The 115,013-nt window shown below is 72.8% G+C and carries 96 protein-coding genes and 1 pseudogene (1 of these 97 running past the window's edge); 66 read left to right on the forward strand and 31 right to left on the reverse strand.

Annotated features, from left to right (window positions below; all coding sequences use genetic code 11):
- Positions 1-247 precede the first annotated feature (247 nt).
- Positions 248-1,237, forward strand: coding sequence for an IS481 family transposase (locus HTZ77_RS00005; protein WP_175587329.1), 990 nt, complete (start codon positions 248-250; stop codon positions 1,235-1,237).
- 371 nt (positions 1,238-1,608) lie between these two features.
- Positions 1,609-1,812: pseudogene (locus HTZ77_RS45080) on the forward strand (tyrosine-type recombinase/integrase); the annotation flags it as partial.
- Positions 1,813-1,866: 54 nt separating this feature from the next.
- Here the strand turns inward: HTZ77_RS45080 and HTZ77_RS00015 are convergent.
- Both HTZ77_RS00015 and HTZ77_RS00020 read right to left on the reverse strand, forming a co-directional pair.
- Positions 1,867-2,148, reverse strand: coding sequence for a DUF6881 domain-containing protein (locus tag HTZ77_RS00015; protein WP_175587330.1), 282 nt, complete (start codon positions 2,146-2,148; stop codon positions 1,867-1,869).
- A gap of 3 nt (positions 2,149-2,151) precedes the next feature.
- The gene (locus tag HTZ77_RS00020) at positions 2,152-10,248 is read right to left on the reverse strand and encodes an HYD1 signature containing ADP-ribosyltransferase family protein (protein ID WP_175587331.1); all 8,097 of its coding nucleotides are present in this window, start codon (positions 10,246-10,248) and stop codon (positions 2,152-2,154) included.
- A 386-nt stretch (positions 10,249-10,634) separates the two neighbouring features.
- Between HTZ77_RS00020 and HTZ77_RS00025 the strand changes: the two genes are divergently transcribed.
- The 3 genes from HTZ77_RS00025 to HTZ77_RS00035 all read left to right on the forward strand — a co-directional run bounded on the left by HTZ77_RS00025 (position 10,635) and on the right by HTZ77_RS00035 (position 12,368).
- Positions 10,635-10,838: a hypothetical protein gene (locus tag HTZ77_RS00025; RefSeq protein ID WP_175587332.1), complete on the forward strand. Its 204-nt coding sequence runs from the start codon at positions 10,635-10,637 to the stop codon at positions 10,836-10,838.
- A 249-nt stretch (positions 10,839-11,087) separates the two neighbouring features.
- Positions 11,088-11,942 (forward strand): helix-turn-helix domain-containing protein, encoded by an 855-nt coding sequence (locus HTZ77_RS00030; RefSeq protein WP_175587333.1) that lies wholly within the window; start codon positions 11,088-11,090, stop codon positions 11,940-11,942.
- A gap of 84 nt (positions 11,943-12,026) precedes the next feature.
- On the forward strand, positions 12,027-12,368 hold the full coding sequence (locus tag HTZ77_RS00035) for a hypothetical protein (protein ID WP_175587334.1): 342 nt from the start codon (positions 12,027-12,029) through the stop codon (positions 12,366-12,368).
- A 268-nt stretch (positions 12,369-12,636) separates the two neighbouring features.
- On the opposite strand, the gene HTZ77_RS00040 is transcribed toward HTZ77_RS00035, so the two are convergent.
- From HTZ77_RS00040 to trpB, 3 genes are read right to left on the reverse strand one after another with little or no spacing between them, the layout of a single operon-like run.
- Positions 12,637-12,828 (reverse strand): 2-oxo acid dehydrogenase subunit E2, encoded by a 192-nt coding sequence (locus HTZ77_RS00040; RefSeq protein ID WP_175587909.1) that lies wholly within the window; start codon positions 12,826-12,828, stop codon positions 12,637-12,639.
- Positions 12,829-12,852: 24 nt separating this feature from the next.
- Positions 12,853-13,686 (reverse strand): tryptophan synthase subunit alpha, encoded by an 834-nt coding sequence (gene trpA, locus HTZ77_RS00045; protein ID WP_175587335.1) that lies wholly within the window; start codon positions 13,684-13,686, stop codon positions 12,853-12,855.
- On the reverse strand, positions 13,683-14,840 hold the full coding sequence (gene trpB / locus HTZ77_RS00050) for a tryptophan synthase subunit beta (protein WP_175587910.1): 1,158 nt from the start codon (positions 14,838-14,840) through the stop codon (positions 13,683-13,685). Before trpB ends, trpA begins: the two co-directional genes overlap by 4 nt.
- Positions 14,841-15,050: 210 nt before the next feature.
- On the opposite strand from trpB, the gene HTZ77_RS00055 reads away from it, so the two are divergent.
- Positions 15,051-15,821, forward strand: a complete 771-nt coding sequence (locus tag HTZ77_RS00055) for a GntR family transcriptional regulator (protein ID WP_175587336.1) — start codon at positions 15,051-15,053, stop codon at positions 15,819-15,821.
- A 21-nt stretch (positions 15,822-15,842) separates the two neighbouring features.
- Here the strand turns inward: HTZ77_RS00055 and HTZ77_RS00060 are convergent, their stop codons facing one another.
- Genes HTZ77_RS00060 through HTZ77_RS00070 form a run of 3 tightly spaced genes read right to left on the reverse strand, consistent with a single transcriptional unit; the run spans position 15,843 to position 18,776 of the window.
- Positions 15,843-16,901 carry a 2-oxo acid dehydrogenase subunit E2 gene (locus HTZ77_RS00060; RefSeq protein ID WP_175587337.1) on the reverse strand — a complete coding sequence of 353 codons (1,059 nt, stop codon included), beginning with the start codon at positions 16,899-16,901 and terminating at the stop codon, positions 15,843-15,845.
- Positions 16,894-17,898 (reverse strand): alpha-ketoacid dehydrogenase subunit beta, encoded by a 1,005-nt coding sequence (locus tag HTZ77_RS00065; protein ID WP_175587338.1) that lies wholly within the window; start codon positions 17,896-17,898, stop codon positions 16,894-16,896. Before HTZ77_RS00065 ends, HTZ77_RS00060 begins: the two co-directional genes overlap by 8 nt.
- On the reverse strand, positions 17,895-18,776 hold the full coding sequence (locus HTZ77_RS00070) for a thiamine pyrophosphate-dependent dehydrogenase E1 component subunit alpha (RefSeq protein ID WP_175587339.1): 882 nt from the start codon (positions 18,774-18,776) through the stop codon (positions 17,895-17,897). The genes HTZ77_RS00065 and HTZ77_RS00070 overlap by 4 nt, the downstream gene beginning before the upstream one ends.
- Positions 18,777-18,943: 167 nt before the next feature.
- Between HTZ77_RS00070 and HTZ77_RS00075 the strand changes: the two genes are divergently transcribed.
- The gene (locus HTZ77_RS00075; RefSeq protein WP_175587340.1) at positions 18,944-19,402 is read left to right on the forward strand and encodes a hypothetical protein; all 459 of its coding nucleotides are present in this window, start codon (positions 18,944-18,946) and stop codon (positions 19,400-19,402) included.
- Positions 19,403-19,497: 95 nt separating this feature from the next.
- On the forward strand, positions 19,498-19,947 hold the full coding sequence (locus HTZ77_RS00080) for an SRPBCC family protein (protein ID WP_175587341.1): 450 nt from the start codon (positions 19,498-19,500) through the stop codon (positions 19,945-19,947).
- Between the two features lie 112 nt (positions 19,948-20,059).
- Here HTZ77_RS00080 and HTZ77_RS00085 read toward each other — a convergent pair whose 3' ends face one another.
- From HTZ77_RS00085 to HTZ77_RS47965, 3 genes are all read right to left on the reverse strand, one after another.
- Positions 20,060-23,245, reverse strand: a complete 3,186-nt coding sequence (locus tag HTZ77_RS00085; protein WP_175587342.1) for a BTAD domain-containing putative transcriptional regulator — start codon at positions 23,243-23,245, stop codon at positions 20,060-20,062.
- Between the two features lie 118 nt (positions 23,246-23,363).
- Positions 23,364-23,732 carry a nucleotide pyrophosphohydrolase gene (locus tag HTZ77_RS00090; protein ID WP_175587343.1) on the reverse strand — a complete coding sequence of 123 codons (369 nt, stop codon included), beginning with the start codon at positions 23,730-23,732 and terminating at the stop codon, positions 23,364-23,366.
- 40 nt (positions 23,733-23,772) lie between these two features.
- A complete protein-coding gene (locus HTZ77_RS47965; protein WP_175587344.1) occupies positions 23,773-26,571 on the reverse strand; it encodes a CHAT domain-containing protein in 2,799 nt (932 codons plus the stop codon).
- A gap of 168 nt (positions 26,572-26,739) precedes the next feature.
- Here HTZ77_RS47965 and HTZ77_RS00100 point away from each other — a divergent pair, with 168 nt between their 5' ends.
- The 3 genes from HTZ77_RS00100 (at position 26,740) to HTZ77_RS00110 (ending at position 29,207) form a co-directional block, all read left to right on the forward strand.
- Entirely contained in the window at positions 26,740-27,330 is a 591-nt protein-coding gene (locus tag HTZ77_RS00100; RefSeq protein WP_175587345.1) for an RNA polymerase sigma factor, read from the forward strand.
- The gene (locus tag HTZ77_RS00105) at positions 27,323-27,841 is read left to right on the forward strand and encodes a hypothetical protein (protein WP_175587346.1); all 519 of its coding nucleotides are present in this window, start codon (positions 27,323-27,325) and stop codon (positions 27,839-27,841) included. Before HTZ77_RS00100 ends, HTZ77_RS00105 begins: the two co-directional genes overlap by 8 nt.
- A gap of 67 nt (positions 27,842-27,908) precedes the next feature.
- Entirely contained in the window at positions 27,909-29,207 is a 1,299-nt protein-coding gene (locus HTZ77_RS00110) for a S8 family peptidase (protein WP_175587347.1), read from the forward strand.
- A 47-nt stretch (positions 29,208-29,254) separates the two neighbouring features.
- Here the strand turns inward: HTZ77_RS00110 and HTZ77_RS00115 are convergent, their stop codons facing one another.
- Entirely contained in the window at positions 29,255-29,692 is a 438-nt protein-coding gene (locus tag HTZ77_RS00115) for a DUF6789 family protein (protein ID WP_328808339.1), read from the reverse strand.
- A gap of 76 nt (positions 29,693-29,768) precedes the next feature.
- On the opposite strand from HTZ77_RS00115, the gene HTZ77_RS00120 reads away from it, so the two are divergent.
- A complete protein-coding gene (locus HTZ77_RS00120) occupies positions 29,769-31,385 on the forward strand; it encodes a serine/threonine-protein kinase (protein WP_205301936.1) in 1,617 nt (538 codons plus the stop codon).
- 8 nt (positions 31,386-31,393) lie between these two features.
- Here the strand turns inward: HTZ77_RS00120 and HTZ77_RS00125 are convergent, their stop codons facing one another.
- Positions 31,394-32,407 (reverse strand): LacI family DNA-binding transcriptional regulator, encoded by a 1,014-nt coding sequence (locus HTZ77_RS00125; protein WP_175587350.1) that lies wholly within the window; start codon positions 32,405-32,407, stop codon positions 31,394-31,396.
- A gap of 149 nt (positions 32,408-32,556) precedes the next feature.
- Here HTZ77_RS00125 and HTZ77_RS00130 point away from each other — a divergent pair, with 149 nt between their 5' ends.
- From HTZ77_RS00130 to HTZ77_RS00145, 4 genes are read left to right on the forward strand one after another with little or no spacing between them, the layout of a single operon-like run.
- Complete coding sequence (locus HTZ77_RS00130) at positions 32,557-33,840, forward strand: extracellular solute-binding protein (protein ID WP_175587351.1); 1,284 nt, start codon at positions 32,557-32,559, stop codon at positions 33,838-33,840.
- The gene (locus HTZ77_RS00135) at positions 33,837-34,799 is read left to right on the forward strand and encodes a carbohydrate ABC transporter permease (RefSeq protein WP_175587352.1); all 963 of its coding nucleotides are present in this window, start codon (positions 33,837-33,839) and stop codon (positions 34,797-34,799) included. Before HTZ77_RS00130 ends, HTZ77_RS00135 begins: the two co-directional genes overlap by 4 nt.
- Complete coding sequence (locus tag HTZ77_RS00140) at positions 34,796-35,614, forward strand: carbohydrate ABC transporter permease (RefSeq protein WP_175587353.1); 819 nt, start codon at positions 34,796-34,798, stop codon at positions 35,612-35,614. Before HTZ77_RS00135 ends, HTZ77_RS00140 begins: the two co-directional genes overlap by 4 nt.
- A 2-nt stretch (positions 35,615-35,616) precedes the next feature.
- Positions 35,617-36,996, forward strand: a complete 1,380-nt coding sequence (locus HTZ77_RS00145) for a glycoside hydrolase family 5 protein (RefSeq protein ID WP_175587911.1) — start codon at positions 35,617-35,619, stop codon at positions 36,994-36,996.
- Positions 36,997-37,023: 27 nt separating this feature from the next.
- On the opposite strand, the gene HTZ77_RS00150 is transcribed toward HTZ77_RS00145, so the two are convergent.
- Both HTZ77_RS00150 and HTZ77_RS00155 read right to left on the reverse strand, forming a co-directional pair.
- Entirely contained in the window at positions 37,024-38,466 is a 1,443-nt protein-coding gene (locus HTZ77_RS00150) for a tetratricopeptide repeat protein (RefSeq protein ID WP_175587354.1), read from the reverse strand.
- 20 nt (positions 38,467-38,486) lie between these two features.
- Positions 38,487-39,134, reverse strand: a complete 648-nt coding sequence (locus HTZ77_RS00155) for a TetR/AcrR family transcriptional regulator (RefSeq protein ID WP_175587355.1) — start codon at positions 39,132-39,134, stop codon at positions 38,487-38,489.
- Positions 39,135-39,197: 63 nt separating this feature from the next.
- Between HTZ77_RS00155 and HTZ77_RS00160 the strand changes: the two genes are divergently transcribed.
- The gene (locus HTZ77_RS00160) at positions 39,198-40,637 is read left to right on the forward strand and encodes an MFS transporter (RefSeq protein ID WP_175587356.1); all 1,440 of its coding nucleotides are present in this window, start codon (positions 39,198-39,200) and stop codon (positions 40,635-40,637) included.
- Positions 40,638-40,677: 40 nt separating this feature from the next.
- A complete protein-coding gene (locus HTZ77_RS00165) occupies positions 40,678-41,280 on the forward strand; it encodes a rhomboid family intramembrane serine protease (protein WP_175587357.1) in 603 nt (200 codons plus the stop codon).
- 38 nt (positions 41,281-41,318) lie between these two features.
- Here HTZ77_RS00165 and HTZ77_RS00170 read toward each other — a convergent pair whose 3' ends face one another.
- Positions 41,319-43,691, reverse strand: a complete 2,373-nt coding sequence (locus HTZ77_RS00170; protein WP_175587358.1) for a lantibiotic dehydratase — start codon at positions 43,689-43,691, stop codon at positions 41,319-41,321.
- Positions 43,692-43,943: 252 nt separating this feature from the next.
- On the opposite strand from HTZ77_RS00170, the gene efeU reads away from it, so the two are divergent.
- The 4 genes from efeU (at position 43,944) to cyaB (ending at position 48,220) form a co-directional block, all read left to right on the forward strand.
- Entirely contained in the window at positions 43,944-44,795 is an 852-nt protein-coding gene (gene efeU / locus HTZ77_RS00175; RefSeq protein ID WP_175587359.1) for an iron uptake transporter permease EfeU, read from the forward strand.
- 115 nt (positions 44,796-44,910) lie between these two features.
- On the forward strand, positions 44,911-46,068 hold the full coding sequence (gene efeO / locus HTZ77_RS00180; protein ID WP_175587360.1) for an iron uptake system protein EfeO: 1,158 nt from the start codon (positions 44,911-44,913) through the stop codon (positions 46,066-46,068).
- Positions 46,069-46,091: 23 nt separating this feature from the next.
- On the forward strand, positions 46,092-47,414 hold the full coding sequence (gene efeB / locus HTZ77_RS00185; protein ID WP_205301973.1) for an iron uptake transporter deferrochelatase/peroxidase subunit: 1,323 nt from the start codon (positions 46,092-46,094) through the stop codon (positions 47,412-47,414).
- Positions 47,415-47,665: 251 nt separating this feature from the next.
- The gene (gene cyaB / locus HTZ77_RS00190) at positions 47,666-48,220 is read left to right on the forward strand and encodes a class IV adenylate cyclase (protein ID WP_328808340.1); all 555 of its coding nucleotides are present in this window, start codon (positions 47,666-47,668) and stop codon (positions 48,218-48,220) included.
- 219 nt (positions 48,221-48,439) lie between these two features.
- On the opposite strand, the gene HTZ77_RS00195 is transcribed toward cyaB, so the two are convergent.
- Positions 48,440-48,964, reverse strand: coding sequence for a hypothetical protein (locus tag HTZ77_RS00195; protein ID WP_175587361.1), 525 nt, complete (start codon positions 48,962-48,964; stop codon positions 48,440-48,442).
- Here HTZ77_RS00195 and HTZ77_RS00200 point away from each other — a divergent pair.
- Both HTZ77_RS00200 and HTZ77_RS00205 read left to right on the forward strand, forming a co-directional pair.
- A complete protein-coding gene (locus tag HTZ77_RS00200) occupies positions 48,957-49,529 on the forward strand; it encodes a hypothetical protein (RefSeq protein ID WP_175587362.1) in 573 nt (190 codons plus the stop codon). The two genes, HTZ77_RS00195 and HTZ77_RS00200, sit on opposite strands and share 8 nt — an antisense overlap.
- The gene (locus HTZ77_RS00205) at positions 49,526-50,029 is read left to right on the forward strand and encodes an NUDIX domain-containing protein (protein ID WP_175587363.1); all 504 of its coding nucleotides are present in this window, start codon (positions 49,526-49,528) and stop codon (positions 50,027-50,029) included. Before HTZ77_RS00200 ends, HTZ77_RS00205 begins: the two co-directional genes overlap by 4 nt.
- Before the next feature lie 83 nt (positions 50,030-50,112).
- Here the strand turns inward: HTZ77_RS00205 and HTZ77_RS00210 are convergent, their stop codons facing one another.
- Positions 50,113-50,277, reverse strand: coding sequence for a hypothetical protein (locus tag HTZ77_RS00210; protein WP_175587364.1), 165 nt, complete (start codon positions 50,275-50,277; stop codon positions 50,113-50,115).
- A 153-nt stretch (positions 50,278-50,430) separates the two neighbouring features.
- Between HTZ77_RS00210 and HTZ77_RS00215 the strand changes: the two genes are divergently transcribed.
- Together HTZ77_RS00215 and HTZ77_RS00220 are read left to right on the forward strand one after the other, a co-directional pair.
- Positions 50,431-50,928 carry a hypothetical protein gene (locus tag HTZ77_RS00215; RefSeq protein WP_175587365.1) on the forward strand — a complete coding sequence of 166 codons (498 nt, stop codon included), beginning with the start codon at positions 50,431-50,433 and terminating at the stop codon, positions 50,926-50,928.
- A gap of 178 nt (positions 50,929-51,106) precedes the next feature.
- Positions 51,107-52,423, forward strand: a complete 1,317-nt coding sequence (locus HTZ77_RS00220) for an MFS transporter (RefSeq protein ID WP_175587366.1) — start codon at positions 51,107-51,109, stop codon at positions 52,421-52,423.
- A 55-nt stretch (positions 52,424-52,478) separates the two neighbouring features.
- Here HTZ77_RS00220 and HTZ77_RS47205 read toward each other — a convergent pair whose 3' ends face one another.
- Complete coding sequence (locus HTZ77_RS47205; RefSeq protein WP_175587367.1) at positions 52,479-53,105, reverse strand: CGNR zinc finger domain-containing protein; 627 nt, start codon at positions 53,103-53,105, stop codon at positions 52,479-52,481.
- 36 nt (positions 53,106-53,141) lie between these two features.
- Between HTZ77_RS47205 and HTZ77_RS00230 the strand changes: the two genes are divergently transcribed.
- A complete protein-coding gene (locus HTZ77_RS00230) occupies positions 53,142-54,035 on the forward strand; it encodes an arginase family protein (RefSeq protein WP_175587368.1) in 894 nt (297 codons plus the stop codon).
- A 134-nt stretch (positions 54,036-54,169) separates the two neighbouring features.
- Here the strand turns inward: HTZ77_RS00230 and HTZ77_RS00235 are convergent, their stop codons facing one another.
- Entirely contained in the window at positions 54,170-55,369 is a 1,200-nt protein-coding gene (locus tag HTZ77_RS00235; protein ID WP_328808341.1) for an ROK family transcriptional regulator, read from the reverse strand.
- 79 nt (positions 55,370-55,448) lie between these two features.
- On the opposite strand from HTZ77_RS00235, the gene xylA reads away from it, so the two are divergent.
- The 5 genes from xylA (at position 55,449) to HTZ77_RS00260 (ending at position 59,686) form a co-directional block, all read left to right on the forward strand.
- Positions 55,449-56,612, forward strand: a complete 1,164-nt coding sequence (gene xylA, locus HTZ77_RS00240; RefSeq protein ID WP_175587369.1) for a xylose isomerase — start codon at positions 55,449-55,451, stop codon at positions 56,610-56,612.
- The gene (locus HTZ77_RS00245; protein WP_175587370.1) at positions 56,609-57,352 is read left to right on the forward strand and encodes a sugar phosphate isomerase/epimerase family protein; all 744 of its coding nucleotides are present in this window, start codon (positions 56,609-56,611) and stop codon (positions 57,350-57,352) included. Before xylA ends, HTZ77_RS00245 begins: the two co-directional genes overlap by 4 nt.
- Positions 57,349-58,452, forward strand: a complete 1,104-nt coding sequence (locus HTZ77_RS00250; protein ID WP_175587371.1) for a Gfo/Idh/MocA family protein — start codon at positions 57,349-57,351, stop codon at positions 58,450-58,452. The genes HTZ77_RS00245 and HTZ77_RS00250 overlap by 4 nt, the downstream gene beginning before the upstream one ends.
- Positions 58,453-58,584: 132 nt before the next feature.
- Positions 58,585-58,887 carry a putative quinol monooxygenase gene (locus tag HTZ77_RS00255; RefSeq protein WP_175587372.1) on the forward strand — a complete coding sequence of 101 codons (303 nt, stop codon included), beginning with the start codon at positions 58,585-58,587 and terminating at the stop codon, positions 58,885-58,887.
- 46 nt (positions 58,888-58,933) lie between these two features.
- Positions 58,934-59,686, forward strand: a complete 753-nt coding sequence (locus HTZ77_RS00260) for a helix-turn-helix domain-containing protein (protein ID WP_175587373.1) — start codon at positions 58,934-58,936, stop codon at positions 59,684-59,686.
- 8 nt (positions 59,687-59,694) lie between these two features.
- On the opposite strand, the gene HTZ77_RS00265 is transcribed toward HTZ77_RS00260, so the two are convergent.
- Complete coding sequence (locus HTZ77_RS00265) at positions 59,695-61,635, reverse strand: DUF4434 domain-containing protein (RefSeq protein WP_175587374.1); 1,941 nt, start codon at positions 61,633-61,635, stop codon at positions 59,695-59,697.
- 150 nt (positions 61,636-61,785) lie between these two features.
- Between HTZ77_RS00265 and HTZ77_RS00270 the strand changes: the two genes are divergently transcribed.
- The 4 genes from HTZ77_RS00270 to HTZ77_RS00285 all read left to right on the forward strand — a co-directional run bounded on the left by HTZ77_RS00270 (position 61,786) and on the right by HTZ77_RS00285 (position 65,886).
- Positions 61,786-62,541: a hypothetical protein gene (locus HTZ77_RS00270; protein ID WP_175587375.1), complete on the forward strand. Its 756-nt coding sequence runs from the start codon at positions 61,786-61,788 to the stop codon at positions 62,539-62,541.
- Between the two features lie 39 nt (positions 62,542-62,580).
- Positions 62,581-64,593 carry a DUF7824 domain-containing protein gene (locus HTZ77_RS00275; protein WP_175587376.1) on the forward strand — a complete coding sequence of 671 codons (2,013 nt, stop codon included), beginning with the start codon at positions 62,581-62,583 and terminating at the stop codon, positions 64,591-64,593.
- Positions 64,594-64,612: 19 nt separating this feature from the next.
- Positions 64,613-65,173, forward strand: coding sequence for an NAD-dependent epimerase/dehydratase family protein (locus HTZ77_RS00280; protein ID WP_328808342.1), 561 nt, complete (start codon positions 64,613-64,615; stop codon positions 65,171-65,173).
- A gap of 158 nt (positions 65,174-65,331) precedes the next feature.
- Complete coding sequence (locus HTZ77_RS00285) at positions 65,332-65,886, forward strand: calcium-binding protein (protein WP_175587377.1); 555 nt, start codon at positions 65,332-65,334, stop codon at positions 65,884-65,886.
- 53 nt (positions 65,887-65,939) lie between these two features.
- Here HTZ77_RS00285 and HTZ77_RS00290 read toward each other — a convergent pair whose 3' ends face one another.
- Positions 65,940-67,994, reverse strand: a complete 2,055-nt coding sequence (locus HTZ77_RS00290) for a family 10 glycosylhydrolase (RefSeq protein ID WP_328808343.1) — start codon at positions 67,992-67,994, stop codon at positions 65,940-65,942.
- A gap of 229 nt (positions 67,995-68,223) precedes the next feature.
- Between HTZ77_RS00290 and HTZ77_RS00295 the strand changes: the two genes are divergently transcribed.
- The 12 genes from HTZ77_RS00295 (at position 68,224) to HTZ77_RS00350 (ending at position 84,496) form a co-directional block, all read left to right on the forward strand.
- Entirely contained in the window at positions 68,224-69,747 is a 1,524-nt protein-coding gene (locus HTZ77_RS00295) for a golvesin C-terminal-like domain-containing protein (protein WP_175587378.1), read from the forward strand.
- Between the two features lie 172 nt (positions 69,748-69,919).
- On the forward strand, positions 69,920-71,011 hold the full coding sequence (locus tag HTZ77_RS00300) for an ABC transporter ATP-binding protein (protein WP_175587379.1): 1,092 nt from the start codon (positions 69,920-69,922) through the stop codon (positions 71,009-71,011).
- On the forward strand, positions 71,004-72,095 hold the full coding sequence (locus HTZ77_RS00305) for an ABC transporter ATP-binding protein (RefSeq protein ID WP_175587380.1): 1,092 nt from the start codon (positions 71,004-71,006) through the stop codon (positions 72,093-72,095). Before HTZ77_RS00300 ends, HTZ77_RS00305 begins: the two co-directional genes overlap by 8 nt.
- Entirely contained in the window at positions 72,092-73,021 is a 930-nt protein-coding gene (locus tag HTZ77_RS00310) for a carbohydrate ABC transporter permease (protein WP_175587381.1), read from the forward strand. Before HTZ77_RS00305 ends, HTZ77_RS00310 begins: the two co-directional genes overlap by 4 nt.
- Positions 73,022-73,026: 5 nt before the next feature.
- The gene (locus HTZ77_RS00315) at positions 73,027-73,884 is read left to right on the forward strand and encodes a carbohydrate ABC transporter permease (RefSeq protein ID WP_175587382.1); all 858 of its coding nucleotides are present in this window, start codon (positions 73,027-73,029) and stop codon (positions 73,882-73,884) included.
- Positions 73,884-74,186, forward strand: coding sequence for a DUF2160 domain-containing protein (locus HTZ77_RS00320; RefSeq protein ID WP_205301938.1), 303 nt, complete (start codon positions 73,884-73,886; stop codon positions 74,184-74,186). Before HTZ77_RS00315 ends, HTZ77_RS00320 begins: the two co-directional genes overlap by 1 nt.
- 15 nt (positions 74,187-74,201) lie before the next feature.
- Positions 74,202-75,977, forward strand: coding sequence for an ABC transporter substrate-binding protein (locus HTZ77_RS00325; protein ID WP_175587383.1), 1,776 nt, complete (start codon positions 74,202-74,204; stop codon positions 75,975-75,977).
- A 68-nt stretch (positions 75,978-76,045) separates the two neighbouring features.
- A complete protein-coding gene (gene recD2, locus HTZ77_RS00330; protein WP_328808344.1) occupies positions 76,046-78,229 on the forward strand; it encodes an SF1B family DNA helicase RecD2 in 2,184 nt (727 codons plus the stop codon).
- Between the two features lie 84 nt (positions 78,230-78,313).
- Positions 78,314-80,407 (forward strand): heparinase II/III domain-containing protein, encoded by a 2,094-nt coding sequence (locus tag HTZ77_RS00335; RefSeq protein ID WP_175587384.1) that lies wholly within the window; start codon positions 78,314-78,316, stop codon positions 80,405-80,407.
- Complete coding sequence (locus HTZ77_RS00340; protein ID WP_175587385.1) at positions 80,404-81,996, forward strand: substrate-binding domain-containing protein; 1,593 nt, start codon at positions 80,404-80,406, stop codon at positions 81,994-81,996. Before HTZ77_RS00335 ends, HTZ77_RS00340 begins: the two co-directional genes overlap by 4 nt.
- 147 nt (positions 81,997-82,143) lie before the next feature.
- Complete coding sequence (locus HTZ77_RS00345) at positions 82,144-83,151, forward strand: hydroxyacid dehydrogenase (protein ID WP_235994107.1); 1,008 nt, start codon at positions 82,144-82,146, stop codon at positions 83,149-83,151.
- Positions 83,152-83,191: 40 nt separating this feature from the next.
- The gene (locus HTZ77_RS00350) at positions 83,192-84,496 is read left to right on the forward strand and encodes an ABC transporter substrate-binding protein (RefSeq protein ID WP_205301939.1); all 1,305 of its coding nucleotides are present in this window, start codon (positions 83,192-83,194) and stop codon (positions 84,494-84,496) included.
- Between the two features lie 157 nt (positions 84,497-84,653).
- Here HTZ77_RS00350 and HTZ77_RS00355 read toward each other — a convergent pair whose 3' ends face one another.
- Complete coding sequence (locus HTZ77_RS00355) at positions 84,654-85,823, reverse strand: RNA-guided endonuclease InsQ/TnpB family protein (protein ID WP_328808345.1); 1,170 nt, start codon at positions 85,821-85,823, stop codon at positions 84,654-84,656.
- A 196-nt stretch (positions 85,824-86,019) separates the two neighbouring features.
- Between HTZ77_RS00355 and HTZ77_RS00360 the strand changes: the two genes are divergently transcribed.
- The 8 genes from HTZ77_RS00360 to HTZ77_RS00395 all read left to right on the forward strand — a co-directional run bounded on the left by HTZ77_RS00360 (position 86,020) and on the right by HTZ77_RS00395 (position 93,062).
- The gene (locus HTZ77_RS00360; protein ID WP_205301940.1) at positions 86,020-86,940 is read left to right on the forward strand and encodes a carbohydrate ABC transporter permease; all 921 of its coding nucleotides are present in this window, start codon (positions 86,020-86,022) and stop codon (positions 86,938-86,940) included.
- A complete protein-coding gene (locus HTZ77_RS00365) occupies positions 86,937-87,758 on the forward strand; it encodes a carbohydrate ABC transporter permease (RefSeq protein WP_175587388.1) in 822 nt (273 codons plus the stop codon). The genes HTZ77_RS00360 and HTZ77_RS00365 overlap by 4 nt, the downstream gene beginning before the upstream one ends.
- Positions 87,755-88,495 carry a hypothetical protein gene (locus HTZ77_RS00370; protein ID WP_175587389.1) on the forward strand — a complete coding sequence of 247 codons (741 nt, stop codon included), beginning with the start codon at positions 87,755-87,757 and terminating at the stop codon, positions 88,493-88,495. Before HTZ77_RS00365 ends, HTZ77_RS00370 begins: the two co-directional genes overlap by 4 nt.
- 339 nt (positions 88,496-88,834) lie before the next feature.
- Positions 88,835-90,358: an MFS transporter gene (locus tag HTZ77_RS00375; protein WP_328808346.1), complete on the forward strand. Its 1,524-nt coding sequence runs from the start codon at positions 88,835-88,837 to the stop codon at positions 90,356-90,358.
- 83 nt (positions 90,359-90,441) lie between these two features.
- Positions 90,442-91,005, forward strand: a complete 564-nt coding sequence (locus HTZ77_RS00380) for a DUF4396 domain-containing protein (protein WP_175587390.1) — start codon at positions 90,442-90,444, stop codon at positions 91,003-91,005.
- Between the two features lie 128 nt (positions 91,006-91,133).
- Positions 91,134-91,502 carry an STAS domain-containing protein gene (locus tag HTZ77_RS00385; protein ID WP_175587391.1) on the forward strand — a complete coding sequence of 123 codons (369 nt, stop codon included), beginning with the start codon at positions 91,134-91,136 and terminating at the stop codon, positions 91,500-91,502.
- Between the two features lie 51 nt (positions 91,503-91,553).
- Positions 91,554-91,964: an ArsR/SmtB family transcription factor gene (locus HTZ77_RS00390; RefSeq protein WP_175587392.1), complete on the forward strand. Its 411-nt coding sequence runs from the start codon at positions 91,554-91,556 to the stop codon at positions 91,962-91,964.
- A 93-nt stretch (positions 91,965-92,057) separates the two neighbouring features.
- Positions 92,058-93,062, forward strand: a complete 1,005-nt coding sequence (locus tag HTZ77_RS00395) for a cation diffusion facilitator family transporter (RefSeq protein ID WP_175587393.1) — start codon at positions 92,058-92,060, stop codon at positions 93,060-93,062.
- Between the two features lie 28 nt (positions 93,063-93,090).
- Here HTZ77_RS00395 and HTZ77_RS00400 read toward each other — a convergent pair whose 3' ends face one another.
- Positions 93,091-94,005 carry an SDR family oxidoreductase gene (locus tag HTZ77_RS00400; protein ID WP_175587394.1) on the reverse strand — a complete coding sequence of 305 codons (915 nt, stop codon included), beginning with the start codon at positions 94,003-94,005 and terminating at the stop codon, positions 93,091-93,093.
- A gap of 109 nt (positions 94,006-94,114) precedes the next feature.
- On the opposite strand from HTZ77_RS00400, the gene HTZ77_RS00405 reads away from it, so the two are divergent.
- Entirely contained in the window at positions 94,115-95,020 is a 906-nt protein-coding gene (locus tag HTZ77_RS00405) for a hypothetical protein (RefSeq protein ID WP_175587395.1), read from the forward strand.
- 19 nt (positions 95,021-95,039) lie between these two features.
- Here the strand turns inward: HTZ77_RS00405 and HTZ77_RS00410 are convergent, their stop codons facing one another.
- Complete coding sequence (locus tag HTZ77_RS00410; RefSeq protein ID WP_175587396.1) at positions 95,040-95,666, reverse strand: histidine phosphatase family protein; 627 nt, start codon at positions 95,664-95,666, stop codon at positions 95,040-95,042.
- 144 nt (positions 95,667-95,810) lie between these two features.
- Between HTZ77_RS00410 and HTZ77_RS00415 the strand changes: the two genes are divergently transcribed.
- Both HTZ77_RS00415 and HTZ77_RS00420 read left to right on the forward strand, forming a co-directional pair.
- Positions 95,811-96,620, forward strand: a complete 810-nt coding sequence (locus HTZ77_RS00415) for a phosphoribosyltransferase (RefSeq protein WP_175587397.1) — start codon at positions 95,811-95,813, stop codon at positions 96,618-96,620.
- A 47-nt stretch (positions 96,621-96,667) separates the two neighbouring features.
- On the forward strand, positions 96,668-97,000 hold the full coding sequence (locus tag HTZ77_RS00420) for a putative quinol monooxygenase (RefSeq protein WP_175587398.1): 333 nt from the start codon (positions 96,668-96,670) through the stop codon (positions 96,998-97,000).
- Between the two features lie 35 nt (positions 97,001-97,035).
- Here the strand turns inward: HTZ77_RS00420 and HTZ77_RS00425 are convergent, their stop codons facing one another.
- Positions 97,036-97,338 carry a 4a-hydroxytetrahydrobiopterin dehydratase gene (locus HTZ77_RS00425; RefSeq protein WP_175587399.1) on the reverse strand — a complete coding sequence of 101 codons (303 nt, stop codon included), beginning with the start codon at positions 97,336-97,338 and terminating at the stop codon, positions 97,036-97,038.
- 155 nt (positions 97,339-97,493) lie between these two features.
- On the opposite strand from HTZ77_RS00425, the gene HTZ77_RS00430 reads away from it, so the two are divergent.
- Positions 97,494-98,297 (forward strand): alpha/beta fold hydrolase, encoded by an 804-nt coding sequence (locus tag HTZ77_RS00430; RefSeq protein WP_175587400.1) that lies wholly within the window; start codon positions 97,494-97,496, stop codon positions 98,295-98,297.
- 30 nt (positions 98,298-98,327) lie between these two features.
- On the opposite strand, the gene HTZ77_RS00435 is transcribed toward HTZ77_RS00430, so the two are convergent.
- Entirely contained in the window at positions 98,328-99,203 is an 876-nt protein-coding gene (locus tag HTZ77_RS00435) for an endolytic transglycosylase MltG (RefSeq protein ID WP_175587401.1), read from the reverse strand.
- Positions 99,204-99,352: 149 nt separating this feature from the next.
- Positions 99,353-99,865, reverse strand: a complete 513-nt coding sequence (locus HTZ77_RS00440; RefSeq protein ID WP_175587402.1) for a SigE family RNA polymerase sigma factor — start codon at positions 99,863-99,865, stop codon at positions 99,353-99,355.
- 134 nt (positions 99,866-99,999) lie between these two features.
- Between HTZ77_RS00440 and HTZ77_RS00445 the strand changes: the two genes are divergently transcribed.
- Positions 100,000-100,422 (forward strand): cupin domain-containing protein, encoded by a 423-nt coding sequence (locus HTZ77_RS00445; protein ID WP_175587403.1) that lies wholly within the window; start codon positions 100,000-100,002, stop codon positions 100,420-100,422.
- Positions 100,423-100,455: 33 nt separating this feature from the next.
- On the opposite strand, the gene pdxR is transcribed toward HTZ77_RS00445, so the two are convergent.
- Positions 100,456-101,823: a MocR-like pyridoxine biosynthesis transcription factor PdxR gene (pdxR, locus tag HTZ77_RS00450; protein WP_328808347.1), complete on the reverse strand. Its 1,368-nt coding sequence runs from the start codon at positions 101,821-101,823 to the stop codon at positions 100,456-100,458.
- Between the two features lie 275 nt (positions 101,824-102,098).
- Positions 102,099-103,607, reverse strand: coding sequence for a PucR family transcriptional regulator (locus tag HTZ77_RS00455; RefSeq protein WP_175587405.1), 1,509 nt, complete (start codon positions 103,605-103,607; stop codon positions 102,099-102,101).
- Between the two features lie 145 nt (positions 103,608-103,752).
- Here HTZ77_RS00455 and HTZ77_RS00460 point away from each other — a divergent pair, with 145 nt between their 5' ends.
- The 4 genes from HTZ77_RS00460 (at position 103,753) to HTZ77_RS00475 (ending at position 109,664) form a co-directional block, all read left to right on the forward strand.
- Complete coding sequence (locus HTZ77_RS00460; RefSeq protein WP_175587406.1) at positions 103,753-105,066, forward strand: MFS transporter; 1,314 nt, start codon at positions 103,753-103,755, stop codon at positions 105,064-105,066.
- Positions 105,067-105,176: 110 nt separating this feature from the next.
- A complete protein-coding gene (locus tag HTZ77_RS00465) occupies positions 105,177-106,748 on the forward strand; it encodes an amidohydrolase (protein WP_175587921.1) in 1,572 nt (523 codons plus the stop codon).
- 148 nt (positions 106,749-106,896) lie between these two features.
- Positions 106,897-108,018, forward strand: a complete 1,122-nt coding sequence (locus HTZ77_RS00470) for a diaminopropionate ammonia-lyase (protein WP_175587407.1) — start codon at positions 106,897-106,899, stop codon at positions 108,016-108,018.
- A 182-nt stretch (positions 108,019-108,200) separates the two neighbouring features.
- The gene (locus tag HTZ77_RS00475) at positions 108,201-109,664 is read left to right on the forward strand and encodes a vanadium-dependent haloperoxidase (protein ID WP_175587408.1); all 1,464 of its coding nucleotides are present in this window, start codon (positions 108,201-108,203) and stop codon (positions 109,662-109,664) included.
- Positions 109,665-109,714: 50 nt separating this feature from the next.
- Here HTZ77_RS00475 and HTZ77_RS00480 read toward each other — a convergent pair whose 3' ends face one another.
- Positions 109,715-113,209, reverse strand: a complete 3,495-nt coding sequence (locus HTZ77_RS00480; protein WP_175587409.1) for a WD40 repeat domain-containing serine/threonine protein kinase — start codon at positions 113,207-113,209, stop codon at positions 109,715-109,717.
- Positions 113,210-113,365: 156 nt separating this feature from the next.
- On the opposite strand from HTZ77_RS00480, the gene HTZ77_RS00485 reads away from it, so the two are divergent.
- Positions 113,366-115,013, forward strand: the 5' portion of a protein-coding gene (locus HTZ77_RS00485) for a M28 family peptidase (RefSeq protein WP_175587410.1). It continues 638 nt past the right edge of the window; 1,648 of the gene's 2,286 nt are visible here — the first part of the coding sequence; the start codon lies at positions 113,366-113,368; the stop codon falls past the right edge of the window.

Consider the following 115,013-nt stretch of genomic DNA (forward strand, 5'->3'; position numbering starts at 1 on the left):
TAAGTGGGGCTCGATCAAGGACCATTCCTCGTCGGTGAGGTCTCCACGCGCCATGCCCGATGGCCTACCAGGACCGTCGGCCATACCGCAGGCAATCCCTCTGATCTCAACTCCGTACAGGCCCTAGGTGTACTGACCACAGAGGTTGAGTACACGGTGACACGATCTTCGGGGTTGTTGAAATGAGGGAGGGCCTACGGGTTCGGTGTGGATTGCGACATCAACGCCGAGCTTCCCGGAGGCCCTCGTGTCCCACCGTAACGCCCCCTTGAGCGAAACGGGCCGGCTCCGGCTGGCCCGCTGTGTCGTCGAGGACGGCTGGCCCCTGCGCCGCGCCGCCGAACGCTTCCAGGTGGCGGTAACCACGGCCAAACGGTGGGCCGACCGCTACCGCCAGCATGGCGCAGCAGGCATGGCCGATCGCTCATCGCGGCCGCACCACAGCCCACACCGCACCCCAGCCCGAACCGAACGACGCATCATCAAGGTGCGAGTGACACGCCGGTGGGGACCGGCCCGTATCGCCTACCTGCTGGGCCTGCACCCCTCAACCGTGCACCGGGTCCTGGCCCGCTACCAGCTGGCCCGACTGACCCACCAAGATCGGGCCACCGCCATACCCATCCGCCGCTACGAGCACGATCGGCCCGGCGAGCTGGTGCATGTGGACGTTAAGAAACTCGGCAACATCCCCGACGGCGGCGGCCACCGCATCACCGATCGGCAGACCGGTCACCACAACCGCAAGGCCACCACGACCGCGCGTTACAAGCACGGCAAACCCAAGATCGGCTACTGCTACCTGCACACCGCCTTGGACGACTACTCGCGCCTGGCCTATACCGAAATCCTGCCCGATGAGACCAAAGAGAGCGCTGCCGCGTTCTGGCACCGCGCCCATGCCCACTTCACCGGCCTGGGCATCACGATCCGACGCGTTCTGACCGACAACGGCAGCTGCTACAAGTCGTTCCTATGGCGCGACACCCTCACCAGTCTGGGCATCACCCATGAACGCACCCGCCCCTACCGGCCGCAGACCAACGGCAAAGTCGAACGCTTCCACCACACCCTGGCCGATGAGTGGGCCTACAGCCAGCCCTACACCTCAGAGACCGAACGCCGCCACGCCTTCGGCCCCTGGCTCCACGCCTACAATCACCATCGAGCACACACCGCACTCAGCGGCCGTCCACCCGCCAGCCGTGTACCTAACCTCTCAGGTCAGTACAGCTAGGGCTTTCGCGTGCACGCCTTGTTCGACCTCGCGCTACGCACCCGGCATGCGGCGCGGCGAACTACTCGGCCTGTGCTGATCCGACCTGGACCTGTCCGGCGGCACCCTGGCCATCCGCCAGACCCTGCAATACGTCCCCGGCGCCGGCCTGGTCACCACCGCCACCGAGCCCCAAGCTCCGAACGCCGCATCGCCCTGCCCCGCGAATGCATCATCTCCCTGACCCGCCACCGCACCCAGCAAGACGCCGACCGCGCCACCGCGGGACCAGACTGGACCGGCACCGGCCTGGTCTTCACCACCAAGACCGGCCCCCGCTCCAGCAGCAACGTCAACTGCGACTTCCATAGCTCCCCCGTGGAGCCGGACTTCGCAAAATCCGCTTCCACGACCTGCGTCATTCCTGCGCCTCACTCTTACTGGATCAAGGCGTGGACCTTATCGTCATCAAGGAGCTGCTCGGCCACACCCACATCGCCATCACCGCCGACGAATACGCCCACGTCCGACTCCGCCTCCAACGCGACGCCATCGAACGTATGACAGGCGCTCTCGGCGACCAGCCTGACACGTAGCCGTCAGAAAACGATCACGATCTCCGTAGCCGTCAACGAAATGCTTGAATAGCATCAGCTTTCAAGCACGGCTAGATCCCAAACTCTCTCGAACTCATCGGCATTTATCCAGGCTGGTGTGAACTCTTCCTGTTCGGCGATTTCCTCGATGCTTGGAACCGGTATCTCTCCGAGTCCAGTTTGGCCTGTCGACTTCGCGAAGTCCGCGTAATCGCGGCGGCCGGACCTGTAGATCTCTACCTTGCGAACTTCATACCCTTCGTTGTCAAGTTCACTATAGAGCTCTACGGGGTAGTCGTCGAAGTCATGGCGCCAAATGACCTTGAGATAGCGCATAGCTCAGTTCCTTCCCCAGCCCCTGATCCTATCGCGGATGTCCAGGGGGCCATCATTGGGGACTACGAACACGTTATCCCGACCTTTGACGACATCGAGCCCAGTAACATCAATTTCTACGTAGTGGGTGAACCTGCGCCCAGCATACGGCACCCGCAAGAAGCAGTAGGAGAGCTGGCCGCAAGTCTTAGTACCGGGCGCGATGTCAGACAGATATTGCCCGTCCCCATAACGAGCGTCCTTAGGATTATTCGCCTTGAGAGACGGCCTGAGTTCCCCGCTATCAAGGATTCCCTTCATGCCATCCTCATTCGTGTAGTGATAGAACGTCTCGCAATCTGGATTGGTGTTATGGACCAGGACTGCTTGGTCGCCTGCGACGACATGGTAGGTGTGCGCGCGGTCAATCGTCAGGTTGTAGACCCGCTGAGTAGCGGTCCAGCTAGCGATCGCTGCGATCTGGACGTACGTGCCGGCTGCGGTCTGCAACCACATGCCGGGTTCTAGCTGGCCGGCCGGGATCCACACTTTGAGTGCCGGGACCCAGAAGGGATGGTTGTCTGTGGCGACGACCGCGCCATTCAGCTCAGCCTTCTTCCCGTCTGCATCTATGGTGATCTTGACCAGCCGCTTCATCCCTTGGCCGGCGATCAGGGCAATGACCGATTGGGGCTCAGTGCGGCCCGTCGACGGATCGGCCGCGAGCACCTTGTCGCCGATCTTGACGTTCTCGATCGGCTTGGCGCCCCCGTCCGCCATGAGCACCTTGGTGCCTTCGACGAAACTGTTGCCAGTGTCGCAGTTGAAGATCGGGGGCGGCGGAGGGTCGCCCGATTCGATCTCCGTGTTCTCGGGGTCGACAGCGGCTACCCCGTCTTCACACGTTCCTGTCCCATATCGAGAGGCATCACAGTTGATGATGGGGTTTTCATAGGCATTGGGATCGACTCCGTAGAGTTCCGCTACCGCGTCACCATTGATGAAGATCTGGTCCGGGTGCGCACACGGTTGGCCAGGGGCGCAGTTCTTAGGGGTCCCGCATCTCGACTCAGGACAGGGAGGAGGTGTGCACGGGCTCTTGCAAGGCCCGTGGATCGTGCTTTGCTTGGTGGGCTTTCGCCCCTTCTTGTCGTCGAGGTTCTGGGTTGGGATCTTCCTGCATGCAGGGGACGAACATTTCGGCTGGCCACAGCTGCCGGCTGCTGAACATCCGCGAGGCTGCTGGTGAGGAGTCGAAGTGGTGGTTGTCGGGCGCTGATCCTGCGGCTTTCCACGTACCTTCGTCTTCGGCTTGACCGGCTGCCTTGGTTCCCGCCTGTCGTCACCGTAAGAGCTTGAGGTGGTACTGGTCTTGCCTCCGGGCTTGACTGCCCCCTTGCCTTGACTGGACGCCTTGGAGGCTGCTGCTGCTGCCACCGCCGCAGCGCGAGCCGCTCTCCCCGCCTCTCGTGCAAGGCGGCCCGATATAACGGCAGCCTTTATGGCAATTTGGGCAGCACGAGCAGCCGCCACAACGGCTGCCACTGCGCGACTCATCGCAGCACGAGCCCCCGCCGCTGCCGCCGCTCCACCCAATGCGGGGGCAGCGTTTCCGACCCCTCCTGTTGTGCTTCCACGACCACCAATAGAGGCCGACATGGTCTGACCGCCCCCAGAATCGGGATGGTGACCAGTCGGATCAATATTGCTTAGAGGACCTCCATTGACATACGCGTACCGATTCGCCTGAATAGATGGCTCCGCCGACAATGTCCACGTGTCGCGGGAGCCGAACGAGCCGGTGCCCGGCTGGTACCACCGGGCATGCATGTTGACCTTGCCGCTGTCCGGGTCCGTGTACTCACCCTGGTAACCCAGCGCCGACTTCGTCCCTGTCTGTGCCAGAACCTCGCCATACGGGTTGTACGCAGTCGACCCCGACAACGCCGTACCGGAGAACGTCCCAACCAGGTCGTCGTGGATGTCGGTGAACGCCCCGAGCGCCGCGTTCGCCCCCTCCTTGACACTGACCAACCCCCCGAAGGGGTCGCGGCCGTACTTGGACTGCACCGCGCCCGCCTGGTCGGTGATGGCCACGACGTCGTTGGACAGACCCGCGTATGCGAAGCGCTGCTGCGTCGTCCGCGTCTGCCGGGTGGCCATGCGGTCGAAGGCGTCGTAGGTATACGTGGCGTCGCCGTCGTTGATGAGGCGGTCGAAGGCGTCGAACGTCAGATGCTTCGTGGTGCCGTTCTTCGTCTCCGTCGCCAGCGTGCCGCGCGGCGTGTACGTGTAGTCCGTGCCGTCACCGGACGTCAGACGGTTGCGCTCGTCGTAGGTGTAGGTCTTGTTTCCGGCCTGGATGCGGTTGCCGGAGGCGTCCCACTTGTAGGTCGTGGTCGTGCCGTCCGGGCCCTTCCAGGACGTCAGGCGTCCGGCGTGGTCGTAGCCGTAGGTGTTGTTCCCGGCTCCCGCCGTCCCCTCCGTGATCTTGGAGGTGAGGTTGTCGTCCTTGTCCCAGCCATAGGTGATCTTGGCTAACTGGCCGCCGGTGCTGTTCTTCAGTGTGTGGGTGGCCACGCGGTCCACGGCGTCGTACGTGTAGACCTGGGTGTTGACCGGGTTGGTGGACGAGACGGTGCTGAGCCGGTCGGCCTTGTCGTAGTCGTAGGTGTTGGTGCGGCCGCTGACCGGATCGGTGACCGTCCTGAGGCGGTTGTCGTCGTCCCAGGTGTAGGTCGTGGTGCCGCTCGCGTCGATCTGCTGGGCCGGGTTGCCCATCGAGTCGTAGGCGAACGCACTCGTCTGACCGGTCGGTCCGGAGACCTTGGTCAGCAGGCTGCGGTCGTTGTACTCGAGGACCTGGTCGTTCATCTTGGTGACGCGGTCGGCCAGGTCGTAACCGTACGTCTTGTCGTCGGTGTACAGCCCCTCGCCCGAGCCACTGACCTTCGTCACCCGGTCGAGCTGGTCGAACTCCCTGTCCAGGCGCACTCCGCCGGGCTGGATCAGCGCCGTCTCGTTGCCCGCGACGTCGTAGACGTGGGTCCACGTACGGTCCGCCAGGTTGGGGTGGGCGGTGGTGGAGGGCTCGGTGAGGGTCTCGATGAGCCCGAGCGTGTTGTACGCGGTCCAGGTGGCGTTGCCGCGCCCGTCGGTGAGGCGGGTCCGCGCCCCCGAGGCGTCGTAGCCGAAGCTGGTCGTGATGGACTCGGTGTCCGAGACGGGCTCGACGAGTTCGGTCAGCTGGTTGGTCGCGTCGAACGTCCGCTTGGTGACGTGCCCCTCGCCGGATGTGACCTTGGTGAGGTTGCTGGCGAGGTCGTAGCCGTAGCCGCGCGTCTTGACGGTCGCGCCCTGCTTGTCCACGTTCTTCAGGCCGGTCAGGCGGCCAGCGAGGTCGTAGTCGGCGATGAGGGCGTTGCCGAGCGCGTTCGTGACCTTCGCGGGACGGCCGACGACGTCGTAGTCGAAGGTCGACGTGTTGGTGACCGGGTCCGTCTCCGTGCGCACCTCGGACGCGGCGTTGACCGTGTAGGTGGTGGACTTGTTGCTGGGCGGGGTCACCTTGGTGAGGGCGCTCGCGTCGTTGTACTCGTACTTGGTGACGTACGCGGCATTGGTCGGCTTGCGCTCCACGAGTGTGCTGGTGATCCGCCTGCCGAGGTCGTCGTACGTGGCCTCGGTACGCGCGCCGGTCGGGTCGATGGCCGCGAGTTCCTCGCCCAGCAGGTCGTAGTCCGAGATCCACTGGCCGGCGGGCTGCCCCTGCGCCGCCGGTGGGTCCGTGGCGCGGACCGGGTTGTCAAGCGCGTCGTACTCGATCGTCGTGACCTGGCCGCGAGGGTTCGTCGTCTTCGTCAGGCGGCCGGCCTTGTCGTATTCGTAGAGGACCTTGGGCGTGACGGCCGTGCCGCCGGGCGGCGTGTACGGCATGCCCGTCACCGACCTGAGCTGACCAGCGCGGTCGAAGCCCGATGTGGTGATGCGGCCCTCCGGATCGACGGCGTGCGTCTGCCGGCCGACGGCGTCGTAGCCGAACTTCGTGGTGACGCGGTCGTCGCGGGCGGCTCCGGCCTTCTCGACCTTCACCGGCGGTGACTTGACCTCGATCAGCTGGTCGTTCAGGTCGTAGCGGAGCGTCGTGGTGAACGCGGCCGCGTCGGCGCCCGACGCGTTGCCCCGGGGATCGACCGCCTCCACGACCAGGCCCCGGTCGTCCACCTTCCAGGTGGTCGTCACGTCTGCCCCGTCGTTCTTGACGGTCTGGCGGACGAGACGGTCCTCCTTGTCGTAGGCGTACTCGGTCGTCTCGACGCGGGTGGTGTCGGCCGCGGACTGCTTGGAGGCGAGGATGTTGCCGTTGGCGTCGTACGTGTAGCCCGTCTTGCGGCCGAGCTCGTCCGGGTCGAGCGTCTCGGACGTGAGCCTTCCTGCGGCGTCGTAGACGTAGTCGACGCGGACCTTGTTCCCACCGGCGACCTGCCGGGTGACGTTGCCTGCGGCGTCGTAGGTGTTCCTCTCGAGGACCACGTTCGTGGTGGTGGTCAAGCCGTTCAGCTTGGCGTCGGTGGCCGTGGTCTCCGAGAGCAGGTCGTCCCTGTAGTAGGTGTAGGAGGTCGTGCGGCCCATGGCGTCCTTGCGCGTGGCCAGTCGCCCGCCGTCGTCGTACGAGAACGACTCGAGCGTGATCTCCTTGGGGGCGGTCGGAGCGACGGGGCTGCCGGTCCAGTTCTTCAGAGTGCGGGAGGCCAGCTCGCCGCGCTTGGTGTAGGTGTAGCCGAAGATCGAGCCGAGCTCGTCGGTCACCGTGACCTTGCCGCCGATCTCGTCCCAGGCGGTGCGGATGACGCCGCCCTCGGGATCTGTGGCGGTCTCCTCGCGGCCGTGGGTGTCGTAGGTGTAGCCGAAGACCTGCTCCTGGTCGCCGCCGGTCAGGTCCTTGACGGTCTCCGAGAGGGTGTTGCTGTCGGGGTCGTACGCGTACGTGGTCTGCGCGGTGTGGGTGACGCCGGTGACCTCGTTCTTGACCCCTGGGCTGGTCTGGGTGGCGACGCGTCCCAGCAGGTCGTAGGTGTAGGTCGTCTTCGCGCCGTCCGGCTGGGCCTTCGAGATCTCGGTCTCGCTCGTCACGCGTCCCAGGACGTCGAACTCGGACGCGATGACCAGACCCTCGGGCATGGTCTGCTCGGCGAGATCGCCCGCGGACGTGTAGCGGTAGCTCGTCGTGTTGTTCCGGGCGTCGGTGCGCGACTTCACCAGGCCGGCCGGGGTCGTGCCACCGCGTACGGCGGGCTCGGTGCCGTCGGTGTAGGCGATCGTGGCCGAGCGGCCGTTGGGGAAGTCGGGCGTGGCCGGAGTGATCTGCTTGGTCTGCTCGCCGTACTGGTTGTACTCGAAGGTCGTGGCGTACGTGTTGTCGGTGGAGCTGGCCGAGCGGGCGTCACGTACCTTCAGGACGCGGTCGTTGCGCAGGTCGAACTTGTCGTCCTTGTTGAGGTAGTACTCCATGTACGCGGTCTGGCAGCTGTCGACGGTGCGGCAGGTCTCCGTGGAGAGGGTGTTGCCGCGCTCGTCGTTCTGCCACGTGGTCCAGTTGTTGTTGGGGTCGATCCGTTCGTACAGGAAACCGCCGGAGTCGTAGTAGTACTTGGTCTCCTTGCCCAGCTGGTCGGTCTTGGACATCAGCCGGTAGCCGCGCCAGGCGTCATGGACGGCGGTGATCTTCTCGTTCTTCGGGTCGGTGACCACGACTGTGGAGGTGCCGGCGGCGCGGTCGACGGTGCGCTCGCCCAGTTGCCAGGTGCCGCCGTGCTGGTCGGTGTGGGTCTTGATGCGCTCGGTGGCGGGGTCGTAGGTGTTGACGGCCCAGACCCGGCCCGACGGGAGCGTGATCTTGGTGAGGAGGTAGGGCGCCTGAAGGCGGGCGGCGTAGTGGCGGGCCACCTCGGCCGCCGACAGGGGGCGATCATAGATGGCTATCTCATCGATGGAAGCTGTCAGTCCTCCGCCACCGACGTCGAGGTAGTCCAGTGCACTGGTGCCGGTGATGGGGGCGTTGAGAGTGCCGGCGGCTTGGCCGTCTAGGTACAACGTCTGTACGTCACCACCTGCGGCAAGTACGACGTGGTGCCACGCACCGTCCGTGACTGTGGCGTTGCTGACGATCGGGGTGGTCGTCTGGTGCAGCGACGCGGACAGTTTGCCGGCCGACGTGATCTGCAGCAGCGGGCTCGACGTCGTGTCGTAGTACGCGTGAGCCCGCATGATCGTGCCGGTTCCGGTGGTCTTGAACCACGTCTCCACCGAAGCCCACTTGCCCACCCGGGGGATGATGCCGTTTGGCAGCCTGATGTTCTCGCTGGTCGAGGCACTGATGTCCACGGCCGTGTCAGCGGTTCCGGCCAGCGCACCTGACCTACCCAGAGTGACCTGACTGTAGAAGATGTCTTCAGCACCCCAGCCCAGGTCCTTACCCTGGTACCCCTCCTGCTCGCCGAGCCGCCAGTAACCGAGCGGATCAGAGTCCAGGATGGTGCTGCGATACAGCGAGCCGGGGCTGTGCTCATAGAGCGTGCAGCCGTCTGCCGGGTCGCAGACCTTCTCTAGCACGTCGCCGTTGTAGGTGTAGGACCAGGTGAGCGGCTTGCCGTCCACTGCGTCGGTCGACACCGCGGTGACGTGCGCGCCAGTCCAGGAGAAGGTGAGCGAGCGACCACCGGGTGCTGTCACCTTGGACAGCTTGCCGTCGGTCCCGTATGTGAGCTCCTGGACGCGTCCCCGGTTGTCGGTAACCTTGAGGAGTCGGCCACCGCTGTCGAACAGGTAGGAGGTGGAGGACTTGTCCATCAGGCGCCAGCTACCATCGCTGCCCTTGGAGAGCGTGGCGTACATGCCGGGTGGCGGCTGGTAGGCTCCGTCGCTCTTCTTGGCGAAACGGACCTGACGGCCGTCGGGGTAGTTGACTAGCGCGGCCTCGCGACCCGCCACATTCTCAGCGGTGATCCGCATGTCCCATCGAGTGGCCCAGCCGGCGCCGAAAGCGCCGTCCCGCCGTGGGTCCATGCTGTTGAACGACCGCACCACCGACAACGGCGGCCCGGCGGCCGCCACCACGGCGTCGGTGGAGGTCGTGGTGTAGTTGCCGGACTGCTGGTTGAATTCCTGCCCGTTGATGCCCCGTATCGACAACTGCGAGGTGATAGTCGGCTGCCGCACGCCCACCACCAGCGTGTACTCCTGGGAATAGCGGCTCTGCCCGCCGATCGTCGAGGCGTCAGTGACCTTGACCCGCCACCAGTATTGGCGGCCCCACGCCAGCGTGCCTTCCGGGATGGTCCAACTGCTGGACTCGTTGCAGCAGTACGGATTGTGGTTTGAGCAGCGGGACATCCACGGGGTTTCGCAGATCTCGAACTCATAGCTGATCTTGCCGGTGTACCAGGTCGTGGCGGTGACGGCCAGGGTCGGCGTTGTCGACATGATCTGAATGCCGTTGTCAGGGGACATCGAGGTCACGGTGGGCGGCTGCGGCTTGGGGCAGTCGCCGATCTGCATCCAGCCGGTCGGCTGCTCATGCGGCGGGTATATGTTCAGGTTCGCCGGGATGTTTTGGATAGCTTTCCAAATGCGCTGCCCCGCCGCGACATAGGTGCCGTACGCCACGTACACGCCCTTCTGCCACGGCGAGTACGAGCCACAGGGGGGATCGCACGGAGCCCATGGCCCGCAAGCCTGGGTGGAGGCCACGCCCGCCTTCGTCGCTGTCGGGCTGGGGGTGGGAGATGTCTGGCGGGAGGACGCGGTGCTTCGCACCCTGACCAGTCCGGAACGTTCCTCCTGCGGCAACGCCTTCTTCAGCGGCTTGGCCTTGCCCTTCGGCGTCCCTGGATCCGCAGTCGTGCGGGTGGCATTCGCCGGCGCCAGCGACGGTAAGCCCGCGGCGGTTCCCCAAGACTGCTTCGGCGTCTCGGCCGAGCCTCCCGCGGCCTGCGGCACTTCCACGGAGGCGGCCGCCACCACCGGTTGGGGATCGAGCCCCAGCAGCCCGGGAAGCATCACGGCCAACAGCGTGATCACCAGGATGCGGGCACGGCGATCCCAAGGCAGCAAGCGGCGCATACGCCGTCACACTCCGAACCACGTGGGGCGTCCCGGGGAACGCCGGACGAAGCTCCACCCCCGTCTCAGCCAGATGACAAGGTCTCTGACTCGCGCGGCTCGGAGCGCGTTGCTCAAACGGACGAAGCGTAACTTCCGCCTGAAACGGCCACAAGATCGAATCAAGTCATACAAAGATCACGGATGGTGACTTACCGCTCTTGATCCCCGCCCCTTGAGCCACTTGTCAGACGATCTTTGCCACCACCTCCCGGCGCCCGGTCATCCTCTTGGCAGTGAGAGTCAAGGGCCGCCGACTGGTCAGGCTGGTATCGGCATGAGACTCCTCGCACAGAGGTACTCCAAGCCGCACACACGAGCGGGCGCGAAGCTGGGAAGAAAGAACGATGACGAACTTTCCCAAGTGGAGCAACGTCCGTGCCGACGTCGTGGCCGCTTCCGGCGGAGAAGAGGCCGTGACGGAAGCCCGGCGGCACAACCAGGCCTATATCGACGGATATCTGCCGGCCGAGGCTACTCGGGCTGAGGTGGTGGACCGAGTGAGCGCGTCCAGGTGCCAAGTCTCGCAGGCGGAGCACGGCGAGGTCTGAGCACCACGGTTGGTCTCGAGCGATGCCGGCCAGAACACCCAGTCGGAGGCGTGGGCGCGATCGCCTGAGCTCGCCTGGCCTTGAGTGTCGATATGTCTCAACCGAGCGACGCGTTGCGGCACCACGGGACCGCACGTCCTGACCGACCAACAGACACACAGGCATTCCCTCCAGGCAAGGAACAAGGCGCAACATCCGAGCTATGGTGGCCTCAGTCCCTGGCCCACGGCATATACGGAGGTCAAACGTATGTCGAGTCCGCAGCACCGCCTGGAGGAAGCGCGAGGAATCCTCGCGGCCCGCCTCCGCGAGATCCGGAGCGCGGCCGGTATAACCGGCCGCGACCTGGCACAACAGGCAGGATGGCACTTCAGCAAGGTCTCCAAGCTCGAGAACAACAAGCAACTCCCGAGCGAGACCGACGTCCGGGACTGGTGCCGGATCTGCGAGGCAGAGTCTCAGACGACGGATCTGGTCGCCAGCGTCCGGAACGTGAACGCCTTCTACACCGAGTGGCGGCGGCTCGAGGAGACCGGTATCGGTCAGGTGCAACGATCCTTCCTTCCGCTGTACGAGCGGACCAGCCAGTTCCGGGTCTTCCAGCACAGCGCGATCCCTGGACTCATCCAGACCCCCGCGTACGCGCGCGGGCACCTAAAGAAGATCGTCGGCTTCCGGGGGATCCCGGACGACGTGGACACCGCCGTCGAAGCACGCATGAGGCAGCAGGACGTCATGACGACCGGCGCGCGCCGGTTCGCGTTCCTGATCGGCGAGCAGGCGCTTCACACGCCGTACTGTGCGTCGGCCGAGATGGCGGCGCAGATGGACCAGCTCATCGACCTGACGCGACGCGTGAACGTCAGTATCGGAGTGGTCATCTGGCGACCCGAGACCGGCATCTGGCCGCCGGAGAACTTCTGGATCTACGACACCGAGCAGGTACGCGTGGACACGATTCCGGGGCAGGTTCGCGTCAAGGCACCAGGCGATGTCGCCCTGTACGAGAAAGCATTCCAAGCGCTGTCCGAATCGGCGGTCTACGGCGACGAAGCGCGGGCTCTATTCGCTGCGGCGCAGCGAAAGTGGAGCGGACAGAGCTGACCAAAACGGGATGTTGCGAGGGTCTGCGAGAAACCTCAAGCAACATCGTGGACCCTCGACAAACACCATTCGTACCTTGCTGGTATGGAGTCCTTGACCAGCCGTCAGGCACACCCGTCCGACAAAGTTCCGGTCGAGATCAACAGGATGTCGATCTTCGTTCCGAGAAACACGACAAGCGTCTACCTCGCACAGGCTTACATCAACGCGATGAAGCCCGAAGAGGTATCCGGAGCGATCCTTACGACCGACCTCATGTTCGCCTGGACGTGGTTGATCGAAGGACTGGATGACGACGGCTGGGGTGAAGTCGTCGTTTTCGATGTGGCGATCAAAACGTTTCCCCGCTGGCATCGAAATCTAGGCCGAATCGACGGCCCGACGAAATACCCCAACCCCCTCCAGTACACCCGCGTCGACCCATGACGGCGCCGCGCAAGTCCAGCCTTGAGTGGTTCCCCTATATCGCTCGGGGCACGCGGTCGAGGACCAAAGAGGTCGTCGCCCACGGCAATGTCGAATACGAACAATGCGTAGAGGGCGGCCTCTTTCTCATACGACGCATAGAACGGGCCCGGTCCGGGTCGCCCACGGTCTTGGAGATCGGCCGTGGCATGACACGCACCCGCGTACTGGGTCTTTGGCAGCAGATTCTCCGCAATACCACTGAGCTCAGGCTTCCGCAGTGAACTTCTCACAGCTGCTCGGGCGACTCCAGCGCCTCCTTCAAAGCCTGCAGGAAGAGGACCGCGTCGCGGCCGTTGTTGAGGCGGTGGTCGTAGGCGAGGCCGATCGTCGCCACCGTACGGTCGCCCTCCGGCTGCGGCGAGGCCAGGGCGAGGGCGCAGGCGTGGCCCGGGGCGATGATCGGGATGGCCAGGGCGATGTCCGGGCCGCGTGTCCGCGAAGATCACCGTCCTTCGTTGCCGAGCGCCTGCCGCAAGGCATCGGCAGACGCAGTGACCTGCGTGTCCAGAGCCCGGCGGATGGCGGCGACGTCCGAACCCACCTCAGCCGGAGTGGCGCCATCGAGGACCCGTCGCATGAGCGCTGACGCCACGACCACGCCGTCCGCGTGCCTGCACGCCTCCACGGCATGTTCGGGCGTGGAGATGCCGAACCCCAGCAGAACGGGGCGGGTGGTCAGTTCGCGCAGCCGTGCCGCCACCGACCGGGCGGAGTCCGGCATCGAAGCGCGCTCGCCCGTGGTGCCCATGACCGTGACACCGTAGATGAAGCCGCGGCTCTCCTCGGCGATGCTGCGCAGCCTCGCCGGCGGCGTGGACGGTGCGGCGAGCAACACGAGATCGATTCCGGCAGCGGTGGCGGCCACCGAGAGCGAGCCTGCTTCGTCATGCGGCACGTCGGGCACGACCAGCCCGCTGACACCCGCCTCGGCCAGCCGGGCGCAGAACGCCTTAGCGCCCGCCCGGAACACGATGTTGCTGTACGTCATGACCACGAGCGGCACCTCGACGGCCGCCGAGGCGATCTCGTCGAGCAGCCGGTCGGGCGTGACGCCCCGCCGGAGCGCCCGGTCCGACGCCTCCTGGATCGTGCCCCCGTCGAGCATCGGGTCGGAGAACGGCAGGCCGATCTCGACCGCGTCCGCACCGGCGTCCGCGTAGGCGCGCACGTACGCAAGCCAGTCGTCGGTCAGGCCACCGGTCACGTACGGCACCAGCAACGCCCGGCCCGCGTCGCGCCGCGCCCTCAGGTACGTCTCCAAGGACTCCTCGGTCATGGCAACCTCGCAAGCTGGTCGGCGTCCTTGTCGCCGCGACCGGACAGAGTGACGAGCACCGTCGAGCCTGGCGGCAGTTCGGGCGTGCCGGCCGCCCGGAGCACCCAGGCCAGGGCGTGGGCCGATTCGAGCGCCGGGAGGATTCCCTCGGCCCGGGCGAGCCGCGCCACCGCCGCGATCGCCTCGTCGTCGGTCACCGAGAGGTAGGAGGCGCGACCCAGGTCGGCGAGATGAGCGTGTTCCGGCCCGATTCCCGGATAGTCGAGTCCGGCCGAGACGGAGTGAGCCTCTCGGATCTGACCGTTCTCGTCCTGGAGGACGTGGGAGTAGAAGCCGTGCAGCACGCCCGGCTCTCCCGCGGTCATCGCCGCCCCGCCCGCCGGCTCGACCCCGACGAGCCGGGCCGGCGTGTCGACGAAGCCCGCGAACGTGCCCGCCGCGTTGGAACCGCCGCCCACGCACGCCACCACCACGTCGGGGGTGCCGCACGGCAACAGGCTCGCGCACTGCCCGCGCGCCTCTTCGCCGATCACGCGCTGGAACTCGCGGACCAGCCAGGGGTACGGGTGGGGGCCCATCACCGAGCCGATGCAGTAGTGCGCGTCGTCCGCGGACGCCACCCAGTGCCGGAGCGCCTCGTTGCAGGCGTCCTTGAGGGTGCGGCTGCCGCTGGAGACGCCGATGACCTCGGCGCCCAGCAGGCGCATGCGGAACACGTTGAGCGCCTGGCGCTCCATGTCGCGCTCCCCCATGAAGACGGTGACGTCCAGACCGAGCAGTGCTCCGGCGGTGGCGGTGGCGACTCCGTGCTGACCGGCTCCGGTCTCGGCCAGCAGGCGCGTCTTCCCCATGCGCCGGGCGAGCAGAGCCTGCCCCAGCACATTGTTGATCTTGTGGGATCCGGTGTGCGCCAGGTCCTCCCTCTTGAGGAGCAGCGTCACGCCGAGCTCGGCGGAGAGCCGCAAGGCGGGCGTGACGGGGGTGGGGCGACCTGCGTACAGCTCCAGCGTCTGGTTCAACGTCGCACGGAACGTGGGATCCCCCCAGGCGTCGCGGAACGCCTCTTCGAGTTCTTCACAGGCGGGCACCAGTGACTCCGGTACGAACCGGCCGCCGAAACGACCGAATCGACCGGCGGCGCCGGGGTCATCCATGATCGATCGATGCCGGTGGGCGAGGTCGTCCCCCGGACCCCACAACACGAGACTCATGCGGCCTCCGTTCTAGAACTGTTGGGGAGAGTATCGGCGAGGCCCCGGCGCCGCGCAAGCCCGCAGCGCTCCGGCGCGTCGTCCTCGACGCCCACGGACAGGGGTTCCAGCGGCGACTTCCGGCCCGCGGGGGCTTGGATACGATGAGCCCTCATGGAGAACTCGGGCGGCGCCGGAAGCCCACCGCGGCCGAAGTACCGGATCCTTCAGGACGAGCTGTCCGACCGGATTCGCCGCGGCGTCTACCGTCCTGGCCAGGCTCTCCCCGCGCAGCGCAAGCTGGCCGCCTCCCTGGGCGTGACCCTGATGACCCTGCGGCAGGCGCTGCGAGCCCTGTCCGACCAGGGGCTCGTGGTCCAGGAGCCGGGCCGGGGCACCTTCGTCACGTCTCCGGTGGCGGCCTACCGGCTGGAGACCCTGCGCAGCCTCGCCGATGATCTGCGCGCCCAAGGGCGCGACGTCGCCACCAAGGTCCTGTCGGTCGAGGTCCGCCGGCTGCCTTCAGCGGTGGCGGCGAGCCTGGGGGCCTCCGACGACGCCTGGGGGCTGCGTCTGGAGAGGATGCGCCTGGTGGACGGCGATCCCGCGATCCACCAGGATTCCTGGGTGCCCGAGCCGTACGCCTCGATGATCCGGGGAGAGGACTTCGAGGTCATGCCCCTCTACCACGCGCTCGCCACCCTGTGCGGCGCCGCCATCGCCTCCGCCACCGAGGCGATCCGGCCCGTCGCACTGCCGGCCCGTCTGGCGGAGATCCTCCGCCTGCCCGCCGGCAGCCCGGTGTTCTCCAGCGAGCGCGTCACGCGGAGTCTGGACGGCGCCGCCCTGGTCCACGACCAGGCCCACATCGACGGCAGCCGCATGCTCATCCGCGCCGACCGCCTCGCTCGCTCCATGTCCCTGCACTGGAGCCTGCACCAGTAGGGAGTCCGGAGGCACAGAGGCTCACAACTCCCCCGGTGACTCCAGCGACTCCTTCAGCGAATGGAGGAAGAGGACCGCGTCGCGGCCGTTGTTGAGGCGATGGTCGTAGGCGAGGCCGATCGTCGCCACCGTACGGTCGCCCTCCGGCTGCGGCGAGGCCAGGGCGAGGGCACAGGCGTGGCCCGGGGCGATGATCGGGACGGCCAGGACGATGTCCGGGTCGTGGTGCAGGGTGACCGCGATGTTCGCGCCCCGCAGGTCGGCCTCCTTGAACGTGCCGTGCTGGGCCTGCTTGCGGTAGGCCGTCATGGTCTCGGCGATCTCGGGGAGCCCCGGGCGGCCGCGGACGACCGGGACGTACAGGCCCGTGCCCAGGTCGATGGTCACCCCCACCGCGGGCGTCTCGGGGATCACGGCGGTCGCCTCGTCCACGAGTCCGGCGAAGAACATCGGGTGCCTGTCGTGCAGGGACGCGACCGCGGCGATGAGCAGGTCCGGGAGGCCGACCAGCTTGCGGAGTCGTCTGGTGAGGTCGCGGGTAAGGGCCAGGGCCGCTCCCACGTCCACCTTGATCGCGGTGTACGCGGCGGGGATGGTCCGGTGGGAGAGCGTCACGGTCCGTCCCACCGCCCTCTGGTGAACCGAGAGGGCCGCCTGCGAGGCTGAAGAGCCGGACGCGGCCAGGCGTTCGACGTCCGCGCGGCGCACCACCTTCACGTCCAGGGTGCGGACCAGCGCCGGGTCGAGGCCGAGGCTGTCGATGAGCTCCTGGGCCGGGGCCGTGACAATCGGTCCCCCTTCCTGCGATGCGAGGACCGGAGCGGGAGTCTGCGCGGCCGGCTCGGCACCATCACACGTGATCCGCGCCAACGGGTCGCCCGGGCGGCAGACGGCGCCCTGCGTGAGGAGGTGCGTGAGCGTGCCGTCCTCCTCCGCCGTCAGCTCCTCCACCGCCTTCGACGTCTCCAGCGTCGCCACCGGCTCGTCGCGCCGCACCGGCGCGCCGTCCGCGGCGAGCCACTCCAGCAGCGTGTACTCCGAGTCGTTGTTGTTGAGCTTCGGGACGCGGAGCTCACCCATGCAGACCCTCCAGTACGGCCGAGCGGATCGTCGTGTCCTGCACCAGCACCTCCCGCTCCAGGTGGACGGCCGTCGGGATGACGCTCGGGGCCGAACTGACCAGGGCGACGGGGCGGCGCAGCGTCCCCCACAGCCGCGTGTGCAGGCCGGCCGCGACGTGCTCGCCCCACGTGCCGCCGGCCGTGCCGTCCTCCGCGACGCACACGAGCCCGGTACGCGCCAGCAGCGGCACGAGCTCCGGCACCCCCGCCGGGTCGAACGGGTGCAACCGCGACGGCACGAGCAGCGCCCCCGCCAGGTCGTGCTCCAGCAGCAGCGTCCGCATGGCCGACACCGCCCGGTGGACGAGGCCGCCGGGGACGATCAGCGTGTAGTCCGGGTCGCCGCCGTCGGCCAGCTCCACCACGGCGACGTCGTCCACCGGCCGCCAGGCGAACAGCTCGTCCACGGCCCCCTCCCCGTACATGGGACGGGTGTAGAGGACCTTGTCCTCGAACAGCAGACACGGCTCGCCGAGCGCGAGCATGCGGTCGAGCACGGCGCGGTTGTCGTGGAACGGCGTCACCTCGAACAGCGACAACCCCGGAACCCCGAGGAAGTGCTTCTGCAGGGTCTGGCTGTGCGTGGGGCCGTAGCCGCGGTGGCCGCCGGAGGGGCAGCGGACGACCAGCGGCATGGGGACGCGCCGGCCGTACATGGTGACCGACTTGGCGGCGAAGTTCATGATCTGGTCGAACGCGAGGGCCGCGAAGTCGCCGAACATGATCTCGACCACGGCCTTCTCGCCTGCCAGCGCCAGCCCGGCGGCGGCGCCGGCGATGGCGCCCTCGCTCAGCGGCGTCGCGAGCACGCGGTCCGGGAAGCGCTCCGACAGCCCCTTGGTGATCTTGAAGGCGCCGCCGTACGGGTCGAGGATGTCCTCGCCGAGGACGTACACGGAAGAGTCGTCCCGAAGCAGCCCGTGCAGGGCCCGGTTGAGGTTCTCCCCCACTCTCATGAGCCACCCCACGACGCGGGAGGCCGGGCGGCGACCTCGGCGGCGACGCGCTCGACCCGGTCGTGGGCCGCGGCCTCGATCCGGGCCGACTGGGCGGGGTGGGCGGCCCGGTAGGCGGCGTACCAGTCGATCAGCGGCGCACCGGGCGGCCGGACGTCGTCGCCCTTGCTGTGCGGACCGAGCCGGTGGGTGCGGAACTCCAGCACCAGCGGCCCGGGATCGGTCCGCGCCTCCTCGATCAGCGGCGCCACCTCGCGCCTGACGGCGGCGACGTCCAGGTCGTCGAGCGCGTGGTGCCGGACGCCGAACGCCGCCGCCCGGCCCGCCACCGTGCCGGCCATCTGCGCCGACGTGGGCGTGGACTGGGCGATGCCGTTGTGCTCGACGACGACCAGGAGCGGCAGCCGCCAGAGCGCGGCCATGTTCAGCGCCTCGTACACCGCCCCCTCGCCCCAGGTGCCGTCGCCGATGTAGGCGCAGGCCAGGGCGCCGGGCTCGTGCCGTTTGAGGTGGAGCGCCACGCCGGCGGCCACGGGCAGGCTCTGCCCCTGCACGCCGGTGGACAGGTAGCGCCCGCGCCGCAGGTGCTGGCTGCCGCCCACCCCGTCGCAGACGGCCCCCTTACGGCCCATGATCTCGGCCAGCAGCCCCTCGGGGTCGTCGAAGCGGGCCAGGTAGTGGCCGTGGCCGCGGTGGTTGCTGAAGATCCAGTCGCTGTCGCGGAGCAGGGGCCGCAGCGAGACGGGGACGTACTCCTGCCCGAGGCAGGTGTGGGTGGTGCCGTTGAGCTCCCCCTGCGCGAAGAGCGCGAGCAGCTTCCGCTCGAAGCAGCGGATCAGCAGGAGCAGTGCCAAGTCCTCGTCAGCCAGCCCGTTCATAGGCCCCTTTGAGTCCCCGAAAATCGCGGAAAAAGCCCGAAAAATCCCTGGAAAGGCTATCCAACCGTGCCTATCCCGTCCACAGTCTCGATCACGCGGCGCGTCCCCTCGACGTAAGTGCCGAACGGGCTTCTGATCGCTCCCCGTACGGGACTACCTTCTGATCCATGACCCCTCTGGAGCCACTGAGATCCCCCTACCGGCCCCGCCGGACCCGGTCCTTAGGCGTGACGATGACGGCCGGGTGGAGCGTGAAGGTCATCGGCATCACCGCGGAAGAGGAGCTGCCCGACGACTTCGAGGTGGAGGCCGCGCTGCAGGCGGCCGAGCAGGACCTGCCCGAAGGGGGCGGGGTGGCGTTCGTCATCGTGGACCGCGGCACCGACGCGCTGTGGGCGAGCGTCTGCTGGTGGCGCTCCGACATCCTGTTCCAGCGGATGTGGCGGGCCGAGCGGGGCTCGACCGACCTGCGCCGGATGCCGCTCGACGCGCCGATCGGCTGCGTCTGGCAGTTGGTGGCCATCGACTGCGAACGGCGGGCCTGGGTCGAGCACGTGCTGGCCCGGCCGCACGACCCCGACCTCACCGGCTACCTGGCCGCCGACCCCATGGTGGAGGCGACCTGACGGACGGCCTTAAGGACGCCGGAAGAGGATCGTAAGGCGGCCCCGGCATCGTGGGACACGTCAGACGGACGAACCCGCGAACGAAAGGCACGACGATGACGCAGACCGCGCAGTTCGAGATCACCCGGGTCCTCGACGCCCCCCGCGAGGAGGTCTACGCCGCCTGGACCGAGCCGCGGCGCCTGTCCCGCTGGTTCGGCCCCCGTTCCTTCACCGCCCCGGCCGAGCGGATCGTCGCCGACGTCCGGCCGGGCGGCGCGTGGCAGGTGGTCCTGGTCGGCGAGGGCGGCTTCGAGGCCCCGCTCGGCGGCACCTACCGCGAGGTGGACGGCCCCGGCCGGCTGGTCTTCACCACCGGCGACCCGGACAACCCGGGCGACGGCCCCGCCTCGGTGGTCACGCTGGAGCTGACCGAGACGGACGGCAGGACCGCGATGCGCTTCCACCAGTTCGGGGTCAACACCGACGAGGAGCATGCCCGGCAGGCCAAGGCGGGCTGGACCGAGTTCTTCGACCGGCTGGCCGAGCACGTGGCCCAGGCATGACGACCCGCCTCAGGCCGGCCGCCCAAAGGCCCGCCGCTCGGAGGCCCGCCGCTCGAAGGCCCGCCCCTCGAAGGCCCGCCCCTCGAAGGCCCGCCCCTCAAAGGCCCGCCCCTCACAGTCCGAGCGCGTCGGCCGGTTTGAGCCGGCCGCCCTCCTCGTACAGCGCGTCGAACGCCTCCTCGCCCAGCGCCGCGCGCACCCGCTCGACGACGCGCCCGATCTCCTCCGCCTGCGACGGCCCCGCCGGCATCTGGCTGGCCTCGCGGGCGGCGGCGGCCAGCCCGAGCAGCCGCGCGGCCCGCTCGGGCGAGCCGAGGGCGGCCAGCGCGGAGGCGACCCCGTCCACGGCGGACGCGACGGTGGCCGGGTCGCCGACCCGCTGCGCCGCGGTCAGCGCCTCCTGGTGCAGCGCGCGGGCCTGCTCCGCGTCGCCGAGCCGTTCGCGCAGGTATCCCAGTTCGACGAGGGTGCTGGGCAGGTGCAGCGCGGGCTCGGCGTCGGGGTGGCGCGGCACGCCTTCGAGCAGGTGCAGCAGGTGCCGCTCGGCCACGTCGAGCCGCCCGGCCCGGCGCGCGGCGAAGGCGAGGCCCATCTCGGCCATGACCGTGCCCTCGCGGAAGCCCTGCTCGACCGACAGCCGCAGCGCCCGGCCGCACAGCTCCATCGCCTGCTCGTAGTCGCCGCTCTGCAGCGCGTTCCAGCCCAGCCACGCCGTACGGCGGGCGGCCTCGTTGCCCATCCCGAGCTCCTCGGCCACCCGCAGCCCGTCCTCGAACAGCCGACTGGCCGCATCGGCGTCGCCCTTCATCGCGGCGAGGCCGGCCAGCCACTCCGTGGCCTGGAGCAGCCCCCACCGGTCGCCGAGCTTGTCGAAGAGGCGGACGCTCTCCTCGCTGTCGCGTTCGAGGGCGACCACGTCGCGGGCGGTGAAGGCGTCGCGGGCCCGCTTGCTGAGGGCCGCGGCGACGCCCCATTCGTCGCCGATCGCGCGGAACGTGGTCAACGCTCCGCCCACCAGCTCCTGCGCCGTCGGCAGGTCGGAGGTCGCCATGCCGAGGAAGAGCTCGGCCCTGGCCCTCTCGCGAGGGTCGGCGACGGCGGCGGTGTCCCAGGTGGCCTCGTCGCCGAGGATCATCGTGAACCCGGCCCGCCAGGCCGCCGCCCGCGCCCGGCCGGGCGCCTCGCCGTGGAGGGCGAGGGCCGTCTCCAGCGAGCGCCTGGCCTCGCCGGGCCTGCCACGCAGGTACCAGTACCAGCTCAGCGCGTTGACCAGGCGGATCGCGGTGTCCGCGTCGTGGCCGCGGGCCGCCGTCTCCAGGGCCGCGCGCAGGTTCGCCGCCTCGGCGTCGAGCCGTTGCAGCCACGCGCGCTGGTCGTGCCCGTACAGGGCGGGCTCCGCCTGCTCGGCGAGGGCCAGGTGGTGGCGGGCGTGGGCGCGCCGCACGTCCTCCAGCTCCCCGGCCTCGGCCAGGCGGTCCAGGCAGTACTCGGACACCGACTCCAGCAGCCGGTACCGCACGCCCGCCGCGCCCTCGACGACCACCACCAGCGACCGGTCCACCAGCCGGGCGAGCACGTCGATGACGTCGAGCTCCGCCAGCTCGTCTAGATGGTCGCCGGCGCAGACCTTCTGGGCCGCCTCCAGCGTGCACCCGTCGGCGTGGACGGCCAGGCGGCGCAGCACCACCCGCTCGGGCGGCGTCAGCAGGTTCCAGCTCCAGTCGATGACCGCGGTCAGCGTCTGCTGGCGGGCCGGCGCGCCGCGGTGACCGGCGGCGAGCAGCCGGAACCGGTCGTCCAGCCGCGCCACCACGCCCCGCACGCCGAGCGCCCGCACGCGGGTGGCGGCCAGCTCCAGCGCGAGCGGGATGCCGTCGAGCCGGCGGCAGAGCCGTACGACCGCCTCGGCGTTGTCCGCGTCGAGCGCGAAGCCGCGCGTGGAGGCGGCGGCACGGGCCACGAACAGGCGCACGGCGTCGGACCCCTCCGCGGCGGCCAGCGCGACGGCGGGAGAGGCGCCGAGGACGGCGTCGAAGGCGGTGAGGTCGGGCACGCCGAGCGGCGGCACGCTCCACAGCGTCTCGCCGGGCAGGGCCAGCGGCTCGCGGCTCGTGGCCAGCACCCGCATCCCCGGTACGGCCCGCAGCAGCGCCTCGGCCAGCTCGGCGACCCGTTCGACCACGTGCTCGCAGTTGTCCAGCACGAGCAGCAGCTCGCGGGCGCGCAACGCCTCGCTGAGCCGCGCCGCGGGCGCCGCGCCCTCGGTGCCCTCGCGGATGCCGAGCGCCTCCATGACGGCCTCGGCGGGCGAGCCCGTGGCGTGGTCGAGCGCGGCCAGCTCGACCAGCCAGGCGCCGTCGGCGTACGCGCCGGACAGCCGGTGGGCGACCTCCAGCGCGAGCCGGGTCTTGCCGACGCCGCCGCTGCCGGTCAGCGTGACCAGCCGCTCGTCCTCCAGCAGCGCGGCGACCTCGGCGACCGCGTCGTCACGGCCGATCAGCCGGCTGACGGGGGCGGGCAGGTTGGTGGGCGGCAGCTCGGCCGCGGCGCTGAGCGCGGGGTCCTGGCCGAGGATCGCCTGGTACAGCTCGGCCAGCTCGCGGCCGGGGTCGAGGCCGAGCTCCTCGGCCAGCCGCTCGCGCAGCTCGGTGTAGCTGGCCAGCGCCTCGCTCTGCCGTCCGGCCCGGTACAGGGCGCGCATGTGGACGGCGCGCAGCCGCTCCCGCAGCGGGTGGCGGGCGACGAGGTCGCCCAGCTCGCCCGCGAGCAGCCCGTGCTCGCCCAGCTCCAGGCGCGCCTCGGCGTGCCGCTCCAGCGCGGCCAGGCGCTGCTCCTCCAGGCGGACGATCGCCGCCCTGGTGAAGTCCTCGTCGGCGAAGTCGGCGAACGCGGCCCCCCGCCACAGCCCCAGCGCCTCCGCCAGCAGCGCGGCCGTGGCGCGCGGGCCGTCGGCCGTCTCGGCGCGCGCCACCAGGTCGGTGAAGCGGGCGGCGTCCACGGTCCCGGGCCCGGCCTGGAGAAGGTAGCCGGGAGCGCGGGAGACGACGAGGTTCTTGCCTCCGGGCTCGGCGTCCTCCAGCGCCCTGCGCAGCTGGGACACGCGCACCTGGAGCGCGCCGGCCGGGTTGCCCGGCGGCTCGCCGCTCCACAGGTCGTCCACCAGCCGGTCGGCGGACACGACGTGCCCCTCGCTGACGAGGAGGTCGGCGAGGAGCGCACGCACCTTCAGGCCGGGGATCGCCACGCTCTCCCCGGCGTCGGTCCAGACGGCCAGCGGGCCGAGCACGCCGAATCGCATGCCCGTCACCTTATGCGCGACCGTAAGCCGGCGAGAAGCGCGCCGGACGCCCCTTCCACCACTGTGCAGACATGGAGATCACCCAGCTGAACACCACGGCGGCCGTCGCCCGCGTCGGTCAGTGTCCGGGGTCGGGCGGCGGCTTGGGCGCCTTCCTGGCCGAGCCGCGGTAGAGCCCGGCATCGTAGCGGCGCTCGTTCTCGTCCAGCTTGGCCCGGGCCGCCTCCACCAGGTCGATCCCGAGGACGTCGGCCAGCCGCACCAGGTAGGCCGTCACGTCGCCGAGCTCCCCGCGGACCCGGTCGAGCGTGGCGGGGTCGAGGCTCGCCGACTCGTCCGGCGTGAGCCACTGGAACTCGGCCACCAGCTCGCCCGCCTCGCCGGCCAGCGCCATCGCGAGGTTCTTCGGAGTGTGGAACTGCTCCCAGTCGCGGGCCCGGGCGAACGCGCGCAGCCGCGCGGCCAGGTCCTCCAGCTCGGTGCTCACGTGCGCCGACCCTACCCCCCTCGCCACCGGGAAGGTCCGCTCATGCGCCCGGCGGGTCCATCCGGGCGTCCGCGCCGATGCAGACGAAGCCCGCCGAGGCCCCCGGCAGGTCGCCCGAGACCTCCCGCTGCGCCTCGGCCAGCGCCGTGGCGGCGGAGTGCCCGGCGGCCAGCAGGCGGTGCAGGGCCACCATGGGCGAGGCCGTCTCGGCGTCCGGCACGGGGACCACCGAGGCGATGACCGTACGGGCGCCGTGGGCGAGGAACGTGGCGCTCAGCCCCAGCAGCTCGTCACCGGCGCGGACGATGGACCGGCCGCTCTCGCACGCCGCCAGCACCACCACGCGCGGGGCGCGGCGCAGCCGTTCGAGGTCGTAGAGGGTGAGCGGGCCGTCCGACAGGTGCAGCGAGGAGAACAGCGGATGGGCCGCGTGCAACCGGCCGTGCGCCGCCAGGTGCGCGAGCCGCGCCCCGTCGAGCCCCGCGAGCACGGCGTCCGCCCCGGCGCCGACCCCCGTGAGCGCGTCCACGCCGTGGAGGCGCGCCACCGCCTCGGCCTCCCCCAGCGCCCCCGGCAGCCCGGGCCCCGCCACGACCAGCACGTGCCCGCCCGCCTCGCCGTCGCGGGGAGGAGGGGCGCAGGCGGCGGCGTACCAGAGCGTCGCCGACGGCGAGACGGTCGTCGGCCGGCCGGCGCAGGACGGCAGGATCGACCAGGGCAGCGCCTGGAGCGGCCCCGTGGGGATCACGACGAGCGGCCGGTCGCCGACAGCGGCCGCGAGCGGGCGCAGCAGCGCGGCGTCGAGGCGGCCCGCCGCGTGCCGGAGCAGCTCCGCCGCCGCGTCGCGGTTGGCGGCGGACGTGCGGCGGGCCAGGCGGCGCAGCGCGAACGGCACCCGGTCGACCAGGTCCCTGACCGGCGCGACGGGCCCGAGGTGGTGCAGCGACAGCCGGCCGCCCGCGATGGTGACCGCGTGCAGCTCCCCCTCCAGCAGCACGAACTCGACCAGGGCCGCGTCACCGAGCGCCCCCGACAGCATGGCCGCGCCCGCCTGCCGGGCCCCGGGCGACGCCGGGCCCCCGGCGGGCAGGCGGCGGTGGTGGTCGCGGATCTCGCGTTCCAGCGCCAGGCGGCGCTGGTCGAGCCGGCCGGTGGGCCGCCCGGCCCGGCGCAGCTCGTTGATCTCCCCCATGACGGACCGCAGCTCGGTGAGCGCCCTGGCCAGGCCGGGATCGTCGGGCGGATGGACCGGCGGCATCAGCAGGTGACTGGCCCGCCCCTCCTCCGCCCAGGCCAGCACCGCCTCGGCCCGGCCGCCGCGCAGCGCCACGCCGAGGCCGAGCGCGGCCAGGTCGAGCCGGTACTGGCCGCTGTAGGCGCGCAGGTCGGTCGCGCCCAGCGTGGCCCGGTGCTCGTCCAGCACGCGCAGCCCGGCCCGGGCGGCGGTGGCCGCGCCCCGCTCGTTGCCGCGGGTGAGGCGCAGCAGCGCGGTGGCGTGCCAGGCGCGGGCCCGGGTCAGGGCGGGGCCGCCGAAGCGCGGCCGGGCTGCCTGTTCGAGCTGCCGCCGCGCCTGGGCGACCCGGCCGCGCTCCAGCGCCAGCCGGGCGGCGAGCACCCGGGCCTCCACGGCCGCGCCCGGCCAGCCCGCCGCGTCCAGCTCCACCGCCGCCCGCTCCAACCTCCCCGGAGCCGGCGCCCGCTCCAACCTCCCGGAAGCCGCCGGGCCCCGCTCGATGGCCGCCGGGTGCGCGCCGCCACGGGGCCGGTCGGCGCCCGTCGCCGGGTACGCCGCGAGCGAGCGCAGCACCGCGAACCTGGCCAGCGCCGCCCACTCCGGCCGGCCCTGCCGGGTGAACTCGGTGACGGCGCGCCTGGCCTCCCGCACGGCCTCGCCGTCGTCCCCGTCCAGCCCCGCCGTACGGGCCAGCAGCAGCCGCACCTCCGGCAGGCCGATCGTCCGGCGCGTCCGCTGGAGCCGGTCCACCGCCTCCCGTGCCGCCAGCCGCGCCTCCGACACCAGGCCCACCGACAGCAGCAGCTCCCCCCGATCCGCCAGCAGCCAGCCGAGCTGGTGGGTGCCCAGCGCGCGGAAGCGCTCCTCGGCGCGGTCGAAGCAGGCGAGCGCGGCGGGCACGTCGCCCCGCAGGGCGCTCACCCAGCCGAGGTTCAGCCGGACGATGGCCAGCGACAGGTCGAGGTCCAGCGCGGTGCACAGGTCCTCCGCCTCGCGCAGGTCCGACTCGGCGGCGGTGAGCTCCTGCCGGTAGCCGTGCATGACGGCCCGGTTCGACAGCACACGCTGGAGCCACAGGTGGTCGCCGGCGCGGCGCAGCACCGGGACGGCGGCGCGATAGCCCGCCATGGCGTCCTCGGCCCGGCCGAGATGGTTGAACACGGCCGCCCGCTGCGCCTCGGCGCGGGCCCGCAGGACGCCGTGCAGCACGGGCAGCAGCTCGTCGAGCTCGTCGAGCGCGACCTGCGGCCGGCCGCGCAGGCTGGTGACGAACGCCAGCCGGATGCGCGCCTCCGCGGCCTGCTCGGGCAGACCGGCCCGCTCGCCGAGCCGGATCGCGGCCCGGAAGTGGCGCGCGGCGGTGGTCAGGTCGAGCAGGTGGACGGCGGCCACGCCCAGCGCGCGCTCGGCGGCGGACTCCAGGGCGGCGTCCCCCTCGGCGCGGGCCGCCCTGGCGACCCTGGCCGCGACGGGACGCAGCCGCCCGGGGTCGGCCTCGGCCAGCCGCAGCAGCGTCTCGGCCCGGCCGGCGGGGACGGGCGGGCGGGCGGTGGAGACGAGCGTGCGGGCGGGCGTCTCGGCGCTGCCGGTGGGGGTCGGCGTCACCCTTCAGGAGTCTGGCGGAACATCGTCCGCCTGTGATGTATCAGCCGGGCGACAGCGCCCTCCACGTGAACGAGAGGCTGTTGCCGTACGGCGACGGAGTCCCGACAATACGAGCTCAGGGAGACGCCGCGCTTCGCCTCGGTGGTCCCTCCGGAGGGGAGGCGCCCCATGCGCGATGACCCGATCGTCATCGCCCTGGTCACCCGTGCCCGCAAGGGCGACCAGGGCGCGTGGAACGAGCTGGTGGAGCGCTACCTCCCGCTCGTCTGGTCGATCTGCCGCCGCTACCGCCTGTCGCGGCCCGACGCCGACGACGTCGCGCAGACCGTCTGCCTGCGCCTGGTCGAACACCTGGCCGTCCTGCGCGTCCCCGCCGCCCTGCCGGGATGGCTGGCCGTCACCACGCAGCGCGAATGCGTCCGCCTCCTGCGGGCAGTACGCAGACGCGAGGTCACCGAGCAGCCGATGAACGACGACCTCGCGGACGACGACGAGGCCACGGCGATGATCGAGCAGGAGCTGGAGCGGGCGGAGCGCCACGCGGCCTTACGGGCCGCCTTCGCCCAGTTGCCCGCCATGTGCAGGGAGCTGCTCACGCTGCTCATGCGCGACCCACCCCTGCCGTACGCGGAGATCGGCCGGCGGCTCGGCACGCCGGTCGGCGGGATCGGGCCGAGACGCGCCCGGTGCCTGGACAGGCTGCGCCAGAGCCCGTACCTGCACGATCACCTCGGCCCGGAAGGCGGCGGTCATGTCTGAGCGGCGGTGGGGCGACGCCCCCGAGAGCCGGCGGGGCGACGACCCCGGCCGGACCGGGCGGTCCTGGAGCGACGAGGAGATCCTGGCGGAGCTGGCCGTCGCGATGCGGGCGGTCGAGGAGGTGCCGCGGGAGGTCGTCGCGTCGGCGCAGGCGGCGTTCACCTGGCGCTCCATCGACGACGAGCTGGCCCGGCTGGCCTACGACTCCGAGACGGACGGTGAGCGGACGGCCGCGCTCACCCGGTCGGAGTCGGCGCCGCTGCGGGCGCTCACGTTCGTCTGCCAGTCGCTGACGATCGAGCTGGAGGTGGCCGGCGACGCCCTCGTCGGGCAGATCGTGCCGGGCCAGGCGACCGACATCAACGTGCGCGTCCTGTCGGGGGTCACGGCCACGGTGCGCAGCGACGAGGTGGGCGGTTTCACGATCAGGCCCATCCCGGACCACCCGTTCCACCTGCAGTGCCGCACCGGCGACGGGGTCAGGGTGTCGACGAGCTGGATCACCCTCTGACGGAACGGTGTATCAGGGGACGACTCGCGCCCTCTCTCCATACGAGCCGTACCGAAGGAGGAACGCCATGCCGTACGCCGAGGGCGCCACGAGGACCGACCGCTACCTCGACGACCAGCTCGTGGCCGAGACCCGGGACGAGGGGCCGGTCCTGGCCGCGCTGGAGGGCTTCCTGGCCGCGCCGCCCGACCGGGATCTCGTGCTCGGCCTGACCAGGGTCCAGGTGGGCGATCTCAGCCGCTTCCCCTTCGCCCGGGACCTGGACGAGCGGATGATCGCCGAGGCCCGCGCCGCGGGGCTGCCGCCGGGCGCGCCCCCGCCGACCGACCTCGACCGGCTGCTGTTCCACCTGCGCGACCGGCTGCGCAACGGCTCCTGGGTGCCGCGCATGGCCAAGGTCCGCATGCACGCCGACGGCCTGCCGTACACGGGCGGCCTCGACGGCAACCCGCGGCGGCTGTCCGGCGAGCCCGACGTGGTCATCCCGGCCCGCTCGACCTACCAGGGCCCCCGCGTGCGGGTCGGCATCCTGGACGGCGCCTTCTACCGCCACCCCGCCCTCGCCGGGCACTACCTGGCCGACTCGGCGGCGTTCGGCGAGCAGGAGCGGCCGGACGCGCCCGCCACGATGGGGCACGCCGTCCACCTGGCCGGGATCGTGGCCCGGCAGGCGCCCGGGGCCGACATCGTGATCCGCCAGGCGCTGAACGAGGAGAACCAGGTCGACTCGTGGTCGCTGGCCAAGGCGATGGTCCTGTTCCGGGGCGAGGTGCACATCCTGCTCACCGCGCTCGGCGGCACCACCTGGGACGGCAGGGCGCCGTTCGTGCTGGAACGGGCCGAGTCGCGGCTCGGATGCCTGCACGTGGCCAGCGCCGGCAACTGGGGGCTGCCCGTGACGCGGCCCTACCCGAGCCCGACGCGCGACAGCACGATCTACCCGGCCGCGCTGCCCGGGGTGATCGCCGTGGGCGCCCTGGACGAGAAGGGCGAGCGGGCGCCGTACTCGCAGTCGGCGCCGTGGATCAGCCTCATGGCGCCCGGGGAGCACGACGGGTTGTTCCTGCGGCGGGCGTCCCTGGTGGAGCGCAACGCCCAGGGCGTCCTGGTCGTCAGCAAGTACGAGCGGCCCGTGGACTTCGGCGGGTACGCGAGCTGGGCCGGCACGTCGGCCGCCGCGGCGTACGTCGCGGGCGCGCTGGCCGCCCTGGTGATGGCCAGGGGGGTGACCGCCCAGGAGGCGGCCGAGACGCTGCTGTCGGGCGATCCCGGGCTGGCCGGGACGGTCCCGGCGACCGGAGGCGTCCGCCGGTACTCGGCGCAGCAGGACGCGTACGGGCACGAGCCCGCCTCCACCGCCTACTGAGCCCGCCTCCTGACGCGGAGGCGAGGGCGCCTCCCGCTCGAGTCAGGTCAGGCCGCCTCGGCCGCGCGGTGGTCGAGGCGGTTGACGGCGTTCGCCAGGGCCACGCCGTAGACGACGTGACCGGCCGCCATCACCGCCTGGCGGCCGGGCCGGTCGCGGTGGGCCGGCGGCAGGGTCGTGAGCCTGGGCACCCAGCCGGCGTAGCTGCCGTACCAGATCGCCAGGCCGTACAGGACGCCGAGCGGCACCCGGCCCCGGCCGCGGGTCAGCACGCCGAACAGCGCGCCGGACCCCATCCCGAACGCGAAGTGGGCGGCCGTCGCCAGCACGCCCTCCCCCGGCTTGGGCTTGCGCGGGTGACCGGGCAGGATCGCGCGGACGATGCGCTTGGGCGGCTGGTCCCCCATCAGACCGGCGCGCTGGCCGGCCACCATGACCGTGCTCATCGCCGCCGTGGCGAGGGCTCCGCCGATGGCTCCGTTCACGAGATGTCGCAGCATGTCGTACCGGCTGCCCGGGAGCCTGATCGGGAAACCGGCCCTACGCGCTACGCTTCCGCGCGTGTCGGAAATATCCGTCCCCGGGTACGAAATCCGTGGCGTGCTCGGGCAGGGCGGCTTCGGCGTCGTCTACCGGGCCCAGCAGACGTCGGTGGGCCGCGAGGTCGCGCTCAAGGTCGACAACCGGGTGCTGCTGTCCGAGCGGGACCGGCGCCGCTTCATGCGCGAGGTCACGGCCGCGGGGGCGCTGTCCGGGCATCCGCACGTGGTGCCCGTCTACGACGCCGGGCTGCTGCCGGACGCCCGGCCGTACATGGTGCTGGAGCTGTGTCCCGGCGGGTCGCTCAAGGGACGGCTGCTCACCGCGGCGGACGCGCGCGACGTCGGCGTCCGGATCGCCGACGCGCTGGCGGCGGCGCACGCGCAGGGCGTGCTGCACCGTGACGTCAAGCCCGCCAACCTCCTGCTCAACCGGTACGGCCGGGTCGCGCTGTCCGACTTCGGGCTGGCCACGATGCCCTCGGGGCACGGCCCGGACAGCTCGGTCACCCGCGAGTCGCTGACGCCCGCCTACGCCCCGCCGGAGGCGTTCGAGCTGGCCGAGCCCACGCCGGCCGCCGACGTCTACTCCCTCGCCGCGACCGTCTACGCGCTCATGTCGGGACGCCCGCCGCGCTTCCCGGAGAGCGGCGTGCCGCACCTGGCGGTGATCCTCGCGCTGCACCGCCTGCCGGTGCCGGACCTGCCGGGGGTGCCGCCGGAGCTGACGGCGGTGCTGAGGCGGGCGCTGGCCTCCGACCCGCGCGAGCGCACCCCGGACGCGGCCACCCTGCGCGACGAGCTCGCCGCCGTGCCCCTGGGGCCCGCCTCACCCGCGCACGCCCCGTTCGCGGGTACGGGCCCCTCGCTCCCCGCCGCGCAACGCCCCGCGTTCCCCGCCGCGGAGCGCCCCTCGCTCCCCGCCGCGGACTACCCCGCCCCACAACCGCCCTCGCTCCCCTCGCTCCCGGCCGCGGAGACGGACGGGCGCGGTGCGCGGCGGCGCGACCTTCATGAGGGCGACACCGAGGCGGCGGCCCGGCACGGCGTCTCGCGGCTGCTCCTGACGCTCGTGACCGTCCTCGCCGTCGTCTCCGCGACCGGCGTCGGCGTGGTCGTGTACGACCGCCTCACCGGCGACCCTCCCGCCCGCTCGGCCGTCGCCGATCCCCAGCAGGCCGGAACCGATCGGACCACCGGCCGCCCCGGGAAGGGCCCGTTCGGCGACCTGGAGACCTACACCGAGGGCTGCCCGGCGGCGGCCGCGGCGGCCGGCGCGGCGTGCGTGAAGGAGGCCGAGTGCTGGGGCGGTCTGGTCATCATCGCGGGCGACACCACGGCCCGGCGGCTGGGCTGCGAGGAGACGCACTCCTGGGAGACGTACGCGGTGGCGCCGATCCCGGACGACTCCACGACCTACGACTACCGTGACCTGTCCCGGCACCCGGCCGTGAAGCGGGTGTGCTCGTCCCGCGTGCTGCTGGCCTCGCGCAACGCCGCGGGAAAGGGCGAGCGCCGGGTGTGGCGGCCGGAGGTGATGCCGCCGTCGGCGGCGCAGTTCACGGCCGGGGCGCGCTTCTACCGGTGCGTGGGCGGCGTGGAGGCCACGGAGGTCAGACGCGCCTTCTTCCACCGCTGACCGGCGCGTCAGGGGCGCAGCGGCGCGGTGCTCTCGCGGACGATCAGCTCCGTGGCCAGCTCCACGCGCCGCGTCTCCGGCAGCTCGCCCCGTCCCATCGCGAGCACCGTGCGGGTCGCCAGCGCGGCCATCTCCTGCAGCGGCTGGCGGACGGTGGTCAGCGGCGGCCAGGCCGAGCGGGCGAGCGGCAGGTCGTCGAAGCCGACCACGCTGAGGTCCTCCGGCACCCGCAGGCCGCGCTGCCGGGCGGCCTCGAACACGCCGAACGCCTGGAGATCGCTGCCCGCGAAGATGGCCGTGGGCGGATCGTCGAGGGACAGCAGGGCGTGGCCGTTGTCGTGGCCGGAGTCGACGAGGAAGGTGCCGCGCCGGATCAGCTCGGGCGCGACCGGCATGCCGGCGGTCTCCAGGGCGGCGCGGTAGCCGTCGATGCGGGCCTGGCTGCACAGCATGTCGGCGGGCCCGCTGATCATGGCGATGCGGCGGTGGCCCAGCTCGACGAGGTGGCGGGTGGCGGCCAGGCCGCCGTTCCAGTTGGTGGCGCCGACCGAGACGACGCCGGGCGCCGGCTCCCCCTCGGGATCGACCACCACGAACGGCAGCGACCGGGCCCGGAGCTGGTCCTGCACCCCGGCCGACAGGCGTGAGGCGACGATGACGACGCCGTCGGTGCGGCGGCCGGCCAGGCGCTCCATCCAGTCGCGGCCGGGCCCGGCGTGGGTGTGCAGGACGGAGATGACGACGCTGGACCCGGCCTCGTGGGCGGCGCTCTCGGCGCCCCGGACGATCTCCATGGCCCACGGTGACTCGATCTCGGCGAAGACGAGGTCGACGAGCCCGGCGGGGGTGTCGCCGGTGCTGGCGCGCCGCTGGTAGCCGTGCTGCTGCAGCAGCCGCTCGACGCGGGAGCGGGTCGCGGGCGCGACCTCGGGACGGCCGTTGATGACCTTGGAGACCGTGGGGATGGACACCCCGGCCTCCTCGGCTATCAGGGCGATCGTCACCCGCCTCTTCGCTGACATGGGTCCACAGTGTACCGAAACTTTCGGCCGAGCGACGCTTCCGTTGCTGCTATTGACGCGTAACAGGCCGTTTACCTATGCTCCGGTCAGCGAAATTATCGGGGGGTTTTACGAAACTTTCGGCCTGCGGACCTGAGGAGAGAACCCCTATGGGAGGACGCGGTTTCCTGCTGATCGCGACGGCCGTACTCGTCGCCGGATGCGGCGGCGGAGGCGGCGCGGCCGAGCCGAAACAGAGCCAGGCGGGCTCACCGGCCAAGGTGACCCTGGAGTTGTGGCACCTGTCGACCACCGAGCCGATGAAGACGATCATGGCTGAGCGGGCCAAGGAGTTCGAGGCCAAGCACCCCAACGTCACCATCAAGGCCACCGTCCTCGAGAACGAGGCGTACAAGTCGAAGATCACGACCCTCACCCAGTCCGGCAAGGCCCCCGACGTGTTCGCCACGTGGGGCGGCGGGGTCCTCAAACAGCAGATCGAGGCGGGCCTGGTCAAGGACCTCTCCGCCGACGTCGCCCCGATCCTCGGCGGCTTCACCAAGGCGTCGCTGGCCGCCTACCAGTTCGACGGCAAGACCTACGGCCTGCCGACCGACATCGGCATGGTCGGCTTCTGGTACAACAAGAAGCTCTTCGCCAAGGCCGGCATCCAGCAGCCGCCCGCCACCTGGGCCGAGCTCCTCGACGACGTCAGGAAGCTCAAGGCGGCCGGCACCACCCCGATCGCGCTGGCCGGCAAGGAGAAGTGGCCGGGCCACTACTACTGGGCGTACCTGGCCATGCGCATCGGCGGCGTGCCCGCGCTGCAGCAGGCCGCGACCGACAAGAACTTCACCACCCCCGACTTCGTGGCCGCCGGGCAGCAGCTCAAGGCGCTGGCCGACCTCCAGCCGTTCCAGAAGGGCTTCCTCGGCGCCGGCTACTCCACCCCCGACGGGCAGTCCGCCAGCGTCTCCAACGGCAAGGCCGCCATGGAGCTGATGGGCCAGTGGGCGCCGGCCGTGCAGAAGTCGTCGGGCAAGGGCCTCGGCGACGACCTCGGCTTCTTCCCCTTCCCGGCGGTCGACGGCGGCAAGGGCGCGGTCACCGACGCGTTCGGCGGTGGCGGCGGCCTGGCCGTGGGCGCGGACGCGCCGCCGGAGGCGCTGGAGTTCGTCAAGTTCTTCGACGAGCAGGCCAACCACAGCAGGGCCGTCGAGAAGGGCGGCGTGCTGCCCGTGCTCCAGGGCGAGGAGAGCGCCGTCAAGGACGCGAACCTCAAGGTCGTCGCGGAGTCCCTGGCGAAGGCGACCGGCTTCCAGCTCTACCTCGACCAGGCGTACCCGCCCGCGGTCGGCGCGGAGGTGAACGACAGCGTCGCCCAGCTCATCGCGGGCACCAAGACGCCGCAGCAGGTCGCCGAGGCCGTCACGGAAGTGGCCAAGAGCGAATGACGACGCTCACGCGAGGGCCGCAGGCGCCCGCGCTCGCGGCCCGCGCCCGGCCGCCGCGGCGCAGGCGCCGGCCCTGGATGACCATCACGCTGTTCGTGCTGCCGGCCCTGGTGCTGTTCCTGCTGCTGGTCGTCGCGCCGATCGCGGTCGCGCTGTACGCCAGCGTGTTCAGGTGGAACGGCTTCGGCGGCCTGCCGACGGACTTCGTCGGCCTGGACAACTTCACCCGGCTCTTCGGCACCGAGGTCTTCCGGCAGGACGTCTGGCACCTCGGCGTGATCATCCTGCTGTCGCTGGGCGTGCAGCTGCCGTTCTCGCTGGCCATCGCCATGCTGCTGCACCAGCGGGTGCGCGGCCGGGCCGTCTACCGGCTGGTGTTCTTCGCGCCGTACGTGCTGTCGGAGGTCATCACCGGGGTGCTGTTCTCGCTGCTCCTGTCACCGGACGCGGGGCTGGCCAACCAGCTCCTCGGCGTCTTCGGGCTGGAGTCGGAGTGGCTGGCCGACACGGGCACCGTGCTGCCGTCGGTGTTCCTCGTCATGACGTGGAAGTACTTCGGCTTCCACATGATGATCTACCTGGCGGGGCGGCAGAACATCCCGGAGGAGCTGATCGAGGCCGCGCAGATCGACGGCGCCACGCCGTGGAGGGTGTTCCGGCACGTCACGCTGCCCCTGCTCGGCCCCACGATCAGGATCAGCGTGTTCCTGTCCGTCATCTACACGATCCAGCTCTTCGACCTGGTGTGGATCCTCACCGAGGGCGGCCCGTCGCACGCCTCCGAGACCATGGCGGTCACCATGATGGAGTTCGGCTTCGGCCGCCACCAGGTGGGCTACGCCAGCGCGATCAGCGTGGTCATGTTCGGGCTGAGCCTCGTCTTCGCGCTGGTCTACCAGCGGTTCGTGATGCGCCGGGACCTGGAGGGCGCGACGACGTCGATGGGAGACCACCGGTGAGACGCACCACGCTTCCCCTGCACGCGATCGCCTGGATCGTGGGCGCGTTCATCCTCGTGCCGATCGTGTACGCGCTGCTCGGCGGTTTCAAGAGCACCGACCAGCTCTCCACCAACCCGTTCGGCCTGCCCGACCCGTGGGTGACGGAGAACTACACCCAGGTGCTCGGCTCGGGCTCGTTCTGGCGGCAGCTCTGGAACAGCACGTTCATCGCGGTGGCGACCACGGCGATCGTGGTGCTGCTGTCGGCGATGGCGGCCTACGTGTTCGCCCGCTTCGCCTTCCGGGGCCGGGAGCTGCTGTTCACGGTCTTCACCGTGGGGCTGATGTTCCCGTTCGCGGTGGCCATCCTGCCGATCTTCGTGATGCTGCGCACCCTCGGCCTGCTCGACAACCCGCTCGGGGTGATCCTCACCCAGGCCGCGTTCGGGCTGCCGCTGACGATCATCATCCTGCGCGGCTTCTTCCGCAGCGTCCCGGGCGAGATCGAGGAGGCCGCCACCATCGACGGCTGCACGCCGTTCGGGTTCTTCTGGCGGATCCTGCTGCCGATGGCCCGCCCGGCGCTGGCCACCGTCTCGGTGCTCGCCGTCGTCGGGAGCTGGAACACCTTCATGCTGCCGCTGGTGGTCTTCAGCGACGAGACGGCGTGGACGCTGCCGCTGGGCGTCCAGCAGTTCCAGGGCCAGTACACCTCGGACATCGCGCGGGTGCTCGCCTACCTGGTGCTGGCCATGGTGCCCGCGCTGGGCTTCTACGCCGTCGCCGAGCGGCACCTCATCGGCGGACTGACCGCGGGAGCGACGAAAGGGTGACCATGCTGCACGTGTCCGGAACACGGCTCCTGACCTCCGACGGCACGCCGGTGCGGCTGCGCGGGGTGGGCCTCGGGGGCTGGCTCAACATGGAGAACTTCATCACCGGCTACCCCGGCGACGAGTCGTCGATGCGGCTGGCCGTGCGCGAGGTGCTGGGCGAGGAGCGGGCGGCGCTGTTCTTCGAGCGGCTGCTCAGCTCGTTCTTCACCGAGGACGACGCGGCGCTGCTGGCGGGGCTGGGCATGAACTGCGTGCGCATCCCGGTCAACTACCGGCACCTCGAGTCGGACGACCGGCCGTTCGAGATCGTCGAGGACGGCTTCCGGCACCTGGACCGGGTGATCGACCTGCTGGGCGCGCACGGCCTGTACAGCGTGATCGACCTGCACGCCCTGCCCGGCTCGCAGAACCAGCACTGGCACTCCGACAACCCCACGCACATCGCCGCGTTCTGGCGGCACCGGCACTTCCAGGACCGGGTCGTGCACCTGTGGGAGGCGATCGCCGACCACTACCGCGACCACCCGTGGGTGGCGGGCTACAACCCGGTCAACGAGCCGGGCGACCCGTCGGGCAAGGTCGTCGGCCCGTTCTACGACCGGCTGGTGAAGGCGCTGCGCGCCGCCGATCCGCGGCACGTGCTGTTCCTCGACGGCAACACCTACGCCACGGACTTCACGGTCTTCCGTGAGATGTACGAGAACACGGTGTTCGTCTGCCACGACTACGCGCTGGCCGGGTTCGCCCACGGCGGGCCGTACCCCGGCTACACGCGCGGCGAGTGGTGCGACCGCGACGCGCTGGAGCGCACCTTCGAGCGGCGCTCGCGCTTCCAGCGGGAGACGGGGACGCCGCTGTGGGTGGGCGAGTTCGGGCCCGTCTACACCGGCGACCCGGACGTCGACGGGCAGCGCTACCGGATCCTGCGCGACCAGCTGGAGATCTACGACGCGTACGGGGCCGGCTGGTCGCTGTGGACGTACAAGGACGTGGGCCTGCAGGGGCTCGTCTGCGCCCGCGGGCCGTACCTGGAGCGGTTCGGCCCGTTCATCGCCAAGAAGCGGCGGCTCGGCGTCGACCGGTGGGGCTCGACCATGGAGGAGACCGCCGCCGAGCTGGCGCCGCTGCACCGGCTCCTGGAGGAGGAGGCGCCGGGCTGGGACCCGTACCCGTGGGGCGCCCGCTACCAGACCGACGACCTCATCAGGCACATCCTGCTCGCGCAGGCGCTGCTGCCGGAGTACGCCGAGCTGTTCCGGGGCCTCGGCGACGACGAGCTACGGGCGCTGGCCGACTCGTTCCTGCTGGAGCGGTGCGTCCGGCGCGAGCCGCTGCTCGACCTGCTGTCGGCGAGCCTCGGAGCGGAAGGGGCGCGCTGAGGGACGCCGGGCAGCGCTGTCGCGGTGTCACCGGGGCAGCGCTGCGCGGAGCGCCGCCACGCAGCGGGCCTCGGCCTCGTCGCGCAGCCGGGCCGCGGCGTGGGCGGAGCGGATCGCCTCCTGGCGTTCGTCCTCCCACTCGCGCGCCTGCTCGGCCGTGGTGGCGTGGTCGCGCCAGCGGGTCGCGTGCGCCGCCCAGATTCTCGATTCCGCCGACTGCTCCTTGGCGAGCTGCACGGCGGCCGCGAACGCCGACAGCGCGTCGGCCCAGGCGCGATAGGTGCGGGCGAGCCGGGTCGTCTCCTCGTGGATCTCCACCATGAGCTCGTGGAAGTCGGCGTCGTCGCCGTCCCGCACGCGCAGGCCGGCGCTGCCGTCGGCCACCGCGTCGAACTCGGCGGCGTACTCGGCCGTGAGCTCACCCTCGTAGCCGAGCGTCGCGCTCCCGAGCCAGAAGCGGGAGACGTCGCCGCGCACGGGGTCGTCCGCCAGGTCGAGCACGTCCCAGCCCGAATCGGCCGGCGGGCCGGGCACGGGCGGCATCGGATAGTCGAACGGCTTCAACTCGATGCGGGGATCCAGGCCCGCGTACGAGTCGGCTCCCATGAGCTCGGCGACCGAGCCGAAGACGTCGACAGCCTGTCCGAGCAGCTTCTCCACCGTGACGCGGGACTGCGACGTGGCGGCGAGCAGCGCCCTCACCGCGGCGTCGATCGGCTCGGAGCGGGCCGGCCCGACCACCTCGGCCAGGTCCGCGATCGCGGGGGCCGCCGTCGAGCGGGGGTTGCGCTGCCACCTGTCCCTGATGATGCGCAGGTGCAACCAGATCTCGCTGAACGCCTTGCGCAGCGCGTCGTTCTCCGGGCTGACGCGGGCGGCGCCGAGATAGACCTCCGCCGACTCCAGGGTGCGGCGCCGCATGAACAGCAGCTCGCCGAGGCCCAGGGCGAGGCCCTCGTGGTCGGGGTCGAGCCGGAGCCCGTCGCGGTAGGCGCGCTCCGCGTCCGCCCACTCATTCCTGGCACGGGCCACCTCGGCGAGCGTGAGGTAGGCCAACGGGTTCTCCGGATCGGCCTCGACCGCCGCGCCGGCCGTGCGCCGCGCCTCCTCGACCTTGAAGCACGCGAGCTGGCAGCGCGCCAGCACGTCCAGCTCCTGCGCCTCCCCGGGGGCCAGCCGGACCGCCTCCTCGGCCTCCCGCAGCGCGGCGGCCTTGCGGCCTTCGTCCAGGAGCAGCAGCGCCAGCAGGCGATGCGCCCACGCGCCGTGCGGGTCGAGGCGGAGCGCGGCCCGCACGGCCCCGCGCGACTCGGACCACCACAGGGGGCTCAGCACCGACCGGGCGTTGAGCAGGCAGTGGGCGTGCAGGCAGTACGCCTCGTAGGCGGTGTCCTGCGAGCCCAGCGCCGGGCGCAGGGCCTCGGCCGCCTCGCGCCACCGGCGTAAGTCCGCCAGACGGTGGGCGGTCATGAGTGCCTTCTCGCTCGCGTTCACGCGGTCCCCTCCGTACGTCCGCAGTAGTCGCCGAGGCCGTGCTCCAGCAGGTCGAAGGCGCGTTCGGCGTCGGCCCGGGCATCAGGGTAGACGGCGTCGGACGGCTCACCGGCGAGCAGGCGGCGCAGGTTCTCGGCGATCAGGGCGTTGCGCGTGGAGCCGATCTGCGCCGCCGCCACGCGGGCCGTCACGTCGTCGTGCCCCGACTGGACGGCGAGCTCGCGCGCCAGCAGCTCCTGGGCGCGCTGGTGGAAGGCGAAGACCCTGATCGTCAGGGAGGACGTGGTCCGGATGAGCCGCTGGACGTCGAGGACCGCCGGCTTGTCGTTGAGCCCGACCGACGCGTCGTGCCGGGCGAGCAGGTCGAGGAAGTGGCGGCGCAGCGCGGCCACGACCGTCTCGCCCGGCGCCCGCTCGCGCACGACCTGGGCGGCGTCGTCCACATGCGCCTCCATCGGCGCGATGACGATGTCCTCCTTGGTCGGGAAGTAGTTGAAGACGGTCTTCTTCGACACCTGCACCGCGGCGGCGATCTCGGCCACCGACACGTTGTCGAAGCCGCGCTCCACGAACATCCCCACCGCCGCGTGCCAGAGCTGGCGCTGCGTCTGCAGCTTCTTCGTCTCCCGCAAGCCGAGTTCCATGGGGGTAATACTACACCCAGACAAAAAGTTGTCTCGGTGTAAAATTCGTCCTAGAGTACTCCCATGACCGACACCCGGCTCGGAGTGGCCAAGCTGCTCTGCCTGCTCACGATCGTCGTGGCAGTCCTCGACCAGAACATCGTCTCCTCCGCGATCGTCCCGATCGTCCGCGAGCTCGACCCCGCCGGCGGCCTCGACCACGTCGCCTGGCTCGTCACCGCGTTCGCCCTGGGCGCGACCTCCGTGCTCCCCCTGTACGGCCGGCTGTGCGACGCGCTCGGCGCCAAGCAGGTCTTCCTCGGCGCGGTGGGCACGTTCGCGCTCGGCTCGCTGCTGTGCGGGCTCGCGCAGAGCATGGGCCAGCTCATCGTCTTCCGCGCGGTGCAGGGCATCGGCGCGGGCGGCCTGATGAGCGTGACCATGGTGGTGATGGCCCACCTGCGCCGGCCCGGCGACAAGGCCGGCCCCGGGGCCACCGCCGGGCTCGTCGCGGGCATTGGCTTCGCGGTCGGCCCGCTGCTGGGCGGCCTGTTCGCCGACCACGGCAACTGGCGGCTGGCCTTCCTCGTCAACCTGCCGATCACCGCGCTGATCATCGGCGGGGCCCTGTGGGCCGTCCGCATCCCCCGGCGCGCCGTCAGGGGCTCCGTCGACGTCGCGGGCGCCGCGCTCGCCGCCGCCTTCGCCTGCTCCGTGCTGCTGGTGTGCGACTGGGGCGGCACCGAGTACGCCTGGAGCTCGCCGATGATCCTCGGCCTGGGCGCCGCCGCGATCGTGTCGCTCGCGCTGTTCCTCCGGCGGCAGGCCACCGCCGAGCACCCTGTCCTGCCGCTGAGCCTCTTCCGCGTCCCCGCCCTGCGCGCCGCCTTCCTCGTGCAGGCCCTGTGCAGCGTCGCCATGGTCGGCACCATGGTCTACCTGATGCTCTACCTCCAGGTGGCGCGCGGCGTGACCGCCACCGGGGCCGCCGGCTACCTCGTCTTCATGGCGCTCGGGCTGACCGCCTCCGGCTTCCTCGGCCGCAACGCCTCCGTGCGCGCCTCCCTCGTCGCCGGCACGGGGGCCACGGCGATCGCCCTGGTCTGGCTCGCGTTCCTGCGCCCGGACACCTCGCTGTGGCTGGTGCGGGCCGCTCTCCTGCTCGTCGGGGTCGGCTTCGGCCAGCTCCTCGGCAAGCTCATCATGGTCGTCCAGCAGCAGGCGCCGGCCGCCCACCTCGGCGTGGCCACCACCGGCATCCGCTGGTTCCAGAACCTCGGCATGGCCGTCGGCTCCGCCGTCCTCGGCTCGCTGCTGGCCCGCGTGCTCGCCGCCAGGACCGCAGGGCTCGACATCTCCGGCGTCGCCACCCATCCGGCGGCGGTCGGGGCGTTCGTCTCGTCGCTGGGCGTGGTGTTCGCGGTGGCCGCCGCGGTCATGACCGTCGCCCTCGTCTGCGCCGCCGTGCTGCGCACGACCGAACGGCAGCCCGAGCCGCTGAACGAGCCCGCCCCCGTCGCGTGAACGTCCCCCTGGAAGGATCGTCGTCCCGAAAGGAGCAGCTGTGAACCCTCCCTCGTCCCCGGGCGTTCCCGCGGCCCGTCCCCTGCTCACCTGGGCCGTCTTCGGCGTCACCGCCGCGACCACCGCCGCCGGGCTGCTCGTCCCCGGCTTCGCCCCCGTCCTCGTCCGCACCGACGACTTCTTCCACGGGGAAGGGTGGCGCCTGATCACCCCGATCCTCGTCAACCCGGAGGGCTGGCACCAGGTCGTCTTCAACGGGGTGATGCTGCTCCTCGTCGGCGTCATCGCCGAGCGGACGTTCGGCCGGGCCCGCTGGGCCGCCCTGTACCTGGCGGGGGGCCTGGCCGGCAACGCCTTCAGTTACGTGATGAGCGACTACGGCGCGGGCAGCTCGGTGGCCGTCGCCGGGCTGGCCGGCGGCCTGGCGGCGTGGGTGCTGAGCGGGCGCGCCGGGCTCCCCGTCCCCCCGCGGATCGCGGCGGGCGCGCTGCTCGCGGGCGGCGCCGCGCTCGCCGCCCTGGGCGACAACCACGGCGCTCCCCTGCTCGTCGGGGCCCTGCTCGGGACGGTGTTCCTGCGCACGATGCGCGACGTGCCGTCCATGTCGGACGTCAGGCCGACACGGCGGGCGCGTACTCCGTGACGCCCCTGACCGATACCCCGTGACGCCTCTGAGGGACCTCAGCCCGAGACGTCCAGCGCGTACTCCGTGACCCGGCGGCCGTGCGCGCCGTAGACGGGGGCGTCCGCCGGGTCGGGCAGGGCCTCCTCCAGCACCACGTTCCCGTCCTTGCCGGCCGCCGCGTGGGCCATCGCCAGCAGCAGGAAGTGGTCGGTCACGTCCACGTAGAACGGCCTGCGAGCGGCCCGCCGCCCCGAGGCGAAACGCACGAAGAACCGCCGCGGTATCCCGTGCCGCTCCAGCCAGCGCGCCGTCCTCAGCACGTACGCCGCGTCGCCCTCCCCGTCGTACGGCACCGGCAGCTCCCCGACCGGCATCCGCCAGCCGGCCCGCGCCAGCACCACCCGGCCGAGCCGGAGGCGGGGCCGGGCCTGCACCTCGTCCACGGCCGCGGCCGAGCGCCACGGCGCCGCCGCCAGCCCGACCGGCTCGCCGAAGACCCGCAGCAGGAACGACCAGGCCGGAGGCAGCGCGCGCGGCGCCGACACGCCGAGGTGGGCGGGGCGCACCGGCTCGCCGTCCGGGCCGGTCAGCACCAGCAGCAGCGTGCCCGGGTCGTACGAGACGCACAGGTCCGTCAGCGACAGCGCCGCGCCCTCCGCCACGGTGAACGGGTAGTCCACGGCCACGGCCGAGGCGGGACGCAGGTTCAGGTGGTTGCCGAAACTGCCCAGGCACTCGGCCACCGGCCGCCGCGGGCCGTCCGGCACGCTCACGCCGGCGCGGGAGAGCAGGTGCCGGATCCGGCCGGCGCCCCGGCCGTACCCGGCGGTGAGCGCGTTGAGCACGAACTCGTGCCCTGAGGTCAGGTGGCCGTAACAGGTGACGGAGCCGGGCGGCCGGACGTACGCGGGCCAGGACGCCGCCATCTTGTCCACGATGTCCGGATCGGCCACCAGCACGCCCCGCTCGTCCGGCGGCGAGGCGAACAGCGCGTCCCACGTCTCGCGGCGCAGCCGGTTGGCCCGGCGCGCGGTCGGCCCGGCGGCGGGCCCGGCGCGGTCGAGCAGCGCCCGCAGGTCCGCGCACGCGGCGGGCGCGTCGCGGTGGAAGGCCAGGAACGGCACCGAGGCGTCGGCGCCGTGGCGCTCCACGAAGTGCTCGGCGGCGGTGAGCCGGACCGGCAGGTCCGGGTCCAGCACGGCGGCCAGGCGGCGCACCGCGTCCAGGTCGCGCAGCACCGGCTGCCAGGCGCCCCGCCCGCACACGACCGGCGACGCCGTCGAGACGGCCGTCTCCACGCGGACGCTCCGCTCGCCGAGGCCGGCCGTGTCGCCGAGCCGGGCCAGCAGCCAGCCCGCCACCGGCCGGATGCGCTCGCCGTACGTGGCCTGGACCGCCTCGCGCAACGCGGTGGGCAGCCACGGACGGTCCGGCGAGTCGTCCGGCAGGACCTCCTCCACCCAGGCGGCGAGGTCGGCCAGCGGATCCAGCGCCTGGTCGGCGAACGGCCGCACCCGCTCCACGAGCCCCAGGGCCAGCAGCCGCCTGACCACGCCGGACTCGGCGACGGCGCGCTCCAGGGCGCCCACGGTCGGCTCCGGCGTGGCCCGCACCCAGGCCAGGGCCCCGGCCACGGCCGGCTCGGCCAGGATCGCGACGGGCTCCGCCGCCTCGCGCGGCTCGCGGAAGGGCCTGCCGTCCGCCTCCTCGGCGCCGGGCGCGGCCCCGAGGAACCACATCCTCCCGTCCTCCTGCCACAGGCTCGGGTTGACGCGCACCCGCACGGCCTCGCGCAGCCCCGGACGGTCGGCCAGCGCCGCCCAGACGCGCCGCACCGTCGCGAGGTCCACCTCGGGCACGGCGCTCCAGCGCAGCTCGCCGGCCGGGGTCACGGCCGGTCCCGCGTCCTCCCACCGTCCCAGCCCGCTGATCGTGAAGGCGGCGTGCGGGCTCGCCGTGGCCGCCGTGCGGGCGACGTTCCTGGCCAGCCGGGCCAGCCGGGGCCGTTTCGGCACCGCGCCCGGCCGGGCCAGCCAGCCCTCCAGGGTGGCCGACAGCCGGGGACAGGAGCAGGCCAGGCCGCGCAGGAACGCGTCGTCGCCGCCCACCGAGCGCAGGGCGTCGGCCCGGTCGGCCAGGTCGGCGGCCAGCGCGTCGGCCAGCGCCCCCGGCGCCTCGTCGGCCCAGCCGCCGCCCTCCTCGCCGTCCTCGCCGTCGAGGACGGGGGCGCCGTACGGGTCGCGCCCGAACGAGTGGCCGCCCTCGCCGTACGCGTCGCCGTCCGGCCCGTCGCCGGACCCCTCTCCGCGCTCCTCCGCGAGGATCTCGTCCACCAGCGCCCAGGTGCGCGTGAAACGCAACTCCTCCAGCCCGTCGGACGGCAGTCCCGCCACCCGCACACCGAAGACGTCACCCGTCTGACCGTCCATCGCGATCCCCCCGTACGGACTCTTGGGGCAACCTTCCCCGTCCGGCCGGTCCCAGGGGCAACGCACGCACCGCGCTTTACCGGTTGGACGCGGTGAATTAGGCCACCATAGACGTTCGCCGGGCTGCGGTCATGACGCTGACCTGCGGCTGGACGCGACGCCGAGGGGGGCGTCAGAGCAGCCGCTTGCATTAGGTAGGCTCCACCTGCCCTAATTTAGGTAAGCCTTTCCTACGCCGCTGCGGGAGTGACCGTGTTCGCCAGCTACCTGATCGGACTACGTGAAGGACTGGAGGCGACCCTCGTCGTCTCGGTCCTCATCGCGTTCCTCGTCAAGAGCGACCGCAAGGAAAGGCTCCCGCAGGTGTGGGCCGGCGTCGGCTGCGCGGTCGCGCTGTCCGTGGGCTTCGGGGCGCTGCTCACCTTCACCGCCGCCCACCTCGGCCACACCGGGCAGGAGCTGTTCGACGCGATCACCTCGCTCCTGGCCGTCGTGTTCGTGACCTGGATGATCTTCTGGATGCGCCGCGCCGCCCGCGCGCTCTCCGGCGAGCTGAGGGGCAAGCTCACCGACGCCCTCCAGATGGGCTCCCTGGCCGTCGTCGTCATGGCGTTCCTCGCCGTCGCCCGCGAGGGCCTGGAGACGGCGCTGCTGTTCTTCGCCTCGGTGCAGGGCGCCACCGCCACCGCCGCGCCGCTGACCGGCATCACCCTGGGCCTGCTCACCTCCGTGCTCATCGGCTGGGGCCTCTACCGCAGCGCCCTGCGGATCAACCTCACCAAGTTCTTCACCTGGACGGGGCTGCTGCTCATCCTCGTCGCGGCCGGCATCTTCAAGTACGGAGTCCACGACCTGCAGGAGGCCGGCGTGCTGCCCGGGCTCACGACGTACGCCTTCGACGTCAGCGCGGTCGTCCCGGCCGACTCCTGGTACGGGGCGCTGCTGGCCGGCACCCTCAACCTCACGCCGCAGCCCAGCGTCCTCGAAGCCCTCGCCTGGCTGCTCTACGTTGTTCCCACGCTCTTCCTGTTCCTCCGTCCGCAGCGCACGAGGACGACGCCCACGCCGGCGTCCGCCTCCCCCGCCCCCCGGCCCTCCGCCTGACCATGCCCACCCGACCGAACACCGCCCGACCGAACACTGGCCGATCGAACACCGCCCGATCGAACACTGGCCGATCGAACACCGCCCGGAGAGTCGCAGTCCGATGAGGAACACCATGCGCATCAGCACCCCCCGCGCCCGCTACGCCCTGGGGCCGGCCGCCGGCGTGCTGGCCCTGCTCTGCCTGGCCGCCTGCGGCTCCGGTGAGCAGGCCACGACCGGCGCCGCCGCCCCGGGCAAGCCTGGCAAGATCACCGTGGCCGCGTCCGACACCGAGTGCAAGGTGGCCGCCACCGAGGTCGCGGCCGGCACCAGCACGTTCGCGATCACCAACGGCGGCAGCAAGGTCACCGAGTTCTACGTGTACGCACCGGGCGACCGGGTCATGGCCGAGGTGGAGAACATCGTGCCCGGCCTGACCCGCGAGGTGGTCGCCGAGCTGCCCGCCGGCGCGTACGAGACGGCCTGCAAGCCCGGCATGGTGGGCAAGGGCATCCGCAACCCGCTCAAGGTGACCGGCGAGCACAAGCCGCTGACCAAGGACGCCAAGCTGGCCGGGGCGACCGCCGAGTACAAGCGCTACGTCAAGTCGCAGAGCGACACGCTGCTGGTCAAGACGCAGGAGTTCGTGGACGCGGTCAAGGGCGGCGACATCGCCAAGGCCAAGGAGCTCTACCCGGTGTCCCGTACGTACTGGGAGCGGATCGAGCCGGTGGCGGAGATCTTCGGCGACCTCGACCCCGCCATCGACGCCCGCGAGGCCGACCTCGCCCAGGGCGAGGAGTGGACCGGCTTCCACCGCATCGAGAAGGACCTCTGGATCAACAAGGACGTCGCCAAGGACGGCCCGATCGCCGACAAGCTGATCGCCGACGTCAAGACCATCGTCGCCAAGGCCAACGCGACCGAGCTGACCCCGCTCAACCTCGCCAACGGCGCCAAGGAGCTGCTCGACGAGGTCGCCACCGGGAAGATCACCGGTGAGGAGGACATCTGGTCCCACACCGACCTGTGGGACTTCGACGCCAACGTCGAAGGCTCCAAGGCGGCCGTGCAGGCGCTCCGGCCGGTCCTGGAGGAGCGGGCTCCGGACCTGGTCAAGACGCTCGACGAGAAGTTCGCGGCGGCCGAGGCGGCCCTGGCCGTCCACCAGAAGGGCGACGGCTGGAAGGCGCACAACGAGCTGTCCAAGGAGGAGCTGAAGAAGCTCTCGGACGCCATCAACGCGCTCGGGGAGCCGATCAGCAAGATCGCCCCGATCGTGGCGAAGTGACGGCCGGACGGAGAGGCGTGACGATGAACGAGCACGGCGACCAGACGGAGCACGGGCCCCAGGCGGAGCGCGGCGGTCCGGCGGAGCGCGGCGACCTCGCGGAGCGCGGCGGGCGGATGAGCCGCAGGAAGCTGTTCGGGCTGGGCGCGGCGGGCGTCGCGGCCGTGGGGGCGGGCGCCGTCGCGACCCGCTCCCTCCTGGAGGAGCCGGTGGCCCAGGCCGCCTCCACCTCCGACCCCGTCCCCTTCTACGGCGAGCACCAGGCCGGCATCGTCACCCCGGCCCAGGACCGGCTGCACTTCGTCGCCTTCGACGTGACCACCGACAAGCGGGCCGAGCTGGCCGAGCTGCTGCAGGAGTGGACCGCCGCGGCGGCCCGCCTGACCCAGGGCAAGGACGCGGGCACGTTCGGGGCGGTCGGCGGCTCGCCGGAGGCGGCGCCGGACGACACGGGCGAGGCGCTCGGCCTGCCCGCCTCGGGGCTGACGCTGACGATCGGGTTCGGGGCGTCGCTGTTCGACGACCGGTTCGGGCTGGCGTCCCGGCGGCCGGCGGCGCTGGCCGACCTGCCGAAGTTCCCCGGCGAGCAGCTCGTGCCCGAGATCTCCGGCGGCGACATCTGCGTGCAGGCGTGCGCCCACGACCCGCAGGTCGCGGTCCACGCCATCCGCAACCTCGCCCGCATCGGGTTCGGCAAGGTGTCGGTGAAGTGGTCGCAGCTCGGCTTCGGCCGCACGTCGTCCACCTCGCGCGCCCAGGCCACGCCGCGCAACCTCATGGGCTTCAAGGACGGCACCAACAACATGAAGCTGGAGGACGCCCAGCTCCTGCGCGACCACCTGTGGGCGTCGGGCAACGACTGGATGGCCGGCGGCACGTACATGGTGACGCGCAAGATCCGGATGACCATCGAGACGTGGGACCGCACCTCCCTGTCCGAGCAGGAGGCCATCTTCGGCCGCGACAAGGGGGCGGGCGCGCCGCTGGGCAGGAAGGCCGAGTTCGACACGCCCGACTTCAACGCCACGGGGCCCGACGGCCAGCCGTACATCAAGGCCGACGCCCACGTCCGGCTCGCCCACCCGAGCCACAACGGCAACGCCCACCTGCTACGGCGCGGCTACAACTACGTGGACGGCTCCGACGGCCTCGGGCGGCTCGACGCGGGCCTGTTCTTCATCGCCTACCAGCGCGACCCGCGCACCGCGTTCGTCCCGGTGCAGACGAACCTGGCCAAGCACGACGCGCTGAACGAGTACATCAAGCACGTGTCGAGCGGGCTGTTCGCCTGCCCGCCGGGGGTGCGCGACGCGGGCGACTACTGGGGCCGCGCCCTGTTCGCCTGACGCTTCCTAGGGCCTGAGCTCAAAGGCAAGGCCCTCGAAGGGACGCGCTTCGCGCGACTCGACTCGGACTGTGTTGTGTGGGGGAGCCGAGCTCCCCCGCACCCCCTTGGCAAGGGGCCTCCCGGCCCCCTGCACCCCCGAGCGTTGACCACGTCCCAGAAGATGCCTGCCCCGAACGACCGGAGAACTGCTCCATGCGCCGCGGCCCACGTCGCTAGGCTCTGTGGTTGGCGACGGACGGGGAGACTGGCGTGGCAGCTGGGATACGGGAGATCGAGGTCAAGTATCGGGTGGATGACCTCACGGCGCTGGAGGAGGCGCTGACCGCGCGGGGAGCGATACTCTCAGCCCCGGTCCGTCAGGATGACCAGGCATACGCCCGGAGCGGCTGGGCCTACGGCCAGTCGAAGATCAGCGTGACCTTCTTGCGGCTGCGGACGCAGGAGGGCCGGCATCTGTTCACGTTGAAGAAGCCGCTGGACAACGCGATGGCGTGTCTGGAGCACGAGACTGAGATCGCGGATCGCGAGCAGATGCATGACGTGATCGTCGCGATGGGTTTCCACCCCACGGTGCGCATCGTGAAGTCGAGACGGAGCGCGCGGCTGGACGAGGTGACCGTCTGCGTGGACGAGGTCGAGCACGCGGGCGTGTTCGTCGAGTTCGAGCGGACGGTGGCGGGTGAGGTAGCCGGCATCGGGGTGCAGCGGGAGCTGGACGTGCTGGCGCGTTCACTCGGGGTGGGCCTGGAGCGGACGACGGACACCTACGATTCGCTGGTGCGCGCCGCGTTGGCGCCGGCCTAGAACAGCTCGATCGTCTCAGGACCGGAAGGATCGTCGCAGGGAAGCCGGGCCGCGTCGAGGTCGAGGTCGACGCGGATGCAGGTTGCGCCGTTCGGTGATCTGCACGAGGGCTCTGCGTTGGTCTCCTGGTACCGAGGTGCGGAAGTAGCAAGAGCTGGCGCGGGTGTCGACGATCAGTCGCTTCACGGTGGTCCTCTCGCATGGGTGGGGAGTGTCCGGTCAGGCCGGAGGCTGGGATGGCGCCGGCGAGATGGTGTGCTGTACGTCTGGCGCACCGAGATCGATGACGTCGGCGCCGGTGCGCACGACCCACACAGGTCGGGTGCGGGCGTAGGCGCCCAGTGCGAGGGCGAGCTTCGGCTCCGTGCCGAACCGGGCGCCCGCGTGTCGGTCACGGGCGAAGGCGATGAAGGCGTCATCGAGGCGTACCCGGCCTTCGAGAAGCATCAGGCTTGCCGTCCCATGGCGTGCTTGTAGCTTCCGCGCGGCGGCCGGGCCGGGCTTCTCCACCAGATCGATCATGCGTGGAGCACCCTGCGGGCCAGGTGTGGTGACGATGACGCCGCGCCGCTCTGCCAGCTCGGGCTCGTAGTCGCGGGCGAGCACCGCCACACCTTCGGGCGCCCGCTGCAACGCAGTCAGGACATTGCACGAGGGATAGAGGTTGTCGCCGAACACCACGTACGTTGCGTCGTCTCCGGCGGTGTCGGAATGGCCGGCGAGGTGTTCGGCGCCGTTGAGCAATGAGGTCGGCCACGGAGGCGACGCTGCCCGGCTCGCACGCGCAGCCCGATCCGGAGCCGGACGGGCCGCCCCCCATACGCTCCTGGCCCGGCTCGCGGTCGTCGAAGCCCGAGGTTGGGGGCTCGCCGGCGACCACCGCGAGGCCCGCGCCGCCATCCGCCGCGCCGACCGCGCCATCAGCCGCTCCGTTCCCGCCACCGACCCGGAATGGCTGGCCACCTTCACCCCCGCCCACCACGCCGGATCCGTGATGCACGCCCTGCGCGATCTCGGCCTGCACGATGAGGCCGCTAGACACGCCGAGCTGGCCCTCGACCTGCCGGCCTCCAACGTGCGAACCCTGGCGCTTCACCAGACCCTCCTGGCCACCGTTCACGCAGCTCAGGGTGACCTCGAAGCCGCCTGCGCCACCGCAAGCAAGGCCCTCACCGCACACCCACATCTGGCGTCGGCCCGACTTCGCACCCGCCTACGCGACTTCGCCCGGCGCCTCAAACCCCACCAGGACGTACGATGCGTCCGCGACTACACCGAGCACGCCAGGGAACTTCTCACCACACCATGACGAATCACCCGGCAAGTAACCGCCGACCGACCTTCGTCGAGCCGGAGATCTACTACGCCCAACTCGCCGCGGTGCATATCGCCACCGGCGCGCTCATCACCGACCCAGCCGGCCGCGTGCTCATCGTCAAACCCAACTATCGGCCGCACTGGCTGATCCCGGGTGGCATGGTCGACGACGGTGAACCACCCCATGAAGCGTGCGCCCGCGAGTTGAAGGAGGAACTCGGCGTCCACGTCGGCGTCGAGCGACTGCTGGTCGTCGACTGGGCCCCCGCCTACGGCGCCCGGACACGTCCGATCCTGTATTTGCTGTTCGATGCCGGTGATCTGCACGACACTCGCATTCGGTTGCAGCACGACGAACTCGACGACTACGCGTTCGTTGACCCGGAAAAGGCCGAAGCCCATCTCGCGCCAGGCGTCGCGGCTCGCGTACCCGCCGCACTGAAGGCCCGGACGGCGGGGACAACGATTTACCTACCGGGCGCCGGGGGTTAGCCGGCCGAGGTGACAGCCACCGCGCCGTCCTCCCCACGAAGGCCGCCAAGGGTCGCGGGGAGGACGGCTGCCGGATGAGTCGGTCAGATGTGCTCGGCCGGGTTCGCCGGGAGGTAGAAGTTCCAGCTCCCGTGTCCCTCGTGCGCGCCGCCCCCGGCGCAGTGCCCGTTGTCGGGCCGGCCGTTCCACCAGAGGCAGTAGCACTTGTTGCAGAACCGCCAGTTGTCCTGTTGCGTCGTCGGCGCCATGTCCCCTCCTGCGATGTCGAGGCCGGCGTGCTGTCCGGCCACAGCCAGTGTCGGGCGAGACGCAGAGCGTGCGTATCCCCAGAATTGGGGGGATGACGCCGCCCCGACTTCGTGCCTGCCTCGACAGCGGAAGATCATCGGCACAATGTCGGCATGGGTGGATCAAGTGCGCTCGGATCACGCTGGGCCGCGGGCGTGACCGGGCTGTCCTACGCGGGGGCCGTGTCCTGGCTGACCTGGCTCATCGTCTCCGGCCCCCTCAGCTACGGACTGAAGGGATCGCTGACGATGCTGATGATGGCCCTCCCCTCGTCCCTCCTCGCGATGCCCAGCGCGACCTGGATCGAGGGCACGCTGGCGGGCGGGAGCTTCTCCCCTGCCTGGGAGAGCGTCTTCCTGGCCGCTCCGGGGATCGCGCAGGCGGTCGCGCTGGCCGCCATGCTGGGGCAGCGCCTCACCCGGGTCCCGGGGCTGGTCATCGGGTGGTTGCTGACCGTCGACGTGGCCTTCTGCGGATGGACGATCGCCTACGACGAGTGGGCGCCGCGGGGTCCGTACGGCTGGCTCATCCTGGTGTGCGGGGCGGGCATGGCGGCGGGGCTGGTGGCGGCACGCTTCACCGCGGGCCGTGAGGATTCGGCGATCGCGTGACGCCTTCAAGGGATGCCCGGCCTCGTGTTAACGTCGTGTCCATGATTCACCCTCGTGCCTAGAGACCGGCTCACGCGTCGCCCGTTCACCATGGGCTCGACGCGCAGCGGTCTCCCCTAGGTCCGCAGCGTCCTTCGCCGCACACGCGGCCTGACGCTGCCTTTCACGAGGTCTTCTCATGTCGTCTCCCTCAGCGGCGTCCTACCACGCCGTTCTCCGGGCTCCTCTCGCCGGCCGAACCTTCGTCTCCGCGCTGGTCGGGCGGCTTTCCTACGGAATCGTCTTCCTGTCGCTGGTCCTGGCCGTCACCCGGGCCACCGGTTCCTACACCATGGCCGGCACCGCGATGGCGCTGTTCGGTCTGGCCAGTTCCTTGCTGTCCCCGCTCCGCGCGCTGCTGATCGACAGGTACGGGATTCGCCGGGCCCTCCCTCCGATGGCCGCCGCGTACGCCCTGCTGCTCAGCCTGGTCGCCGTCCTGACCTGGCGGCCGGGGACGCCCGGCGCCGTGCTGTGGCTGTTCGCCGGCCTCACGGGGGCGTTCACTCCGCCGCTCGGCCCCGTCATGCGCACGCTGTGGCGCGACCTGCTTCCCGAGGGCCCGCTCCTACGACGCGCCTACTCCCTCGACACCGTCGCGGAAGAACTGCTCTACGTCATCGGGCCGCTGATCGCGGGGGTGCTGACGGGACTGGCGCATCCCTCCTTGGGGATCGCGCTGAGCGCGGGGCTGGTGACGGGCGGCTCCTTGGCGCTGGCGTTCTCGCCCGCCACACGTCCCCCCGCCGCACCTCCGCCCGCCGAGCGTCCGGCCGTATCCGGAAGGTCGCGGGCGGCGGCCGAGGTGCCTGCCGTCTCTCAACCGGTCGATGACGGGCGGACCGTAGGGCGGCGGAGTCCGGTCGCGGGCGCCACTGGCCTGCGGCGGCCCATCGTGGTCGCCGGCGGCGTCGGCATGTGCCTGGGCGCGCTGAGCTTGCTCATCGTGGCCTTCGCCGAACGGCACGGCCAGCTCGCCGCGGTGGCCTGGGTCGAGGCCGCGCTGGCCACCGGAAGCGCCGTCGGCGGCCTGGCCTACGGCGCGGTGTCGTGGCGGCTCGGCCTGGAACGCTGGCTTCCCCTGCTGGCGACGGCGTTGGCCCTGTCCCTGGCCGCCGCCGGGTTCGCCCCGGACATGGTCGCGCTGTCCTTGCTGGTCGGCGTCGCCGGGCTGTTCGTCTCCCCCGTTCTCACCACGGCGTACATGCTGGCGGACGAGGTCGCGGACCCCGGCTCCAGGACGCAGGCCGGCGCGTGGGTCAACACGGCGTTCAACACGGGGCACTCGGCGGGCTCCGCCTCCGTGGGGCTGCTCATCGGACGCCACGCCCTGGCCACGTGCTTCGTGGCCGGCGCGCTGCCGTCCCTCCTCGGCGCGCTCGCGGGGCTGGGGAAGGCTCGTCGTCCTGCCCGGCTCTCGACGCGGGAGGCCGCGGTGCCCGACGTCAAGCAGTGACCGCGGCAGGGATCCGCGCCGGCTGAGGCGCCATGGGAGCGCTGAGGGGCGGCGGTCACGAGCGGTGGCGGGCGCGGGAGGCGGCGGCGTGGGCGCGGTTGGCGCAGCGGGTCGAGCAGAACTGGCGCCGGCCCGGGCGGCTGCGGTCCACGAACGCGTCCCGGCACGGGGCGGCGGCGCACATCCGCACCCGTTCCCAGTCGCCCTCCGCCGCCAGGTCGAGCAGCTCCTGCACGGCCCGCACGGCCAGACGGCCGGGGAGCGAGGCGCCGGGAACGGCGGCCAGCCGCAGCCGGGGGACGCCGTCCGCCTCCTCGACGGCGGGTCGCAGCGGCAGCTCGGCCGTCCAGCGCGCGAGCGCCTGTGAACGGTCCGCGGGATCGGCTCCGGACAGAACGGCCCGGAGCCGATCCCGCACCGCCCGGACCTCCACCAGATCCGCCGCATCTCCCCGATCCGCAACCTTCTCCGGACCCGCGCCGCCACCGTCCTCAGCGCCGCCACTGTCCTCAGCGCCGCCACCGTCCTCAGCGCCGCCATCGTCGTCCGACGTCACCGACAGCTCGGCGCAGAAGCGGCGCAGCGCCGCCGCGTCCGGCAGCCGTTCCGGTTCGTCCAGGTACGCGTCCCAGGTGTTGGCCAGGTCCAGCGCCACCAGACCCGTCTCCGCGAAAACCCGCATTCCGCCATCCCATCATCCCGTGCTACCGTCAGGAGTATGAGCAGTATAACCACTGACAGAGTTCTGGCCGTCCTCGACGCTCCCTCCAACCTCGGCCTGCGCCCGCCCGCGCCGGACACCGTCCCCGGCTGCTACAAGGCCCCATGGGCGCTGCGCGACGCCGGGCTGCTCCAGCGGCTGGGCGCGAGCGACGCCGGAGCCGTCGTGCCGCCCCGGTACGTGGCCACCTGGCAGCCCGGCGACGGCGTGCGCAACGGCCAGGCCATCGCCGCCTACACGCGCAGGCTGGCCGAGCGCATCGCCGCGCTGCGGGGCGAGGGGCGGTTCCCCGTGGTCCTGGGCGGCGACTGCTCGATCGTGCTCGGGGCCGCGCTGGCGCTGCGGCGCGAGGGCCGGTACGGGCTGGCGTACCTCGACGCGCACTCCGACTTCCGCCACCTGGGCAACTCGCCGCACGTCGGCGCGGCGGCCGGGGAGGACCTGGCGCTGGTGACCGGGCGTGGCGACGGCTATCTGACCGACATCGACGGCCTGCGGCCGTACGTGCGGGACGAGGACGTGATCGTGCTCGGGGTGCGGGACGACGAGGATCTGCGGGACGTCGCGGACTCCGGCCTCGCGTACGTGCCCGCCGCCGAGGTGCCCGCCCGGGGCGAGGAGGCGGCGGCGGCCGTGCTGGCGCGGGAGGAGCTCGACGGGTTCTGGATCCACGTGGACGCCGACGTGCTCGACTCGTCCGTGCTGTCGGCCGTCGACTCGCCCGCCCCCGGCGGACTGTCCGCCGACGAGCTGGTGCGGTTGCTGCGCGGCCTGCTCCGGCTGCCCGGGGCGGCCGGCTTCCAGGTGACGATCCTCGACCCCGACCTGGACGAGGACGGGTCGCAGGCCGCCCTGCTCGCCGACGTCATCGTCCGCGCCCTGGCCACCTGACGCCGGGATCCGGGTCGGCGCGGGCTCAGAGAGCCAGGACGCCCGCCGGGTCGGCGCGGGCTCAGAGAGCCACGACGCCCGCCGGGTCGGCGCGGGGTCAGAGGGCCAGGGCGCCCGCCCGGGGACGGCGCGGGTCAGAGGGCGAGGACGCCCGCCGGGTCGGCGATCACCCGCTGCATGGCCAGGCCCGCTGCCCCCAGGACCGCCGCGTCGGCGCCGATCGCCGACATCGCCACCCGCGGCGGCGTGCGCCGCATCTGCCGCAGCCGCGCCGACAGCACGTCGGACACGGGCCGCTCCAACCAGGGGAACAGCCGCGCGAACACCCCGCCCAGCACGATCGTCCCCGGGTCGAGCAGGTGGACCGCCGAGGTGAGGGCCAGGCCGAGCGCCTCGCCCGCCTGGCCGGCCGCCGCGAGGGCCGCGCGGTCGCCCGCCTCCAGCAGCGACACGAGCCCGTCGATCGAGGCCGAGGCGGCGGGCAGCGCGGCGGCGGCGCCCGGCATGGCCGCCACCCGGCCGCGCATCGGGACCACGGCCCCGAGCAGCGCGTCCTGCCCCGCGTACACCTCCAGGCAGCCGCGGCCGCCGCAGCGGCAGGCGGGCCCGTCGGGCACGACGACGACGTGCCCCAGCTCGCCGGCCAGCCCGTACGTGCCGCGGAACAGCGACCCGTCCACCACCAGCCCGGCCCCGATGCCGATCTCGCCCGAGACGTACAGGAAGTCGGTCTCCCCGGAGCCGAACCACAGCTCGCCGAGCGCCGCGAGGTTGGCCTCGTTGTCGACCTCGCAGGCCAGGTCGTGCAGGCCGAGCTGGGCCGCCACCCCGATGTCGCGCCAGCCGAGGTGGGGCGCGTTGCGCAGCAGGCCGTCCTGGACGGGGCCCGGCACGGCCAGGGCGGCGCCCGTGATGCGCAGCCCGGCGCGCTCGGCGTCGGCGACGGCCTGGCCGGCCAGTTCGCGCAGGTCGGCGAGGATGGCCTCGGGGCGGGAGCCGCGGTTGTCGGCCGGGCGGACACGGCGGACGCGCACGGTGCGGGTGAGGTCCACGACGCAGGCGGCCAGGTAGTCGACGTTGATCTCCAGGCCGAGCGTGGCGATCCGGTGGCCGCTGACGCTCACGGCGACGCCGGGACGGCCGCGCTCGCCGTCGCGGACGGCGCCGTTCTCGACGACGACCCCGGCGTCGAGCAGGTCGGAGACCAGCTTCGACACGGTCGTCTTGGTCAGCCCGGTCAGCTCGGCCAGGGCGGCCCTCGTGAGCGGGCCCGCCGCGCGGATCTCACCGAGCACGACGGCGAGATTGCGGGCGCGCATGGAATCGTGCCGCACGCCTCTTGACGATGCCACATCTGCCTCCGAGGATTATGTGCAGATTGTGGACTTAATCCTAGAGCGGCGAGAGGGCACCATGAGCTCGTTCATCCCCACCCCCGAGGATCGCTTCACATTCGGCCTGTGGACGGTCGGGTGGCAGGCTCGTGATCCGTTCGGAGACGCCAGCCGGCCCGCGCTCGACCCCGTGGAGACCGTACACCGCCTGGCGGAGCTCGGCGCCTACGGCGTCACCTTCCACGACGACGACCTGCTCGCCGTGGAGCCCGACCGGGACAAGGCCGTCGAGGCGTTCCGCAAGGCGCTGGGCGAGACCGGGATGAAGGTCCCCATGGCCACCACGAACCTCTTCACGCACCCCGTCTTCCGCGACGGCGCGTTCACCAGCAACGACCGCGACGTCCGCCGGCACGCGCTCCGCAAGGTCATGCGCAACATCGACCTGGCCGCCTCGCTGGGCGCCCGGACGTACGTGTGCTGGGGCGGGCGCGAGGGCGCCGAGTCCGACGCCGCCAAGGACGTGCGCGCGGCCCTCGCCCGCTACAAGGAGGCCCTCGACCTGCTCAGCCAGTACGTCATCGACCAGGGCTACGAGCTGCGCTTCGCCATCGAGCCCAAGCCGAACGAGCCGCGCGGCGACATCCTGCTGCCGACCATCGGGCACGCGCTCGCGTTCATCAACGAGCTGGAGCACCCCGAGATGGTGGGCCTCAACCCCGAGGTCGGGCACGAGCAGATGGCCGGCCTGAACTTCGTTCACGGCATCGCGCAGGCCCTCTGGCACGGCAAGCTCTTCCACATCGACCTGAACGGCCAGCACGGCCCGAAGTACGACCAGGACCTGGTGTTCGGCCACGGCGACGTCAAGAGCGCGTTCTTCCTGGTGGACCTGCTGGAGCACGGCGGCTACGACGGGCCGCGCCACTTCGACTACAAGCCGCTGCGCACCGAGGACCCCGACGACGTGTGGGTGTCGGCCGCCGCGAACATGCGCACGTACCTCATCCTGCGGGAGAAGGCGCGCGCCTTCCGCGCCGACCCGGAGGTCCAGCGGGCGCTGGTCGCCTCCCGCGTGGACCAGCTCGCCGTGCCCACGCTGGCGCCCGGCGAGACGCTCGCCGACCTGGCCGCCGAGGAGTTCGACCCGGAGGCGGCGGCCGAGCGCGGCTACCACTTCACCCATCTCAACCAGCTCGCGCTGGAGCACCTGCTCGGCGTGCGCGGCGGGGCGGCGGCATGACGAACCCCCTCGCCTTACAGCTCTACACCGTCCGCGACCAGCTCGCCGCCGACCGCGACGGGGTGCTGGGCCGCGTCGCCGGGCTCGGGTACGGCGCCGTGGAGCCGTTCGACCCGACCACCGACCCCGAGGGGTTCCGCCGGGTGGCGGACGACCTCGGGCTGTCCGTGCCGATCACGCACGCGTACGCGCTGCTGGACCAGGAACCGGCGAAGGTGTTCGACGCGATCGCCACGGTCGGCGCGGAGCTGGCGGTCATCCCGGGCGGCGTCCCGCACGAGGAGTTCACCACCCGCGACGGCCTGGCCCGCACCGCCGACCTGCTGAACGGCCTGGCCGGGCGGGCCGCCGCCCATGGCGTGCGGATCGGCTACCACAACCACTGGTGGGAGATCGAACCGCGCTTCGGCGAGCGGCACGCGCTGGAGGAGCTGGCCGGGCTGCTGGCGCCGGAGGTGTTCCTGGAGGTGGACACGTACTGGGCGGCGGTCGGCGGCGCGGACGTGCCCGCGCTGCTGGGCCGCCTCGGCGACCGGGTGCTCGCGCTGCACGTCAAGGACGGGCCCGGCGACAAGGAGTCGCCGCACACGGCGGTCGGCGCGGGCGTCATGCCGGTGCCGGACGTCCTGGCCGCGGCGCCCGGCGCGTGGCGGATCGTGGAGCTGGACCACTGCGCGGGCGACGTGTTCGAGGCCCTGGCGGCCAGCCGGGGCCACCTGAACTCCCTGGAGGGCGTGTGAACGGCGGGCCGGTCGGGGTGGCCGTGGTGGGCGCGGGTGTGATCAGCGGTCAGTACCTGGGCAACCTCACGGCCTTCCCCGACGTACGGGTGCTGGGCGTCGCCGACCTGGACGAGGCGCGCGCGGCGGAGGTCGCCGAGCGTTACGGCGTGCCCGTCTCGGGCGGCCTGGACGCGGTGCTGGCGCTGCCCGAGGTGGAGATCGTCGTCAACCTCACCGTCCCGGCCGCGCACGCCGCCGTGGCGCTGGCCTGCTTACGGGCCGGCAAGCACGTGTACGGCGAGAAGCCGCTGGCGCTGGACGCCGAGGAGGCGGCCAAGGTGCTGGCCCTGGCCGCCGACCTCGGACTGCGGGTGGGCAACGCCCCGGACACGTTCCTCGGCGCCGGCATCCAGTCGGCCCTGCGGGCGCTGCGCTCCGGCCTCGTCGGCGAACCGCTCGCGGTCAGGGCCGCGACCCAGAACCTCGGCCCGGAGTCGTGGCACCCGAGCCCCGAGTTCTTCTACCAGCCGGGCGGCGGGCCGCTGTTCGACCTCGGTCCGTACTACCTGACCACGCTGACCGCCCTGCTCGGCCCGGCCGCCCGGGTTGCGGCGACCACCCGCAGGGCGCGCGCCGAGCGGGTCGTCGGGTCGGGGCCGAAGGCGGGAACGGTGTTCCCGGTGGAGGTGCCGACGCACGTGGAGGCCCTGATCGACTTCACGGGCGGCGCGGGCGCGGCGGCGACGTTCAGCTTCGACTCGCCGGTCAACAGGCGGCTCATCGAGATCGTCGGCACCGAGGGCGCGCTGTCGCTGCCCGACCCCAACACCTTCGAGGGGCCGCTGCTGGCCCGCGGGCTCCACGACATGGACTGGCGGGAGCTGCCGGTGGAGGGCACGGTCGCGGGGCGCGGCATCGGCGTCCTCGATCTCGCCCGGTCGCTCCGCGCGGGCGTCCCGCACCGGGCGTCGGGCGAGCTGGCGCTGCACGTCCTGGAGATCATGACGGCCGTCACGGAGTCGGGTGAGCGCGGCGAGTTCCGCCGGGTCCGCTCCGCGCCGGCCGTGCCGGAGCCCCTCCCGCCGGACTGGGACCCCCATGCCGCGACCCTGACCTGACCGTCCCGATGCGGACGACGTGGCCGTTGGAAGCGTGAACGCGTCCGGCTGACGGAAGCCGGCCGGACCAGGTCGTTGCGAGGATCGGGACATCACCTCGCGGCAGTCGCCGCCCCGATCCAGGAGATTCTCATGATCATTGCCATGGTCGACTTCGACACCGCCGCCTCCGACCGGGCGGCGGCCCTGGCCCACCTCGACAGCGACAGCGACCTGGTGCGCGCGATGCCGGGCAACCTCTCCTACCGCGTGTTCGCCTCGCGGGAGGACGAGACCCGGGTGACCGTGACCCACGAGTGGGACGACGAGGAGTCGTTCGACGGCTACCTGAAGTCCGACGTCTTCGCGCGCGCCGGCGCGGTGCTCCGGCCGATGATGACCGGGTCGCCGGTGAGCCGGCGCTTCCGGGCGGAGCCGATGGAGATCGCCGCCTGACCGGCGTCATGGCGGCTCCCTACGATGGGCTCATGCGAGAGCGCGGATGACCCGGAAGGCGTACAGCTTCGTCCGCACGTTCCCGCGGGAGCCCGCCCGCGAGTTCACGATGGACCGCCACTACCTGCTCTGCGCCTCGGCCGGCGCCCTCCGGCTGGAGGCGCGGGGTCAGGCGTGGCTGCTGCCGCCGGCCCGGGCCGCGCTCATCGCGGCGGGCACGACGATACAGGTGAGCGTCCCGCAGCCGGTCACGACCGCGTCGGTGCTGTTCGACACCGGATTCGTCCCGGCCCCGCCGACGCCGCTGACCGTGTTCGACCTGAGTCCCCTGGCCCGCGCGCTGGTGACCGAGTGCGGCGCCTGGCGCGAGAGCGACGAACCTCTTCCGGCGTACGCCGAGACGCTCTTCACCGCGCTGGCCGCGGTGAGCCGGCGGCTCGCCGAACAGCCGAGCCCCGTCGTCGTCCCGGCGGGGCGGTCACCCGAACTGCGCCGGGCGCTGCGGCTGACCGAGCAGCGGCTCGGGAGCGACATCAGCTTCGAGGACGTGGCGGCCGAGGTGGGGCTGGCGCCCCGGTCGCTGGCCCGACGCTTCGAGGACGAGACCGGCATGACCTGGCGGGCGGTCCTGCGCCGGATGCGGGTGCTGCGCGCGATCGAGGAGCTGGCCGCGGGTGACACCCCGATCACCGAGATCGCCTTCACGGTCGGCTACACCTCGCTGTCGGCGTTCAACGCCGCGTTCCGGCAACTGACCGCGCGCACGCCCACGGAGTACCGGGCCAGCTTCCGGCCCTGAACCTGCCGCTACCGGAAAGTGAAGCCGGCGCTGCTGGTACGGCCCGCGCCGTTCACGGCCGTGACCATGAGCCAGGGCCGGTCGGGGTCGATCCCGGCCGGGTCGAAGGGCGCCCGCACCGTCTCCCTGGCCACCCCGCCCGACCGGCCGTCCCGGCCCTGGCCGCCGCCGTCCCGCGCGTCGCCTCCGGGCTCGGGGGTGCCGCCTCGACCGTTGGCCGCAGGCTCGGGGGTGAGGGTGACCGTCTTCACCACTCCCCCGGCCTCCTGGTAGGTCACCCGCAGTGTGCCGCCGCCGAGGTTGAGCCCCCGTACCTCGATGCCGTCGCGCCCTCCCACCGTCCGCCGCGTCGCGCTCATGACGAGGGGGTCGTTCCACCCGGCAGTGATCGCGTCCGCGAGCGACGGCGCGCCGGGCCGGTCCCGGCAGGTCAGGAACGGGTCCCAGCCGTACGCGATGATCTTGGTAGCGTACCGGCCGACGGCCATGACCTGCCGGTCCACCCGGCTCTTCGTGGCGCGCCCGCGCAGCGGCAGCGGGTCGGTCCTGCCGCACTCGCCCGCGACCGGGGTGGGCTCGAAGACCTCGACGTTCACCCACAGCTCGGCGCCGGGCCCGGCGCGGCGCGCGGCGGCCGCGACGTAGTCGGCGGTCGAGCCGTAGTACGCCTCCCGGTACGGCACCGCCCCCGTCACCGGCACGAGCCGGGCGTCCACCGGGTCGCCGTCCTGGCCGGCCCCGTACACCGGCACCTTGCCGACGCCCCGGCCGTCCTGGATGGCGATGGCCATGGGCAGGCCGGCCCGCGTGGCCGCGATGTCGGCGAAGCCCTCACCCACCACGCCCGGCGGGAAGCCCCGCGACCGGCGCGCGTCCCAGTACGGGCTCACCACGATCGTCCGGTCCGGCAGCACGGCGGCGGCCACCGCGTGCTGCGCCCGGTAGAGCGCGAGCACCGGGTCGCGTGGCCCGCGCTCGCGCATGGCCAGTTCGAACGACTGATACACGCCCGCCAGCGCCGGTGACGCGCCGAACCGCTCCCGGTAGCCGGTCAGCACCCGCTCGGTGAAGGCGTTCAGCGCGCCGGTGGAGGCGGCGTCGGGCTGCCACGGCTTGGCCGGGTCCTGCGGCGCGGCAGGCAGCCCCGGGTACACCCGCATCCCGTACGCGGCGGCCTCCTCCAGCAGGTTGCCGACGCCGTCGCCGTCCGCCGCGACGAGCACCAGGTCGTACGGACCCGCCTGGCAGGACGGCCCGAGCAGCAGCCGGTAGTAGACGCGTCCCCCGCTGTCGATCCGCCGGTCGAGCCCGGGGCAGCGCAGGGCGCCGGGGCCGAGACTCTCGCTGGTCACGTACGTGAAGACGCGGCGGATCTCCTGACCGCGGGCCGCGTCGCGGGCGGCCACGTAGCACGGCCGCCCCTGCTCGACGCAGCCCGCGAACACGGGGTCGAGCCGCCGGCCGGGCCCTCCGCCGGCCGGAGCACGGCCCTCATCGCTCTCGTGCGCGGCAGGTGCCCGTCCCGTGTCCGCCTCGCCGCTCTCCCGCGCGCCAGGTCCCCGTCCCGTGTCCGCCTCGCCGCTCTCGTCGGCGACCGGGGTGCGGCCCGCGCCGCCGCGCTCGGCGGCGAGCACGCGGCCCGCGCCGTCCACCCGGGCGGCGGCGAAGCGGGGGCCGAACGTGATGATCGTGTCGCCTCCGGCGGCGTGGATCGCCTGCAGGGTCCGCCGCGTGTCGCACCGGTCGGCGCGGGGCTCCATCCAGTAGCCACTGATCGCGTACGGGGCGGTCACGCGGGTGTCGCGAGGCGGGCAGCCGGGAGCGCCGGTCCTGGGCGCGGCGCCGAGCCCCCATATCAGGCCGGCCGCCGCCACCACCGCCACGGCCGCGCAGACCCCCATCGCCTGGAGGACGAACCGAGTCCGGTGCCGCACCGCCAGCACTGCCACCCCGCATCCCGCCGCGCCCCTCCGCGTCGCCCGCCGCGCCGAGGTCGCCCATCACCCTATCCACAACAGGGTTCCCGGAATTGTCGGCGGGCTCTGCCACGATCGCGATCACCTCACCCCCCGAGATCACCTCACCCCCCAAGGAGAGTCATGCAAGCGAACGACGCCGCCTGGCCGCCGGTGCGCGACCTCATCGCGGCCGGCGACGTGCCCGCGCTGGTGGAGACCCTCAAGGCGCTGGACGAGCCGGCCCGGCGGGAGGTGGCGCGCGAGCTGCCCGGGTACGTCGCCGAGGTCCGGCGGATCGTGTGGGACGAGGTGGCCGCCCACGACGCGCGGGCCGACCGCGCCAGGAAGGAGCGGCAGGACGAGCTGGCGCGCCTGTACGCGGCCGGAGAGCTGAGCGAACACCAGTACAACATGGCCTACTCCATGACGTGGGAGGACGGCTACGAGGACGAGGAGGTCAGGCCCGCGACCGACCGCTGGATCGAGCCCATGCGGGTGGCGGGGGCGGCGACGATCGGGGGCGCGGCGGCGGTGGCCGCCTGGGTGACCCGGCGCGAGTTCGACCTCTGGATCGACTCGCCCATGGAGCTGGAGCGGACGCTGGAGCCGGTCCTGGAGGTGGTCGCCGCCCGGCCCGACGCCTGGCAGGCCGATCTCGCGGTGCGGCTGGCCCTCCGCGTCCGGGCCCGGCGGCGTCCGCTGCGGGCCGATCGGGTGCTGGAGCTGGCGCTGGCCCTGCTGCGGCGCACCGGCGCGACTCCGCCCGAGCACGATCCGCTGGTCATGGGGTGGGCGCGGCAGGCGCCGAGGCCGGGCGACCCGCTGACCCGGCACCTGGTGCCGCGGCTGTTCGAGGCCGAGGGGGTCGGGCGGGTGCTGCGTGACGACCGCACGTAGCTGGGGCGGCTGACCAGGCTCGCGGCCCGTGACCGGTCGATGCGCGAGATGCTGCTCGACGGGTGCCGGCGCCGGTTCCTGCGCGGCGGCGAGGGGCCGGACCTGCGGTTCTTCGTACGGCTGCACGAGGAGCTGAAGCCGACGCCGGCCGAGGTCGCGCCGCACGCGCGCGACTACCTGCGCCTGCTGCCGGCCGCGCCGGGCCCGGTGGCCGAGCCGGCCCTGCGGCACGTGCGGGACCTGGACGGTCTCGCGCCGGAGGACGTGGCCGAGGCGCTGGAAGGGCTGGTGTTCCGGGCCGAGGGCGGGCTGGCCCGCGCCGGGCTGGCCTGGCTGGCCGAGCTGGTCAAGCAGGCTCCCGAGCGGGCCGGCGACCTCGTGCCGGTCCTGGCCACGGCCCTCGGTCACCAGGCGTGGGCCGTGCAGGACCGGGCGGTGCGCGTCGCGGTACGGCACGCCGGCCGCTTCCCCGCGGACGCGGTCGCGACCCTGCGCGACAGCGCGGGCGAGCTGCCGCCGGACCTGCGCAACCGGATGGCCGCGGCCTTCGGCGGCGAGACGGTCCCGGAGCCGGAACACGTCTCCGAGGGCCGGGAGGACGAGCCCGTCCCCGCGACGCTGCCCGTACCGCCTCGCCCTGTCCCGGCCGTGGCGCCGCCCGGCGACACCCGGAGCCTGGCCGCGATGGCGCTCGACGAGGACGGGGCGTCGGCCGAGCGGTCGCTGGCGGCGTTCGTGCGGCTGGCCGCCCGGGACCGGGACGCGCTGCGGGCGGCGCTCATGCCGCTGGCCCGGCAGGACGACTGGGGGCTGCGTGAGGGCGAATGGCGCGGGCACGACATCTGGATGCGCGCCTTCGCCGTCGAGCTGGCGGGCCCGGGACTGCCGTACGAGAGCCTCCGGACGCTGGCGCTGAAGGCGGCCGCGTTCCTGAACGGGACGTCGCCCGAGACCGGGCAGCCCGACCGGGTGCCCGAGCCGTCGCGCGCGTCGCCGTTCCACCGCTTCATCCTGCGGCGGTACGCGGAGATCCACGCCGCGCTGGCGGCGGGGACGCTGCCGCCGCTGCTGCTGGCCACGCCCAGCCTGTCCACGGGCCACCTCGATCCCGCCGACCTGGTGGCGCGGCTTGAGGAGCTGGAGGCCGCCGGTCGCGAGCCGCTGCCCGCCGACTTCCAGCAGGCGTTGCTGCGGCTGCCCCGCGCCGTGGACCCGGCCGTGGCCGAGCGCGCCGGGGCCCTCACCTCCGCGGCGGGCCGGCGCGCGGCGCGCTGGATGCGGGAGGGCGGCCTGCCCGACCCCGTCGTCCGGGTCACCCGGCTGGGCGAGGGCGAGGGGCCCCGGAAGGTGGGCTGGATGACGACGACCGTCGAGGCCGCGGCCACCGGCCTGCCGCTCGTCGACGAGCTGCTGACCGACCAGCCCCGGCACGTCCACTACGTCTTCGACGGCCACCTGGGCGACATGATGGAGCGCTGGCCCGCGGTCATGCCGTCCCATCGGGAGGTGGTCGCCGCCCATCTGGTCGGCCACGAGCCCCTGCAGATCAGGTGGATGCCGTCGTCCGTGCCGGAGCTGCTGGCCGACGCCTCCGGTCCGGCCGGGCGGGCCCTCGCCCTGCTGCTCGCGCAGCGGATCCTCCCCTGGGCGTGGATCCATGACGGCTCGGGGCCGGCGCTGCGGGCGCTGCGGCGGATCGCGGCGTCCGGCGAGCTGCCGGCCGAGGAGCTGGGCGGGTGGCTGGCGGAGCGGGTGCTGCGCGGCGAGGTCAAGACGCGTGACCTGGCCGCCCTGCTGGAGGCGGAGGCGCTGAACGGCGCTCACCACGACGTGTTGTGCGTGCTCACCACGGCGCTGCCGCCGCTGCTGCCCGGCCCGGGCGCGCGGGCGACGAAGGCCGACACCGAGCTGGTCGCCCTGGCCGAGCGGACGGCCCGCTGGTCCGGCGCGCGGGGACGGCATCCGGAGCTGGCGGCGTTCGCCGCGCGCAAGGGCACGGCGCGCGTCCTCCGCCTGGCCCGCGACCTGGACGCCCACCTCACCCGCCCGTAGCGCCCCCTCAAGTCGCTTCGTGAACATCTCCAGCGAGACCGTTCCCGGCTACTTCTTCTGCGAGCGCCCGTTCCTGCCGGACTACGCGCCCGTGGACGAGGACCACCCGATCCGGCCGCAGGACCCGTACGCGCTGTCCAAGCACTTCGGCGAGCAGCTCATGGACGCGGCGGTGCGCCGCTCCGACATCCGGTGCGTCTCGCTGCGGCCGAGCTGGGTGCAGCACGAGGGCAACTACGAGCGCAACCTCGGCCCGCAGGTCCGCGAGCCCGGGGAGATCGGCGCCGGGCTGTGGAGCTACACCGACGTGTACGACCTGGCGGACGCCATCGTGCTGGCCGTGGAGTCCGACCTGCCGGGCCACGAGGTGTTCTACATCGCCGCGCCGGACAACGCGGGCGGCCACGACTTCGCCACGACGCTGCGCCGCGTCCACGGCGGCGCCATCGAGCTGCGGGAGCTGTCGCGGCCGGACTCCTCGGGCCTGTCCTCCGCCAAGGCCATGCGCCTGCTCGGCTACCGGCCGAAGCGGTCGTGGCGCGACTACCTCGACGAGGACGGCCGCGCCAGGGCGAAGTAACCGCGCGTTCCGCGTAAGACGACCAGGACGATCCCCCTTCGCCCCTGCTTCCATGTCGGCATGTGACACGAGCCGCCCGGAAGCGGAGAGGAGAAGGACTTCCGCACGACTGCACCAGGGGGCCCATCCACTTCACCAACACACGGGAGAAAACACCCATGTCTCGTTCCATCTGGGGGAAGGCGCTGCTCGCGGGAGCGGCCCTGACGGGATCGGCCCTCCTCCTCGGCGCCCCGGCCCACGCCTACGGCGCCTCAGCCCCGCATGCCTCCACGCGCGCCGCCCTCGCACCGGTCGTGGTGTCGAGGACGGGTTCGACGATCGTGGTGCGGGCCGGCGCCGAGGCCAACGGCCTCGACGTCAACGGCAGCGCCGGCGCGTCCCTCACGGTCACCGACACGCTCGCCCAGGTCACCGCGGGCGCCGGCTGCCAGCAGCTCGGCGCGCTCGTCCGCTGCTCGACCGTGGGGGTCACCCGCCTCAGCGTCACCGCCTCCCTGGGCGACGACGCGGTGCGCAACAACACCAACATCCCGAGCGCGCTCAGCGGCGGCCCCGGCCGTGACCGCGTCTTCGGCGGCTCGGCGGCCGACACGCTGAGCGGCGGCACCGGCGACGACATCCTCAGCGGCGGCGCCGGGACCGACCACATCAACGGCGGCGACGGCGTCGACACCTGCACCGCCGAGACCGAGATCAACTGCGAGCTGTAGATCTCACCCACGGCCCCGCCTCCGAGGATGGCCCCCGGGGGCGGGCCTGAGCGTCAGATCTTGGTGATGCGGACCGCGTCGGCGATGACGTAGCCGGTCGTCGAGGTCCAGCGGCTGACGCCGACCACGTTGTACGTGCCCGCGTTCAGCGTGTACGTGCCCAGCGTGCGCCACACGCCGCCGCCCGTGCGCTGGTCCACGGTGACCGTCTGGTTGCCGGTGCTCGCGGCCACGACGTACGGCGTCGCGCTGTTGTATCCCGCGTTCGAGGGGTACCAGACCTCGACCTTGTAGCTGCCCGCGCTCGGGATCGCCGCCTTGAACCAGGCCGGGTCGCTGGCGGAGACCGGGTCGGCGAAGCGGTAGTCCGTGCCGTGGAGCTGTGAGGAGTACGTGGAGGTGCCCCACGACGAGCTCGCCGTGAAGCCGGCGTCCGCGTTGTCCACCGTCACGCTGAACGACGTCCCGCTGCCCGCCACCGCCTTGCCCGCGCTGGGGTCGCTCTCCTGGTGGGTGCGGTTGAGCGCGGTCACGTAGTACGTGTAGGCGGCCGTGGCCGAGGCCGTGGCGTCGGTGAAGGTGGTCTTGCGGGTGGTGGTCAGCAGGTTACGGGCGTCGGCGAAGGCGCACGGGTCGGCGGTCGGGGGCGAGCCGTCGACCCGGTAGACCGCGTACGCGGTGCCGGAGCCCTGCCAGGTGAGGGCGACGCCGCCCGAGCCGCGCGTGGCCGCGCTGATCGCCGGCGCCGCGGGGGCGGCGGCCGTGCCGCGGGCGGGCAGCAGCGCGGGCCTGGTGTAGTGGGTGGAGACGACCTTGGTGAAGCTGCCGATCCGGTCGGCCTTGACGTCCTTGGCGGAGAAGTAGACGTCGCCGAGCACCTCGGGCCTGCTGCGGTTGTAGGTGAGGTGGTCGCTCAGCTCGGCGGGGTCCTGCCAGGCGGCGTCCTGGCCGGAGGCGCCGGCCCGGTAGGCGGCCTGCCCGATGACGAGCTGGACGCCCGTCCCGCGCACCACGTCGGACCACCAGGCGGTCAGCACCTTGTAGTCGGCCGCGGTGTTGCCGATGTGCCAGTAGATCTGCGGCGACAGGTAGTCGACCCAGCCCTGTCTCACCCACTGCCGGCTGTCGGCGTAGATCGCGTCGTACGACTGGAGGCCGGAGGTGGCCGAGCCGAGCGGGTCGGTCGAGGAGTTGCGCCAGATGCCGAACGGGCTGATGCCGAACGTCACCCACGACTTGGCGGCGTGGATGCGCTGGTCCATCTCGCGGACGAGCTTGTTGACGTTGTCGCGCCGCCAGTCGGCGATGCTGGAGAACCCGCCGCCGTACTCGGCGTAGGTGGCCGAGTCGGGGATCGTCTGGCCGCTGACCGGATACGGGTAGAAGTAGTCGTCCAGGTGGACGCCGTCGAGGTCGTAGCGGGTGACGGCGTCCATGATGGCGTCCTCGATGAAGGCGCGCACGGCGGGGATGCCGGGGTTGTAGTACAGCTTGCCGCCGTAGGCGAAGCGCCAGCTCGGGTGGGTGCGGGCCGGGTGGGTGGAGACGAGCTTGGTGGGGTCGTCGTGGTTGGCGACCCGGTACGGGTTGAACCAGGCGTGGAACTCCAGGTTGCGGGCGTGGGCCTCGCTGACCATGAACGCGAGCGGGTCGTAGCCGGGGTCCTTGCCCTGGGTGCCGGTCAGCCACTGCGACCACGGCTCGTACGTGGAGGGCCAGAACGCGTCGGCCGTGGGCCGTACCTGCACGACCACGGCGTTCATCCGCTTCTGCACGGCGAGGTCGAGCCACGCACGGAACTCGGACTGCTGGGCCGAGACGCTGAGGCCGGGGGCGCTGGGCCAGTCGATGTTGGCCACCGAGGAGATCCACATGGCCCGGAGCTGGCGCTTCGGCTTGGCCGGGTCGGCGGTGCAGGCGGCGGTGACCGCGGCGGAGCCCTGCGCGGTGGCGGGCGCGGCCGGGGCGAGCAGCGTGGCGGCGGCGGCGACGAGCGCGGCCACGGCGGCACGCAGGGAGCGGGAGGGGCGGGACGAGCGGGGGGCAGGTAAGGCGCGGGGGGCGGACGCGGCGAGCCGGCTTGACAGGCTCCCGTGGTGCGTGGTCACGAAGAGAAGTTTCAGCGACCACTACTCGGAGCGCAATAGTCTTCACAGATCCGAGGGGGCCCAACTTCACGGCCACCTTACGCCGGCAAGTGTCTCAAGACCCCTCAAAACCTGACAATCCCATCGCGCGGGCGAAAAGTTTCTTCTAACTCCCCATTAATGTCAATTATCGACATCTGTCATGGAATGCGCCTACTGTGCGACCGTCACCCCCAACGAGGAGCTCCCCATGACATTCGCCCGCACGCGATTAGTCGCTCTCGTCACCTCCGCCCTCCTCACCAGCCTCGCCGTCGGCGCCGCCCCCGCCCAGGCCGCCCGCGAGACCCCCCTCCAGGCCGCCTTCGCCAAGGCCGCCGCCCAGAACGACGTCCCCCGCGACCTGCTCGTCGCCCTCGCCTACGCCGAGACCCACCTCGACGGCCACCAGGGCGAGCCCAGCGCCAGCGGCGGCTACGGCGTCATGCACCTGGTCAGCAACCCCGTCAACCACTCCCTGGAGAAGGCCGCCGAGCTGACGAAGCTCCCGGCCGAGAAGCTGCGCGCCGACGACACGGCCAACATCGCGGGCGGCGCCGCCGTCCTGCGCTCCCTCGCCGACGAGCAGGGGCTCGACGAGGCCGCCCGCAAGGACTCCGGCCGCTGGTACCAGGCCGTGGCCAAGTACGGCAACGCCTCCTCGCCCGAGCTGGCCCGCCTGTACGCCGACTCCGTCTACGAGCTGCTCGGCCTCGGCATCCAGGCCAAGGGCGTGACGGTCAAGCCGCAGGAGGTCACCGCCGACCGCGGCGACCTGGCGGGCGCCCGCGACCTCAGTGCCAAGGCCGAGAGCTCCTCCGGCCTCCTGGCCGCCGCCGACTACCCGAACGCGACCTGGGTCGCCGCCAGCTCCAGCAACTACACGGCCTCCAGCCGTGAGTCGTCGTACAACATCGACCGCGTGGTCATCCACGTCACCCAGGGCTCGTACGCCGGCACCATCTCCTGGTTCCAGAACTCCAGCGCCAAGGTCTCGGCCCACTACGTGGTCAAGTCCTCCAACGGCGCCATCACCCAGATGGTGCGGGACAAGGACATCGCCTGGCACGCGGGCAACTGGGACTACAACACCCGTTCCATCGGCATCGAGCACGAGGGCTACGTCAGCGAGGCCTCGTGGTTCACCGACGCCATGTACCGGTCCTCGGCCGCGCTGACCCGCTGGGTCTGCGACAAGTACGGCATCCCGAAGGACCGCTCGCACATCATCGGCCACAACGAGGTCCCCGGCGCCGACCACACCGACCCCGGTCAGTACTGGAACTGGACCACGTACATGAACTACGTGACCGGCGGCGGCACGCCGACGTGGAGCGCCACGGTCGACAACTCCACCTCCGGCCAGTTCACCGCCAGCGCCAACTGGGGCACCTCCACCTACTCCGGCCAGCGCTACGGAGCCGACTACCGCTTCGCCGACCCGGTGTCCGCCAGCGACGTCGCCTGGTACCAGGCGAACATCCCGAGCGCGGGCACCTACAAGGTCGAGGTCTGGTATCCGGCCGACGCCGGTTACAACAGCTCGGCGCCGTACGTCGTGGCGACGTCGAGCGGCAACCAGACCGTGTACGTCGACCAACGCTCGGGCGGCGGAGCCTGGCGCAGCCTCGGGACGTTCTCCCTCAACGCCGGCACGGCCAACGTGGTCGGCGTGAGCCGGTGGACGGGCGGTACCGGCTACGTCATCGCGGACGCCGTCCGCATCAGCAAGTAGCTCCACGAACCCCCGGTGCGGTCCGCGCCGCGGCGTCCGGCGCGGACCGCCCGGCGCGGATCGCACGGGCCGGAAACGGCCTAGGCAGGCACAAGCGGCTCATGTTAGATGGAGGGACATTCACCCGACTCTCGCAGCAACCGATCCGGCACCGGCAGAGAGGACCGGGCACATGGCGCTGACCCTCGACGGCGTCCGCGTACGCAGACGAGGAGAGGTCTGGCTCGACGGCATCGACCTCGAGTTACCGAGCGGGATGACGACGCTGCTCGGCCCGATGACGGCCGGCAAGACCACCCTGATGCGGGTGGCCGCCGGGCTGCTGCCGCCCGACTCGGGGCGGGTGGTCGTCAACGGCCAGGACGTCACGGGCGTGTCGGTGCGCAAGCGCTCCGTCGCCTTCGTCTACCAGCAGTTCGTCAACTATCCCTCCCTCACCGTCCACGAGAACATCGCCTCCCCCCTGCGCCTGGACCGCTCGTTCCCCCAGCAGCACGTCGACCGGCGGGTGCGCGAGGTGGCCGAGCTGATGGGCATCGCCGAGCTGCTGGAGCGGCGGCCGGCCGAGCTGTCGGGCGGCCAGCAGCAGCGCACCGCGATCGCCCGCGCGCTGGCCCGTCCCGTCGACCTGCTCCTGCTCGACGAGCCGCTGGCCAACCTCGACTTCAAGCTGCGCGAGCAGCTCCGCTCCGACCTGAAGAGCATGTTCAGGCAGTCGCCCGGCCTGGTCCTGTACGCGACGTCCGACCCGGCCGAGGCGCTGGCGTTCGCGGCGCCGGCCGTGGTCCTCGGCGAGGGCCGGGTGCTGGACACCGGCGAGGTCGCCGCCCTCTACGCGCACCCGCCCACCCTGGCCGTGGCCGCCGCGCTCAGCGACCCGCCGCTCAACCTGCTGCCGGGCACCGTGCGGGAGGGCCGGGTCGAGGTCCTGGGCGCCTCGTTCCCGGCGCCGCGCGCGCACGCCTCCGGCCGTGACGTCGTGCTGGCCGTACGGCCCCACCACGTGTCCATCGACCCGGCCGGGGACGGCGCGCTGGAGTTCCCGGCCGAGGTCCGGCTGGCCGAGGTGACGGGCAGCGCCACGTTCGTCCACCTGCTGCTGCCCGGCGGCAGGCACCTGGTGGCCCAGCTCGACGGGCCGCGCGCGTTCACCCCCGGCGACCGGGCGACGGCGTACGTGGACCCGGCGCACGCCTTCCTGTTCGACGAGTCGGGCGGGCGGCTGCTCGCCGAGTCCGCCGCGGAGGTCGACCTGCATGGCTGACATCCGCCTGGAGGACGTGGGACACAGCTACGACGGCGGGCGGACGTGGGCCGTACGGCCGATGACCTGGACGTGGCGCTCCGGCCGGGCGTACGCGCTGCTCGGACCCAGCGGATGCGGCAAGACGACGCTGCTCAACATCATGTCGGGCCTCATCACGCCGACGACCGGCCGCGTCTGGTTCGGCGAGCGCGAGGTGACCTCGGTCCCGACCGCGGGACGCAACATCGCGCAGGTCTTCCAGTTCCCGGTGCTGTACGAGGAGATGTCGGTCTACGACAACCTCGCCTTCCCGCTGCGCAACCGGCGCTACCCGAAGGACGAGGTGGACCGGCGGGTGCGCGCGGTGTCGCGGATGCTGGGCCTGGACGCCCACCTGGGACGCCGGTCGCGGCGGCTGGACCCGGGCCGCCAGCAGATCGTCAGCCTGGGCCGCGGCCTGGTGCGCTCGGACGTGGCGGCCGTGCTGCTGGACGAGCCGCTGACCGTGGTGGACCCGGCCATCCGATGGACGCTGCGCAGCACGCTGAAGGAGATCCACCGCGACACCGGCCACACGCTGGTGTACGTCACCCACGACCAGACCGAGGCGCTGACGTTCGCCGACGAGGTGGTCGTGCTCAAGGACGGGGCGATCGTGCAGGCCGGCGAGCCGGCGGAGCTGTTCCTGTCGCCCGCGCACGAGTTCGTCGGCCACTTCATCGGCTCGCCCGGCATGAACACGCTTCCCGGGGAGGTCGCGGACGGCCTGGTCCGGGTGGGCGGGCAGGTGGTCGGGCGCGCGGACGAGCCGCTGCCGGCGGGCCCGGTGCGCGTCGGGGTGCGGCCCGAGTTCGCCCGGCTCGGCGACGGGCCGGGCTCGCCGGGGCTGCCCGCCGAGGTGACCGCTGTGGACCGGATGGGCGCCTACGACCTGGTCCACGTGCGGGCCGGGGGGCATCCGCTGGTGGCCCGGGCCGAGGCGGGCTCGCCGTACGAGCCGGGAGCGGCCGAGTTCGTGCGCTTCACCGGCGGCCGGGTCTTCCTGTTCCGCGACGAGGTCCGCTGCGGGCAGGTCGTCCCCCTGAACGGGAGGGCTGGATGACGGTCACCGAACCGGTCGAGGACCCCGCCGTGACGGCGGCCGAGGAGCCGGACCGGCGGCCCGAGGCCAAGCCGAAGGACAACCGGGCGTGGCTGCTCGTGCTGCCCGTCGTCGTCTGCGTGACGTTCACCGCGCTCATCCCGCTCATGACGGTCGTCAACTACTCCGTGCAGGACATCTTCAGCCCCAGCGACCGGATCTTCGTCGGGCTGGAGTGGTTCCGCTCGGTGACGCGCGATCCCGAGGTGCGCGGCGCGTTCCTGCGGACCCTGATGTTCTCGGCGCAGGTCCTGCTGATCGAGATCCCGCTCGGCGTGGCGATCGCCGTCGCGATGCCGCGCCGCGGCTGGACGGTGTCGGCGGCGCTCGTGGTCGTCGCGCTGCCGCTGCTCATCCCGTGGAACGTCGTCGGCACGATCTGGCAGATCTTCGCCCGGGGCGACATCGGGCTCGGCGGCTGGGCGATCAACCAGGTGCCGGGCGTGGACTTCAACTACACGCTGGACTCGACGGACGCCTGGATCACGGTGCTCGTCATGGACGTGTGGCACTGGACGCCGCTGGTGGCGCTGCTCGCGTACGCGGCGCTGCGCTCGATCCCGGAGCCGTACTTCCAGGCGGCGCAGATCGACGGCGCGTCGGCGTGGGCGACGTTCCGCCGCATCCAGCTCCCCCGGCTGCGCGGGGTGCTGACGATCGCGATCCTGCTGCGGTTCATGGACAGCTTCATGATCTACACGGAGCCGTTCGTGGTGACCGGCGGCGGGCCGGGCAACGCCACGTCGTTCCTCAGCGTCCTGCTGTCGAAGATCGCCGTCGGGCAGTTCGACCTCGGGCCCGCGGGCGCGTTCTCGCTGCTCTACTTCCTCATCGTGCAGATCGTCTCGTACGTCTTCTTCACCGTGCTGACCCGGAGCGGGAGGTGAGCGGCATGACCGGCGCCCCCGCTTCTTCACCGGAGCCCGCCGTGGCGCGGCGGGCGGGGCGGCAGCTCCCCTGGGCCAGGACCGTCTTCTGGCTCTACGCCGCCACGCTCATGCTGCCGCTGCTGTGGATGTTCGGCATGTCGATCCGCCCGAACGAGGACATCCTCGGCGGCTTCTCGATCGTCCCGCAGCGGGCCACGCTGGACAACTACGCCACGTTCTTCAGCGACTCGTCGTGGTACTCCAGCTACCTCAACTCGATCGTGTACACGTCGCTCAACGCGGTCATGTCGCTCGTCGTGGCGATCCCGGCGGCGTACGCGTTCTCCCGGTTCAGGTTCGCCGGCGACCGGCACCTGTTCTTCTGGCTGCTCACCAACCGGATGGCGCCGCCGGCCGTGTTCCTGCTGCCGTTCTTCCAGATCTACCAGAGCGTCGGCCTGTTCGACACGCATCTCGGCGTCGCCATCGCGCACATGCTGTTCAACGTGCCGCTGGCCGTGTGGATCCTCGAAGGGTTCATGTCCGGGATCCCGCGCGAGATCGACGAGACCGCCGCCATCGACGGCTACTCGCTGCCGCGCTTCTTCGTCCGGATCTTCCTGCCGATGATCCGCTCCGCGATCGGCGTCACCGCGTTCTTCTGCTTCATGTTCAGCTGGGTCGAGCTGCTGATCGCCCGGACCATCACCTCCGTGAACGCCAAGCCGATCGCCGCCACCATGACCCGCACGGTCAGCGCCGCGGGCGTCGACTGGGGGCTCCTCGCGGCCGCCGGCGTGCTGACGATCATCCCGGGGGCCGTGGTCATCTGGTTCGTCCGCAACTACGTGGCCAAGGGTTTCGCGCTGGGGAGGGTGTGATGGGTCCGCTGGGTCCGCGTCCCGCCGTGCTGGAGTGGATGGTCTGGACGGCGCCCACCGCGCTGGTGTTCGCCGGCCTGGGCGCGCTGCTGTGCGTCATGGCGGTGTGGGCGAAGGTGTCGCCGCCGGTGGCGCGCCGGGGCTTCCTGCGCATCGAGACCGACCGCGGCGACCGGCTCTACATCGGGCTGATCAGCGCGGCCGTGGTGCTCGCGGGCTGGATCGCCGTCACGGACCTGTCGATGTGGCTCGCGCTGGGGTGCGCGCTGCTGGTGGCGGTGGTCATCGGGATATGGGGTTGAGAGAGAGGACGGACCATGCCGTTACCGCTCCACACCAGAGTCACCCGGACGAGGACGGCCGCCGCCGCGGCCGCGCTCGTCCTGTTCGCCGCGGCCTGCTCGCAGGGTGACGGGCCGCGCAAGAGCGACTGGACCGAGGCCGGCGGCAAGGCGGCGGCGCAGAAGTGGGTCACGCAGGAGTTCACGCCGAGCACCCTGTCCAAGGACCAGCAGCTCGCCGAGATGGACTGGTTCATGAAGGCCGCCGCGCCGTACCGCGGCATGGAGATCAACGTGGTGTCGGAGACGATCACCACGCACGAGTACGAGTCACGGCAGCTCGCCAAGGCGTTCGCCGAGATCACCGGGATCAGGGTCAAGCACGACCTGATCCAGGAGGGCGACGTCATCGAGAAGCTGCAGACCCAGATCCAGGGCAACCAGAACATCTACGACGCCTACGTCAACGACTCCGACCTCATCGGCACCCACTCGCGCGGCACCTACGTCTTCCCGCTGTCCGACTACATGGCCGGCGAGGGCAAGGCCGTCACCTCCCCCACGCTCGACCTCGACGACTTCATCGGCATCAGCTTCACCACCGGCCCGGACAAGAAGATCTACCAGCTCCCCGACCAGCAGTTCGCGAACCTCTACTGGTTCCGCTACGACTGGTTCACCGACCCGAAGATCAAGAAGCAGTTCAAGGACGCCTACGGGTACGACCTGGGCGTGCCGGTCAACTGGGCGGCCTACGAGGACATCGCCGACTTCTTCACCAACAAGGTCAACGGCAACGGCACGATCGACGGCAAGAAGGTCTACGGCCACATGGACTACGGCCGCAAGGACCCGTCGCTCGGCTGGCGGTTCACCGACGCGTGGCTGTCCATGGCCGGCAACGGCGACCCCGGCATCCCGAACGGCCTGCCCGTGGACGACTGGGGCATCCGGGTGGAGAACTGCCGGCCCGTCGGCTCGTCCGTCACGCGCGGCGGCGACACCAACGGCCCGGCGTCGGTCTACGCGCTGGCCAAGTACGTGGAGTGGCTGAAGAAGTACGCGCCCAAGGAGGCGGCCGGCCGCAACTTCAGCGAGGCCGGGCCCGTGCCCGCGCAGGGGAACATCGCCCAGCAGATCTTCTGGTACACCACCTTCACCGCCGACATGACCAAGCCGGGCCTGCCCGTCGTGAACGCCGACGGCACCCCCAAGTGGCGCATCGCGCCGAGCCCGCACGGCGTGTACTGGAAGGAGGGCAACAAGCTGGGCTACCAGGACGCCGGCTCGTGGACCCTGCTCCGCAACACCCCGAAGGAGCGCCGCGCCGCCGCCTGGCTGTACGCGCAGTTCGTCACGTCCAAGTCGGTGTCGCTGAAGAAGTCCATCGCCGGCCTGACGTTCATCCGCGACAGCGACATCCGCAGCGACTACTTCAAGCAGAACGCCGCCAAGTACGGCGGCCTGATCGAGTTCTACCGCTCGCCGGCGCGCAAGCAGTGGACCCCGACCGGCACCAACGTGCCCGACTACCCCAAGCTCGCCCAGCTCTGGTGGCAGAACGTGGCGACCGCCGTCACCGGCGAGACCACGCCCCAGCAGTCGATGGACAACCTGGCCAAGCAGCAGGACGAGATCCTGTCCCGGCTGGAGCGGCGCGGCTACGGCGGGAACTGCGCGCCCAAGCTCAACCCCGAGCAGCCCGCCCAGTACTGGCTGGACCAGCCCGGCGCCCCGGTGCCGAAGCTGGCCGACGAGCGGGGCAGGCCCGAGACCGTCGACTACGACAAACTCATCTCCCAGTGGAACTAGGTCCTGCCCGTTCTGTCGGCCCGCTCTTCTAAGCTGGCGAGGCCGTACAGGATGATGGGATCTTCGCCGTGGACGCCTCGGTCACTGTGGACGGCTCTGCCGCCGCGAACGGTTCGGTCGCCGTGGACGCCTCGGTCGAGCAGCTCGTCCACGTCCGCGACGACGGCTACACCGTCGCCCGGGTGAGCACCGACACCGGCCCCGGCCCGGTCGCGCCGAGCTTCGTCGCGACCGGGCGGGCGCTGGCCGGCGTCCAGCCGGGCGAGACGCTCCGGCTGGCCGGCGGGTGGGGCGAGCACGAGCGCCACGGCCGCCGGTTCCAGGTGACGGCGTGCGAGCGGATCGTCCCGTCCACCGTGCGGGCGATCCAGCTCTACCTCGGCTCGGGCCTGATCCGCGGCATCGGCCCGCGCCTGGCCCAGGCCATCGTCAGCCACTTCGGCGAGCGCACCCTGACCGTCATCGACACCGCGCCGGAGCGGCTGACCGAGGTGCTCAACATCGGTCCGGCCCGCCAGAGCCAGATCGTCGAGGCGTGGCGCGAGCAGAAGGCGATCGCCGGGCTGATGGTCGTGCTCCAGGGCTACGGCGTCAGCCCGCTGCTCGCCGCCAAGATCTACCAGGTGTACGGCACGGACTCGGCCGACGTCCTCGCCTCCGACCCGTACCAGCTCATCGGGCGGGTCCGGGGCGTGGCGTTCCACACGGCCGACCGCATCGCGCTCCAGTCGGGGGTGCCGCGCGAGAGCCCGCAGCGGATCAAGGCGGCGCTGCTCGACCGGCTGGAGAACGCCGCCGCCGGGGGCGGCCACTGCTACCTGTCCATGACGGCCCTGGTCGCCCAGACCGCCGAGCTCGTCGAGCAGGACCCCGACCAGGTGCGCCCGATGGTCGACGCCCTGGCCGCCGAGCGGCGGGTGGTCGTCGAGGCCGGGCCCGACCAGGTCGTCGTGTACGCCAAGGAGCTGCACGCGCGCGAGGTCAAGCTGGCCGGCGAGCTGGGCCGGCTCTGGCAGGCCCGCTCGACGCTGCCCATGCGGCCGTTCACCGAGGACCAGGACCTCCACGACGACCAGCGGGCGGCCGTCACGATGGCGCTGACCAGCACCGTGTCCGTCCTGACCGGCGGGCCGGGCTGCGGCAAGAGCCACACGGTCCGGGTGATCGCGGCCACCGTGCGGGCGATGGGCGGCACGGTCACGCTGGCCGCGCCCACGGGCAAGGCGGCCAAGCGGCTGTCGGAGCTGACCGGCCTGCCCGCGATGACCGTCCACCGGATGCTGGCCCACCAGCCCGACCCCGACGCGCTGTTCGACCAGGCGCCGGCGCAGGCCGACCTCGTCGTGGTGGACGAGGCGTCCATGCTCGACCTGCACCTCGCGACCCGGCTGTGCTCGGCGATCCCCTCGGGCGGCCACCTGCTGCTCGTCGGCGACAGCGACCAGCTCCCCAGCATCGGGCCGGGCAGCGTGCTGGCCGACGTGCTGCGCGTGGAGGAGATCCCGCGCGTGCGGCTCACCCACGTCTTCCGGCAGGCCGAGGGCAGCGGCATCATCCGGGGCGCCCACCTCATCCGCGCCGGCGAGCTGCCCCCGCTGCCCGGAGGCGGCGGCTTCTGGTTCGAGGAGCTGGACGACCCGGCCGCCGTGGCCGAGCGCGTCGTCCACCTCGCGACGGTCGCGATCCCGCGCAAGCAGGGCGTCGAGCCCGGCCAGGTGCAGGTCCTGTGCCCGATGCGCAAGGGCGCGGCCGGCACCGCCGAGCTGGGCCGCCTCATCCAGGACCGCCTCAACCCGGCCCGCGAAGGCGCTCCCGAGCACTGGTCCGGCTCGTCGGTCTACCGGGTCGGCGACCGCGTCATGCCGATCCGCAACAACTACGACAAGGGCGTCTTCAACGGCGAGACCGGCACGGTCACCCGGCTGGTGCCGGAGGAGCGGCTGCTGGAGATCCGCATCGACGACGGCGACACGGTCACCTACGGCTTCGACGAGCTCGACGACCTGACCCACGCGTACGCGATCAGCGTCCACCGGTCGCAGGGCAGCGAGTACCCGTTCGTGGTGGCGCCCATCGTGGTGGAGGCGGGCGGCGTCATGCTGCGGCGGCGGCTGCTCTACACGCTGGTGACGCGGGCCCGGGCGTGGGTGGTGCTGGTGGGAGAGCGCAAGGCGCTGGAGCTGGCCGTCCACCTGCTCGGCGGCCGCCGCAACACCGGCCTGCCCCGGCGCCTGTCGCTGGCTGTCGGCTGACGCGCACCTTCTGCCTTCCTTGCCGGAAAAGGTTCAGCTTCGATCACTTTCGATCGCTACGATGGGGGCCGGGCAAGGAGGACCATGACGAACACCGCGACCGGTCCGGAGCTCACGGAGCTCTCGGATCGCAAGGCCGGGCCGCTCCTGGCCGTCTGGGGCGAGGCCGCCACGGCCGGGGCGCTGGCGCGGGCGCTGCTGCCGCCCGACGCGGCGCTGCCGGTGCCGGGCTCCTGGGGCCGGGAGCTGCTCCGCGACCGCCTCGGGCCGCACGCCGGGCGGGCGCTGCGGGCCGTACAGGAGCGGGCGGAGGCCGAGCGGGGCACGCCGTGGCCGCAGCCGCTGGCCTCGCAGTACACCCGCTACTTCCGCGACGGCAACCGGACGGCGTACGAGGCGCAGGTGTTCGAACGCCAGGACCGGCTCACCCGCGCGGTCCTCATGGCCCTCGCCACGACCGGCGACGGCGTTCCGGGCGGTGGTGGCGGTGACGAGGCCGGGCCGGGGGCGGCTGAGCGGTGGGTGGACGAGGTGGCCGACGGCATGCTGCTGCTCTGCGAGCAGACCACCTGGTGCTGGCCGGCGCACGAGGACGCCTGCCGGCCGGGCGGCCCCGTGCTGCCCGACACCGCCGCCCCGCACCTCGACCTGGGCGCGGCCGACGTCGCGGCGCAGCTCGCCTGGGCCGACCACGTGCTCGGCGACCGGCTCGACGCCCGCTATCCCGGGCTGCGCGAGCGGGTCCGCCGGGAGGCGCGGGCGCGCGTGCTGCGCCCGTTCACCGAGCGGCGCGACTGGCACTGGCTCGGCCTCGACGGCGACGTCCACAACTGGTGCCCGTGGATCTGCGGCAACCTCCTGGTGGCCGCGCTCCGGCTCGGCGAGCCCGGCGAGGAGCGGGCGTCGCAGGTGGCGTGGGCTGTGGAGGGCCTCGATCGCTACCTGGCGGCCCTGCCGGAGGACGGCTCGATCGACGAGGGGTACGAATACTGGTGGAACGGGGCGTGCCGCGCCCTGGAGGCCCTGGACGTCCTGGAACACGCGACCTCCGGGGCCCTGACCGCGGCCGACGTGCCGGTGGTGCGCGCGACGCTCCGCTTCCCGCACCTCATGCGGCTCGGCGGCCCCTGGTACCTGAACCTCGCCGACGCGCGGGCCCGGCCGCCCGCCGACCAGCCGTGGCACGTGCCGTACCGGTGGGGGCGGCGGCTCGGCGAGGCGGACGCGGTGCGGCACGCCTGCTCGCGGCGCGCCGACGGGATCGCGGTGACGGCGGAGCTGGGCAGGGCGTTGCGGGAGCTGGCCGATCCGGAGTGGTGGGCGGCCGACGGCCGGGCCACGGCACACGACCGGCCCGAGCGCGGCGAAGACGCGAGCGCCGCGCCGCCCGCCGCCGCAGGTGACGGGTCCGGGAATGCGCACGTAGACGCGCTCGGGGACGCGCCGGTGAACGCGGCCGTGTGGTTCCCCGGCACGCAGGTGGGCATCGCGCGTGAGGTCGCCGGCAGCGCGCGCGGGCTCACGCTCGCGGTCAAGGGCGGCCACAACGGCGAGCACCACAACCACAACGACGTCGGCTCCGTCGTCGTCGCCGTGGACGGGGTGCCGGCGCTGGTGGACGCCGGGCGGCCCACGTACACAGCGCAGACCTTCGGCCCCGACCGGTACGCGATCTGGACGATGCAGAGCTCCTGGCACAACGTTCCCGAGATCCGGGGCACGGCCCAGGGGCAGGGCCGCGCGTTCCGGGCGCGTGACGTCGAGGTCGCCGACGAGCCCGGACGCTTCGAGGCCCGCATGGACCTCGCCGCCGCCTACCCCGTGCCCGGGCTGGAGCGCTGGCGGCGCGTCGCCCGCCTCGACCGCCGGGCGGCGCTCGTGACCGTCGAGGACTCCTGGGCCTTCGCCGCCGACGGGCAGCCGAGCGCGCTGCACTACCTGCTGGCGGGACAGGTCGAACGGCACGACGACGGACGGGTCGTCGTACGGCCGCCGGACGGCGCGCGGGCCGCGCTCGTCACGTGGGACCCGGCGCGCGCCACGGCCGCCCTCACCGTCCGCACGCTGGAGGATCCGATGCTCTCGGAGGTGTGGGGCGAGCACCTGACCCGGCTGGAGCTGCGGCTCCCCGGCACGGCGCGCGGCTCCTTCGAACTCCGGGTGGAGGTGCACCCATGACCGCCCACGACCACCCGCGCCCCGGCGCCCCTGCCCCCGAGGCCCCCGACCCCGGCGCCCTCGATCCCGGCGCTCTCGACCCCGGGGCCCCGCTCGCTCGCTCTTCTCGCGGGCCGGACGACCCGGCGCCCGGCGAGCGGCACGCGCAGGCGGTGGAGCTGCTGCCCGACGAGCGGCGGGCCCAGGTGGTGGAGCTGCTGCGCCGGCGCGGTGTCGTCCGCGTGAACGAGCTGGCGGCCGAGCTGGACGTCTCGGTCATCACGGTCCGCCGCGACATCGCGCTGCTGTCGTCCCAGGGACTGCTGCGGCGAGTGCGCGGCGGGGCCGTGCTGCACGGGGGCGCGGTGGCCGACACGCTGCCGGGAGTCACCCCCCAGAGGACGCCGCCGGTTCCCGAGCCCGGCCAGGAGACGGGCCCCGCCTCCGTCCCGTCCCTCGCGGGGTCAGGTGCGGGCCCCGCGGACGCGGTGTCCGCGACCGGGACCGGTCTCGTTCCAGGTGCGGGGCCGGTCGGCGTTCCCGCGACCGGGACCGGTCTCGTTCCAGGTGCGGGGCCGGTCGGCGTTCCCGCGGCCACCGGACACTCGCGGACCGCGGACGCATCCGCGGCCACCCGACACCCGGGCATCGCCGCTGCGCCCCCTCTCCCGGGGCGGCCGGGGACCGGCGGGCAACCGGGGGCCGGTGGATGGGCGGGCGTGCCGGATCAGGAGGCGGCGCAGGCCACGATCGGCATGGTGGTGCCGTCGCTCGACTACTACTGGCCCGACGTGATCCGCGGGGCCCGCGAGGCGGCGGCCGCCTCAGGGGCGCGGCTCGTCCTGCGCGGCGCCACCTACCAGGCCGCCGACGAACGCCGTCAGCTCTCGCGGCTGGTCGAGACCGCCGGCGTGGACGGGCTGCTGGTGGCCCCGACGACGACCGGTGACGAGGGCGAGGAGCTGGTGCGCTGGCTCCAGGGCGCGGGCGTGCCGGTGGTGCTCGTCGAGCGGGCCGCCACCGTGGGGCCGCACCAGGAGGCGATGGAGTCGGTGGTGAGCGACCACGTGTTCGGGGCGGCGATGGCCGTACGGCACCTGGCGACGCTCGGCCACCGGCGGGTGGGGGTGATCACCACGACGCAGAGCCCGACGGCCCCGCACGTGCGGCGCGGGTGGCGGCAGGCGTGCGTGGAGCTGGGCCTGCCCCTCGACGGCGTCCCCGACCTCACGACCGTCGACCAGCGCGATCCCGGCTGGCCGGAGGCTCTGGACGGGGTCCTCGACGTGTGCGTCGCCTCGGGCACGACCGCGCTGCTCGTCCACTCCGACCCCGAGGCGATCAGCCTGGTGGAGCGCTGCCAGGAGCGCGGGATCCGGGTGCCCGGCGACCTGTCGGTGGTGACGTACGACGACGAGGTGGCCGAGCTGTGCGACCCGCCGCTGACGGCGGTCCGGCCGCCCAAGGCGGCGATCGGACGGGCGGCGTACCGGCTGCTGGCGGAGCGTCTCGCGGACGAAGACCCGCAGCGGCCGACGCACCGCGTCGTGATCGAGCCGCGGCTGATCGTGCGCGCCTCCTCGGCACCGCCCTCACCCCGCCCGGCCTAGTGCCACTGTTCGCGCCCAGTCGCACAGAAACGATCAATATCGTTCAGATAAACCTGATCGTTCTGATTAATGAGCTATTGACGCGATCGTAACGATCGGACAGGATCGGCGGCACTGGTAAGCGCTTGCCGCCGAAAGGGAACCCGATTGAGACGGCCACAGGCCCTGCTGGTCATGGACTCCGCCACGTACAGCACGCTGTTCGAGGAGCCACAGCTCCGCCGATTGCGTGAACTCGCGGAGCTGGGCGACCCCGTCGTGACCGGCGACCTCGACACCCCCGAGGTACGGCGGCGGCTGCGCGAGGTCGAGGTGCTCGTCACCTCCTGGGGTTGTCCCCGGCTGACCGAGGAGCGGCTGGCCGACGCGCCGGGCCTGCGGGCGATCTTCCACTGCGCCGGCACCGTGCGCACGTTCGTCACCGACGAGGTGTGGCGGCGCGGGATTCTGGTGACCAACGCCGCGGACGAGAACGCGATCCCGGTCGCCGAGTTCACGCTGGCCGCGATCATCTTCGCCGGGAAGAAGGCCCCGTTCCTCGCCCAGGACGCCCGGCGCCACCGCGGCGACTGGTCGTTCGCGAGCAGTCGCGGGGAGCTGAGCAACCGGGGCCGCACCATCGGCGTCGTCGGCTACTCGCGCGTGGGCCGCCGGGTCGTCGAGCGGCTGCGCGACCTGGAGGTGGACGTCCTCGTCGCCGACCCGTACGCCGACGCCGCCGAGGTGGCGGCGGCGGGCGCCCACCTGGTCGAGCTGCCGGAGCTGCTGCGCCGCAGCGACGTGCTCACCCTGCACGTCCCCGCGCTGCCGTCCACCCGGCGCCTGATCGGCGCCGCGGAGCTGGCGATGCTGCGCGACGGCGCGACCGTCATCAACACCGCGCGCGGCGCCGTCCTCGACACGGCCGCCCTGGAGCGCGAGTGCGTGAGCGGGCGGCTGGACGCGATGCTCGACGTCACCGACCCCGAGCCGCTGCCGGCCGGTTCGCCCCTGTACGACCTGCCCAATGTCATGATCACCCCCCATATCGCCGGGTCGCTCGGATCGGAGACCCGGCGGATGAGTGAGAGCGCGCTCGACGAGCTCGAACGCTACCTGCACGGCCGGCCGCCCCGCGCGGCCGTCACCGCCGACGAGTTCAAGGTCAGCGCCTGAGTCCCGGCGACCGGCTCGACGGAAAGGAGACCGGATCAACATGATCTCTTCTGACAGCTCGGCGAGCGCCGCGGGGCGCCGCCCGTTCCTGCGGACCATGGCGGCGCTGGCCGCGCTCTCGCTGGCGGCGACCGCCTGCGGCGGCTCCAAGGACGACGCCGGCGGGGACGGCGGCGACGTCACCCTGTCGGTCACCGTCTGGAACATGGGCAAGACGCCGGAGTTCAAGGCGCTGTTCGACGCGTTCGAGGCGGCCAACCCCGGCATCAAGGTGAAGCCGGTGGACATCCTCGCCGACGACTACGCCGACAAGGTCACCACGATGCTGGCCGGCGGCGACGACACCGACGTCATCACCATGAAGAACGTCACCGACTACTCCCGCTACTCCAGCCGCGGCCAGCTCACCGAGGTCACCGACCTGGCCAAGGGGCCCGAGGCGGCCCAGCTCGCCGGCCTGGACGCCTTCGATGTCGGCGGCAAGTACTACGCGCTGCCGTACCGGCAGGACTTCTGGCTGCTCTACTACAACAAGAAGCTGTTCGACCAGGCGGGCGTCAAGCACCCCGGCACGATGACCTGGGACGAGTACGTCAAGCTGGCGCAGCAGCTCACCAAGGACGCGGGCGGCAAGAAGGTCTACGGCACCTACCAGCACACCTGGCGTTCGGTGGTGCAGGCGATCGCGGCGGCGCAGACGGGCGGCGACCAGCTCGGCGGCGACTACTCCTTCTTCGCCGACCAGTACGCCGTGGCGCTCGGCCTGCAGAAGGCCGGGGCGACCCTCGACTTCGGCACCGCGAGCGCGCAGAAGTCCGACTACAAGACGATGTTCGAGACCGGCGCGACCGCCATGCTGCCCATGGGCACCTGGTACATCGCCAACCTGCTGAGCGGCAAGGCCGAAGGCAAGATCGACGTCGACTGGGCCATCGCGCCGATGCCGCAGCGTCCCGGGGCGACGGGGGTGACGACGTTCGGCTCGCCGACCGCGTTCGCCGTCAACAAGAAGGCCGAGCACACCGACGCGGCCAAGAAGTTCGTGCAGTTCGCGGCGGGCAAGGCCGGGGCCCAGGCGCTCAGCGGGATCGGCGTGGTGCCGGCGTTCAAGAGCCCCGAAATCACCGAGGCGTACTTCAAGCTCAAGGGCATGCCCACGGACGAGACGTCGAAGAAGGCGTTCGAGCCCGACAAGGTCGTGCTGGAGATGCCCGTCAGCGACAAGACCTCCGACGTGGACACCATCCTCAAGGAGGAGCACGAGCTGATCATGGTCGGCGAGAAGTCGGCCGCCGACGGCATCCGGTCGATGAGCGAGCGGGTCAAGAGCGAGGTCCTCAACTAGCGTCCCACGTGCGGCCGTCCGGGTGCACCCGGTGTGCGGCCTCCCGGGCGACCCGCGCGTGCGGCCCCGCCGCACGCCACCCGCCATCCGTCACCGCCCCCCGAGCTCGCAAAGGACGCCCGTGACTCCTCCGCCCCCTGAAGGGAGCGGCTTCTCGCTAAGCCGCTTCCGCAGCCTGGCGAAGGGCAAGCCCTGCCCTCAAGATGTTGATCGCCGCGTTCACGTCGGCGTGCGCGGCATGCCCGCACCCCAGGCACCGGAACGCGGCTTGGGTGAGGCGGTTGTCCCTCGCGCAGTGCCCGCACCGCGAGCAGGTACGGGAAGTGTTGCGGGGCTCGACTGCGATCAGCTCCCGACCGGCGCTTTCAGCCTTGTACGCGAGGACCCGCAGCAGCACCCCCCAACCCGCGTCGAGAATCGAACGGTTCAGCCCCGCCTTCTGAGCGACGTTGCGGCCGGGCTGCTCGATCGTGCCGGACGCCGAGCGGGTCATGTTCGCGATCCGCAGGTCCTCGTGCACGATCACGTCATAGCCGCGGACCAGCGTCAGCGCGGCCTTGTGTGCTGTGTCGAGGCGTTGCCGCCGCACCTTGGCGTGCAGCGCGGCCACGCGGGCCACAGCCTTGCGGCGCCGCTCGGACCCTCGTTCCTTACGGCAGAGATCGCGTTGAGCGTCCGCGAGCCGGTCAGCGGTCGTGAGGAGGTGGCGCGGGCCAGCCACGTGTTCGCCGTCGCTCGTGGTGAACAGCGAGGCGACGCCCAGGTCGATCCCCGCGACCGCGCCCGTGGCGGGCAGCGGCTCGGCGGGCACGTCGTCGCAGGAGAGCACGAGGTACCAGCGTGCGCCATCCCGCTTGACGCTGATCGTCTTGACCCGGCCCTTCACGGCACGGTGCTGATGCACCCGCACGTGTCCGATGCCGAGCAGGTAGACCCGTGTCGCCGGCTCGTGTGGCTGGGAGTCCCAGCTCGCGCCGTTCTTGGTCGCGGGCCATTCGACCGTGTCGAATCGGCCCCGCCCCTTGAACCGCGGGTACCCGGCTTTGTGCCCGGCCTTGATCCTGCGAAAGAACGCCGCGAACGCCTTGTCCAGACGGCGCAGGGTCTGCTGCTGGGAACCCGCCGACCAGCGGCCCTGCCCGTCAGGGTCCGTTTTGCGGATCTCTTTCAGCTCCGCCGACTGCTCGCCGTAGCCGATCGTGACACCGGCCTTGCGATAAGCGGTGCGACGGTGCTCCAACGCGGCGTTGTACAGCTGCCGGTGGTCCTCCAGGCACTGCGCGAGCGCGGCGGCCTGCTTGCTGGTGGGACGGATCAGGAACTTCACCGACCTGCGCACGGCCACCTCTCACGATCTGTGACGACAAGACCACGATATCGCCGGGCGCCGCCAAAGTCGGAAGGAAATCTGTGATGCGCAGACCTGGCAGTTGCGGGCACGCTCGGGCCTGGGCGGCCCTCCCGCTCCCGATTTCCCCGACGGCTGAAACCGCCGGTCCCCTCGGGAGGTTCTGATGGCTCAGGTGATCACACGACCGGCGCCGGCCGCGCCGCGGGGTCGGCCCCGCGGGCGGCGGGCCTGGCGCGACATCCTCGTCGGCTGGAGCTTCATCCTCCCGAACTTCGCCGGCTTCCTGCTGTTCACGATCATCCCGATGCTGACGGCGTTCGCGCTGGCGTTCCTGGAGTGGGACTCCTACGGCGACCCGGAATGGGTGGGGCTGGACAACTTCGCGCGCATGCTGGGCGACGAGAACTTCCACGTCGCCCTGCGCAACACCCTGTTCTACGCGGCCGGTCACATCCCGCTCACGCTGGCCGCCGCGCTCGGCCTGGCCATGGCGCTGAACCGGAAGCTGCGCGGGGTGCCGTTCTTCCGCACCGCGGCGTTCTTCCCGTACATCACGTCGCTGGTCGCGGTGGCGGTCGTGTGGAACATGCTGTTCAACCCGACCGCCGGGCCGATCAACCAGGTGCTGGAGGCGATCGGCGTGTCCGAGCCGCCGCGCTGGGTGGCCAGCAAGGACTGGGCGATGCCCGCCGTCATCATCACCAGCGTGTGGCGGGACATGGGGTACTACATGGTGCTCTACCTCGCCGGCCTGCAGACGATCCCGAAGGAGTACTACGAGGCGGCGCGGGTGGACGGCGCGAACGCCTGGCAGCGGTTCTGGGGCATCACGGTGCCGTCGCTGCGGCCCACGACGTTCTTCGTCGCGGTCATGCTGACGATCCAGAGTTTCAAGGTGCTCGACCTGATCGTCGTCATGACCGACGGCGGGCCCGGCCGCAGCACGCTCGTCCTGGCCCAGCTCGTCTACCGCGAGGGCATCACCGAGGGCCGGTTCGGCTACTCGTCGGCGATCGCGCTCGTGCTCTTCCTGATCGTGCTGACCGTGACGGTCGTCCAGTTCCGCATCAACGAACGGAGGAGCGCCTCATGACCGCGCTGGTGCGGCGGGTGCTGGCGTACGCGGCGCTGACCGTGATGGCGGCGCTGGTCCTGGTGCCGTTCGCGTGGATGCTGTCGTCGTCGCTCAAGCGCGACAACGAGGTCTTCACCGTGCCGATCCAGTGGATCCCGAACGAGCTGCGCTGGTCGAACTTCGTCGACATCTGGGAGCGCATCCCGCTGCTCACCTACCTGGGCAACTCGGCGTTCCTGTCGGTGACGATCACGGTGCTCCAGGTGCTCAGCGGCAGCTTCGCCGCCTACGGCTTCTCCAAGGTGCGCTTCCCCGGCCGCGACGCGCTCTTCCTGGCCTACATCGCCACCATCGCCGTGCCCTGGCAGGCGTACATGGTGCCGCAGTACATCATGATGCAGAAGGCCGACCTGACGAACACGCACCTGGCGATCATCCTGCTCCAGGCGTTCGGCGCGTTCGGCGTGTTCCTCATGCGGCAGTACTACCTGTCGATCCCGGACGAGCTGTGCGAGGCGGCGCGGATCGACGGGCTCAGCGAGTACGGCATCTACTGGCGGATCATGCTGCCGCTGTCCAAGCCGGCGCTGGCCAGCCTGGCGCTGCTCACGTTCGTCAACACCTGGAACGACTACATGGGGCCGTTCATCTACCTGACGGACAACGACCTGTGGACGGTGCAGCTCGGCCTGCGCTCGTTCATCGGCCAGTACGACGCCGAGTACGCGATGATGATGACCGGCGCGACGCTGTCGGTGCTGCCGATCCTGGCGGTGTTCCTGCTGGGGCAGCGCTACTTCATCCAGGGCATCGCGACGAGCGGGCTCAAGGGATGACCGGGCGGCCCTCGTCGCCGAGCGCGCGGAGTCTGCTGCGGCCGGCGCGGCAGGGCACGTACGAGAAGGTGTTCGCCGCCGCCTACACCTGCCTGGCGACGAACGTGATGCTCGCCGTCGCCTGCGCCCCGCTGTTCGCGGCTCTCGCGCTGGTGCGCGACCCGGCGGCGTCGTGGCCGTTCTTCGCCGTGCTGTCGCTGGTGTGCGCGCCGGCGCTGGCCGGGGCGTTCCGCTGCTTCGCCGCGCTCGGCTCGGGCTCCTCGTCCGTGGTGCGGACGTTCTGGGCCGGCTACCGGAGCGCGGCCCGCCCGGCCCTCGCCGTCTGGGCGGCGGGCGCCGCGGCCGTGAGCGTGCTGGTCGTGGACGCGGCCGTGGTGGCGCGTACGACCTGGGGTCCGGCGCTGGCGCCCTTCTTCGTCACGGCCGTGGCCCTCGTGGTCGCCACAGTGATCGCCCTGATCGCGCTGGTCGCCGAGCCGGGCGGCCCCGCCACGCCGGGCGGTGGCCGCGGCGGGGCGGGGCCGGTGCGGCTGCGCGCGCTGGTGCGGCCGTGCGTGTACCTGGTGGTGCGGCGCTGGTACCTGGCCGCCGCGAACACCGTGGTGCTCGCCCTGGCCGTGGGGGTCGTGCTGGCCAGGCCGCTGCCGGGCCTGCTGCTGGCGTGCGCGCCGCTGCTGTACGCGGTGTGGGCCACCACCCGTTTCGTCCTCGCCCCGATGACCGCGCCTCGGGCGTAGGCATCGGGCATGCTTCGGGTGGTGAACAGCATCGAGAGCCCGAACTACGAATGCTTCCTGACGCAATCGCCGCCCTCCGGAGAAGGAGAGCTGGAGACGGTCGAGTACGGGCTTCCCACTCCACCGTGCGCGGGCTTCTCCATCAGTCGAAGATCCGTTTCATGACCACCCACTGGTCGGACGCGTTCAGGCGTTCGGCCTGCCGGACCCCCGCCGAATGGATCGTCCTGGGCTGACCGGCGCGGCGCCTTCCGAGGGATCCCTGTGTCCTGGATGTGCCGTACGGGGGTATGGTGTCTCCCATAACTCGTACATCAGTGTTCAAGTTAAGGAGATCTCGTGAGCCACGGACATGTCGCGCCCGCGCCCCCGGACGGGGCGCGGGCCACCGGCGGATGGGCCGCGCTGGCCCTGCTCTGCCTGGCGCAGTTCATGCTCATCGTCGACATCACGGTCGTGCAGGTGGCCCTGCCGAGCATCGGGGCGGACCTCGGCCTCGGCCGCGAGGCGCTCACCTGGGTCGTCACGACGTACACGCTGTGCTTCGGCGGGCTCATGGTCCTGGGCGGAAGGCTCGCGGACGCGCTCGGCGCGCGCCGGACGCTGCTCGCGGGACTGGCCGTGTTCACGCTCGCCTCGCTGGTCGCGGGGGTCGCGGCGAACGGCGCCACGCTCATCGCCGGCCGCGCACTCCAGGGGGTGGGAGCGGCGCTGATGTCGCCGTCGGCACTCGCCGTCATCACCAGGACCTTCCACGGCGACCGGCGCGGCCGGGCGCTCGGGGTGTGGGCGGCCATCGGCGGCACCGGCGCCGCGGCGGGCGTCCTGCTCGGCGGGCTGCTGACGGCCGGGCCCGGCTGGACGTGGGTGTTCTACGTGAACGTGCCGATCGGCGTGCTCGTGATCGCCGCCCTGCCGGCCGTCGTGCCCGCTCCCGAGCGGACCGCGCATGACGAGCGGGCCGCGCATGACGAGCGGGCCGCGCACGGCGAGCGGGCCGCGCACGGCGAGCAGACCGCGCACGGCGAGCGGGCGGAGATCGACGTGCCCGGGGCCGCGGCCGTGACCCTGGCCACCGGGCTGCTCATCTACGGCCTGGTCGGCGCGGGCGACGCGGGCTGGGCCTCCACGCGCACCCTGCTCCCCCTGGCCGGCTCGGCCGTCCTCTACACCGTGTTCGTGCTGGTCGAGCGGAACGCGCGGGAGCCGCTCATGCGGATCGCGACGCTGACCCGCCGCCCGGTGCTCTCCGGCGCCTTCGTCATGCTCATGGCCACCGGTCTCATGCTCGGCCTGTTCTTCCTCAGCTCGCTCCACCTCCAGCACGTGCTGCGCATGAGCCCGCTGGAGACGGGCCTGCTGTTCCTGCCGGTCGCGGTCGCCATCACGGCCGGCGCCCAGCTCGGCGCGCACCTGATCGGCAGGATCGGCGGGCGGCCCGTCGCCGTGGCGGCGTTCGCGCTGACCGCGCTCGGGGCGTGGCTGATGACGCGGATCGACCCCGGCGCGAGCGCCTACACGACGCTGCTGCCGGGCTTCGTGGTGGCGGCGCTCGGCATCGGGCCCGCGTTCGTCACTGCCACCACGACGACCATGGCCAACGTCCCGAGCGGCGAGGCCGGCGTGGCGTCGGGCGTGGTCAACACCTTCCACGAGCTGGGCGGGTCGATCGGCGTCGCGGTCGTCTCGTCCGTCGCCGCGGCCGGTCTGACTCCGGGGGCCACGGGGATCGGCGGCTTCACCGGCGCGCTGACGGTGTGCGCGGTCGCCGCGGCGGCCACCGCCGTGGTCTCGCTCGCGCTGGTGCCGGGCGGGAGGCCGGCGGGGACGTTCGTGGGCCACGGACACGGGCACGGTCACTGACGACCAGCCGTTTCCCGGGGGTCGCCACGTGACACATATACCCCCTATCCGTATGATGGCCGGGACGTAAGGAAGGCAGGACCATGGACAACCCCACCGGCCCCACCGGCCACCCGACCGGCCCGCACGGCGATCCCCACGCCGGCCACCACGCCCCGCAGGCCGACGGCCACACCGGTCATCACGCCGGTCACCACGCGGGCGCGCCCGCGGCGACGTGGCAGGCCGCCGCCCAGGCGACCCTGCACTGCCTGACCGGCTGCGCCATCGGCGAGGTGCTCGGCATGGTCATCGGCACCGCGGCCGGGCTGCACAACGCCGGCACCGTCGTGCTGTCCGTGGCGCTGGCGTTCGTCTTCGGGTACGCGCTCACCATGCGCGGCGTGATGCGCGCGGGCCTCGACTTCCGCTCGGCGCTCAAGGTGGCGCTGGCGGCCGACACGGTGTCGATCATCGTCATGGAGCTGCTGGACAACGCCGTGATGGTGCTGGTGCCCGGCGCGATGGACGCGGGCCTGACGAGCGGGCTGTTCTGGGCCTCGCTGGCCGGGTCGCTGGTGGTGGCGTTCCTGCTGACCACGCCGGTCAACCGCTGGCTCATCAGCCGGGGCAAGGGGCACGCCGTGGTCCACCAGTACCACCACTGAGGCCAGGCCCCTGCGCGACAAGGGGGCGCGGGGCGGGCGATACGCGTAGGCTGACAGGAGCGGTGACTTGCTCGCGCTCGGCTTGAGCGCATAGGCGATTTCTTTCGCACCGTGGATCGGACTCGATCGTGACAGCCCTGACCATTCAGTTGGCGCACGACCAGGACCACACCGTCATCGCCCTGATCGGAGATCTCGACGCCCTCTCGGCCGTGCGCCTGGACGGCGCCGTCGAGGCCGCTTTGCTCGACGGTCATCGGCACCTCGCCGTGGACACCACCGCCCTCACCTTCTGCGACTGCTCCGGCCTGGGGGCCCTGCTGCGGGCCCAGCAGGCCGTGGCAGTCCTGGAGGGCACCATGACGCTCACGAACGTGCACGGCGTCCTGCGACGGATCCTCGACGTCACCCGGCTCGACGCCGCCTTCGCCGAGGGACCCGACCGCGCCCTCCCGTCCTCCGCCGCGCCGCCCGCCGCCGTGGCGCAGACCTCCTGAGGCGGGAGATGCCGCTCGACGCCTGACATCCGCCCAGCTAGGCTCGGTCATATGAACAGTTCTTCACAGGAACAGATGACCGCCCTGGAGGGCTGCGCCACCCGGGTGGTCGACGCCGACCGGGTGGCCGCCGTCAGCTCCCGCATGCCCGCCGAGACCGACCTCGTCGACACGGCCGACATCTTCGGCCTGCTCTCCGACCCCGGGCGGCTGCGGCTTCTGCTGGCGCTCCTCGACGGAGAGCTGTGCGTGTGCGACCTTTCGGTGGTGACCGGTCTGAGCGAGTCGGCCACCTCCCACGCGCTGCGCCTGCTGCGCGCGCACCGCGTCGTCGCCGTACGGCGGGCCGGCCGCATGGCCTACTACCGGCTGGACGACGCCCACGTCCGCATGCTGCTCGACCTCGCCCTGGCGCACACCGAGCACACCCAGGCCATCCATCCCGAACGCAAGGAGTCCTGAACGCCCGTATTGACAGGCGAGCGGAGCCCGCCCATAAACTCAACATGTGAACAGTCATTCAGATGTTGCAGGTGTCGAGGAGGAGGCGCACCCATGAGCGACCGCGAGCGGGGGCACGGCCACGGACACGGACAGGGTCACGGCCACGGGCATGCCGTCAGCGTGGCGGGCGACCGCCGCTACCTGACCGCCGCCCTGGCGCTGATCGTCGGGTTCATGGCGATCGAGGTGGTCATCGGGTTCGTCGCCGGGTCACTGGCGCTGATCTCCGACGCCGGGCACATGCTCACCGACGCCATCGCCATCGTCTTCGCCCTCGTCGCGATGCGGATCGCGGCCCGGCCGCCGCAGGGCGGGTTCACGTACGGGCTGAAGCGCGCCGAGATCGTCTCGGCGCAGATCAACGGTGTGACGCTGCTGCTGCTGAGCGCGTACTTCATCGTCGAGAGCGTGCGCCGCTTCGCCAACCCGCCCGAGGTCGAGGGCCTGTACGTGGTGCTGACCGGCCTGGCCGGCATCGCGGTCAACCTGGCGGCCACCTGGCTGCTGGCCCGGGCCAACCGCAGCAGCCTCAACGTCGAGGGCGCCTACCAGCACATCCTGAACGACCTGTTCGCGTTCATCGCCACGACCGTCGCCGGCGCCGTGGTGCTGTTCACCGGCTGGACCAGGGCGGACGCGGTCGCCGCCCTGGTCGTGGCCGCGCTCATGCTCAAGGCCGGGTGGGGGCTGGTGCGCGACTCGGCGCGGGTGTTCATGGAGGCGGCGCCCGTCGGCATGAACCCCGCCGAGATCGGCCGCGAGCTGGCCGCCCTGGACAACGTCGTCGAGGTGCACGACCTGCACATCTGGGAGGTGACCTCCAACTACCCGGCGATGTCGGCGCACGTGCTGGTCACGCCGGGCGACGACTGCCACGCCGTACGGCTGGCGGCCGAGCGGCTGGTCCACGACCGGTACGGGATCGAGCACACGACGCTGCAGGTGGACCACGCCCCGTCCGACGTGCTGACCATCGGCGAGCCGGACCGCCACTGCGCCGACTCCCACGGCCCGGCCCACCGCCCCGATCCGCGCCCCGGCGGCGTCCAGCGGTAGCCGGCGGTGTCAGCCGTGGCCCGTGGTGTCAGCGGTAACCGGTGGTGTCGGCGGGGCGGCCGGCGTCCATCACCTCCACCAGGTACCGCCAGCAGTCGGGCCGCGAGCCGTCCACGTCCGTGAACCCGTACTCCCGGGCCAGCTCCCCGCTCGACACCGACCGCCCGCTCCACCGGGCGACCTCCGGGTCGGCGGCCAGCGCCGCCACCGCCCGCCCGGTGAAGCGCGGCGACTCGGAGATGGCGAAGTGCGGCTGCGCGGCGGTCGCGTCCCGCCAGTCGTCCTCGGTGACGCCGAAGTTGTCCAGCATCATCTCCGAGCGCAGCCATCCCGGCGTCAGCGCCACGGCCGCGCAGCCGTGCGGCTTCAGCTCGTGCGCCTGGGAGTACGCGAGCCGGATGACGGCGGTCTTGGCGAGGTCGTAGAAGAACGAGACGCGGTAGTTGCGGTCGTTGTAGTCCTTGGTGCCGTCGGTCATCTCCACCACCAGACCGCCCGGGTTCCTGGTCAGCAGCGGGAGCGCGTGGTGGCTGGTGACGATGTGCGTCTCGACGGCCAGGCGGAGCAGCCGCAGCCCGCCGTCGAGGTCGTGCTCCCAGAGCGGCGTCTCCCACTGGGCCAGCTTCTCCCCGCCCCACACGTCGTTCACCAGCACGTCGAGCCGGCCCTGCTCGCGGTCGATCCGCTCGACGAGCGCGCGGACCGCGTCGTGGTCGAGGTGGTCCACCTGGACCGCGACGCCCCGGCCGCCGGCCCGGTCCACCAGTTCGGCGGTCTCCTCGATGGTCTCCGGCCGGTCGTACTCGGAGCGCTGGTCCCGCGTCGTGCGGCCGGTCACGTACACGGTCGCCCCGGCGGCGCCGAGCTCCACCGCGATGCCCCGTCCGGCGCCCCTCGTCGCCCCGGCGACCAGCGCGACCCTGCCCTGCAACGTCTGTGTCATGGCTCCAGGCTGACACCGAAACCCGACACGGCGTGTCATGTTTTCCGCCGGGAACCGGCACGTCCGATTCCGACAAGACCCGGGCCCGCCCGGTGGGCAGGCTGAGGGTATGAGCATCGACCTCTCCGCGGCCGCGGCCTTCATGGCGACGCACGCGCGCGTCCTCGACCGCCGCCGCTTCACCCTGCTGACCGGCCTCCTGGAGGGGGCTCCCGGCGACACCGCCGCCGTGCTGTCGGCCCTCGACGCGTACCGCAACGAGGACGGCGGCTACGGCTGGGGCCTCGAACCCGACCTGCGCACCCCCGACAGCCAGCCGGGCGCCGCCATGCACGCGTTCACGGTGTTCGAGGACGTCGCGCCCGTCACCGATCCGCGGGCGGCCGGGCTGTGCGACTGGCTCGGGTCGGTCTCGCTGCCGGACGGCGGCCTGCCGTTCGCCCTGCCCGCCACGGTCGCGGCCGGCACCGCCCCCTGGTGGGCGGGGGCCGACCCGCGGGTCTCCTCGCTGCAGATCACCGCGGTCACGGCCGCCGCGGCGCACCGGGTCGCCGCGCACGACGCGGCCGTCGCCGCCCATCCGTGGCTGGAGCGGGCCACCGCGTACTGCCTGGACGCGATCGCGGCGACCGAGCGGGCGCCGCACGCCTACGAGCTGGCCTTCGCGGTGCGCCTCCTCGACGCGGCCCACGCCGCCCACCCGGCGCGCGTGGCGGCACTCCTCGACCATCTGCGCCCGTTCGTCCCGGCGGACGGCCTCATGCGGGTCGAGGGCGGCAAGGAGGACGAGCGGCTGCGCCCGCTGGACTTCTCACCGTTCCCGGACGGCCCGTCGCGGTCGCTGTTCGTCAAGGAGGCGGTCGACGCGGACCTCGACCGGCTGGCCGCGGGCCAGGCGGAGGACGGCGGCTGGAGCGTCGACTACGCCCACTTCTCGGCGGCGAGCCCGCTGGAGTGGCGCGGGCACGCCACCGTGCACGCCGTCACCGTCCTCCACCACAACGGCCGGCTCTGACCTCACCCCGGCGGGGCGGTCACACGGTCCGGCTCTCCGGCGGGAAGCCCGTCCAGCGCAGGCCCACGGGCAGGTGCTCCATGTCGTTGAAGCACATGACGGAGGGGGCCCGGCCCGGCGCGTACCGGATGACGGTCAGGGCGGCGTTGGCGTGGTTGACGCCCAGCCAGCGCCACTCCGGGGCGTACAGGGCGGCGCGGACCAGCCAGCCGATCAGGAAGTTGTGCGTGACGACCAGCTCGTGGCGCGGTTCGCCGCCCTCCGCGCAGCCCGTGAACCGCTCCAGCGCCTCCTTCGCCAGCGTGGCGCCGCGCTCCCGCTCCTCCGCGGGGATCTCGCCGAGGAAGCCCATGAGGTGATCGGCCGCCTCGACCGGCAGTTCCTCCCGTTGCGGTACGTACGGCACGTAGTCCCCGGCGGCCTCCGCGACCCGCACCGGCACGTCGCCGAGCTGCCCGGCGATCAGCTCGGCGGTCATCGTGGCCCTGGGCAGCGGGCCGTGGTGGAGCACCGCGAGCGGGACGTCCCGCAGCCGCCTGCCCAGCAGCACGGCCTGGCGCCTCCCGCTCTCCGTCAGCGTCGTCTCGTCGGCGGACGCCTCGCCGTGGCGGGTGAGGTACAGGTATCGGGGCGCTTTGTTGCTCATGTCCCGAAACTGTATGACTCAGCGGTCCCGGTGGAGAGAGGGCACTGTCGTCCGGGATAGTGACGGCCTGCCCCGCGCGCTGGTCACTCTGGGAGATGTGACCCGGCAACCGGACGCCCGCTGACCATGGGGGACGCTCGGGCGGTGACGGAGCGGCACCTCGGCCTCTTCCGGAACGTCCCGGCCGCGCGCCCCGGCCTCTGCCGCGTCTGCCACTCCGCACCGGCCGAGGTCCGCTTCGCGCGCGGCGAGCCGCACGGCACCGCGCACCTGTGCACCGGCTGCCTCCGCACCACCGCCGGGCTCCACCGGCACACCCCGCACGTGGTGCCCGTCTCGCTGTGCGCATGGACGGGCGACGACAGGCGGCTGTACGACCTCCTGACCCGCCGCCGCACCCCGCCCGGCGGGCCGAGCCCCGCCACGCTGCTCGCCGCGACGCTCGCGCGCTTCCACCGGGCCCACCTGCCCTGCCTGACGCGGGCGGCGGGCGGGCCGTTCACGCTGGTCACCACGGTCCCCGGGGTGGGAGCCGACCGGCCCGTCGAGGCGTTCGACCTCCTGCCGCGCGTCGTGCAGTGGGTCGCCGCGCTGCGCGGCCCGCACCGGCCCGTCCTCATGCCGGGCGGCGACCGCGCCGCCGAGGCCGCGCTCGCCCGCCACGTCCCGGACGAACGGGCCTTCCATGTCCTCGGCCGTCTCGACGGCGAGCGGGTGCTGCTGCTGGACGAGCTGTTCGCCGGCGGCGCCCGCGTGCAGAGCGCCGCCTCGGCGCTGTACCGGGCGGGGGCCGAGGAGGTGGTGGCGCTGGTCGTGGCCCGCCTGACGGACCCGTGGGCCGACACGCGGCTCGCGGACGCGTGGGCCCGGCCGTACGACTTCGGCCGCTGCTGCCTGTGCGACCCGGCGGCGCGCCTTTCGCCGGACACCGGGTGGCGGGCGAGGCTGGGTTAGTCTCGTGGGGTCACCAGTGCCGACGCACCCGAGCCCAGGGGACATCCATGATCTTCATCACCGCGAAGTTCCGCGTCCTGCCGGAGCACGCCGACCGCTGGCCCGAGATCGCCGCGGAGTTCACGCGGGCCACGCGCGCCGAGCCGGGGTGCCTGTGGTTCGACTGGTCGCGCAGCCTCGACGATCCGCAGGAGTACGTCCTGGTCGAGGCGTTCCGCGACAGCGAGGCGGGCGCCGCGCACGTGACGTCGGAGCACTTCCGCACGGCTCAGCGCACGCTGCCGCCGCACCTGGCGGAGACGCCGCGCATCGTGAACGCCGACGTCCCGCAGCAGGACTGGTCCGAGCTGGGCGAGATGGCGGTCCCCGGACGCCCCTGACCGCGGTCCTGAGGCATCAGCCGCGATCCTGAGCATCAGCCGCGGTCGCGGGCCGCTCCGCTGAGCACCCGGTCGATCCGGGCGGCCAGCTCCACGTCCTTCTCCGTCACCCCGCCCGCGCTGTGCGTCCGCAGCGTGAACCGGACGCCGTCGCCGGTGCGCTCGATGTCGGGATGATGGTCGAGCTCGTTGGCCTCGTTCATCACCGCCTCGCTCAGCCAGCCGTAGCTGTCGGGCGTTATCGGCACGTCCTTGACCAGCGCGCCGTCCTCACGCCGCCACCCCTGGAGCGCCGCCAGCGCGGTGTCGATCTCCTCGACGCTCAACCGCTCAACCATGATGTCCCCTTAAGTGCTGTATGTCCTATGGCTGGCTTACCACCGGAGCACCGCCTCACACCCCCGCGACCGGCGGCCCCCGCCACCGATGAGTTTCGGCCGTCCCGGAGGTCGTACCTTCGCACGTTCGAACAAGCACGGAAGGACCACCGCCCATGACCGCCACCACCCACACCCTGCGCGTCCCCGGCGCGCGCCTCCACTACGAGGTGCGGGGCAGCGGCCCGCTGCTCCTGCTCTTCGGCTCCCCCATGGGCGCCGCCCCGTTCACGCCGCTGGCCGAGGCACTCGCCGGCGACCACACGGTCGTCACGCACGACCCGCGCGGCATCTCCCGCAGCGTCCTCGACGACCCGGAGCAGGACTCCACCCCCGACCTGCGGGCCGATGACGTCGCCGCCCTCCTGGACCACCTCGGCGCCGACACGGCCGACCTGTTCGGCAGCAGCGGCGGCGCGGTGACGGGCCTGGCCGTGGCCGCCCGCCACCCCGGCCGGGTGCGGACCGTCGTGGCGCACGAGCCGCCGGTGCTGGAGCTGCTGCCGGACGCCGCCGAGCGGCGCGCCGTGACGGACGACATCATCGAGACCTTCCGCCGGGAGGGGCACGGCCCGGCGTGGGCGAAGTTCATGACCGCCGCGGGGTTCGACGTCGAGGCCGCGGGCCCGCCGCAGGGCGAGTTCTCGGAGCAGGACCTCGCCGACAGCGCGCGCTTCTTCACCCACGAGCTGCGCGGCACCACCCGGTACGTGCCCGACGTCGCCGCCCTGAGGTCATGCCCGGGGCGCGTGGTCGTGGGCATCGGCGCCGAGTCGGGCGGCCTGGTCACGTACCGCACCTCGACGGCCCTGGCGGACCTGCTCGGCTCGGCGCCGGTGGAGTTCCCGGGCGAGCACGGCGGGTTCATGTCCCACGCCGAGGCGTTCGCCGAGACCCTGAGGAAGGCTCTGGCGGGCTGACCGGACCGTGGCCGCCCCGTCAGGGGCGGCTCACTGCTCCGCCCGGGTCCTCCTCTTCCGCTCCTTGACGAGGGTCTCGTACTCCGCGGGCGAGCCGGCGAACTTCGTCGCCCCGGTCTTCGGGTCCACCACCACGTAGTACAGCCAGGACCCGGTGGCCGGGCGCAGGGCGGCCTCGATGGCGTCCCGGCCCGGGTTGAGGATGGGGCCGGGCGGCAGACCGTGGTAGCGGTAGGTGTTGTACCGTGACCGGCTCTTCAGATCGTCGTCACTGGCCTCGACGGCGTACTTGCCGAGGGCGTACATGAGCGGGCTGTCCATCTTCAGCATCATCGGGGGCCGGTGGTCCAGGCGGTTGTAGATGGTCCGGGCGACCTTGGGCATGTCCGCCAGGCTGGACGACTCGGCCTGCACGATGCTGGCCACGATCATGACGTCCCGCGGGCCGCGGCCGAGGCGGCGGGCGCCCTCCACCAGCCCCAGCCAGTCGGCGGTGCTCCGGTGCTGCTTCACCATGTCGGCGAGGATCTGCTGGGCGCTCCTGCCCGGCGCCACCTCGTAGGTGCCGGGCGAGGCGAACCCCTCCAGGGAGCCCTTCGCGTAGTCGGGCAGGCCGAGCGCCGCGCCGTCCTTCGCCGCGCGCTCGAACTCCGCCAGTGGCCTGCCGCTCGCCTGCGCCAGCTTCCGCAGCACGTCGGCGAGCCGGTACCCATCGCGCACGGTCACGGCTGTCACCCGTCCGGGCGCGGCGCTCGCGGCGTCCTCGCCCGTGGCGCGCGTCATGGGCCCGGTGGCGACGGCCGGCGCCGGCCGCTCACCGGACAGCCCCCGCACGCCCGCCACCGTCCCCGCCGCCAGCACCGCGACGGCCGCCGCGGCCGCCAGCGCCATCCCGCGCGGTCTCACCCCACGTGGCCTCACCCCGCGCGGCCTCACCCCACGCGGCCTCACCCCACGCGGCCTCGGTACAGCGGTCCGGAGGAAGCGCTCCGGCGGAGGCGGCGGCTCCTCGTGCGCCATGTCGGCCAGGGTGTCGCGCAGCACGTCCTCGATGTTCATCCCAACTCCCTCACGGCGCTCAGCTCGGGCGCGGCCTGCTTGAGGCGTTCCAGCGACCGGTAGATCTGGCTGCGGACCGACCCGACCCGTACGCCGAGCAGCCGCGCGATCTCGGTCTCGGAGAGGTCCTCGAAGTAGCGGAGCACGAGCATGGTGCGCTGCCGGGGCGTGAGCCGGGCCAGCGCCTCCCGCATCACCAGCCGCAGTTCCGCGGCGTCGGCGTGCTCACCGCCGGCCTCCTCGGGCAGCCACTCGGCGGCCACCTCGGCGACGCGGGACCGGCGCCGCCACCAGCTCACCTGCTCGTGGTACATGGCCCGCCGGACGTACCCCTCGGCGGCGCCGGTGTCGCGCAGCTTCGCCCACCGCGCGGCGGTCTTGGTCAGCGCCGACTGCACCAGGTCCTCGGCGGCGTGCCGGTCACCGGTCAGCAGGTACGCGGTGCGGAACAACGCCGCCGACCGGGCGACGACGAACTCCCGGAACTCCGTCTCGCATCCTGGATCCACCCGTCCTCCTTGCTCTGTCACCAGGCAAGGACGCGGCCGGGACTCCGATCTATGCCTGTGCCGCGCACCGGTCCACCAGAACAGCGGTGAAGTGGTCTACTTTCCTGGTCCGGTGGCGGCCTAGCCTCGGTCGCATGACGACAGAACAGCAGCAGACGACGATCCTGACGACCCTTGACCACCAGGTGCCGCCGTTCATGCCCGAGAACGTGGAGATGATGACGGCGACCGTCGAGCTGCCGCCAGGGCACCCGGGCACGCCGCCGCACCGCCACTCCGGCCCGGTGTTCGGCTACATGCTCGAAGGCGAGATGATCTTCGAGCTGGAGGGCGAGCAGGAGCGGGTGATCCGCGCGGGCGAGGCGTTCTGGGAGCCGGGCGGCGACGTGATCCACTACCAGGCGGGCAACAACCTGCCGGACGCGTGGAGCAGGTTCGTGGTGGTGATGGCCGGCGTGCCGGGCGAGCCGATGCTCACCCTCGTGGACGAGGCCGAGCTGGAGGCCCGCCGCGACCGCCGCGCTCCCCGCCCCTCAGGCGCGGCCCAGGAGACGTGAGCCCCGCCGCCCCCGGGCCCGGGCCTGGCGGGTTCACCGGGGAAGGACCTCGTCGACGAGCCGGCCGAGCGTCTCCAGGCCGTGGCGCCAGGCGTGCCGGGGCGGCGTCGCGTAGCCGAGGACGAGCGCGGCGGGCCGCTCGTCCGACGGCTCGTGCCAGTACCCGGAGGCGTGCAGCCCGAACAGGCCCACCCCCGCCCGGCGGCCCGCCTCCACCAGGCGCCGCTCGTGCCCGGCGGTGGGCACCGGCAGCAGCGCGTGCAGTCCCGCCGCCACGCCCGGCAGCGGGTACGGCAGCCGCCGGGCCAGCTCCGCGCGGCGACGCCGGTAGGCCAGGCGCGCCCGCCGGATGTGCCGGTCGTACTCGCCCCGCGCGACCAGGTCGGCGAACGCGAGCTGGTGCACGGCGGGCACCGCGGCCCCGGTCTCCTCGATGACCCGCAGCAGCGGCTCCCGGAGGGCGGGCGGGACGACCAGCCAGCCGAGCCGCATCCCCGGCGCGAGGGTCTTGCTGGCGCTCCCGGCGAAGACCACCCGGTCCGGGGCCAGCGCCTGCAGGGCCCCGACGGGCTGCTGGTCGTAGCGGAACTCGCCGTCGTAGTCGTCCTCGATGACGTAACCGTCGGCCCCGCGCGCCCAGGCGGCGAACGCGGCGCGCCGCTCGGGCGCCAGCACCACACCCCACGGGTGCTGGTGGGCGGGCGTGAGCAGGGCGGCGCCGCACGCGCCGGTCAGGGCGTCGGGGTCGGCGCCGTCGGCGTCCACCGGCAGGGGCACGGTCGCCAGGCCGGCCGCGCGTACCAGGTCGCGGTGGCGGGCCAGGCCGGGGTCCTCGGTGGCCAGGTGCGTACGGCCCGTGCCGCGCAGCGCCCGCGCCAGCAGCGCCAGACCGGAGGCGAACCCGCCGACCACGACCACCAGCTCGGGGTCCGCGATCACGCCGCGGGCCCGGGCGAGGTAGCCGGCGACGACCCGGCGCAGCGCGGGCAGCCCGGCCGGGTCGCCGTAGTCCAGGTCCCGGGAGGGGGCGGCGGCCAGGGCCCGGCGTACGGCCGAGGCCCAGGCGGTGCGGGGGAACGCGCTGACGTCGGGCCGGCCGGGACGCAGGTCCACGGATGTCCACGGGCCACCGCCGCCGCCCGGCTCGGCCGCCACGGCCGGTTCGGCGGCGGTCGCGGGGAGCGCCGCCACGCGGGTGCCCGACCCGGCCGCCCCGGACAGCCAGCCCTCGGCGATGAGCTGGGTGTAGACCTGGACGACGGTGCCACGGGCGACGCCGAGGTCGGCCGCCAGGGCGCGGCTTCCGGGCAGCAGGGTCCCGGCGGTCAGGCGGCCCGTGCGCACCGCCTCGCGCAGCGCCGACTCCAGCGAACGCCCCAGCTCGCCCCGCCCCCGGCGCACGTCGAGATGCAGATCGAGCCCACCGGGGCTTACAAGCCCCGCATCGCCCCCACCCGCGCCGCTCACCAGCCCGCCATCAGCCCCACCCGGACCACTCCCCGGCACGGCATCACTCCCACCCGGGCCACTCCCCGGCACGGCATCACCCCCACCGGCGCCACTCACCCGCGCCGCATCACCGCCACCCACGCCACTATCCGACGCGGCATCACCCCCGCCCACGCCGCTCACCGGCGCGGGACCCCCGGCGCCCGGCCGGTCCACCCCCGCGGCGCTCACTCGGCCGGGTGTCCCGTGACGCGGCCCGGGGGCACGAGGTCGCCGAGCGAGACGGCCAGCCAGAGCTGGAGGCGGTGCCCGGGGTCGGTCAGCGGGCGCCCCGAGACCCGCTCGGCGGCGGCCAGCCGGCGGCGCAGTGTGTTGCGGTGCACGCCGAGCCGCCGGGCGGCGATCTCCAGGTTCTCCCCCGCCTCCAGGTAGGCGCGGAGCGAGGCGACCAGGTGACCGCCGTGCCGGGCCTCGTACTCCCGCAGGGGACGCAGCACCGCGCCGGAGAAGCGGCGCGCCGCCTCGGGATCGACGGCGTCCCTGAGCAGCGCCCACGCCTCCAGGTCGTCCACGTGGGTGTAGCCGTCGCCGCGCCCGGCCAGCGCCGCCGCGTGCCGCGCCGCCGAGGGCAGCTCGTCCAGGCTGAGCGCCCGGCAGCCGCCCCCCGCTGCGCCCAGCCGCGTGCACAGCTCCTCGCCGCGCCGCCGCCCGTCCTCCGGCAGCACGAACAGCACGCCCTCGGGCCGGGGACAGACGAACGCCAGCTCCTCGGCCTCCGCGTCGGCGACCACGTCGGCCAGCGCCTCGACCGCCGCCTCCACCGGCACCCGCGGCCCCGCCACGACCACCTCGTACGGCGGCGCCGCGACCGAGCACAGCTCGCCGAGCTGACGCGTGGACAGCCCGCCGTCGAGCACCGCGGACAGCAGCGCGGCCCGCTGGGCGTGCGACCTGGCCCGCCCCGCCCGCACGCCCAGCAGCTCGATGGCGAGCAGGCAGACGGCGTGGTTGGTCAGCATCCTGACGTGCCACGCCAGGGGTGAGGCGGTGCGCACCGCGAGCCAGCCGGTGGGCGGGCCGGAGAAGCCCAGGCTCTGCACCTGGACGGCCTCGATGCCGTCGTCCATGACGCTGGCGCTGCGCCGGGCCGCGCTCCCCGCCGCTTCCACGGCCCTGGCGTGCCACGGCCGCTCGCCCGCCGGGACGCTCGCCCTGGGCCCGCCGTGCGGGTCGAGCAGCAGGACCTCGCCCCCGGCGTGCTCGGCCAGGGCGCGCAGGATGCCCGCGGTGCCCGACACCAGCGCGGCCCGGGCCATCGCCTCCTGGGCGGCCACGACCCGCCGCTCCCCGCGTACCCGCTCGTCGGCGTGCCACCGGGCGACGGCCTCGGTCACGGCGATGAACGGGGTGAGGATCTCCAGGACCGGCAGCCCGCACGCGTCGGCGGCGGCCAGCACGTCGCCCGGGACCTCGGTCACGGCCTCGCCGAGCGCGAAGGCCAGCGCGGCGCAGCCCGCGCCCGACAGCCGCTCGACGTAGGCGCGCCGCCCCTCGCCGTCGGCGGGCAGGCCGAGGCCGATGGTCATGACCAGCTCGCCGCCGCGCAGCCACGGCACGGGGTCGGCCAGCTCCGACACGTGCGCCCACCGCACGACGCGGGTCAGCCCGGCGCGCCCGGCCAGCAGGCGCATCTCCATGCCGGGCAGGGTCATGGCCTGGGCGGTCGTCAGCGCCATGCCGGCTCCCCGGTCAGCGCCATGCCGGCTCCTCAGCGGTGTGCATACCGCACTCTAATTCACCGCCGACGGTGCGTTTCGTCCCGGGTCGGATCCCCCTGACCTGCGCATATCGTCGTCGCACCCCCTGAGAACCGGAGGACCCATGAACCGCGCCACGCGGGCGGCCGGCGCCGCCTTCGTCGGGACCACGATCGAGTGGTACGACTTCTACGTCTACGCCACGGCCGCCGCGCTGCTCTTCGACGACCTGTTCTTCCCCAACGCCTCCAGCCCCACGGTCGCGCTCATGGCGTCCTTCGCCACGTACGCGGTCGGCTTCTTCGCCAGGCCGCTCGGCGGCATCGTGTTCGGCCACTTCGGCGACCGGGTCGGCCGCAAGTCCGCGCTGGTGGTGACCCTGCTCATGATGGGCGCCGCCACGTTCGCCGTCGGCGTCCTGCCCACGTACGCCTCGGTCGGCGCGCTCGCGCCGGTGCTGCTCGTGGTGCTCCGCTTCGTGCAGGGGCTCGCGGTCGGCGGCGAGTGGGGCGGCGCGGCGCTCATGGCGGTCGAGCACGCGCCGGAGGGCAGGAAGACCTTCTACGGCGGCTTCGCCCAGCTCGGCAACCCGGCGGGCGCGCTGCTGGCCACGGGGGCGTTCAGCCTGATGAGCCTGTTCGGCGAGGACACGCTGCACGCGTGGGGCTGGCGGGTGCCGTTCATCGTCTCCGCCGTGCTGGTGCTGGTCGGCCTGATGATCCGGCTGCGGGTCGAGGAGTCGCCCGTGTTCGAGGAGGCCGTCTCCGACCGGCCCGGTCGGCAGGGGGTGCCGATCAAGGAGGTGTTCCGCGGGTCGTGGCGCTCGGTCCTGCTCGGCATCGGCACGCTGCCGGTGGCGATCGGCGGCTACTACATCCTCACGACGTTCCTGCTGTCGTACGCCACGGGCCCGTACGCGGGCGAGTCCGAGCAGCTCATCCTCAACGGCCTGAGCCTGGCCGCGTTCGTCGAGCTGGTCGCCACGCTGGGCATGGCCTGGATGGGCGACCGGTTCGGCAACCGCAAGGTCGTCATCTGGTTCCTCGCCGCCACGGCCGTGCTGGCCGTCCCGCAGTTCACGGTGCTCGGCTCGCACAGCACCTTCCTGATCTTCCTGATGCTGGCCCTGATGCGCCTGGCCACCTCCGGCACGTACGGGCCGATGGCGGCGATCCTGGCGGAGATGTTCCCGCCCCGGGTCCGCTACACCGGCATCTCGCTCGCCTACCAGGGGGCCGGCGCGATCTTCGGCGGCCTGTCGCCGCTCGTCGCCACCGCCCTGGTCGGCGCGGCCGGCGGCGCCGCGTGGCCGGCCGTGGCGCTGCTGGCCGGCATGTGCGTGCTGAGCGTGGTCTGCCTGGCCGTGGCGCCCCGCCACCTGGACCGCGCCCCCGCCGCCCCCGCCGCCCCCGCGGCGTCGACGGCCACCACGGCCTGACCGCGCCGGCCGCAGACCTCGCAGAAGACGCAGAAGACGCAGAAGACGTAAGTCGTAGAAGGAGAAGCCTCGTGCCCACCACCGTCATCACCGGCGGCAAGGTCATCACCATGGACCCCGCGAACCCGGCCGCCGAGGCCGTGGCCGCGCGTGACGGCCGCATCCTGGCCGTCGGCCGCGAGCAGGACGTGCTCGCCGCGGCCGGACCGGGCGCCGAGGTCGTCGACGCCGGCGGCCGGAGCGTGGTGCCCGGCTTCATCGACCCGCACAACCACCTGCTGTCCACGGCCGAGACGCTGGTGGCGGTGGACGCCCGCTACCCGGCCGTGGGCAGCGCCGCCGACCTGGTCGCCGCCGTCGCCGCGGAGGCCGCCCGGACCCCCGCCGGTCAGTGGATCCGCGCGTACGGGATGGACGACGCGAAGTTCCCGGGCGGCCGGCCGACGCGGCGGCAGCTCGACGAGGCCACCACCGACCACCCGGTGATCGTCTACCACGTGTCGGGGCACCAGGCGGTGATCAACTCCGCCGCGCTGGCCTGGCGCGGGATCGGCGAGGACGTGGCCGACCCGGCGGGCGGCTCGTTCGTGCGGGACGCGGGCGGCCGGCTCACCGGCATGGTGCTCGACTCGGCGATGGAGCTGCTGCTGCCCGTGGCCGTGGACATCGGCTGCCACGGCCCGAACTTCCACGTGGACCTGCCCCAGGAGCAGCTCCGGTCCTGGCTGGAGATGGCCGGGGACACCTACCTGCGGGCCGGGGTGACCACCGTGTGCGACCCGCAGGTGTCGCGCCGGGAGCTGCTGGTGTACCGGTCGGCGTGGAAGGCGGGCACGCTGCCGGTGCGCACCGTGGTCATGCCGCTGTCGCACATGCTGGACGAGCTGTCCTCCATCGGCCTGGCCGGGCCGTTCGGCGACGACCGGCTGCGCTTCGGCGCGATGAAGTTCTACTGCGACGGCACGCTGCTGGGCGGCACCGCGATGTTCGAGGAGCCGTACGGCGAGGGCTTCACGGGCTCGCTCTACCACCGGCCGGACGAGCTGACGGACCTGGTGCGGCGGGCCGCGTCGGCCGGCTGGCAGATCGGCATCCACACCCAGGGCGACCGGGCGATGGGCTACTCCCTCGACGCCGTCAAGGCCGCGGTGGCCGTCTCGGGTGACGACGCGCGGCCTCGCATCGAGCACTGCGGGCACCCCACGCCCGCCCAGGTACGGGACTTCGCGGCGCTCGGCGTGATCCCGGTCAACCAGCCGAACTTCCTCCACGACAGCGGCACCGACTTCGTGCGCCGGCTCGGCGAGAAGCGGGCGCATCGGCTCCAGCCCATGCGCGAGGAGATCGACGCCGGGCTGCGCCCGGTGCTGTCCAGCGACTCGTTCGTCTCCTCGCTGCGGCCCATGGAGACCGTGGCCAACGCGGTGCGCCGCAGTACCCGGGAGGGCGGGCCGATCGGGGCCGAGCAGGCGATCACGCTGGAGGAGGCGCTGCGCGCGCACACGCTCGACGCCGCGTACGCGCTGCGCATGGAGGACCGGATCGGGTCCCTCGCGCCGGGCAAGCTGGCCGACGTGGCGGTGCTCGACGCGGATGTGCGGAGCCTGCCTGCTGAGGCGCTGCCGGGCGTCGACGCGTGGCTGACCATGCTGGACGGGCGGGTCGTCCACCGCTCGGCCTGAGAAGCCGACCGGACGAGGCTGACCCGGCGGAGGCCGGGCGGTCCGGGACGGAGGCGGTCCGCGGCGAAGGCTGGGCGGTCCGGGACGGAGGCGGTCCGGGCAGGGGGTGCGGGAGACGCGCCGGACCCGGGGATGGCACGCTGATCAGGTGCCACCACGCTCATCGTCATCCACGCCCGCCTGGTTCGCGCGGACGGGCGCCCGCGACTGGAGGTGCGCCCCCGCTCCCGCGGAGGTGCGCGACTTCCACGCCTCGCTGCCCGGTTACGCCCCCACCCCCCTGGCCGAGCTGCCCGCCCTCGCCGCCGAGCTGGGCGTCGGGCGGGTCTTCGTCAAGGACGAGTCGTCCCGCCTCGGACTGCCCGCGTTCAAGGCGCTCGGCGCGTCGTGGGCGGTCCACCGCGCCCTCGCCGAACGCACGGCGGACGGTGACGGCCGGGGCGGGGCGGTCACCCTCGTGACCGCCACCGACGGCAACCACGGCCGCGCCGTCGCCCGCACCGCCCGGCTGCTGGGCCTGCGGGCCCGCGTTCTCGTCCCGCGCGGCGTGCATCCGCAGGCCGTGGCCGCCATCGCGGCCGAAGGGGCCGAGGTCACCGAGGTCGCCGGGTCGTACGACGACGCGGTGCGCCTGGCGTCCGAGACCGCCGCGGCTCCGGGCGCGCTTCTCGTCCAGGACACCGCCTGGCCCGGCTACGAGCGGATCCCGGGCTGGATCGTCGAGGGCTACTCCACCCTGCTCGCCGAGACCGACGCGCAGCTCGCCGCCGCCGGTGTGACCTCGCCCGGCCTGGTGGCCGTGCCGGTGGGCGTGGGCTCGCTCGCCCAGGCCGTCGTCACGCACTACCGCAGCCGTACGGCCGGGCCTCCCCCGGCGCTGCTGGCCGTGGAGCCCGGCGCCGCCGCCTGCGTCCTGGCGAGCCTCGTACGCGGGGAGCCGGTGGCCGTCGCCACCGGCGAGACCATCATGGCCGGGCTGAACTGCGGCACCCCGTCGAGCGCCGCCTGGCCGTACCTGAAGGACGGCCTGGACGCGGCCGTCGCCGTCACGGACGCCGACGCCGCCTGCGCGGCGCGCGACCTCGCCGCGCTCGGCGTCTCCTCCGGCCCCTGCGGCGCCGCCTCGCTCGCGGGCGTCCGGGCCGCCCTGACCGGCGACGGGAACGGCGAGCGCCGCGCGGCCCTGGGCCTCGGACCGGACGCGGCGCTCGTCCTGCTCAGCACCGAGGGCGCGGCCGCCAACCCCCACGCCGGCCACCCGCTCCCGTGACCGGGCGTCACCTGGGCGACCGGGCGACACCCGGTGACCGGGCGACCGGGCGACACCCGGGCGACACCTGAGGGACACCTGGATAGACAACCCCCACCTTCCAGTTAGCTCGAATACGCGTTCGAGCATGGCATGATCGCCAGGCCAGATGCACGGGGGCCCGCCACGCGAGGAGATCTGCCATGCCCGACCGGACGTCCTTACGCGCGCTCGCGCTCACCGTGGCGGCCACCGCCACGCTCCTCCTGCCCGCCGCCCCCGCCCACCCGGCGACGGGCTCCCCGGCGCCCGCGGGGGCGCACACCGGGGCCGGGGGCAACGTCGTGGTGCGGTGGAACGAGGCGCTGCTGGCGGCCGTGCGCACCGGCACCCTCGGCCCGCCGCAGGCGGCCAGGGCCCTGGCCGTGGTCCACACCTGCGCGTACGACGCGTGGGCCGCCTACGACGCGGTCGCCGTCGGCACCCGCCTGGGCGGGTCGCTGCGCCGGCCCGAGGCGGAGCGCACCGAGGCCAACCGCGCCGAGGCCGTCAGCTACGCCGCCCACCAGGCCGCCGCCGACCTCTACCCCGCGCAACGGCCCGCCTTCGACGCGCTGATGACCGAGCTGGGCTACGACCCGGCCGACACCTCCGGCCAGCCGGCCCGCACCGGCCTGGCCGCCTGCTCGGCGGTGCTCGACCACCGGCACGCCGACGGCTCCAACCAGCTCGGCGGCTACGCCGACACCACCGGCTACGCCCCGGTCAACGCCCCGATGGTCGTCGCCGATCCGCTGACCTCGGTCAACGACCCGAGCCGCTGGCAGCCGCTCACGTACCGCAACAAGGCCGGGGTGCTGGTGACGCCGCCGTTCCTGGCGCCCCACTGGGGCGGGGTGGCGTCCTTCAGCGGCCGGGCGCGCGACCTCGCCGACGGCGTGCCCGCGCCCGCGGCGAACGGCACGGCCGCCTTCCGCGCGCAGGCCGCCGAGATCGTGGCGGGCACGGCCGCGCTGACCGACCGCCAGAAGGCGATCGCCGAGTACTGGGCCGACGGCCCGAACAGCGAGACCCCGCCCGGCCACTGGTGCCTGTTCGCCCAGCAGGTGTCGGCGCGCGACGGGCACGGCCTGGACCAGGACGTGAAGATGTTCTTCGCGCTGGCCAACTCGGTGATGGACGCCGGGATCGCCGCCTGGGAGGTCAAGCGCGACCACGACTCCGCCCGCCCGATCACCGCGGTCCGCCACCTGTACCAGGGCCGGCGGATCCCCACCTGGGGCGGCCGGGTGATCGACGGCGCCACCTGGGTGCCCTACCAGGTGCCCACGTTCCCGACGCCGCCGTTCGCGGAGTACGTCTCGGGGCACAGCACGTTCAGCGGGGCGGCGGCCGAGGTGCTGCGGAGCTTCACGGGCGGCGACGCGTTCGGCGGCCAGGCCGTGATCGCGAAGGGTTCGTCACAGGTGGAGCCGGGCGTCACCCCGGCCGCCGACGTGACGCTGCGCTGGCACACCTTCTCCGAGGCGGCCGACCAGGCCGGGCTGTCGCGGCGCTACGGCGGCATCCACTTCCGCGCCGGCGACCTGCAGGGCCGCGCCCTCGGCCGCGCGGTCGGCGCCGCGGCCTGGCAGCGCGCCCAGGCGTACTGGTCGGGCCAGGGCTGACGACGCCCCGGCGTACTGATCCGGCCAGGGCCGACGACGCCCCGGCCGGATCAGCACCCCGGCCGGTACGTCCGGCCGGGGAGGTGGCGCGCCCACTCCGCCGCGGTGAGGCTGCGCCCGGCCCGGGCGCAGACCGCCCCGATCAGCGGCCCGACCGCCACGGGCAGCCGGGTCAGTCGCGCCTTCCGACCGATCGCCACCACCTCCGCCGAGTCTCCGGTGAAGACGACCGACCGCGCGCTGTCCGTCAGCCGCACCACGGGCCCGACCGGCTGTCCCCGCCCCACGTCCCAGACGGTCAGCGTCTTGTCCTGCGAGGCGAACGCGAACAGCCGGTCGTCGGGCGAGAACGCCGCCGCCCACGGCGCCTCCCCCACCCGCAGCCAGTCGCCCACCTGGGCCTCGGTGCGCGTGTCCCAGACGCCGACCTTGCCGGCGAAGTCCGCGGCGACCAGCCTCGCGCCCGCGTCGAACCAGACGTCCTCGGTCGCGCCCGGGAACGGCAGCCGCGGGCCGTAGGGCTGCCCGCTCTCCAGGTCGATCATGCGCAGCCGGTCCGCGTCGAGACCGACGAGCCGGCCCTGCGCGGTCACCGTCCAGCCGGACAGGCGCGGCCTGGGCACCTGCTTGACCCGCCGCCCGCCGGGCAGCGCCCAGAGGGTGAACGTCTTCGCCCCGGCCGTCCACAGCCCGGCCGGGCCGGGGAGCGAGCCGTCGGTGATGCCGGTGAGCGGCACCCTGGCCAGCTCGGCTCCCGTGGCGGTGTCCCAGACGACGGCGTCGTCGCTGCGCCGCAGCGCGAGCCGGCGGCCGTCGTGGCTGAAGGTGAGCTCGCTGTCGTACGGGTCCGACGGCCCGGCCGCCAGCGCCCGGCCGGCCGAGCGCGCCCGGGACGCGTCCCACGCGCGGGGGTCGGCCACCCGCACCTCGGACGCGTTCAGCGCGTGGGAGGCGAGGAGCCGGCCGCTCGGGTCGAGCTCCGCCTCGTCCACGGGCTCCGCCTCCACCGTGTACGGCGGGAGCGTGACGACCGTGTCCCCGCTCAGGTACCGCACGCCGTCCGGCCCGAACCCGACCGCGGACGCCAGGTCGGGCGGCGTGCGCTCGTACACCAGCGGCTCGTCGGAGTCCACGTCGTAGAGCCGCAGCGTCGGGCCCAGCCCCGCGAGCACCCGGCCGTCCCGGTCGAACACCGGTGTCATCATGCGGTTCCAGTCCGCGAGGAAGACGAGCTCCTCGCGGGTGCGGGCGTCGAAGACGGTGAGCCCCTTGTCGTCGCCGATGGCCAGCCGCCGCCCGTCGCGGCTGAAGCTCGGCCGGGTGGCGCAGTTCGAGCAGATCCCGGGGAAGCCCGGCATGGCCTTGCCGGAGGGCAGCGCCCACCGCTTGCCGCCCGCCACGACGTAGTCGCCGCCGGGGTGGACCGCCACCTTGTCCAGCTCGGGCAGCATGGTGCTCCGGCCGGTGCGCGGGTCGCGGATGGTCTTGCCCTGCCCGGTGTCGATGACGAGGAGGCCGCCGCTGAAGGAGATCTCCAGGTCGATCTCCTCGCTGGCGGGCACGCGCGGGCCCACCCGGGCGCCGTTGGCGAGGTTCCACAGCGCCACGCCCTTGGTGTCGGCCACGGCCAGGAGCCGGCCGTCCTCGCTGATCGCGACCTGCCGCAAGCGGGCGGCGGGCCGGCCCGGCGCGGTGAGCTCGCCGGTGAAGCCGCCCGTGCGGCGGCCGGTCGCCACATCCCAGACCCGTACCTCGCCGGGGCTGACGCTGACCAGCGTGCGGCCGTCGGCGCTGAGCGCGCGGGCCACGTCCGGGCCCGTCGCGGGGTCGTGGAAGGCGCCGGTGGCCTGGTCGGCGAGCGAGGCGAACAGGCTCGACCGCGCCTCGGCCGTGGGCGCGAGCCGACCGGCCGCCGCGCTCAGCAGCATGGCGAGCACGGGGTCGCGGCCGCGCACCGACTCGGCGACGCCCGCCAGCCGGGCGGACTCGGACGTGTCGCGCTGCCGGGCGAGCGTCTCGCCCTGCTCGGCCAGGGTGACGCTCTGCCGTACCGCGAGGCCGCCCGCGACCAGCGACACCACCAGCAACACACCGAGGCCGGCCGCCAGCACTCTGGTGCGCCGCGAGCGGCGCCTGGTGAGCGCCGCGCCCGCCTCCAGGAAGTCGCGCTCGGCGCGCGTGAGGGTGATGTTGCGGCGTTCGGCGGCGGCCCAGCGCAGGGCGTCGTCGAGGGAGCTGCCGTGCAGGAGGTCGGCGTCCTTGCGCCCGCGCTCCTGCCAGCGCTCGGCGGCCGTCCAGATCTGCCGGTGGATGGACAGCCCGTCCCGGTTGGCCGCGATCCAGGCGCGCAGCCGGGGCCAGGCCAGCGGCAGGGCGGGCCGCAGCAGCCGGAGCCGCTCCTCGCCGTCCACGGCCGACACGAGGTAGGCGAACGCGGCCAGCACGCGATCGGCGCCGGGAGGCAGCTCGGACCTGCGCGCCTCGCGCGGCATGAGGAGGCCGTCGTCGGTGACCGTGACCAGGCGCAGGAAGACGTCCGGCACGAGCTCCCGGTCGGCGGGCGAGAGGGCCGCGTAGGCGTCCTCGGCGATGACGCCGAGCGCCGGGTCGTCGCCGGGCGCCCCGAGCCGCCCGCCGTCGTCCGCGCCGCGCGCGAGCAGCCGCGCCGTCTCCCCCATCGCCCCGTCCGGCCCGGCGAGACCGTCCGCCCGCCCGACCGGTCCGTCCGCCCGACCGGCGAGACCGTCCGCGTTGAGGAGCCCCAGCAGCAGCTCGCGCGAGCGCGGGCGGCGCGCCGCGTCCTTGGCCAGCGCCGCGCGCACCAGGCCGCGCAGCGAGGCGGGCAGCGCGGCGAGGTCGGGCTCGTGCGAGAGCACGCGGTGCATGACCGCGCCCAGCGACTCGCCCGAGAACGGGTCCTTCCCGGTGGCGGCGAACAGCACCACGGCGCCCCACGCGAACACGTCCGCGGCCGGCCCCACGCGTTCCCCCGAGAACGCCTCGGGCGCCATGTATCCGGGCGTGCCCGCCACCACCCCGGTCGTCGTGAGCGACATCTCCTGCGTCCTGGCCACGCCGAAGTCGATCACCCGGGGGCCGTCGGGCCCGAGCAGCACGTTGTCGGGTTTGAGGTCGCGGTGGACGACGCCCGCGTCGTGGACCGCGGTCAGCGCGGTGGCGATCGCCGTGGCCAGCCGGTGCAGGTCGTCCCCGGCGAAGCGCCGGCCGCCCGTCACGGCCGCCCGCAGGCTCGGGCCCTCGACGTACTCGCTGACGATGTACGGCCTGGGCCCGTCGAGCTCGGCGCCGAGGACCCGGGCGGTGCAGAACGACGCCACCCGCTGCGCCGCGACCACCTCCCTGACCATCCGCCCCCGCAGCTCCTTCTGACCGGCCAGGTCGCCCCGCAGCACCTTGACCGCCACCCGCGTGCCGGCCTGGTCGTACGCCTCGTACACGACGCCCTGGCCGCCCACGCCCAGCCGCCCGGCCAGCCAGTACGCGCCGAGCCGCTGCGGGTCCCCGTCGATCAGTGCGTTGCTCACGCGGGGTTGGACTACGCCCGCGCCCGGTTGGTTGCCCGCGGGGACGATCAGGACGCGGCTGCGCGATCCCGGCGGGCGTCCTGAGGAAAACCGCAGGTCAATCCGGGCACACGCCTCATTACCCCCCGTAAGGGCGCGGACCTAGCGTTCCTCGTCATGACCGGAACGTTGATCGAGGCGCCGCGCCGGGCCGTGGCGGGGCTGTCGGCCCTGCTCGTGCTCGCCGCGCTGATCATGCTGACCGCCATGGCGGACAGCACCACGCAACCCCTGCCCGCCTCGGCCCCGGGCGGCGAGTTCAGCGCCGGGCGGGCCCTGCGGCATCTCGAACGCTTCGCCACCGAGCCGCGCCCGATCGGCGGCGCGGCCGGCGAGCGGGCCAGGGACTACCTGGCCGGCCAATTGCGGGCGGCGGGGCTGGAGGTCATGACGCAGCGGGCGATCGGCGCGAACGCCTCGACCGGGCTGGCCTCGTTCGGGCAGGTGCACAACCTGGTGGCCGTGCGCCGCGGCAGCGACCCGACCGGGACGGTGCTGATCGCGGCGCACTACGACTCGGCGTCCATGGGGCCCGGCGTCTCCGACGACGCCGCGGCCGTCGCCGCGATGCTGGAGACCGTACGGGCGCTCGGCGGCGCCGCGCTCCGCAACGACCTCGTGCTGCTGATGAGCGACGGCGAGGAGGACGGCGTGCTCGGCGCGGAGGCGTTCGCCCGCGAGCACCCGCTGGGCCGCAGGGGCGGGGTGCTGCTGAACTTCGAGGCCCGCGGGGTCGCCGGGCCTTCCATGCTGTTCGAGACCACCCCGGGCGACGCCGAGCTGGTGCGCGCGTTCGGGCAGGCCGTGCCGCACCCGCGCGGGAACTCGTCCCTGATGGCGATCTACCGCCTGCTGCCGAACAACACCGACTTCACGCCGCTGACCAAGGCCGGGTTCACCGGCATGAACTTCGCCTACCTCGAACGCTCCTCGCGCTACCACACCGCCCAGGACTCCCTGGACCAGCTCGACCGGGGCAGCCTCCAGCACCACGGCTCCACGATGCTGGCGCTGGCCCGCACGCTGGGGAACGCGGACCTCGCGACGCTGCGGGCCGGCCACGACGCCACGTACTTCCGGGTCCTCGGCGTCATGGTGCGCTATCCGCAGGGCCTCGTGTGGCCGCTCGCCCTGCTGGCCGTGGCCGCGGTCGCGGGGCTCGCGCTGGTGGCCCGCCGCCGGCGGCTGCTCAGCCTGCCGCGCCTGGCCGCGGGCGCGGTGTCCGGGATCGTGCCGCTCGCGCTGGCCGTGGCGCTGGCCCAGGGGCAGTGGCAGATGATGACCGGGGCGCGGCCCGTGTACGACGTGATGGGCGGGCTGCTGCACCGGCCGGGGCCGTTCCAGGCGGCCGTCGCGCTGCTGGCCGTGGCCTCGGTGCTGGCCTGGTACGTGGCGCTGCGGCGCGTGGCCGGGCCCGCCGCGCCGGCGGTCGGCGCGCTGGCCTGGCCGGCGGGGCTGGGAGTCGCGTGCGCGGCGTACGCGCCGGGCGCCGCGTTCGTCCTCAGCCTGCCCGCGCTGGCGGGCGCGCTCGGCGGGCTGGGCGCGGTGCTGCTGCCGCCCCGGTGGCGGGTGGCGGCGCTGACGGCCGGCGCCTCCGTGTCGGCGATGCTGCTGCCCGCGATGGCCCGGCTGGTCTTCGAGGGCCTGGGGCTGGCCCTGGGCGGGGCCGCCGCCCTGGTCGTGGCGCTGTTCGCGTTGACGTTGCTGCCCTTCGCCGAGCTGCTGGCGCCGCGGCGGTGGCGCGTGGCCGTGCCGGCCGTCGCCG

The sequence above is a fragment of the Nonomuraea montanisoli genome, from assembly GCF_013363975.1.
Classification (GTDB): Bacteria; Actinomycetota; Actinomycetes; order Streptosporangiales; family Streptosporangiaceae; genus Nonomuraea; species Nonomuraea montanisoli.

Coding starts and splice junctions, on each gene's coding strand:
- HTZ77_RS00300 (WP_175587379.1), top strand. CDS start 69,920: ATGGCGCTGACCCTCGACGGCGTCCGCGTACGCAGACGAGGAGAGGTC.
- HTZ77_RS00230 (WP_175587368.1), top strand. CDS start 53,142: ATGAGCAGTATAACCACTGACAGAGTTCTGGCCGTCCTCGACGCTCCC.
- trpB (WP_175587910.1), bottom strand. CDS start 14,840: ATGGATGACCCCGGCGCCGCCGGTCGATTCGGTCGTTTCGGCGGCCGG.
- HTZ77_RS00245 (WP_175587370.1), top strand. CDS start 56,609: ATGACGAACCCCCTCGCCTTACAGCTCTACACCGTCCGCGACCAGCTC.
- HTZ77_RS00055 (WP_175587336.1), top strand. CDS start 15,051: ATGGAGAACTCGGGCGGCGCCGGAAGCCCACCGCGGCCGAAGTACCGG.
- HTZ77_RS00310 (WP_175587381.1), top strand. CDS start 72,092: ATGACGGTCACCGAACCGGTCGAGGACCCCGCCGTGACGGCGGCCGAG.
- HTZ77_RS00150 (WP_175587354.1), bottom strand. CDS start 38,466: ATGACCGCCCACCGTCTGGCGGACTTACGCCGGTGGCGCGAGGCGGCC.
- HTZ77_RS00410 (WP_175587396.1), bottom strand. CDS start 95,666: ATGAGCAACAAAGCGCCCCGATACCTGTACCTCACCCGCCACGGCGAG.
- HTZ77_RS00275 (WP_175587376.1), top strand. CDS start 62,581: ATGCGCGAGATGCTGCTCGACGGGTGCCGGCGCCGGTTCCTGCGCGGC.
- HTZ77_RS00340 (WP_175587385.1), top strand. CDS start 80,404: ATGACCGCCCACGACCACCCGCGCCCCGGCGCCCCTGCCCCCGAGGCC.
- efeO (WP_175587360.1), top strand. CDS start 44,911: ATGCGCATCAGCACCCCCCGCGCCCGCTACGCCCTGGGGCCGGCCGCC.
- HTZ77_RS00135 (WP_175587352.1), top strand. CDS start 33,837: ATGACGACGCTCACGCGAGGGCCGCAGGCGCCCGCGCTCGCGGCCCGC.
- HTZ77_RS00130 (WP_175587351.1), top strand. CDS start 32,557: ATGGGAGGACGCGGTTTCCTGCTGATCGCGACGGCCGTACTCGTCGCC.
- HTZ77_RS00160 (WP_175587356.1), top strand. CDS start 39,198: ATGACCGACACCCGGCTCGGAGTGGCCAAGCTGCTCTGCCTGCTCACG.
- HTZ77_RS00315 (WP_175587382.1), top strand. CDS start 73,027: ATGACCGGCGCCCCCGCTTCTTCACCGGAGCCCGCCGTGGCGCGGCGG.
- HTZ77_RS00400 (WP_175587394.1), bottom strand. CDS start 94,005: ATGACACAGACGTTGCAGGGCAGGGTCGCGCTGGTCGCCGGGGCGACG.
- HTZ77_RS00445 (WP_175587403.1), top strand. CDS start 100,000: ATGACGACAGAACAGCAGCAGACGACGATCCTGACGACCCTTGACCAC.
- HTZ77_RS00220 (WP_175587366.1), top strand. CDS start 51,107: ATGTCGTCTCCCTCAGCGGCGTCCTACCACGCCGTTCTCCGGGCTCCT.
- HTZ77_RS00020 (WP_175587331.1), bottom strand. CDS start 10,248: ATGCGCCGCTTGCTGCCTTGGGATCGCCGTGCCCGCATCCTGGTGATC.
- HTZ77_RS00070 (WP_175587339.1), bottom strand. CDS start 18,776: ATGAACGGGCTGGCTGACGAGGACTTGGCACTGCTCCTGCTGATCCGC.
- HTZ77_RS00475 (WP_175587408.1), top strand. CDS start 108,201: ATGCCCGACCGGACGTCCTTACGCGCGCTCGCGCTCACCGTGGCGGCC.
- HTZ77_RS00395 (WP_175587393.1), top strand. CDS start 92,058: ATGAGCGACCGCGAGCGGGGGCACGGCCACGGACACGGACAGGGTCAC.
- HTZ77_RS00365 (WP_175587388.1), top strand. CDS start 86,937: ATGACCGCGCTGGTGCGGCGGGTGCTGGCGTACGCGGCGCTGACCGTG.
- HTZ77_RS00035 (WP_175587334.1), top strand. CDS start 12,027: ATGGAGTCCTTGACCAGCCGTCAGGCACACCCGTCCGACAAAGTTCCG.
- HTZ77_RS00105 (WP_175587346.1), top strand. CDS start 27,323: ATGTCTGAGCGGCGGTGGGGCGACGCCCCCGAGAGCCGGCGGGGCGAC.
- HTZ77_RS00295 (WP_175587378.1), top strand. CDS start 68,224: ATGACATTCGCCCGCACGCGATTAGTCGCTCTCGTCACCTCCGCCCTC.
- HTZ77_RS00170 (WP_175587358.1), bottom strand. CDS start 43,691: ATGGACGGTCAGACGGGTGACGTCTTCGGTGTGCGGGTGGCGGGACTG.
- HTZ77_RS00325 (WP_175587383.1), top strand. CDS start 74,202: ATGCCGTTACCGCTCCACACCAGAGTCACCCGGACGAGGACGGCCGCC.
- trpA (WP_175587335.1), bottom strand. CDS start 13,686: ATGACCGAGGAGTCCTTGGAGACGTACCTGAGGGCGCGGCGCGACGCG.
- HTZ77_RS00210 (WP_175587364.1), bottom strand. CDS start 50,277: ATGGCGCCGACGACGCAACAGGACAACTGGCGGTTCTGCAACAAGTGC.
- HTZ77_RS00145 (WP_175587911.1), top strand. CDS start 35,617: ATGCTGCACGTGTCCGGAACACGGCTCCTGACCTCCGACGGCACGCCG.
- HTZ77_RS00255 (WP_175587372.1), top strand. CDS start 58,585: ATGATCATTGCCATGGTCGACTTCGACACCGCCGCCTCCGACCGGGCG.
- HTZ77_RS00335 (WP_175587384.1), top strand. CDS start 78,314: ATGACGAACACCGCGACCGGTCCGGAGCTCACGGAGCTCTCGGATCGC.
- HTZ77_RS00155 (WP_175587355.1), bottom strand. CDS start 39,134: ATGGAACTCGGCTTGCGGGAGACGAAGAAGCTGCAGACGCAGCGCCAG.
- HTZ77_RS00110 (WP_175587347.1), top strand. CDS start 27,909: ATGCCGTACGCCGAGGGCGCCACGAGGACCGACCGCTACCTCGACGAC.
- HTZ77_RS00060 (WP_175587337.1), bottom strand. CDS start 16,901: ATGGGTGAGCTCCGCGTCCCGAAGCTCAACAACAACGACTCGGAGTAC.
- HTZ77_RS00320 (WP_205301938.1), top strand. CDS start 73,884: ATGGGTCCGCTGGGTCCGCGTCCCGCCGTGCTGGAGTGGATGGTCTGG.
- HTZ77_RS00405 (WP_175587395.1), top strand. CDS start 94,115: ATGAGCATCGACCTCTCCGCGGCCGCGGCCTTCATGGCGACGCACGCG.
- HTZ77_RS00065 (WP_175587338.1), bottom strand. CDS start 17,898: ATGAGAGTGGGGGAGAACCTCAACCGGGCCCTGCACGGGCTGCTTCGG.
- HTZ77_RS00420 (WP_175587398.1), top strand. CDS start 96,668: ATGATCTTCATCACCGCGAAGTTCCGCGTCCTGCCGGAGCACGCCGAC.
- HTZ77_RS47205 (WP_175587367.1), bottom strand. CDS start 53,105: ATGCGGGTTTTCGCGGAGACGGGTCTGGTGGCGCTGGACCTGGCCAAC.
- HTZ77_RS00085 (WP_175587342.1), bottom strand. CDS start 23,245: ATGCGATTCGGCGTGCTCGGCCCGCTGGCCGTCTGGACCGACGCCGGG.
- HTZ77_RS00260 (WP_175587373.1), top strand. CDS start 58,934: ATGACCCGGAAGGCGTACAGCTTCGTCCGCACGTTCCCGCGGGAGCCC.
- HTZ77_RS00460 (WP_175587406.1), top strand. CDS start 103,753: ATGAACCGCGCCACGCGGGCGGCCGGCGCCGCCTTCGTCGGGACCACG.
- HTZ77_RS00465 (WP_175587921.1), top strand. CDS start 105,177: ATGGACCCCGCGAACCCGGCCGCCGAGGCCGTGGCCGCGCGTGACGGC.
- HTZ77_RS00025 (WP_175587332.1), top strand. CDS start 10,635: ATGACGAACTTTCCCAAGTGGAGCAACGTCCGTGCCGACGTCGTGGCC.
- HTZ77_RS00215 (WP_175587365.1), top strand. CDS start 50,431: ATGGGTGGATCAAGTGCGCTCGGATCACGCTGGGCCGCGGGCGTGACC.
- HTZ77_RS00380 (WP_175587390.1), top strand. CDS start 90,442: ATGGACAACCCCACCGGCCCCACCGGCCACCCGACCGGCCCGCACGGC.
- HTZ77_RS00080 (WP_175587341.1), top strand. CDS start 19,498: ATGACGCAGACCGCGCAGTTCGAGATCACCCGGGTCCTCGACGCCCCC.
- xylA (WP_175587369.1), top strand. CDS start 55,449: ATGAGCTCGTTCATCCCCACCCCCGAGGATCGCTTCACATTCGGCCTG.
- HTZ77_RS00075 (WP_175587340.1), top strand. CDS start 18,944: ATGACCCCTCTGGAGCCACTGAGATCCCCCTACCGGCCCCGCCGGACC.
- HTZ77_RS00390 (WP_175587392.1), top strand. CDS start 91,554: ATGAACAGTTCTTCACAGGAACAGATGACCGCCCTGGAGGGCTGCGCC.
- HTZ77_RS00350 (WP_205301939.1), top strand. CDS start 83,192: ATGATCTCTTCTGACAGCTCGGCGAGCGCCGCGGGGCGCCGCCCGTTC.
- HTZ77_RS00430 (WP_175587400.1), top strand. CDS start 97,494: ATGACCGCCACCACCCACACCCTGCGCGTCCCCGGCGCGCGCCTCCAC.
- HTZ77_RS00205 (WP_175587363.1), top strand. CDS start 49,526: ATGACGAATCACCCGGCAAGTAACCGCCGACCGACCTTCGTCGAGCCG.
- HTZ77_RS00455 (WP_175587405.1), bottom strand. CDS start 103,607: ATGGCGCTGACGACCGCCCAGGCCATGACCCTGCCCGGCATGGAGATG.
- HTZ77_RS00270 (WP_175587375.1), top strand. CDS start 61,786: ATGCAAGCGAACGACGCCGCCTGGCCGCCGGTGCGCGACCTCATCGCG.
- HTZ77_RS00370 (WP_175587389.1), top strand. CDS start 87,755: ATGACCGGGCGGCCCTCGTCGCCGAGCGCGCGGAGTCTGCTGCGGCCG.
- HTZ77_RS00030 (WP_175587333.1), top strand. CDS start 11,088: ATGTCGAGTCCGCAGCACCGCCTGGAGGAAGCGCGAGGAATCCTCGCG.
- HTZ77_RS00125 (WP_175587350.1), bottom strand. CDS start 32,407: ATGTCAGCGAAGAGGCGGGTGACGATCGCCCTGATAGCCGAGGAGGCC.
- HTZ77_RS00305 (WP_175587380.1), top strand. CDS start 71,004: ATGGCTGACATCCGCCTGGAGGACGTGGGACACAGCTACGACGGCGGG.
- HTZ77_RS00015 (WP_175587330.1), bottom strand. CDS start 2,148: ATGCGCTATCTCAAGGTCATTTGGCGCCATGACTTCGACGACTACCCC.
- HTZ77_RS00285 (WP_175587377.1), top strand. CDS start 65,332: ATGTCTCGTTCCATCTGGGGGAAGGCGCTGCTCGCGGGAGCGGCCCTG.
- HTZ77_RS00100 (WP_175587345.1), top strand. CDS start 26,740: ATGCGCGATGACCCGATCGTCATCGCCCTGGTCACCCGTGCCCGCAAG.
- efeB (WP_205301973.1), top strand. CDS start 46,092: ATGAACGAGCACGGCGACCAGACGGAGCACGGGCCCCAGGCGGAGCGC.
- HTZ77_RS00425 (WP_175587399.1), bottom strand. CDS start 97,338: ATGGTTGAGCGGTTGAGCGTCGAGGAGATCGACACCGCGCTGGCGGCG.